The sequence below is a fragment of the Amycolatopsis balhimycina FH 1894 genome (assembly GCF_000384295.1).
GTDB classification, from domain to species: Bacteria; Actinomycetota; Actinomycetes; order Mycobacteriales; family Pseudonocardiaceae; genus Amycolatopsis; species Amycolatopsis balhimycina.
Genome location: NZ_KB913037.1, coordinates 731,265 through 843,967, shown reverse-complemented (window position 1 = coordinate 843,967; position 112,703 = coordinate 731,265). Strand labels below are relative to the sequence as shown.

The following is a 112,703-nucleotide window of genomic DNA, read 5'->3' as shown; positions in this document are numbered from 1 at the left end:
CCACCGGCGCCGATGTGGTGCTGAAGATCCACCCCGGGGTCGGGGCCGCGCTCGCCGTCCTGGCACCGGCGCCCGGCCTGGAAGCCTGACTGTCCTCTGTGGATGGTGATGGCCGGGGGCTCCGCCACCCGGAGCCCCCGGAAACTCACTCTTCGCCCGGCCAGTCGCCGGTGGCCTTGCGGTAGCCGACCGCACCGGCCCGCTCGGTGGCGGCCTTGACGGCGCCGAAGATCGCCCCCTGCACCGCCGCCGCGACGATCACCTGCCGCCAGCTGTAATCGCGGTCGGTGGCCTCCGGCGCGTCCTCCTCGCCGGCCACGCGCGTCCAGACCTGTTTGAACGCCTGGCCGGCGAGGATGCCGCCCAGCGCGCCCACCACCCAGCTCAGCGGCTTGTAGAGCACCTTGTTCACGAGTTCCTCCGGCGCAGGATCAGGCGGATCAGGATCACCAGGCCCAGCACGCCGGCGAAGACCGGCAACGGGTTGGCGCGGACGGCGTCGGCGCCCTGGCGGAACTTGACCGCGGTCGGTTCGTTCGTCACGCCGGCGACCTTTGCGGTCGCCTGGTCGAGCTTTTCGTCGACGCTTTCGGAAACCCTGGTCTTCACGTCGAGCTTCTGCCCGAGCGCCTCCAGGGTTTCGGTGAGCTCTTCCCGGGTGGTGTCCCGGTCGAGCCGCGCCTCTTCGGCGTTCTTCGGGAAGTCCCCGCTCATGTCCGCACTCCCTGTTTCACGGTGTCCACGTCTTCGCGGACGCCGCTGATCGCTTCTTCGGGCACCGGCGGTACCGCCTGCGTGACTTCCTTCTTGCCCACGAGCGCGGCAATCCCGGCCACCACGAACAGTGCCACCGCGACGATGACCGCCGCCAGCCAGCCCGGCACGACGAGCGCCAGTGCGAGCACCGCGGCCGCCACCAGCGTGCCGGCGCCGAGGAAGGCGAACAGGCCCGCCGCGCCGAACAACCCGGCGCCGAAGCCCAGCTTCCTGCCCTTGTGCTGCAGTTCGACGACCGCCAGCCGGATCTCGTCGCGGACCAGCCGCTTGACCTCGTCGGTCAGGTCCGCCACCAGCTCGCCGACCGAACGCTCGGCCGCCGGTTTCTTGTTCACCTCTTCGATCACGGAACACCTCCTTGGCCTGGCCGCCGGATACCCGGGCCCGGCGCGGGTCAACCACGGCGGGTTTGGCCCCGGCGGCACCGGGTAGCCGAAGTTTTCGACCACCGATCAGGAGGAGTGCATGAGCACGATCACCGAAATCGTGGACGTGGAAGTCCCCGTCGCCACCGCGTACAACCAGTGGACGCAGTTCGAGGAGTTCCCGAAGTTCATGGAGGGCGTCGAAGAGATCCGCCAGGTGGACGCCACCCACACCCACTGGGTGACGCGGTTCGGTGGCGTGACGCGCGAGTTCGACGCGACGATCACCGAACAGCACCCCGACGAGCGGGTCGCCTGGACGTCCGACTCCGGGCCGGACCACGCCGGTGTCATCACCTTCCACCGGCTCGACGACGCGCACACCCGGGTGACCGCGCAGATGGAGATCGACCCGGAGGGGTTCGCCGAGAACGTCGCCGACAAGCTCGGCGTGCTCGACCGCCGGGTGAAGGGCGATCTCAAGCGGTTCAAGGAATTCATCGAGCAGCGCGGCGGCCGGGAGACCGGCGCCTGGCGCGGTGACGTGGACCGCCCGGGTCTGTAGTCCGTCCGGGCAGGACACCACGGCGGGGCGGGACGCATCCCGCCCCGCCGGTTTCGCGTCCGCGGGCCCCGGGTGGGCGGACCCGGGCACTTTCACGGGGTGACCGCGGCGTTTCCCTCCGCGACCTGCCGGGTATTCCCCCCGCAAGGTCCCCCAGGAAGGAGCGTCCGGCATGACCACGAACGCGTATCTGTCGTTCCTCGCGATCGGCGTCGCGCTGGTCCTGATAGACGGGCAGATCATCTACCGCAGCGGCCGCCGGTACCTGGAGAACTCCTACGGCGACCCGGCGGCGGGCGCTTCGATGACGCGCCTGGTCACCGTGCTGTTCCACCTCGCGACGCTGGGGGTGCTGGCGCTGATCTCGACCATCGACATGGGCAGCAGCGACCTGCCCGGCGTGGTCGGGCGGATCGGCGTGCTGCTGCTGATCCTGGCGCTGGCCCACGCGATCACCCTCGGCGTGCTGGCCCGCATCCGCGGCGAGCAGGAGGTCGAGGCGGTCGTCCAGCGCGGTCCCCGGCAGCGGATCCAGCCGGAGCCGCAGGGCCCGACGGTCACCCCGGTGCCGGGCCAGGACGGCCGGTACCCGGCGGCGAGCCCGTCGCTCGAGGACCGGTCCCCGTACTCCGCCCCGTAAGCGATCCGACGACTCGCCGAAGCCGCCACTTTCACGTGAAAGTGGCGGCTTCGGCGCGGGTCAGGCTTCGGCGGGCAGGTCGACCTCGGTGTGCCGCGTGGCGAGTGTCTTCGCGAGGTCGGCGAGCTTGACGTTGAGGTCCTGGGACGCGCGGCGCAGCACGTCGAAGGCCTCGTCGGCCGTGATGCCGCGGCGCTGCATCAGGATGCCCTTCGCCTGGCCGATGACGTCACGGCTGTCGACCGCCCGCCGCAGGTGCGCCGACTCCAGCTCGGCCGTCGCGACGGCTTCGGTGTGGGCCAGCGCCAGGGACGCGTGCGTCGCCAGCAACAGGGCGACGTCGATGGCGGGCGAGCCGAACGCGCCCGGCGTGCGCGAGTAGACGTTCAGCGCACCCGAAAGCCGGGGTGGCCGGGCGTCCGGGAGCAGGGCGGTGGCCAGTGCCGAGTGGTAGCCGTGCCGGGCCGCGGCCGGGCCGAACGCCGGCCAGCGCGGGTCGCGCCCGAGGTCCTGGGACCAGCCGATGGCCGGGCCGTCCGGGCGGGCCGATTCCACGCACGGGCCTTCGCCGTGGTCGTACTGCACCTGGTCGAGCCGCTCGGCGACCGGGTGCGTCTCGACGGGGGTGTGGAACGTGCCGTCGGCGGCGCGCAGGGTGACGCTGACCAGGTCGGCGTCCGGGATGAGCGCTATCGCGGCCCCGACGACGAGCTTGAGCACCCCGCCGACGGTCGGCGTCGCGTCGAGCAGCGTCCGGGTCAGGTCGGCGAACTGCTGCGCCAGCGGACCCGGCGCCTGCTCACCGTCCTGCGCGAACCAGGCCCGCTCCCGGGCCCACTCTTCTTCGCCGACGCTCAATGCGGTCCTCACTGTCTCCGGAATCGGGTGGCGGAGTGTCCATTCAACCCGAAGCCGGCGCTTGGAGCGCGGCACGGGCCCGGTCGACGAACCCGGGCCCCGGCCACAGCTGGTCGGCCGGTGGCACCCGGTCGGCGAGATCCGGGTGCGGCACCGTCGCCGCGGCGTCCCGGGATTCCCGCACTGCCTTGCCCAGTTCGGCCCGCCGCTGCGGGGAACAGCTGCGCCGGACCTCGTCCACGGCCGCCGGCCCCTCGTCGCGGACGTGCCGCCGGACCGCGCGGATCAGCCCGCCCAGCAGGCGCTCGAACCGGGTCTCCTGCGGCCCCGCGCCCTCCAGCCGGCGCATCAGGCGGTCGGCTTCGGCGAGATCGCCCTCGCCGTCGAGGTAGGGCTCTTCGGCGACGGCGTGCCGGACCAGCTCGGCGATCAGGTGGTCGGCGAGATCCTTGCGGTTCTCCGGGCTGCCTTGGCCGAGTTCGAGCTCGGTGCAGAGCCGGTCGAGCTCGCGGTGGTCGCCGGCGAGGACGGTCGTCAGGTCGGTTGCGTCGTTCATGCCCTCTCCTGGTCCGGACATCGGGATTCCGGATCCGGATACCCGCTGTTCGGGCGCCGAATCCCGTGTCGGGTGGCGATCGGCCGGGTATCCCTGGGAGAAGTACCGAGTTCCGAGGAGGACGAACCATGGCAGCGCCGTCGTCGGTGACCGAGCGCGAGCGCAAGTACGAGATCGTCGCGGGCAGCGGCGTGCCCAGCCTGATCGGCGTCGCGGGCGTCGAAAACCAGGACGATCCGGTCGAGCAGGTCCTCGACGCGTCCTATTACGACACCGAAGGGTTCCGGCTGGCGCGCGGCGGGATCACGTTGCGGCGGCGCGTCGGCGGGTCCGACGCCGGCTGGCACCTCAAGCTGCCGGTGTCGGCGGACGAGCGGCAGGAGCTCCAGCTCCCGCCGGGCGGCGACCCGCACAAGGTGCCCGGCAGGCTCCGGCGCCTGGTGCGCGCGTACACGCTGGGGGAGAAGCTGGTGCCGATCGCGCACCTGCGCACCGACCGGTTCGCCCACCGCCTCGCCGACGCCGGCGGCCGGACGATCGCCGTCCTGACCGACGACCACGTGACCGGGGAGGCGGGCGGGGCGGCCGCGCGGCTCGACGAGTGGCGCGAACTGGAGCTGGAGCTCGATCCCGGCACCGATCCCGGACGGCTCGACGAGTTCGACCGGGCACTGGCCGAAGCCGGCGCGTCGGCGTCGCCGTGGCCGTCGAAGCTGCGGCGCCTGATCGGCGACCGCGTGCCGGCGCCGCCCCGCCGCGACCGCCGCGACCGCCGCGACCGCCGCAACAAAAAGCCGTCGGCGGGCGAAGTCGTGCTGGCGTCGCTGCGTGAACACTACGGCCGGCTGTGCCGCGCGGACGTCGGGGTGCGGCTCGACGTCGACGACTCCGTGCACCAGATGCGCGTCGCGACCCGGAAGCTGCGCAGCACGCTTCGCAGCTTCGGGTCCGTCTTGGACGAGCGGGAGACGGCGCCGATCGTGGCCGAGCTGAGGTGGCTCGGGCAGCAGCTGTCGCCGGCCAGGGACACCGAGGTCAGCGAGGAGCGGCTCGGCGAGCAGCTCGACGCCGTGCCCCCGGAACTGGTGTTCGGGCCGCTGCGCCAGTACCTCACCCGCTACTTCGCCCGCGAGGCCGCGGAAGCGCGGACCCGCGCGATGGCGGCGCTGACGGGCAAGCGCTACGTGGCGCTGCTGCGGGCACTGGACGCCGTTCTGGAGGAACCGCCCCTGACCGCGAAGGCGCGCAAGCCCGCGAAGGCGGCCTTGCGGAAGCCGCTGCGCAAGGCGGCTCGGAAGCTGAACCGCGCGCAAGCGGCGACCCGTGGCCTGGAAGGCGGCGAGCTCGAGCACGCACTGCACGACGTCCGCAAGAAGGCGAAGCGGGCCCGCTACGCCGCCGACACGGTGAAGCCGGTGTACGGCAAGAAGGTGCGCAAGTGGCGCAAGAACGTGAAGGCCGTCCAGGTCACATTGGGCGACTACCAGGACACCGTGGTCGGCCGGGAAACCCTCCACCACCTCACCGTCGCCGGGCACGGCGAGGGGCAGAACACCTTCACGTTCGGGATGCTGTACGCCCAGGACGCCGGACGGGCGGAGAGGCTGCGCGAGCGGTTCACCCGCGAGTGGCGGCGGCTGCGTAAGGGCACCCGCCCCGGCTGGCTCGGCTGAACCGGCTGTCTTGAATGACTCATTCAGGGCTCAGGAGGTCCTGAATGAGTCATTCAAGACGTCCGCGCAAGGGAACGGCGAGCCTAGGCGTCGCCGGTGAGCTTGCCGCGCAGCTGCTCCAGGGTCTGCGACAGCAGCCGGGAGACGTGCATCTGGGAGATGCCGACGCGGTCGGCGATCTGGGTCTGGGTCAGCCCGCCGAAGAAGCGCATGACCAGGATCGCGCGCTCGCGCTTCGGCAGCTCCTGCAGCAGCGGCTGGAGGGCCTCGTGGTTCTCCACCATGGCCATCTCGTGGTCCGGTTCCCCCATGGTGTCCGCCAGCGAGAGGGCCTCGGCGTCGTCGTGGACCGGCTTGTCCACCGACAGCGCCTGGTAGGCGTTGCCGGCGAGGAGGCCTTCACGGACCTCTTCGACGTCCAGGTTCAGGTGCTCGGCCAGCTCGGTCGGCGTCGGGGCCCGGCCCAGGCGCTGGGAGAGCACCGCCGAACCCTGGCTCAGCGAAAGGTGCAGCTCCTTGAGCCGGCGGGGGACCCGGACGGACCAGCCGGTGTCCCGGAAGTGACGCCGGACCTCGCCCATGATCGTCGGCACGGCGAAGGACAGGAAGTCGTGGCCACGGGCGGGGTCGAACCGGTCGACGGCGTTGATCAGGCCGATCCGCGCCACCTGGACCAGGTCCTCCCGGGGCTCGCCGCGGCCGGAGAAGCGGGTCGCGATGTGCTCGGCGAGCGGGAGCAGCTCGGTCACCAGCTTGCTGCGGACGACTTCGCGCCGCGGGTCGTCGGGACCGAGCTCGCCCAGCTCCTCGAACAGCGGTTCGCAGTGGGCATATTCGTCCGGGCGGTGGAGGAGGGTTTTCCGCTCGCCGCTCACGCGCTCGTTCCCGGGTTCAGCACCAGCTCGATCGTGACAATGCCCGCGCCTCCACCGGGAAGGACGTCGCAGTGTGCGGTCACCGATCGGCTCAGCGTGGTCAGGACGTGCCAGCCGAACGTGCGGTCGCTCGGCGGTCTCGGGTCGCTCGAGCGGGTCGAAACGATGACGTGCAGGCCGTCGGGGGCCAGGCGGAACCGGCAGTGCAGCTGGGTCCCCAGCTCGGCCAGCTGGACGAGCTGGGCGCAGGCCTCGTCGACCGCCATCTTGGCGTCGGCGATCGCGTCGAGCCCGAAGTCCGCGCGCGAGACCACGCCGTGCGTGAGCATGCGGACCAGCGGGATCTGCTCCGCCATCGCGGGCAGCCGCAGCTCCACCAGTTCGTCGAGCAGCTCGTCGATGGTCGGCTTGCCGCCGGCCAAGCTGCTCCTTCGCGTTTCTTCCATGCCGGAGGTACTACCCATCTGGGCGAATGCTGACACTTCGTGTTCAGGGATTTCGGGGATCGTCACCGGCCCAGCGCCCGTTCGAGCTCTTTCTTGGTCATCGTCGACCGGCCGTTGATGTTCCGTTTCTTCGCTTCGTTGTAGAGCTGGTCCTTGGTCGGGCCACCCGGGCCCTTGCGGTTGCCGGACCGCTCGCCGCCACGCTGCTGCGGCGACTTGTCCTGCACCGACGTCTTGCTCGCCTGCCGGGACTCACCCGACTGGGCGCGGTTCTTGTTCACCGTCCGGGCCGCGATCTCCTTGGCCCGCTTGGTGCTCGCCCCGCGCTCCTCGGCCGAGTCCTTGACGTGCTCGTACTGGCGTTCGCGCTTGCCGCTCCACGACTGAGGCATGTCCGGTCCCTTCGTCTCGCGAGAGCGGTTACCCGGGTGATCACGGGATAAACGTCCGGCTGCGCGGGTTACGGACCTCGTGTGGCGGGTACGCGGAGAGCCGACCCGAGAGGAGGCGCCGATGCGGATCGGCTACACCCTGATGACCGAGCAGGCGGGACCGAACGACCTGGTCCGGTTCGCCGCCGAGGCGGAACAGGCCGGCTTCGACTTCGAGGTCATGAGCGACCACTACTCGCCTTGGCTCGACGAACAGGGCCACGCGCCGTACGCCTGGAGCGTGCTGGGCGCGGTCACGCAGTCCACCGAACGCGTCGAGCTGATGACCTACGTGACGTGCCCGACCATGCGCTACCACCCCGCGGTGGTGGCGCAGAAGGCCGCGACCGTGCAGGCGCTCTCGGGCGGCCGGTTCACCCTCGGCCTCGGCGCGGGCGAGAACCTCAACGAGCACGTCGTCGGCCGTGGCTGGCCGCCGGCCAACGTCCGGCACGACATGCTCGCCGAGGCCGTGCAGATCATCGGCGGCCTGTTCGACGGCGGGTACTTCGACTACGAGGGCAAGCACTTCCGCGTCGATTCGGCGAAGCTGTGGGACCTGCCGGAGAAGCGGATCCCGATCGGGGTCGCCGTGTCCGGTTCGCAGTCGGTCCAGCGGTTCGCCCCCGTCGCGGACGTGATGATCGCCGTCGAGCCGAAGGCGGAGCTGTCGAGCGAGTGGGACGCGACGAAGCTCGGCGGCGCGCCGAGCCGCAAGGTCGGGCAGCTGCCGGTGTCGTGGGGCACCGACCGGGATGCGGCGGTGAAGCGCGCGCACGAGCAGTTCCGCTGGTTCGCCGGGGGCTGGAAGGTCAACGCCGAGCTGCCGGGTCCGTCCGGTTTCGCCGGGGCCACGCAGTTCGTCCGCGAGGACGACGTCGCCGGCTCGATCCCGTGCGGCCCGGACGCCGAGCCGATCGTCGAGAGCGTTCGCGAGTTCGAGAAGGCGGGCTTCACCGACGTCGCCCTGGTGCAGATCGGCGGCGACCAGCAGGAGGGCTTTCTGGATTTCGCCGAAAAGGAGCTGCTCCCGGCCCTGCGCGAATAGTTTCACCCGTACGGGGTAGGGCGCCGTTCGGTCATCAGGGGTATGACGCAGAGTACGGATAATCCGGCGACGGGAGTTGCGGATGACCGAACTGAAGCCGGCACCGACCCTTCAAGCGGTGCCCTTGGCCGTGGCGCGACGCGGCCCCAAGGGCGGGACGCTCCTGGCCCTGATGCGGACCACGGACCCGAAGCAGATCGGGCTGCTCTACCTGGTGACGTCGTTCCTCTTCTTCATGGCGGGCGGCGCGATGGCGCTGCTGATGCGCGGCGAGCTGGCCCGGCCGGGGCTGCAGTTCCTCTCCCCGGAGCAGTACAACCAGCTGTTCACCATGCACGGCACGATCATGCTGCTGCTCTACGCCACCCCGAACCTGTTCGGGTTCGCCAACTACATCCTGCCGCTGCAGATCGGCGCGCCGGACGTCGCGTTCCCACGGCTCAACGGGTTCGCCTACTGGCTGTACCTGTTCGGCGGGCTGATCGTGATCAGCTCGTTCCTCACCCCCGGCGGCGCGCCGGACTTCGGGTGGACGGCCTACACACCGCTGTCGAACGCCATCCACTCACCGGGCATCGGCGGCGACCTGTGGATCATGGGCCTGATCGTGTCCGGGCTCGGGACCATCCTCGGCGCGGTCAACATGACCACCACGATCGTGACCCTGCGCTGTCCCGGGATGACGATGTGGCGGATGCCGCTGTTCACCTGGAACATCCTGTTCACCGCCATCCTCATCCTGCTGGCGTTCCCGATCCTGACGGCCGCGCTGTTCGGCCTCGAGGCGGACCGCCGGCTCGGCGCGCACGTTTTCGACCCCGAGAACGGCGGGGCGATCATGTTCCAGCACCTCTTCTGGTTCTTCGGCCACCCCGAGGTCTACATCGTCGCCCTGCCGTACTTCGGGATCGTCACCGAGATAGTGCCGGTGTTCAGCCGGAAGCCGCTGTACGGCTACCGGCTGATGGTGTTCGCCACGATCGCGATCACCGGGCTGTCGGCGACGGTGTGGGCGCACCACATGTTCGCCACCGGCGCCGTGCTGCTGCCGTTCTTTTCGATCATGACGTTCCTGATCGCGGTGCCGACCGGGATCAAGTTCTTCAACTGGATCGGCACGATGTGGAAGGGGAACCTGAGCTTCGAGACGCCGATGCTGTGGTCGGTCGGGTTCATGGTGACCTTCCTGTTCGGCGGCCTCACCGGTGTCATCCTCGCGTCGCCGCCGCTGGACTTCCACGTGACCGACTCGTACTTCGTCGTCGCGCACTTCCACTACGTGCTGTTCGGCACGATCGTGTTCGCCACCTTCGCCGGGATCTACTTCTGGTTCCCGAAGATGACCGGCCGGATGCTCGACGAGCGGCTCGGCAAGTGGCACTTCTGGACGACGTTCATCGGCTTCCACACGACGTTCCTCATTCAGCACTGGCTGGGCGACATCGGCATGCCACGCCGCTACGCGGACTACCTGTCCACGGACGGATTCACGACACTGAACACCATCTCGACGATCGGCGCGTTCATCCTCGGCGCGTCGACGCTGCCGTTCATCTGGAACGTCGTCAAGAGCTACCGCTACGGCGAGCAGGTCCTGGTCGACGACCCGTGGGGGTTCGGCAACTCCCTGGAGTGGGCCACCACCTGCCCGCCGCCGCGGCACAACTTCCTCGACCTGCCGCGGATCCGCTCGGAGCGGCCGGCGTTCGAGCTGCACCACCCGGAGGTCGTGGAGCGGCTGCTGGAAGAGCAGCACGTGCGGTCTAAGCGGGCGCGGGCTCGGGCCGGGAGGCGCACAGAGCGAGCCGACGGTCCGTTCCCGTCACGCGAAGAGCACGCCGGACCGTCGGGTTCGCCCCGGTGACCACGAGCAGGCCGGTGCCGTTCTGCTCGGCCTGGAGCGCCGCGTGGAGCAGCACGCGGAGGCCCGCCACGCCGAGGAAGTCCACTTCGGACAGATCGACGGTCAGGTGCTCCGGCGTCGCCCACAGGCGGTCGGAAAGCAGTGCGGCCAGGTCCTCCGCGGTCGCGCTGTCGAGGTCACCGCGGGCGGTCACCAGGACCGCGTGCGGAGCGGGCCACGTCGTCCGCAGCCGGAGTGCCGGGTGCCGGGCTCGGGGAAGGTTCATGTCGGTTCGCCGCCGTCCTGGGGTGAAGCGCGGCGGGGCCGCCGCGCTCTCGAGGGGGATCGAGGCCGGCTGCTGGGTTGAACCGTTCACCCGAGCCTAACCGCGTGGTGAGGGCTCGCAACCGGCGTTGCTCCGAATGGGCGTGTGGCGCGCCGCAGCGGTGACCGCTCGTGCCCGGGGCAGGTGGGATGCAGTAATCTCGCGCTGGACCCGTTAAAGCGCTAGCGGCCCACTAGTGGCGCGCGCCCGGGTCCTCCCTGGTCCTCCAGCGCCCTGAGCAGAAGAATGAGGGGCGTCACCAGATGACGGGCGGCCATGAGCAGCTCACCGCGCGGCTGGACGAAGTCACAGTCGCGATGGAGTCGCTGACCGCGATGCTGGACACCGAGCTCGATCTCGGCCAGATGCTGCAGGCGGTGTGCGACCACGCGGTGCAGGTGGTGCCGGGGGCCGACATGGCGAGCATCACCCTGGTGCGCGAGGGCGTACCGGAAACGGTCGCCAGCACCGACCAGCGGGCGGTGAACTTCGACCGCGAGCAGTACCGGATCGGGGACGGGCCGTGCCTGCGGGCCGCCGAGACCGGGCAGCCGGTCCGGGTCGGCGTCGGGGCGGTGGGGGACATCTGGCCGCAGTTCGTGTCGTCGGCCGAACAGCTGGGCGTCGCCAGTTTCCTCGCCGCGCCGCTGACGGTGGACGAGGACATGTCCGGCGCGGTGAACCTCTTCGGGTTCGGCGAACACGGGTTCAGCGAGCTGGGGACGAAGATCCTCGAGCTGTACACCGCGACGGTGGTGATCGGCCTGCGCAGCGCCCGCCGGTACTTCGCGGCGCGTGAGCTGGTCGACCAGCTCAACCGGGCGCTGGAGACCCGCGCGGTGATCGACCAGGCCAAGGGAATCCTCATGGCCGCGCACCGCATCACGGCGGAGGAGGCGTTCCAGCGCCTGGTGAAACGTTCTCAGGACGGCAACCGCAAGCTCCACGAGGTGGCGGCGGAGTTCGTGGCGGCGGTCGCGACCACCGCCTGAGCGGCCGGCGTGTCGTCCGTCCGGGTACCCGGACGGACGGGCTAAGCGGTCTGGACCTCGTCCGGTGGGGCCTCCGCTTCGGTCGCCGCCGGTTCCGGGTGCTGCTTGGCGAGCTGGCAGGTCGTGCAGACCAGGGTGCGGCCGAGCACCGTCCCGTCGTCGGCGACGACCTGGGCCACGTGCATCGTCGGGAACCCGCAGACCTCGCAGGGGAGTGCCCCTTCCTCGCGGCTGATGCGGAGCTGGGCGCCCATCCGACCTCCTGTGTGACGTGGATCTCACCACCTTGCCCGTCTTCGGGGCCGGTACCAGCCGAATTCACTCGTTCGGCCTAGCGTGGATCGTCTTCGGTGACTCCCGTGTCGCGCGGGGTGATCCGGGGTAATCCGTCGGCGAAGGAGCACCGGGGACTGACCGAGGGGAGCCAAGATGCGAGACAAGCGGAACGACCTGCGGCCGGTGGCGGACCTGCTCGCCGACGGCGGGGACTCGCCGGAACTGGAGCGTTCCCGGCGCAAGGCGGCACTGGCCGTGGCGGCGCGGGCCAAGGACGCCGAGGACTGCGCGCGGCTGCTGGACATGCTGGGCCTGCACGCCACCGGCCGGCGCGCCAGCGACGTCGCCTGAGGAGGCCGACATGGCCCGACCGGTGTGGAGCGGTGCGCTGAGCCTGGGGCTGGTCACCGTTCCGGTGGAGCTGTACCCGGCGGTGGCGGACCACACGATCCACTTCCACCAGTTCGAACGCGGGACGTCGGACCGGATCCGCAACCGCCGGGTGAACGAGCGGACCGGCGACGAGGTCGCCCGGGACGAGATCGTCAAGGGCTACGCCCTCGGCGGCGGGGACCACGTGCTCGTCGAACCGGACGAGCTGGACGAAATCGCGCCCGAGCGGTCCCGCCGGATCGACATCGAGCAGTTCGTCGAGCTCGAGGAGATCGACCCGTGGTTCTTCGACAAGACGTACTGGCTCAAGCCGGCGAAGGAGGACTTCGCCAAGGCCTACGGCCTGCTGCTGCGGGCGATGGACCGCAGCGAGAAGGCGGGCGTCGCGAAGTTCGTGCTGCGCGGCAAGGAATACCTCGCCGCGATCCGCGCCGGGGAAGACGTCATGGTGCTCAACACGCTGCACTTCATCGCGGACCTGCGCAAGCCGAAGGACGTCATGGGCAAGCTCCCGCAGCTGCCGAAGCCGCGGCCCAAGGAGCTGGACATGGCCCTCGCCCTGGTCGACGAGATGACCGCGCCGTGGAAGCCCGAGGACTACCGCGACGAGTACTCGAAGCGCGTCGAAGAGCTGATCAAGGCCAAGCAGGCAGGCGAGGAGATCACCCACGAAGAGGAGCCGGAGCAGTCGGCCGACGTCGTCGACCTCTTCGAGGCGCTGTCGCGCAGCGTCAAGAACCGCAAGCGCGGCGGCAAGGAGCCGAAGAAGAAGCGGCCCGGGCTTTCCGGGCTGTCGAAGTCCGATCTGGACAAGCTCGCCCGTGAGCAGGGCGTGAAGGGCCGGTCGAAGATGACGCGCGCCGAACTCGAGAAGGCGCTGAAGGCGTCGTGAGGGGCCCGGCCGGCGCGAGCCCGCTGACGCTGCGGCGCTTCCCCGACGGCATCGGCGAGCAGGGCTGGTTCCAGAAGCACCCGGGGGAGCACTTCCCGGATTCGATCCGGGTCGGGCGCGTCCCCCGGCGCGGCGGCGGCATCGACGAATACGTCGTCTGCGAGGACGCCGGGACGCTGGAATACCTGGCGAACCAGGGGACGGCCGAGTTCCACGTCTGGCTGTCCACTGTGGATGCCCCGAGCGCCCGGACCGGCTCGTACCGGACCTCGACCCGCCGGACGACACGCCGGTCGCGGAGCTGCGCGCGGTCGCGCGGCGCATCCGCGACCACTACGAGCGGGCTCGGCGAACACGCGGCCTCGGCCGAGGCCGCGCTGACGCAGCTCACCTGAGGGTCTTGCCGGCTGCCTTCAGGTCGGCGACGAAGGCGGCGTAGGCCTCGTCCCGGTCGGGTGCCCGCAGGACCGCCGACGGGTGGACCGTCGCCACCGCGGACGGCACCAGATCGGCCACGTCCGCCGGCGCGTCCACCGGCTCGCCGCGGTGGGCGGTGATCCGGAACTTCGGGCCCAGCAACGACTGCGCGGCCGTCGCGCCCAGCAGCAGCACCAGGTCCGGGCGCACCGCACGCAGCTCCGCCAGCAGCCACGGGCGGCACGCGACGACCTCCGTGCGGCCCGGCTTCTGGTGGATGCGGCGCTTGCCGCGCTCGTCGCGCTTGAACTTGAAGTGCTTGACGGCGTTGGTGACGTACAGCGACCGCCGGTCGAAACCGGCTTCTTCGAAAGCCCGGTCCAGGAGCTTGCCGGCGGGGCCGACGAACGGTTCGCCCGCCAGGTCCTCCTTGTCGCCCGGCTGCTCGCCGACGACGAGGATCTTCGCCTCGGGCGTTCCTTCGCCGAAGACGGTCTGGGTCGCGTCCTGGTACAGGGGGCAGCCGTGGCAGCCGGACGCCGCCGACCGCAGGCGGTCGAGGTCGGTGGTGTCCGGCGGCTCGGCACCGCGGGAATCGGGCATGTGCCGGGAAATTCCCTGTGGGGCGCGCGGGTAAACCTGACGGGCCCGGGTAGCCGGGAACGCCGTACGGCCGCCCACGGTCCTCACCGTGGACGGCCGTACGGCGTTTCGCTCAGGGTGCGCCTGCCGCCCGGGGCGTCTCGTCCTCAGTGGACACGCGGACCGACTCGGCGCGGGCGATGTGCCACGCCACCAGCGCGCCCGCGCTCACCGTGCCCCAGAGCACCAGCGAGGCGTCGCGGGCGAACAGGCCGACGAGCAGCATCACCGCCGCTGTGACGTCACAGAGCACCAGCAGCAGGTTCCAGCGTTTGGGGGAGCCCAGCTTGCGGCCGCTGAAGGCGGCGGCGAAGGCGGGATCGCTCGCTTGCAGCTCCGCTTCGATCGCGCGCAGGGCGTGGCGTTCTCGCTCGGGGAGCATCGGGGGCCTCCTCGCCTCGGCTGATGGAGTGGGTACCCGTTTTCCGCCCGGCCGAAGCGGGGAATTCAGTGGTTGTCGCGGGGGATTCCCTTCGTCGCGGCGATCCGCTGGTACGCCACGGCCGGGCGCAGCACCATGCCGTCACACAGCTGGTCGACCATCGACCGCTGGATCTCCTGCCACGGCGTCTGCGCCGCGGGCACCGGGTAGCCGCCCGACTCGGCGAGTTCCTTGTGGCGCAAGGCGAGTTCTTCGTCCGGGAGGAGGACGTCCGCGGTGCCCGCGGCGAGGTCGATCCGCACGCGGTCACCGGTCCGCAGCACGGCGAGCCCGCCACCCGCGGCGGCTTCGGGGGAGGCGTTGAGGATCGACGGCGACCCGGAGGTGCCCGACTGGCGGCCGTCGCCGAGGCACGGCAGCTCGTGGATGCCCCGCTTGATCAGCGCCGCCGGCGGCCGCATGTTCACCACCTCCGCCGAGCCCGGGTAGCCGAGCGGGCCGGTGCCCCGCATCACGAGCAGCGAGTGCTCGTCGACGCCGAGGTCCGGGTCGTCGATGCGGGCGTGGTAGTCCTCCGGGCCGTCGAACACGACCGCGGTGCCCTCGTAGACGCCGCCGGCGAGGTAGCGCCGCCGGAACTCCGGTGAGATGACGCTGGACTTCATGATCGCCGCGTCGAAGAGGTTGCCCTTCAGCACGAGGAACCCGGCGTCGGGCACGAGCGCGGTCTCGAAGGTGCGGATGACGTCCCGGTCGCCGGCCTCGGCGCCGCGGCAGTTCTCGCCGAGGGTGCGGCCGTTGACCGTGGGCGCGTCCTCGTGGACGAGCCCGTGGCGCAGCAGCTCGTGCACCACGGCCGGCACGCCGCCCGCGCGGTGGAACTCCTCGCCGAGGTACTTGCCCGCGGGCTGCAGGTCGACCAGCAGCGGCACCCGGTACCCGAGCCGCTGCCAGTCGTCCAGCGGGACGTCGACGCCGATGTGCCGGGCGATGGCCCCGATGTGGATGGGCGCGTTGGTCGAACCGCCGATCGCGGAGCTCACCACGATGGCGTTCTCGAACGCCTCCCGCGTCAGGATGTCCGACGGCTTGAGGTCTTCGGTCACCATCTCGACGATCCGCAGCCCGGTGCGGTAGGCCATCCGGGCCCGGTCGCGGTGCGGCGCCGGGATGGCCGCGCAGCCGGGCAGGCTCATCCCGAGCGCCTCGGCGAGCGCGTTCATCGTGGACGCGGTGCCCATGGTGTTGCAGTGTCCCGGTGACGGCGCGGACGACGCGACGAGCTCCATGAACCCGGCGTCGTCGATCTCGCCGGCGGCGAGCAGCTCCCGCGCCTTCCAGATGATGGTGCCGGACCCGGTGCGCTCGCCGCCGTGCCAGCCGTTGAGCATCGGGCCGCCGGACAGCACGATGGCGGGGATGTCGACGGTCGCGGCGGCCATCAGGCACGCCGGGGTCGTCTTATCGCAGCCGGTGGTGAGCACGACGCCGTCGATCGGGTAGCCGTAGAGCGTCTCCACCAGGCCGAGGTAGGCGAGGTTGCGGTCCAGCGCGGCGGTCGGGCGCTTGCCGGTCTCCTGGATCGGGTGCACCGGGAACTCGATGGCGATCCCGCCCGCCTCGCGGATGCCTTCCCGGGTCCGGTCGGCCAGCTGCAGGTGGTGCCGGTTGCACGGGGTGAGGTCGGAGCCGGTCTGCGCGATCCCGATGATCGGCTTGCCGGACTGCAGCTCCTCGCGGGTGAGGCCCCAGTTCATGTACCGCTCGAGGTAGAGCGCGGTCATGCCGGGGTCGGCGGGGTTGTTGAACCAAGCTTCGCTGCGCAGTCCCATACCGGCCAGTCTGTCAACTGCGCCGCGGTCCGGAAAGCCGTGAATGGCACATCGAGGGTCCGTCCATGCCCCCGCCACCACCCTCAACGGAGGCGCTGACGCGCCGCTGAGTGGATTCAGGGTCCCTCGATGTGCCATTCACGGACTTGAGCCGGGCGGTCAGCCGAGGCCGTTGAGGCCGATCACCCGGGCGTACCACTGCGCGCTGCGCTTCGGGGTCCGCTGCTGGGTCTCGTAGTCGACGTGGACGAGGCCGAACCGCTTCGCGTACCCCTCCGCCCACTCGAAGTTGTCGAGCAGCGACCAGTAGAAGTACCCGCGCAGGTCGACGCCCTCCTGGATGGCGTCGTGCGCCGCCCGCAGGTGGGAGTCGAGGAACGCGACGCGGTCGGTGTCGGCGATGTCACCGCCGTCGCCGACGACGTCGGGGTAGGCCGCGCCGTTCTCCGTGATGTACAGCGGCACCGGCCGGTAGTTGCGGTGGACCTCCAGCAGCGACTCGGTCAGCCCGGCGGGCTGGACCTCCCAGCCGGAGTCGGTGCGGGGGGCGGCCGGGTCCGGGACGAAGTGCACGTCGCCCGCGCCGACCCACTCCGGGCCGGCCGGCTCGCTGCCCGGCACCGGGCGGCCCGCGACGCGGTAGTCGCGGTAGTAGTTCACGCCGAGCCAGTCGACGTGCGCCGCGATGATCGCCGCGTCCCCGTCCCGGACCACCTCGCCCAGCCCGAACGGCGCGAGGTCGGCGACCAGGTCGTCCGGGTAGCCGCCGCGCAGCACCGGGTCGAGGAACAGCCGGTTCTGCAGGCCGTCGATCCGCCGGGCCGCGTCGACGTCGGCCGGGTCGGCCGGGTCGTGCGGGGCGACCGGGTACAGGTTCAGCGTGACGCCCGCCGGGGTGCCCGGGGAGTGCCGCCGGATGATGTCCATCGCCAGGCCGTGGCCCAGCAGCAGGTGGTGCGTGGCGGCGACGGCCGCCGGGTGGTCGGTGTGGCCGGGGGCGTGGATGCCGCCCGCGTAGCCCAGCATCGCCGCGCACCACGGCTCGTTCAGCGTCGACCAGCTGGCGACGCGGTCGCCGAGCCGCTCCAGCACGGTTTCGGCGTACTCGGCGAACCGGAACGCCGTGTCCCGCGACGTCCAGCCGCCCTTGTCCTCCAGCGCCTGCGGCAGGTCCCAGTGGTAGAGCGTCGCCCACGGCTGGATCCCGGCCTCGAGCAGGCAGTCGACCAGCCGGTCGTAGAAGGCGAGCCCGGCGGCGTTCGGCTCGCCGCCGTCCGGCCGCACCCGCGGCCACGCCAGCGAGAACCGGTAGGCACCGAGACCGAGCCGGCGCATCAGACTGACGTCCTCGGAGTACCGCCGGTAGTGGTCGGCCGCCGGTTCGCCGTTGTCGCCGCCCCGGACCGCGCCCGGGCGGCGGGCGAAGACGTCCCAGACCGAGTCGGTGCGCCCGTCGGCCGTGGTGGCTCCTTCGACCTGGAACGCCGCGGTGGCGGCGCCCCAGACGAAGCCAGGCGGGAACATCAACGCGGTCTCCGCCCGAACGCTGTCGGGATGTACGGACATGGTCACCCTTTCACGGCACCTTGCATGATCCCGGCCACGATCTGGCGGCCGAGGAGGACGAAGACGATGAGGATGGGGATGGTGGCCAGGGTCGTGCCGGCCAGGACGAGCGAATAGTCGACGTAGTAGCCGCTCTGCAGCTTTTCCAGGGCCACCTGGACGGTGGGGTTGCCGGCGTCCAGCACGACGAGCGGCCACAGGAAGTCGTTCCACGACATCATGAACGTGAACATCGCGAGGATCGCCGCGGCCGGGCGCACCGCGGGCAGGCAGACGTTCCAGAAGATCCGGATCATGCTGCAGCCGTCGACGCGCGCGGCCTCGATCAGCTCGTACGGCAGAGCGTCCACTGTGTACTGACGCATCCAGAACACGCCGAAGGCGGTGACCAGGTTGGGCACGATCACCGACTCGAGGTGACCGGCCCAGCCCAGTTCCGACATCGCGATGAACAACGGGATGATGCCGAGCTGGGTCGGCACGGCGAGCGTGACGACGATGAACACGAACAGCCCGTTCCGCCCGCGGAACCGCAGCTTGGCGAAGGCGAACCCGGCCAGCGACGAGAACAGCACCGTGGTCAGGGTGACCGTGCCGGACACGATGACGCTGTTGGCGAGCGCCTTCCAGAACGGCACGGTGTCGAAGACCCGGGCGGCGTTGGCGAAGAAGTTCCCGCCGGGCAGGAACGGCGGGATGCGCTCGGTGAGCATCCCGTTGTCGCGGCTGGCCACCAGGAACGACCAGTAGAACGGGAACAGCGAGCCGAGCACGAAGATCGCCAGCACGATGTAGGTCGCCTTGCGCGGCTTGCCGAGCGTGGCGACGCGCTTGCGCAGCCCCGCGTGAACGTCACCGTGGAGTGCGGTCATTTCTCCTTCACCTTCACCGCCGGGGTGCGGGTCAGCCTGCCGGTGAGGAAGAAGTTCACCAGCGCGATGAGCACGATGATCACGAACAGCACCCAGGCGATCGCCGAGGCGTAACCGAGGCTGTAGTTCTCGAACGCCGACTGGTAGAGGTACAGCGTCACCGTCTGGAACTGGTTGCTGGAGCCGCCGTTGTTCGACCCCGGCATGGCGTCGAACAGCTTGGGCTCGGTGAAGATCTGCAGGCCGCCGATCGTCGAGGTGATGGTGACGAAGACGAGCGTGGGTTTCAGCAGGGGCAGCGTGACGTTGAAGAACCGGCGCCACATGCCCGCGCCGTCGATCAGCGCCGCCTCGTGCAGTTCCTTCGGGATCGCCTGCATCGCCGCCAGCACGATCAGGGCGTTGTACCCGGTCCAGCGCCAGTTCACCATGATCGCGATCGCGACGTGGCTGCCGAACCGGTCGGCCTGCCAGTCGACCGGGTCCAGCCCGATCGTCTGCAGCACGCCGTTGATCAGCCCGTACTTGGGGCCGAACAGGTTCGCGAAGATGATCCCGATCGAGACGAGGCTGGCCGCGTAGGGCAGCAGGATGCCGACCCGCCAGCCCGTCGCTCCGCGCAGCCGGGCACCGAGCAGCGCCGCCAGCATCATCGCGATGATGAGCTGCGGGACGCTGGAGAGCAGGAAGATGCTGATCGTGTTGGTCAGCGCGTTCCAGAACTGGCTGTCGGAGAACAGCTCCTTGTAGTTGTCGAGGCCGATGAAGTCGGGGTGTTCGTCCCCGGCCTTCCACTTGAACAGCGAGACGTACGCGGTGTACAGCAGTGGGAAGAGCCCGACGATCCCGAAGACGATGAAGAACGGTGCGACGTAGAGGTACGGCGATACCTTGACGTCCCACCGGCTCAACCGGTGACGGAAGGTGGGCCGGGGAGACACTCGCTCCCCGGCCTTACTCCCTTCCGGCGCGATCTTGTCGATGACGGTCATCTGCTCAGCGCGTGATCTTCTTCGCGGCGTCGACCATCTGGTTCCAGGCGTCCGCCGGCGACTTCTTGCCCTGTTCGACCGCCTGCAGAGCCGGGCTGGACGCGTTCTCCTGGATCTGGCCGTCGCCCGGGCCCTTGTACTGCGGCTTCTGGACCTTCTTGGCCTGCTCGGCGAACAGTTCGCCGATCTTCGTGTCGCCGAAGTAGGGGTTGGTGTAGCTCAGCAGCGCCGGGTCCGTGAGCGCCTTGACCTGGCTCGGGAAGTTGCCCTTGGCCTGGAACGCCTTGACCTGCTGCTCGGGCGCGGTCAGCCAGGCAGCCAGTTCGGCCGCTTCCTTCGGGTGCTTCGACTGCGTCGGCACGGTCAGGTACGAGCCGCCCCAGTTGCCGCCGCCGCCGGGGAACGCCGCGGTGACCGCCCACTTGCCGGCGTTTTCCGGGCCGGCGTGCTCCTTGATGACGCCGAGCATCCACGACGGGCACACCTTCGTGGCGAACGCGCTCTGCTTGAAGGCGGAGTTCCATTCGGGGCTGAACGCGGTGAGCTTGGCCGACTCGCCCTTGGCGACCGCGTCGGTGACCTTGGTCCAGGCATCCTTGATGCCCTGGTTGTTCTCGACGGCGAGCTTGTCGTCGGTGCCGATGTAGCCCTGCGGGAGCTGGTTGACCATGGCGTTGAAGTTCTGCGAGGCCGAGTCGAACCACGCCTTGCCGCCGGTGTTCTTCACGTAGTCGGCGCCGGCCGCGAAGTAGCTGTCCCAGGTGGCGAAGAGCGGCTTCACGGCTTCGGGGTCCGTCGGCAGCTTGGCCGCGGCGAACAGGTCCTTGCGGTAGCACATCGCCAGCGGCCCGATGTCGGTGCCGTAGCCGATGACCTTGCCGTCCTTGGTCTTGGCGGCGTCGTACTTCCAGCCGAGCCAGCGGTCGGGGGTGACGTCGGCCGGCCCGATCTTGCTCAGGTCGTTGAACTTCGAGCCCTTGTCCAGGACGTCGGACAGGTGGCCCTCTTCGACCGCGGTGACGTCGGCGAGACCCGAGCCGGCGGCCAGCTTGGTGATGAGGTCCTGGTGGTAGGGGCCACCTTCGCCGGTCTTGCGGTGGGTGATCTTGATGTTGGGGTGCAGCCGCTCGTACTCCGGGATGAGGGCCTCGTAGCCGAACTCGGTGAACGTTGCCAGGGTCAGGTCGACGTGCTCGTTCGGGTTCGCCGCCGCCGGTGGGGTCTGTTCACCGCCTCCGCTGCAGGCCGAGGCGCCGAGCGCCGTCATCGTGATGCCCAGTGCCAGGACCAGGCCGTTCCGGAACATTCTCACGTGTCCAACCACCTTGTTGACGGGAATGAGCGCTCTCACTGCTGGGAGCCGATCTGGGAGCGCTCCCAGGTGTCGCCGAGTCTGCTGGGGCCCTCCACTGGTGTCAAGAGGTCGTAACCGGAGCGTTTCCTGCGAGGAGCGCTCCCGGACATTGCCCTGCGTGACCGTTAAGCTGTCGACGTCCGGGTGGTTGTGGTGAGCGAGGGCGGTACCGTGGGGCCTCGAGCAGGGGATGACGAACGGCCGACACTGGAGGACGTCGCGGCGTTCGCCGGGGTGTCGCGGTCGACGGCGTCACGCGCGTTGAACGACGACGCGTACGTCAGCGCGGCGGCGCGCGAGAAGGTCCTCGCCGCGGCCCGTGACCTGGGCTATTCCCCGAACCAGGCGGCCCGGTCGCTGGTCACGCGCCGCACCGGGGCGGTCGCGGTGGTGCTGTCCGAGCCGGAGGCCCGGCTGCTCGACGACCCGTACCGCACCGCCGTCATGCGGGCCGGCTACCGGGAGCTCGCCGACGTCGGCCGCCAGATGGTGCTGATCTTCAGCGACACGCGCGAAGACCTGGGCAAGACGGTCCGGTTCCTCGAGGGCGGGCACGTCGACGGCGCGCTGGTGTTCGCGCCGCACCGCGCCGACCCGCTGCCCAAGGCGCTGCGGCTGCTCCGGATCCCGATCGTGTTCGGCGGACAGGCGGCCGGCATCCGGCGCGGCGTGCACGTCGTCGACTTCGACAACGAGGGCGGCGCCCGGCTGGCAGTCCAGCACCTGGTCGCCACCGGGCGGCGGCGGATCGCCACCATCGCCGGTCCGCAGGACCAGAGCGCCCCGATCGACCGGCTCGCCGGCTGGCGCAAGACCCTCCTCGACGCCGGGCTCGACCCCGCCGACCTGGTCGAAGAGGCCGACTTCACGCTGTCCGGCGGAGCGAACGCGATGTCCGCGCTGCTGGCCAGGCACGTGGACCTCGACGCCGTGTTCGTGGCCAGCGACATGATGGCGGTGGGGGCGCTGCGCACCCTCGACGCGGCGGGCCGCCGCATCCCGGACGACGTCGCGGTCGTCAGCTTCGACGACAACGCGACCCTCGCCCCGGCCATGGACCCGCCCCTGACGTCGGTGCACCAGGACCCCCGCGAGCAGGTCCACGCGATGGTCGAGACCCTCATGCAGCTGCTCGCCGACCAGAACCTGAAGCCACGGCAGCAGGTCCTCCCGGTCTCCCTGGCGGTCCGCGCTTCGAGCTGAACCGTGTCGTCCCTCCGATCACGCGTGTCGGCCTCCTGATCACGCGTGTCGGCCTTTGGCGCGCGTACCCGGAGGGCGGTTCGCGTGATTCGGGGGCCGGCACGCGTGATTCGGGGGTCGACACGCGTGATGGGGGAGTCGACACGGCGTCCATGCCTCGATGGGTGGGAGCGGTCTTGTCCAGATGCACCCCTTCGGTCCTAAACAGCGTTTCCTGCGGACTCACCGTGACTGGTCCGTTGGGCTGAACGAGTGAACTTCCGCCTATCGGTGCGGGCCGTTCAGGAGTGTTCAGTGGGCCGCTGTTCGCCGGACGCGCAGATGTGACGTCCGGGACCGCGGTGTCCTTCTGACTCGATTCTTTACATCCAGGTTTCCAGCTGGCTACCGTCTGCGTCTGGAAGCGCTCCCAGATCGCTGGCTCCCTACGGACAAAGGAGTTCCGCAGCCATGCGTTCCTCTCCCCGAAAGCGCGCGCGTGCGCTGGCACTGGCCTCGGCCGTGCTGGCGGTCACGGGCGCGGTGGTCGCCCCACCTCCGGCGCTCGGCGCCGACATCGCCTGTTCCGTCACCTACACCTCCAACGACTGGGACACCGGGTTCACCGCCAACGTCTCGCTGCGCAACGACGGAGCCCCGTTCGACAGCTGGAAGGTCGGCTGGACGTTCCTGGACGGCCAGAAGGTCCAGCAGGGCTGGAGCGCCACGTTCGCCCAGTCCGGCGCCGCGGTCACCGCGACGAACATGTCCTACAACGGCCACCTCGACACCGGGGCGAGCACGTCGTTCGGGTTCAACGGCTCGAAGGGCTCGGCCAACCGGCCGCCGACCGACTTCTCGGTGAACGGCACGTCGTGCACCGGCGCGAACAAGGCGCCGACGGTCAGCCTGACCGCGCCGTCCTCGACCGGCACCTACTACGCCCCGGCGACGATCCCTCTAGCCGCCACGGCCGCCGACAGCGACGGCACGGTGAGCAAGGTCGAGTTCTACGCCGGTGACACGCTGCTGGCCACCGACACGGCGGCGCCGTTCGAGGGCAGCTGGGGCAACGTCCCGGCCGGGACCTACTCGATCACGGCGAAGGCGTACGACAACAAGGGCGCGAGCACGACGTCCAGCCCGGTCAGCGTGAAGGTCCTGTCGGGGCCGACGATCGTGGCGAGCCCGGCGACCGCGCAGGTCAAGCAGGGCGGCACGACGACGTTCGCCGTCTCCCTCGCCGGCGCCCCGACGGCCCCGGTCACGGTCGCCGTCGCGCGGACGGGCGGGAGCACGGACCTCACGGCGAGCCCGGCGAGCCTGACGTTCACGACGGCGAACTGGAACGTGCCGCAGAACGTCACGGTCACCAGCGCCGACAACGGCGGAGCGCTGGGCAGCGCGACCTTCACCGCGAGCAGCTCCGGCTACACCGCGGCCGCGGTCACGGTGAACGAGATCTCGTCGTCCACTTCGGACTACCAGCTCGCGTTCCTGACGCAGTACAACAAGATCAAGGACCCGAACAACGGCTACTTCCGTAAGTTCGGGAACATCCTGGTGCCCTACCACTCGATCGAGACGCTGATCGTCGAGGCACCGGACCACGGCCACGAGACGACGTCGGAGGCGTTCAGCTACTACCTCTGGCTCGAAGCGTCCTACGGCCGGATCACCGGTGACTGGGCCCCGTTCAACCAGGCGTGGACGTCGATCGAGACGTACGCGATCCCGTCGGCGGCGGACCAGCCGAGCAACAGCGGGTACAACGCGAGCAAGCCGGCGACGTACGCGGCCGAGTACCCGAGCCCGAAGTCGTACCCGTCGCAGCTGCAGAGCGGCGTGTCGGTCGGCAGCGACCCGATCGCAGCCGAGCTGAAGGCGGCCTACGGGTCGGCGGACGTCTACGGCATGCACTGGCTGCTGGACGTCGACAACATCTACAAGTTCGGCCACTGCGAAGACGGCACGAACACCGCACCGGCGTTCATCAACACCTTCCAGCGCGGCTCGCAGGAGTCGGTCTGGGAGACGGTCACGCAGCCCAGCTGCGACCTGCTGAAGTTCGGTGGCAAGAACGGGTACCTGGACCTGTTCACCGGTGACACCTCCTACGCCAAGCAGTGGAAGTACACCGACGCTCCGGACGCGGACGCCCGCGCGGTGCAGGTGGCCTTCCAGGCCGAGAAGTGGGCCGCGGCGCAGAACAAGAGCGCCGACGTCGCCGCCGTCGTCAAGAAGGCGTCGAAGATGGGCGACTACCTCCGGTACTCGCTGTTCGACAAGTACTTCAAGAAGATCGGCAACTGCGTCAGCCCGTCGAGCTGCCCGGCCGGGACCGGCAAGGACAGCGAGCACTACCTGATCTCGTGGTACTACGCCTGGGGCGGTTCGATGGACTCGTCCAGCTCCTGGGCGTGGCGGATCGGCGACGGCGCGGCGCACCAGGGCTACCAGAACCCCCTCGCGGCGTACGCGTTGTCGGCCGACGCGGGCCTGAAGGTCACCTCGGCCACCGGCGCGCAGGACTGGGCGACCAGCCTCAGCCGTCAGATGGAGTTCCTGCAGTGGCTGCAGTCCTCCGAGGGCGGTCTCGCCGGCGGCGCGACCAACAGCTGGGAGGGCCAGTACGGGACCCCGCCGGCAGGCACGCCGACGTTCTACGGGATGTTCTACGACTACCAGCCGGTCTGGCACGACCCGCCGAGCAACCAGTGGTTCGGCTTCCAGACCTGGGGCATGGAGCGGATCGCCGAGTACTACCAGGCGACCAACGACGCCCGGGCGAAGAAGATCCTCGACAAGTGGGTGCCCTGGGCGATCGCGAACACCACGGTCGGCGCGGGCGGGAGCTTCCAGATCCCGTCCGACCTGACCTGGAGCGGCGCGCCGGACACCTGGAACGCCACCAGCCCGGGTGCGAACACCAGCCTGCACGTCGCGGTGAAGAACTACAGCCAGGACGTCGGAGTCGCGGCTTCGCTGGCCAAGACGCTGCTCTACTACGCGTCGGGGTCGAGCAACGCCCAGGCGAAGACGGTCGGGGAGCAGCTGCTGAACGCGCTGTCGGCGAACACCGACAGCAAGGGCATCGCGGTGCCGGAGACCCGGACCGACTACAACCGGTTCGACGACACCTACAACGCCACCACGGACCAGGGACTGTACGTCCCGCCGGGCTGGACGGGCACGATGCCGAACGGCGACCCGATCAACGCGAACTCCACGTTCCTGTCGATCCGCTCGTTCTACAAGAACGACCCGCAGTGGCCGAAGGTCCAGTCCTACCTGGACGGCGGCGCCGCGCCGACGTTCACCTACCACCGGTTCTGGGCGCAGTCGGAGATCGCCACGGCGTTCGCCGCGCACGTCGCCCTGTTCGGTTGAGAGGCACTCGATGAAGCGACTGCTCGCACTGGTGGTCGCCGCACTGACCGGGGGCGCCGTTCTCACGGCGTCCCCGGCCGCCGCGGCCCCGGAGATCACCGCGGCGGCCGGCACCGGCACCGGGTTCTGGCACGCCGCCGGCTCCCAGCTGGTCGACGCGACCGGCGCGCCGGTCCGGATGACCGGGATCAACTGGTTCGGCGCGGAAACCGGCAACTACTCGCCGCACGGCCTGTGGAGCCGCAACTACAAGGACATGCTCGACCAGATGGCCGGGCTCGGGTACAACACGCTGCGGCTGCCGTACTCGAACCAGCTGTTCGACCCCGGGTCCAAACCGGTCAGCATCGACGCCGTGCAGAACCCGGACCTGCAGGGCCTGTCCGGGCTGCAGGTGCTGGACAAGATCGTCGGCTACGCCGGTACCAAGGGCATGCGCGTGCTCCTGGACCGGCACCGGCCGGACTCCGGCGCGCAGTCCCCGCTCTGGTACACCGGCGCGTACCCGGAGAGCCGCTGGATCTCCGACTGGACGATGCTGGCCCAGCACTACAAGGGCAACGCCACGGTGATCGGCGCGGACCTGCACAACGAACCGCACTCGATCCAGGGTGGCGGCGGGGCCTGCTGGGGCTGTGGCGACACCGCGACCGACTGGCGGCTCGCCGCCGAACGGGCCGGCAACGCCGTGCTCGCGGCGAACCCGGACTGGCTGGTCGTGGTCGAGGGCGTCGACTGCGTCAGCGGCACCGGCGACCCGCAGTGCGGCTGGTGGGGCGGCAACCTCTCCGGGGCCAGGCAGTTCCCGGTGCGACTGTCCAAACCGGACAAGCTGGTGTACTCGGCGCACGAGTACGCGACGTCGGTGTTCGCCCAGAAGTGGTTCTCCGACCCCGCGTTCCCGGCGAACATGCCCGCGCTGTGGGACCACTTCTTCGGTTACCTGCAGAAGCAGAACATCGCGCCGGTGCTGCTCGGCGAGTTCGGCACGACGCTCGCCGACCCGCGCGACAAGACGTGGCTGCAGGAACTGATGCGCTACACCGGCACCGGCCCGGCCGGCATGAGCTTCACGTACTGGTCGTGGAACCCGAACTCCGGGGACACCGGCGGCATCCTCAACGACGACTGGACCACGGTCAACCAGGCCAAGCAGGCGATCCTCCAGCCGTACCTGATCCCGCCGGCAGGATCGGGCGGCGGCCCCGGCGACCCGCCGCCCCCGGTGAGCTGCGCGGTCTCCTACCACGTCGACAACACCTGGCAAGGCGGGTTCATCGCCACGGTGACCCTGAAGAACCCGGGCAGTTCGGCGCTGAAGAACTGGGCGCTCGGCTGGACCGTGCCCGCCGGCACGCAGATCACCGGCGGCTGGAACGCGACGGTCTCGCAGACCGGCCAGCAGGCGACGGCCAAGGCTCCCACCTGGGCGCCCGACCTGGCCGGCGGCGCTTCGGTGTCGATCGGCATCCAGGCGACCGGGCCGTCGACCGGCACGCCCAGCGGGTTCGCCGTCGGGGCGACCGCCTGCACCACCTGACCCACCCACCGAAAAGACCCCACCACCCGAAAGACTAAGGAGCACACTCAATGAAGAGTGAATTCTGGTCCCCGAAGAGGAAGGCCCGGCTCGCCGTGGCCTCCTCGGTGACGGCCGCGGCGGTCGTCTCGGGGCTCCTCGTGGCCGGCGGCAGTCCCGCCGGGGCCGCGACCGGCTGCAAGGTGACCTACACGGTCAACCAGTGGGACACCGGGTTCACCGCGAACATCGCGGTGACCAACCTCGGTGACAGCGTCTCGTCCTGGAACGTCGAATGGGACTTCGGCGGCAACCAGCAGGTCCAGCAGGGCTGGAGTGCCACGTTCAGCCAGAGCGCCAAGCACGTGAGCGCGAAGAACCCGTCGTGGGGAGGGACGCTCGGCTCGAACGCGACGGCGAACTTCGGGTTCAACGGCTCGTACTCGGGCACGAACGACATCCCGACGTCGTTCTCGCTCAACGGCGCCCACTGCGACGGCACTCCGGGCAACCCGACCACGACGCCGACGTCGCCGACCACCGTGACGACGTCGATCAGCCCCACGACCTCCACGACTCCGACCGGGCCCACCACCCCGACGCAACCGGGGACGCACGTGGAAAACCCGTACGCGGGCGCCAAGGGGTACGTGAACCCGGACTGGTCGGGCGAGGTGTCCGCGGCGGCCGCGGCCAAGGGCGGCACGCTCGGTGCCCAGATGGCCAAGGTGGCCAATACCTCGACCGCGGTCTGGATCGACCGGATCGCGGCGATCACCGGCACGGCGGACTCGCGGGGCCTGCGCGGGCACCTCGATGCCGCGCTGGCCCAGGTGAGCGGCGGCACGCCGGTGACCATCCAGGTCGTCGTCTACGACCTGCCCAACCGCGACTGCGCGGCGCTGGCGTCCAACGGTGAGCTGAAGGTCGCCCAGAACGGCCTGGCCCGGTACAAGAGCGAGTACATCGACCCGATCGCTTCGATCATGGCCGACCCGAAGTACGCGCCACTGCGCATCGTGGCGATCGTCGAACCGGACTCGCTGCCGAACCTGGTCACGAACACGTCGATGGCGACGTGTGCGGAGGCGCAGTCCAGCGGGGCGTACACGCAGGGCATCCAGTACGCGCTGAACAAGCTGCACGCGATCTCCAACGTCTACAACTACCTGGACATCGCGCACTCGGCGTGGCTGGGCTGGGACAGCAACTTCGGCCCGTTCGTGAACCTGGTCAAGCAGATGCTGCAGGGCACCACGGCCGGGGTGAACAGCGTCGACGGCTTCATCAGCGCCACGGCCAACTACACGCCGCTGACCGAACCGAACCTGCCCGACCCGAACCTGAACGTCGGCGGGCAGCAGCTGAAGTCGGCGACGTTCTACCAGTGGAACCCGTACTTCGCCGAGGTTCCCTACGCCACCGCGATGTACAACGCGTTCGTCGCGGCGGGTCTGCCGAGCGGCATCGGCATGCTGGTCGACACCTCCCGCAACGGCTGGGGCGGCTCGGCCCGGCCCACCGGGGCGTCGGGGTCCACTGTGGACGCCTACGTGAACTCGGGCCGGATCGACCGGCGGCTGCACCGCGGCAACTGGTGCAACCAGAGCGGTGCGGGCCTGGGCATCCGGCCGACGGCTTCGCCGGCGGCGCACTTCGACGCCTACGTCTGGATCAAGCCGCCGGGTGAGTCCGACGGCGCGAGCCAGCAGATCCCGAACGACGAAGGCAAGGGCGCCGACCCGATGTGCGACCCGACCTTCCACGGCACGCAGCAGGCCAACGGCGGCAACCTGACCGGCGCCCTGCCGAACGCCCCGCTGTCCGGCAAGTGGTTCGAGGCCCAGTTCGAGCAGCTGGTCCAGAACGCCTACCCGCCGGTGCAGTGATCCGACACCCCGGGCCGGGCGGTGCTGCGCAACCGCCGTCCGGCCCGGGCTCCACATGGCAACCGCAGCATCGGCAGCGGTCTGTCCCGCCAGATCCGCTCGCCGTGTCCCGCTCGGCCGCCTGACCGGCCGAGCGGGACAGCGGGGTTCGGCCCGAGGTCCTGCCGGACCTTCGGGCCGAACCTCGCCGCGCACGTCTTCGGTGTACCGGCCGAGCTCCGTGCGGAACCCCTCGAACTCCATCGGCCCTGGTTCGGTGACGAACCCCATCCGGGTGTGGAACGCGTGCGAACCCTTGTTCTCCGGCGAAGCGATCGCCCGTACCGCCGAGCGCCCGTGCGCCCGGGACTCCGGCCAGGGAATACCCGGTCAGGGGACGAGCCGGTGCACCCCGGCCAGCACCTGCTGCCAGGCGGCGGCCGGGTCGGCGCCCTGCTCGACCGACTTGAGCGCGGGCGCGATCACCGCCTCCTGGATCTTGCCGTCGCCCGGGCCCTTGTACTGCGGTTTCCCGACCTTGCGGGCCTGGGCGACGAAGACCTGCCCGCTCAGCGCGCCCCCGAAGTAGCTGTTCATCTCGCTGAGCAGGTCGGGGGAGGTGAACGCCTCGACCTGGCTGGGGAAGTTCCCGCTCACCCGGAACGCGTGCAGCTGCTGCTCCGGCGCGGTCAGCCAGGCGGCGAGCGTGGCGGCCTCCTTCTGGTGCGGGCTCGCGGCCGGCACGGTGAGGTAGGAGCCGCCCCAGTTGCCGCCGCCGTCCGGGAAGGCGTCGGTGATCGCCCACTTGCCGGCGTTGGCGATCCCGGCCTGCTGCTCGATGATGCCGAGCATCCACGCCGGGCAGACCTTCGTCGCGAACCCGCCGAGGCGCAGTCCGTTGTTGCCGTCGTCCTCGAACGCGGTGAGCCCGGCCGACTGCCCCTGCTTCACCGCGGTGGAGACCTGGTCCCAGGCGTCCTTCAACGCGGTGTTCGTTTCGAGCGTCGAGTGATCGTCGCGGTTGAGGTACCCGACCGGGAGCTGGTTCACCTTGGCGTTGAAGATCTGCGCCGCCGAGTCGAACCACGGTTTCCCGTGCGAGCGCTTGACGTACTTTTCGCCCGCCTTGAAGTAGCTGTCCCAGGTCGCGAACATCGTCTTCACGGAGCCGGGATCGGTGGGCAGCTGGGCCGCTTCGAGGAAGTCCTTGCGGTAGCACATGGCCAGCGGGCCGATGTCCGTGCCGTAGCCGACGAGCTTGCCGTCCTTGCTGCGGCCCGCTTCGTACTTCCACTCCAGCCACCGGCCGGGCTTGACGTCGGACGGCCCGATCTTGGCCAGGTCGGCGAACTTCGCCGACTGCGCGAGCACGTCGGCGAGGTGGCCCTCTTCGACGGCCTGGACGTCGGCGAGGTCCTGGCCGTTCTGCAGCTTCTTCAGCAGGTCCTGGTGGTACGGCCCGCCCTGCTCGGTGCGGACCTGGCGGATGGTGAGCCCGGGGTGGGTGAACTCGTACCCGGGGATGAGGTCTTCGTAGCCGAACTCGCCGAACGTCGCCACGGTGAGCGTGATGTGCTCCTGCGCGCGCGGGCCGCACCCTCCGGTCAGGACCAGCAGGACGACGGCGACGGCGAAGGCCAGCCGTCTTCGGATCTTCCTCATGCGCGCGCACTCCCCGGGGGAGACCGGCTCCCGTCCCTCGTTGGCTGGGAGCGCTCCCGGATCGAGTCTCGTTTCCGGGTGCGGCGAGTGTCAAGCCGTGCGACAGCGGGTGTCCGGGTGAACACGGACCGCTGGCCGGTGCCGGTTTGGCGCGGCACGTGGTGCGAGGAAGGGGTGCGATGAAGCGTCCGACGATCACCGACATCGCGAAGGAGGCCGGCGTCTCCAAGGGCGCGGTCTCCTACGCCCTCAACGGCCGCCCCGGCGTTTCGGAGGCGACCCGGCAGCGGATCACCGAGATCGCCAGGGAGCTCGGGTGGGCGCCGAGCAGCACCGCGCGGGCGCTGTCCGGCGGCCGGACCGGGGCGATCGGCCTGGTGCTCGACCGGCCGTTCGAGGTGGTGGTCCCGGCCCTGCTCGACGGGTTCCCCGACGAGCTGCTGATCCAGGTCGCCGCCGGCCGCGACGCCGCACTGGCGGTCTACCGCCGCTGGCGGGCGGAACGGAAGGTCGACGGCGTGCTGCTCACCGAGCCGGGGTGCGCGGCCGAGCTGGTGCGGATCGGCCTGCCCGCGGTGGTGCTCGGCGGCCAGGGCGGGGTGCCGGGCGTCCCGTCGGTGCGGGTGGACGACGCGACCGGGGCCGCCGAGGTGCTGCAGTACCTGGCCGCACTGGGGCACCGGCGCGTGGTCCGCGTCGCGGGCGCGGCGGTGTTCGCGGACCCGGCGGCGCGGCAGCGGGCGTTCCCCGCCGGTCCGGCCCACCCGGAGCCCTCGGCCGACGCGGTCCGCCGGGTACTGGCCGGGCGCCCCCGGCCCACCGCGCTGGTGTGCGACACCGACGGCCTCGCCGTGGCCGCGCTCGCCGCCGCGCGCGAACTCGGCCTCGCGGTGCCGCGGGACCTCTCGGTGGTCTCGTGGGACGACACCCCGCTCTGCCGGCTGGTCCGCCCGGCGCTCACCGCGATCCGGCGCCCCCTCGGCGAACTCGGCTCGCTCGCGGCTTCGGTGCTGCACGACGTGCTGGCCGGGGAAGCCACCGGCGACGTGGGCGCGTCCCGGCCGAGGCTGATCACCCGCGGCAGCACCGGCCCCGCACATTCGTGAAGGCCACCTTGAGGAACATAGAGTTCCTGAAGGTGGCCTTCACGAGCTGTCCACAAGAGATGGTCAGGTGCCCTGGCACGTCGGCGACGGCGCGGCGCTGCCTCCCGTGGTGTTGACGACCATCCCGAAGGTGGTCTGGCCGTCCGCGGCCACTTGGCCGTTCCAGCTGGCGTTGCGGACCGTGACCGCCGAGCCGGACTGGCTCAGCGTGCCGTTCCAGACGCTGCCGATCGTCTGGCCCGCGGGCAGTGTCCAGCCCACCTGCCAGCTCGAGTACGGCGTGGTGCCGTGGTTCATCACCGTCACCTTGGCCTCGTAGCCACCGTTCCAGGCGTTGGTGATCTCGTACATCGCCATGCACGAACCCGGCGGCGGGGTGCCGGTGGTGGTCGTCGGCGTGGTCGACGTGGGCGGGGAGCCCGGGTCCTTCACGCCGGTGACTTCGCCGTGGCCGCCGTCGAAGGTGACGTCCGAGCAGCCGTAGAACGTCTCGGCGCTGTCGGAACGCTTCCACACCGAGTAGATGATGTGCCGGCCGGTCTTGTTCGACGGCAGCGCGCCGGTCCACTTGTACTGGCCGTCCACCGTGCCCACCTGGCCGGTCACCGGCGGGTGGTCCACCGTCAGGAACGGTTGATCCTCCAGCGAGTCCCAGGTCAGCGGCTTGGCCGGGTCCCAGCCGTCCTTGGTCACGTACGTGTAGAACCAGCCCGGGTGCGCGGCCCACGCGTTGTACGAGAAGTCGAACTGGGCGCCGGAGGTGAGGTGGGTCAGCGGCCACGCGCCGACGCCGTCGAAGCCCGCGTAGTTCGGGTTCCCGCCGGAGCACAGCTTCCCGTCGGGGATGAACCCCCGCGTGCGCCCGGCGCCGTCGGACCGCAGCACGGCGAACCAGTTGTACAGCGAGTTGGCGCCGCTGACGCCGACCGCGGCCGCGCAGGCCGGGTTGACGGGCTTGATCTCGCCGGTCGAACTGAGCCCGTCCTGCCAGCACAGGAAGGTCCGGCTGCCCGGTTTCATCATGGCGCCGTGCGCCTCGGCCGTGCCGGTGTTCAGCAGAATGGCGGTCAGGCTCGCCAGCAGCACGGTGACGGCGGCGAGGATCGTACTTCGTCTCCTGGTCACGTCTGTCCCTTCATTGGGTAGCGTGCGTCGAAGACTGGGAGCGCTCTCACGACGAGGATACGCGGCGGCGGTCACTTCCGGAACATCCCGCGGTGACCGGGGCGGCCGCCTTGGCCTACCTTGGCGGAGGCCGTCGATCATCCGGACCGGCCCCGTGGAGAAAGGCAGAGAGTGGACAGTCCGTCTTCGGTGCCCGCCTGGGTGCGCGCCGAACCCGCCCGGTTGCTCGGATTCGCCGCCCGCGCGGCGCACCCCGGCGGCGGGTTCGCGTGGCTCGACGACGCCGGGCGGCCGGTGCTCGACCGTCCCGTCGAGACGTGGATCACCTGCCGGATGACGCACGTCTTCGCGCTGGCGGCGCTGCGGGGCGAGCCGGCCGCGGGGGAGCGGGTGGCGCACGGCGTCGCCGCGCTGACCGGGCTGCTGCGCGACCCGGAGCACGGCGGCTGGTACGCCTCGGCGGCCCTGGCCGAAAAGCGGGCCTACGAGCACGCCTTCGTCGTCCTGGCGGCCGCGAGCGCGGCCGCCGCCGGTGCCGCCGGGGCCGAACCGCTGCTGGCCGAGGCACTCGAAGTCGTCGAACGCCGGTTCTGGGAACCGGGGCCGGGGCTCGTCGCCGACGTCTGGGACCGCCGCTGGACGCGCCTGGAGGACTACCGCGGGGCCAACGCCAACATGCACACGGTCGAGGCGTTCCTGGCCGCCGCCGACGTCACCGGCGACCGGGTGTGGGCGACGCGCGCCTTGTCCATTGTGGACCACCTCGTGCACGGCGAAGCCCGCGCGCACGGCTGGCTGCTCCCGGAACACTACGACCCGGACTGGCGGGTGCGGCCGGAGTTCAACCGGGGCCGGCCCGCCGACCCGTTCCGCCCGTTCGGCGCGACCGTCGGGCACCTCTTCGAGTGGGCGCGGCTGGCCGTGCACCTCACGCGCGCCCTCGGCGACGAGGCGCCGCCGTGGCTGTTACCCGACGCCGTCGCGCTGTTCGAGACGGCGGTCCGGACCGGCTGGGCCGTCGACGGCCGGGCGGGGTTCGTCTACACCACCGACTTCGCCGGGACGCCGGTGGTGCGCAACCGCCTGCACTGGGTGGTGACGGAGGCGATGGCCGCCGCGTGGACGCTGCACCAGGAAACCGGCGACCCGGCGTACCTCGAGCGGTTCCGGGAGTGGTGCGAGCACGCCGAAGACCGCTTCGTGGACCGCGAGCTCGGGTCGTGGCACCACGAGCTCGACCCGGAGAACCGGCCCGCGGCGACGGTGTGGGCCGGCAAACCGGACATCTACCACGCCTACCAGGCGACGCTGCTGCCCGGCCTGCCGCCCGCGGCGTCGTTCGCCGGCGCGCTCCTGCCGCGTCGCTAGACTTCCGAGGACCCTTCCGGACAAGGAGAACCATGTCGCCTTTCGTCGCGGCCGAAGACCGGTACGCGGGCATGCCCTACCGGCGGGCCGGGCGCAGCGGGCTGAAGCTGCCCGCCGTGTCGCTCGGCCTGTGGCACAACTTCGGGGACGACAAGCCCCTCGACGTCCAGCGCGCCGTCTTGCGCCGGGCGTTCGACCTGGGCGTGACGCACTTCGACCTGGCCAACAACTACGGCCCGCCGCCCGGCGCGGCCGAGGCGAACTTCGGGCGGCACTTCGCCGCCGACTTCCGCCCGTACCGCGACGAGATCCTGGTGTCGTCCAAGGCGGGCTACCTGATGTGGGACGGCCCGTACGGCGAGTGGGGCTCGCGCAAGAACCTCCTCGCCAGCCTCGACCAGAGCCTCGCGCGCACCGGCCTGGACTATTTCGACGTTTTCTACTCGCACCGTCCGGACCCGGACACTCCGATCGAGGAGACGATGGGCGCGCTCGACACCGCCGTCCGCTCCGGGAAAGCGCTCTACGCGGGCATCTCCAACTACTCGCCGGAGCAGACCACGGCCGCGCTCGCCGCGCTCCAGGAGCTGGGCACGCCGCTGCTGATCCACCAGCCGCGGTACTCGATGCTGGACCGCTGGGTCGAGGACGGCCTGCTCGACACGCTGGACGAGCACGGCGTCGGCTCGATCGCGTACTCGCCGCTGAGCCAGGGCCTGCTGACCGACCGCTACCTCGACGGTGTCCCGGCCGACTCGCGGGCGGCCGGCGCCAGCCCGTTCCTCACCAGCGACCGGCTCACCGAGGAGACCCTCGCGACCGTCCGCGCGCTGAACGACGTCGCGAAGCGGCGCGGGCAGACGCTCGCCCAGCTCGCCATCGCCTGGGTGCTGCGTCGCGGCCGCGTCACCTCGGCGCTGATCGGGGCCAGCAGCGTCGCGCAGCTCGAGAACACCGTCGCGGCGACGGCGAACCTCGAATTCACCGGCGACGAGCTGGCCGAGATCGACCGGATCCTCGGCCGGTAGGCCCCCCGGTCAGCACCCGATCCGCGTGCTGCCCACGGCCACGTCGTCGAACCACAGCGTGTCGGCGTCGCCGGCGTAGCTCTCCCAGCCGAGCCGGAGGTCGGTCACGGCCGGGTGCCAGGCCCGGCCGAGCCACTGCTGGTCGATGTCGGGGGTCGGGACGCCGTCGACGACGAGCCCGGGCACTTCGGTGGAGTTGAGCCACGTCCGCAGCTTGCCCCCGGCGCCGTCGAGCTGGAACTCGAAGCAGGACCAGGTGCCCGTCGGCAGCGGGACGCTCTGGGCGACGCCGGCCGGGCTCTGCGCGGGCAGCGTCGCGTCGTCGGACTCGCGGTTCCACTGCAGGGCCCGGTTCTGCCCGCCGGCCCGCAGGTCGCGGCCGGCGTCGGCGGTGTCGCGCATGGCCATGAAGGCGACGTGCCCGGTGGGCAGCGCGGTGGTGTGGCGGACCCAGAACCGGCCGTAGAACGCGCCCGATCCGACGCTGCCGAGGCTCGTGCCGAGGAAGGCGTGGTTGCAGTAGCCGCCCTGGCCGGTGACCTTGACCGAGCGGGAGCCCGAGTGCGCGACGGTGCTGTCGACGGCGACCGTGCCGGTGCCCGTGCAGTTGGCCGCGCCGACGGTCCAGCGGCCGCCGGGGGTGCCGCCGGTCTGCTGCTCGAAGTCGTCGCAGATCGCGGCGTTCGCGCACCCGGCGGGCGGCGGCCCGGACGTCGTCGTGGTCGGGCTGGTCGTCACGGTCGTCGGCGGGGTGGTCGTCGTCGGGGGAGCGGTGTCGCCGCACGAGACGCCGTTGAGCGCGAAGTCCGTGGGCTCGGTGTTCGTCCCGCTGTAGGTGCCCTGGAGGCCGAACGAAACCGAGCCGCCGGCGGGCAAGGCGGCGTTGTACGGAAGGCTCTCCGCCGTGACGGCGTTCCCGGTCTGGCGGACGGTGGCGTTCCAGGCCGAGGTGACCGACTGGGTTCCGGGGTAGTGCCAGGTGAGCGCCCAGGAGGAGAGTGCGGTGGCGCCGTTGGTCACGGTGATGTCGGCCGTGTATCCGGTCTGCCACTGGTTGACGCGGTAGGCGACCGAGCAGGCCGGCGCGGCGGCGGCGGACTTTGCGGCAACGACAACGACGGCGGTGGTGCCCGCCGCGGCGAGGCAGAGCCCGGCGAGGGCGCCGGCGAACCTGTTCATCGGGGGTCCTCCCGGGACGCGGACAGGGGCGCCGTGGCCTGCACCACGGCGCCCCTGGGTGGTTGGCCGCGTTCTGGCGAGGCGACCTGGCATGGGAGCGCTTCCAGCCGACGAGAAGGTAACCCCCGCGTGTCGCCCTTGTAAAGGCCCGCCCGGACGTGGCCCGATCAGGTGGTCGGTTTTCCGGCGGCGGGGCGCTCCCGCCGTCCACTGAACGCTCCTGAACGGCCGAAGCCGTTGCAGGGCAGGAGATGCCGTGATCGCGCTGCGCCACCGGCGAGAGCCGCCGGATGCCGCCGTTGGAGTGGATTCCGCGAATCCGGCCCAAGATCACGATCGGATCCGCGGCGCGTCCCGGTCGGAGGCCGCTGGGAGCGCTCTCAAGGCGTTCTGGCGCACGCCGGGACTGTCACGCTGCGGTACTGTCGCACCGAGGGGACCCCCACTTCGGAAATCGTTGGATGAAACGATCAGCCGACAGGTCAAGCCAGGGAGCAAGCCCTACCGAGACCGGCTCGCCGCCTTGGGCTTTCGCGAGGAGGCCGTTCCGGCCGAAGTGGCGAAGACCCTGATCGTCGAATGCGGGATCCCGCCGCGTCTGGAACGCCGCAAGGCCGACCAGGCCACCCGGGCCTGCCTCGGCTGAGCCGAAACAACTCCGGAAGGGAAACCACACCACGATGTCCGAAGCGCAGGAGCACGACCGCTCCGCGTCCTTCGCCCAGGGCCTGAACCTCATCCAGCGGCTCGGCGGCGTCGAACGGCCCGCCGTGCTGGACCTGTTCGCGAGCATCGGGGAGGCCGAGTTCGGCGAGCGGTGTGTCGGGTTCATCTACGGCGACGTCTACCACCGGCCCGGCCTGCCGCTGCCGGAGCGGCAGCTGGTGACGGTCGCCGCGCTCACCGCGCTCGGCTACGCGGGTGCGCAGCTGCAGTTCCACGCCAAGGCCGCGCTCACCGTCGGCTGCACCCGGCGGGGGCTGGTCGAAGCGGTCATCCAGGTCAGCTCGTTCGCCGGGTTCCCCGCGACCCTGAACGCGCTGGGGCAGCTCAAGACGCTGTTCGAGAGCCTGCCGGACGACGAACCCGAGCCCGCGTCGTCCGAACCGGCAGAGGCGCCGCCGTGGGCCGGCATCGCCGACCGCTACGAGCGCGGCCTGGCCGCGATGAAGGCGATCGACGGCGAGGCGGGCGAGAAGGTCGCCGAGGCGCTCCAGGACATCGCCCCCGACCTGGCCCGCTACATCGTCGAGTTCACCTTCGGCGAGATCTACCCCCGCCCGCACCTGAGCCTGCGCCACCGGGAGCTCGTTACGATCGCGGCGTGCGTCGCGCTGGGCACCGCGCTGCCGCAGCTGAAGGTGCACATCCACGGTCTGCTGAACGTCGGCGGCACCGAGCGGGAGGCCGTCGAGACCGTGCTGCACCTGGCGTTCTACTGCGGGTTCCCGGCCGCGCTCAACGCCATCGCGGCCGCCCGCGAAGTGTTCGCCCAGCGGTGACCGGACTCGAAAAGCTCCGCGCGGTCGCGCTCGAAACCCCCCTTCGCCCTGTTCACCGCGTTCCGTGAAGGCCACCTTGAGGAACTTGAAGTTCCTCAAGGTGGCCTTCACGGACTTGGTCAGGACGTCGTGCAGGCGCGCCCGTTCAGCGAGATTGCCGTGGGCTTGGCGTTCGCCGTGCCCGAGCTTCCGGTGAACCCGAACTCCGCGCTCCCGCCCGCCGGAAGGACCCGGTTCCAGCCCGCGTCCGCCGCCGACACCGCCGCGCCGGTCTGGGCGACCTGGGCGTTCCACGCTTGCGTCACCTTCTGGCCGTTGGCGAACGTCCACGTCACCGTCCACCCGGTCACCGTGGTCGTGTCGGTGTTCCCGATCTTCACCCCGGCCTGGAACCCGCCCTGCCACTGGTTGGTGACCGTGTAGGCGGCCGTGCACGACCCCGACGGCACCGGCGTCGTCGTGGTCGGCGGGGTGGGTGTCGTGGTCGTGGTGGTCGGCGGCGGTGTGGTGCTCGTGGTCGTCGTGGGCGGCGGCTCGCTGCCCCCGGACTCGCCGATGATCACGCCCCGCCCGTTCGTGCCGACGTACACCCGGCCGTACACCCGCGGATCCCCGGTCAGCGCCGCCCCGATATTGCCGTACTGGTGCTGGTCGTCGTTGATCCGCGTCCACGACACACCCGCGTCGTCCGACCGGAAGATCCCGCGCACCCCGCCGATCTTGGCAATGGTGTATAACGTCGAATACGTCCGGCCGGTCGCGGCCTTGCCGAACCCGATGTTGTCGGCTTCGGTGACCCCGGCCAGTTTCGTGAAAGACGCTCCGGAGTCGGTTGAGTGCCAGAGGCCGTACGCCGTGCCGGAACCGCCGGCGAGCCAGACGTCGCCCGCCACGCCGGGCATCGCCTTGAAGTGCGCGGAACCGGCCGGCAGCCCGCCGGCCGCGGTCGCGGTGAAGCTCGCGCCGCCGTCGGTGCTGACGTAGAACTTGCCGGCTGCGAACCCGTAGAACCGCTTCGGGTCGACGCGGTCGGCCTCGACCACGGCGCCGGCCGGGATACCGGTGGACGTCGCCCAGGACGAACCGAAGCCCACGGAGTAGCCGACACCGCTGCCTTCGGGGCTCCAGACGAACCGGCTGCCGTCGGCGGCCGCCGCCACCGTGCCGCCACTGGCGTTCCCGCCCGGCTCGGCGCCCTGGAACCAGTTCTTCCCGCCGTCGGTGGAGAAGGCGATCCGGTTGTCGTTCGGCCGGGCGCTCCGGTCCAGCGTGCCCACGCGCACGATCGTCGCCGGGTTCAGCTCGGCGTAGTCGAGGCTGGTGGTCGTCGTGAAGACCGGCTGGGTGTACATCGTGGCCGGGACGGCGTCGAGGCTGTCGTGCCGGAACCCGCCGATGTCGCCGAGACCGGACAGCAGGGGAGCGCCCGACGGCGGGCTGATCAGGTCGAGCACCGCGGTCTCCTCGAGGCCGCCGACGACCGGCTTGAGCGTGATCTTCCCGCCGCTGTCCCACTTCGTGAGGTCGGACGTGCCGTAGATCGTCGCACCGGTGCCGTACAGCAGGTGGTTCGAGTCGAACGGGTCGATCTCCATGGACTCGGTCATCCAGCCGAGTTTCGGTGACGGCACCGGGGGAGCGGCCTGCAGGCCGAAGTTCAGCCACGGCACCGAGGAAATGTCCTGGGTGTAGCGCAGCGACCGGTCGGGATAGCTCGAGAAGTCCCAGATCCGGGTCCAGGTGGCGCCGCCGTCGGTGCTGCGGAAGAAGATCACGTCCGGCCACCACGACACCTGCGTGGCGACCATCAGCGTGTTCGGGTGCTGCCGGTCGATCGTCAGGCCGCTGTAGCCGAAGTAGTCGTCCGAGCTGTCGGAGGGGATCGGGCTGATCCGCGTCCAGGTGCCGGTCTTCGTGGCGTACTTCCAGACGTCGCCCTTCGCGCCGTCGTAGGGGCCGCCGGTGTCGCTGGTCGCGAGGTAGAGGTTGCCGCCGCTCGCGTCGAGGACGCCCTTGTGCGCCAGGTACCCGGCGGGCTGGCCGGCCAGCCGCGCCCAGGTGGCGCCGCCGTCGGTGCTGCGGTAGACGGTGTTCTGCTTGTCCGCGACGCCGACGTAGATCGACTGCGTGGTAGTGCCGCGGGTGCCGGTCGCCGGGTCGAACGTGACCCAGGTGACGCCCTCGTTGTCGCTGGAGTAGCCGGTCGTGTCGCTCGGGTCGGGCGCGTAGTTGCCCGGGTTCGGGAAGCTGGTCACCTTCGCCCACGTGACGCCGGAGTCCGTGCTGCGCCAGAGCCCGTTGCCGCTGGGGGCGCCGAGGTAGAGGACGCTGTCGCGGTTCGGGTCGATGGCGAGCCGCTCGCCCATGCCCCGGCCGGGCATGTTGCCGCCGAGCTTGAACGGCAGCGCGGCCGCCTGCCAGGTCGCGCCGCGGTCGGCCGACCGGAGGATCGCGCCGTTGTTCGGGTCCCAGCTGTTGGTGTACATCCCGGCCGCGACGTAGACGCGGTTCGGGTCGACCGGGTCGGTGGCCAGGCTGACGACGCCGTTGTGCCCCCAGTCGGTCCAGCCCACCGAGTCCAGCAGCGGGATCCAGCGCCCGGTCGCCGGGTTCCACCGGTACGCGCCGCCGATGTCGGTGCGGGCGTAGGCCAGCCCGGGTTCGGTCTGGTTGAAGATGATGCCCGGCACGAACCCGCCCCCGCCGATCTCGGCGTTGCGCCACGTGTACGGCGCGGGGGCGGCGGGGGACTCCGGCGCGCCGGCCAGTACCGCGACGGCGGCGGGCAGGACGAGGGCGAGCGTGCTCGCCACCAGTCGTCTCACTGAACGGGAACGCGGGCTTCGCACGGCGTTGTGCACGTCTGCCTCCACAACTCTGGGAGCGCTTCCAGAAGAGACGGTAAGCCGACGTTCCGAGCGTTGTAAAGCGTTCGACGATTTCGGCGTCCGCGGCTGTCCACAGTGGACTCGATACCGGCCTCGAGGACGCGGTGTGCCGGTTTTGTCGGAATCACATACGTGAACGGCGATCAGGTTTCTGAATTGTTATCACGGATCTTCTTGCCCGTCATTTTGCGGCGTGTGAGTGTGGTGGCCGCTGGCTGGACTGGACCTACGAAAGAGGCGACCAGGCAATGACGCAAACGGCCCCGGCGGCACGGCACATCGGCCGGACCACCTTGTACTTCTTCGGTGCGCTCGGCGGCATCCTCTTCGGCTACGACCTCGGCGTGATCTCCGGGGTGCTCCCGTTCATCGGGAAACTGTGGGCGCTGACCAGCTGGGACAAGGGCGTGATCACCGCCAGCCTGTCGGTCGGTGCGATCGTCGGTGCGCTGCTTTCCAGCCGCACCAACGAAGCCCTCGGCCGCCGCCGCACGATCATGGTCGCGGCGGCGATCGTCATCGTGGGCACGCTGGCGGCGAGCTTCTCGCCGACGTTCGTGCTGCTGGTGCTTTCGCGCCTGGTCATCGGGCTGGGGATCGGCCTTTCGTCCTCGACCGTCCCGACGTACCTGTCCGAACTCGCCCCGGCGCGGCTGCGCGGCGCGATGGGCGCGCTGAACCAGATCTTCATCGTGCTGGGCATCCTCATCGCGTTCCTGGTGAGCTACTGGCTCGGCCCGATCTCGGCCTGGCGCTGGATGTTCGCCGGCGCGATCGTGCCCGCGGTGATCCTGCTCGCCGGGCTGGCGTTCCTGCCCGAGACGCCACGGTGGCTGGTCCGCAACGGCCGGGAGGACGAGGCCCGGCAGGTCCTGGCGAGCGCGCACGGCAACACCGTGAACCTCGACGAGGAGATCGCGACCATCCACGAGGTCATCCGGCTGGACACCGAGGACAAGCCGCGGATCCGCGACCTGTTCTCCGGGTTCGTCCGGCCGATGGTCGTCGTCGCGCTGCTGCTCGCGATCGGCCAGCAGTTCAGCGGCGTCAACGCGATCAACGCGTACTTCCCGACGATGCTCATCGGCCTCGGCTTCGCCACGCAGGCCGCGCTGCTGTCCGGCGTGCTGCTGGGCGTCACGAAGTTCCTGTTCACCGCGTGGGTCGTGTTCGTGGTGGACCGCTGGGGCCGCAAGCCGCTGCTGCTCATCGGCAACGTGATCATGGTGATCACGCTGGTGGCGGCCGGGCTCGTGGTGCTGAACGTCCACGACACCGGCACGCGCGGCATCCTGATGCTGGTGATGATGGTGCTCTACCTGGTCGGCTACGAGCTCGGCTGGGGCGCGGTCGTCTGGGTCATGATGTCCGAGGTGTTCCCGCTGAAGTACCGCGCGACCGGCATGGGCGTCAGCAGCGTGGTCCTGTGGGCGGCGACGGGCATCGTGAGCGCGGTGTTCCCGCTCATCTCCGACCCGAAGTCCCTCGGCATCGGCGGCTCGATGTTCCTGTTCGCCGGGGTGAACGTGGTGCTGTTCGTGCTCACCAAGTGGCTGGTCCCGGAGACCAAGGGCCGCAGCCTGGAGCAGATCGAGCTCGACCTGCGGGCGCGGCAGGGGGTCGCGGCCAAGAGCTGACCCCGGGGGGTCGTGAACGACTCTTTCCTGGCGCCGGAGGGCCTGTTGCTTTTTGGTTGCCTGACACGTGGTGATGATCTTGCTGGTAGCGGTGGTCGGCGGGGATGATCGTGGTGTGGCAAGGGATTATCGGCCGGTTGATCGTGGGCAGGAGTTTCTGCTGCCGCCGTCGATGACAGAGTGGCTGCCAGAAGATCATCTGGTGTGGTTCGTGATCGCGGCGGTGGCACGGCTGGACACCACGGCGTTTCACCGCCGCGCGAAGCGCGGCGGTGTCGGGCGGCGGGGCTACGACCCGGACATGCTGCTCACCCTGTTCGTGTATGCCATGGCACATGGGGAGTCCTCCTCACGCCAGATCGAACGGCTGTGTCACACGGATGTGGCGTTCCGGATCATCTGCGCCCAAGACGTGCCAGACCACACCGTGCTGGCCCGGTTCCGCCAGCACCACGAGGCCGCGCTGACCGACCTGCTCACCGAGTCGCTGGTGCTGGCCGCGCAGCTGGGCATGGTGTCACTCGGGGTGGTCGCCTTCGACGGCACCAAGATCGCGGCGAACGCCAGCAAGGACACCAACCGCAGCGAGGACTACCTGCGCACACAGGCCGAGCAGTTCCTGGCCACCGTCGCGGAGACCGACACGGCCGAGGACGCCCGCTTCGGCGCCGACCGGCGCGGGGACGAACCACCGCCCGGGATGGACCGCACGCACCGTGACCAGCGGATCAGCCAGGCGCTGGAACAGATCCAGGCCCGGCGCGAGAAGGCCGAGCGGGCCGCGGCCGAGCAGGCCGAGACCACCCGGGCCTACGACCAGGCAGTCGCCGACGGCGCCACCCGGGCCGGGGCCCCGCCCAAGGGCGCGGACCGGGTGGCGGTGGCCAGGGCCCGCTGGGAACGCCTGCAGGCCGAGGCCCAGGCCCGTTATGCCGAGTTCCTGGCCCGTCCCCGCCCGCCGGGGCGGATGGTGGCACCGGACGAGCACCACAAGGTCCGCGCGGCCCGCGCCGCCTACGAGGCAGCACGCGCTCACACCGAGCGGACCGCCGCCGGACAGACCGCACCCGCCGCAGGCCAGCCCGCCGCATCGGCAGTGCCCGGACAGGCCGGAAAGGACCGGCTGACCGCGAACCTGACCGACCCGGACTCGCGGCTGCTCAAGACCCGCAACGGCTGGGTCCAGGGCTACAACTGCCAGACCGCGGCCAGCACCGACGAGTTCCTGATCTCCGCCCGCGCCACCCAGGACGCCAACGACCTCGAACAGTTCATCCCCACCAAAGACGACGTCACCGCCACCGCCGCGCACCTGGCCGAACGCACCGGCCGCACCGACCTCACCGTGGGAACCATGGTCGGCGACGCCGGCTACGACTCCGACACCAACCTCACCACCGACGGCCCGGACCGGCTCATCGCCGACGCCAAACGCCACGTCATCGACCGGCGCGCCGTCACCGACCCCGCCACCGGCGACCCACCCGACAACGCCACCCCACGCGAGAAAATGAACCACCGGCTCCGCACCCCCGACGGGCACGCCCTCTACAAACAACGCGCCCCGATGATCGAAACACCCTACGCCTGGGTCAAAGACCGCCGCGGACTCCGCCGCTTCGCCCGACGCGGCCTGGCCGCCGTCCAAGCCGAACTTTCCCTCGCCGCCGCCGTCACCAACCTGCTCAAACTCCGCACCAAAGGCATCACCACCACCCGACTCCGCACCACCTAGCACCAGGCCGGACACCCCGGCCCGCACACCGGGACGGCACGTCTCAGCCCCCCAGACAGCCAACACAAAAAACAACAGGCCCCGGACGCCAGGAAAGAGTCGTTCACTACGTCCGGGCGGGGGCGAGGGAGAGCTTTCCGGCCAGCCGCCCGATCCAGGCTTCGACTTCGTCCGGTGCGCGGTCCGGGAGACCGAAGATCGTCTCGGTCACCCCCAGGGAGTCCAGGTGGGCCAGGCGTTCCGGGTCCGGCCGCTCGCCGAGCGCGCAGATCCGCGGCGCGCCCTCGCGGCCTTCGGCGAGCCAGATCTCCTTCAGCAGGGCCACGTGCCCGTCCAGGTCGGTGTCGGCCGGCGTGGTGATCCAGCCGTCGGCGTGCCGCGCGATCCAGCGGAACGTCTTCTCCGTCGGCCCCGCGCCGAGCAGCACCGGGATGTGCGGCTGGACCGGCTTCGGCCACGCCCAGCTCGGCCCGAAGGAGACGAACTCCCCGTCGTAGGAAGCCTCTTCTTCCGTCCACAGTGCACTCATCGCTTCGAGGTACTCGCGCAGCGCGGTGCGGCGCCGGTTCCCCGGCACGCCGTGGTCGGTCAGCTCGTCGACATTCCAGCCGAACCCGGTGCCGAGCGTGACGCGTCCGCCGGAGAGGTGGTCGAGGCTGGCGATCGTCTTGGCGAGCGTGATCGGGTCGCTTTCGACCGGCAGGGCGACGGCGGTGGAGAGCCGGATCCGCTCGGTGACCGCGGCCGCCGTCGCCAGCGCGACCCACGGGTCGAGAGTGCGGCTGTAGCGGTCGTCGGGCAGGGACGCGTCGCCGGTGCGCGGGTGCGGCGACGCGCGCTTCACCGGGATGTGGGTGTGTTCGGGGACGTAGAAGGTCGCGAACCCGGCGGCCTCCGCGGCGCGCGCCGCGGCCGCCGGGGTGATGCCCCGGTCGCTGGTGAACAGCACGATTCCGTAGTCCACCGGCCGAGCGTATTAGAACGTGTTTCAGTTTTCAAGGCCGCCCCGCCGGCGCGGTGTGTCACGGGTCGGGTACTCTCGGTGTCTGACTGAAGGGTGGGCGGAGGGGGAGTGCTGTGCTCCATTGTGGACAGACGATGTCCCAGTCCGTGGACACGACGGCGGGGCGGGATGGCGTCCCGGTGCCCGTTTCCGATACCGTGGACCACAGGCCGAGAGGCGCTGCAACGGACCACCGGGTCCGCCACGCTCGGCCGGGAATGACCAACCAAGGGCGCCTCCCGACTGAGGGAGGCTGCCGGTGACCACCCCGCACGAGTCCACGGCGTTTGATCCAGGAGCGAAGCTGCGTGAGCTGCTCGACCAGCGGGTGGCCGTGCTCGACGGCGCTTGGGGCACCATGCTGCAGGGCGCCGGGCTGACCCCGGCCGACTACCGTGGCGACCGCTTCGGCGACCACACCCACGACGTCACCGGTGATCCGGATCTGCTCAACCTCACCCGCCCGGACGTCATCCTCGACGTGCACCGCCAGTACCTGGCCGCGGGCGCGGACATCACCACGACGAACACCTTCACCGCCACCAGCATCGGCCAGGCCGACTACGGGCTCCAGGCGTACGTCCACGAGATGAACGTCCGCGGCGCGCAGCTCGCCCGCCAGGCCGCCGACGAAGCGGGTGGCAAGTTCGTCGCCGGGTCGATCGGCCCGCTCAACGTCACGCTCAGCCTGTCGCCCAAGGTCGAAGACCCGGCTTACCGGGCCGTCACGTTCGAACAGGTCAAGGCCACCTACGCGGAGCAGATCGCCGGGCTCGCCGAAGGCGGCGTCGACCTGCTGCTCATCGAGACGATCTTCGACACGCTGAACTGCAAGGCCGCCGTCGCCGCCGCGCGCGAGGTCGCCCCGCACCTGCCGCTGTGGATCTCCGTCACCATCGTCGACCTGAGCGGGCGGACGCTGTCGGGGCAGACCGTCGAGGCGTTCTGGAACTCGGTCGAGCACGCGAAACCGCTGGTCGTGGGGGTCAACTGCGCGCTGGGGGCGGCGGAGGCGCGCCCGCACGTCGAGGAGCTCTCCCGGTTCGCCGACACCTACGTGGCCTGTCACCCCAACGCCGGCCTGCCGAACGCGTTCGGCGGCTACGACGAAACGCCGGAGGAGACGGCCGGGCTGCTCGGCGGGTTCGTCCGGGACGGCCTGGTCAACGTGGTCGGCGGCTGCTGCGGCACGACGCCGGCGCACATCGGGAAGATCGCGGCCGCGGCGAAGGGCGTCAGCCCGCGTGAGGTGCCCGCACCGCGCACCCACACGCGCTTCAGCGGGCTCGAGCCGTTCGGCATCGGCGCCGACACCGGGTTCGTCATGATCGGCGAGCGCACCAACGTCACCGGCTCCAAGCGGTTCCGGCGGCTCATCGAATCCGGCGACCACCAGGGCGCCGTCGACGTCGCGCTGGAGCAGGTCCGCGGCGGGGCCAACCTGCTCGACGTCAACATGGACGCCGACCTGCTCGAGTCCGAGCAGGCGATGACGACGTTCCTCAACCTGATCGCCACCGAGCCCGAAGTGGCCCGGATCCCGGTGATGGTCGACAGCTCCAAGTGGACCGTGCTCGAAGCCGGCCTGCGCTGCCTGCAGGGCAAGGGCGTCGTCAACTCGATCAGCCTGAAGGAGGGCGAGGAGCCGTTCCTCGCCCAGGCGCGCACCATCCGGAACTACGGCGCCGGCGTCGTCGTGATGGCCTTCGACGAGCTGGGCCAGGCCGACACCGCCGATCGCAAGGTGGCGATCTGCGGCCGCGCGTACGACCTGCTGACGCAGGAAGCGGGCTTCGCGGGCGAGGACATCATCTTCGACCCGAACGTCCTCGCCGTCGCCACCGGCATCGCCGAGCACAACGGCTACGCGAAGGCGTTCATCGACGCGCTGCCCCGGATCAAGGAGCGCTGCCCCGGCGTCCACATCTCGGGCGGCATCTCGAACCTGTCGTTCTCCTTCCGCGGCAACGACGTCGTCCGCGAAGCGATGCACTCGGCGTTCCTGTTCCACGCCGTGCAGGTCGGGCTGGACATGGGCATCGTCAACGCCGGCCAGCTCGCCGTCTACGAAGACATCCCGAAGGACCTTCTCGAACTGGTCGAGGACGTGCTCTTCGACCGCCGCGAAGACGCCACCGACCGGCTGGTGAACTTCGCCGAGAACGTCAAGGGCAGCGGCACCAAGCGCGTCGTCGACCTCTCGTGGCGCGAAGGCACGGTCGGCGAACGCCTCTCGCACGCGCTGGTGCACGGAATCGTCGACTACATCGAAGACGACACCGAAGAGGCGCGGCAGCAGCTGGCCCGGCCCCTCGAGGTGATCGAGGGCCCGCTGATGGACGGGATGAAGATCGTCGGCGACCTGTTCGGCTCCGGCAAGATGTTCCTGCCGCAGGTGGTCAAGAGCGCGCGCGTGATGAAGCGGTCGGTCGCCTACCTCGAGCCGTTCATGGAGGCGGAAAAGGAGAAGGCGCGCCAGGAGGGCCGGCTGGAGTCGACGAGCGGCCAGGGCAAGATCGTGCTCGCCACGGTGAAGGGCGACGTCCACGACATCGGCAAGAACATCGTCGGCGTGGTCCTGGGCTGCAACAACTACGAGGTCATCGACCTCGGCGTGATGGTGCCGGCGGCCAAGATCCTGGACACCGCGGTGACCGAAGGCGCCGACGCCGTCGGGCTGTCCGGGCTGATCACGCCGTCGCTGGACGAGATGGTCGCCGTCGCCACCGAGATGCAGCGGCGCGGGCTGAAGCTGCCGCTGCTCATCGGCGGCGCCACGACGTCCCGCCAGCACACCGCGGTCAAGATCGCGCCCGCCTACGACAACGCGACGGTGCACGTGCTGGACGCCTCGCGCGTCGTCGGCGTGGTGTCCGACCTGCTCGACCCGGACCGCTCGATCGCGCTGGCCGAGAAGAACCGGGCCGACCAGGAGGTGCTGCGCGAACAGCACGCGAGCAAGCAGCGCCGCCCGATGCTCACCCTCGAGCAGGCCCGCGCGAACCCCGAGAAGGTGGCGTTCGACGGCCTGCCGACCCCGGAGTTCACCGGCGTCCGCGTGGTCGAGCCGGCCATCGCCGAACTGCGCGAGATGATCGACTGGCAGTTCCTGTTCCTGGCCTGGGAGCTCAAGGGCAAGTACCCGGCGATCCTGGAGCAGCCGGTCGCCCGGGAGCTGTTCGACGACGCGAACACCCTGCTCGACGAGATCATCGCCGACGGCAGCTTCACGGCGAAGGGTGCGTACGCGTACTGGCCCGCGCACAGCGAAGGCGACGACATCGTGCTGGACGGCGGCTACGCGCACGTCAAGTTCCCGATGCTACGCCAGCAGACGGCCAAGCCCGAGGACCGCGCGAACCGCTGCCTGGCCGACTACATCGCCCCGGCGGGTGACCACCTCGGCGGCTTCGCGGTGGCCATCCACGGTGCCGAGGCGCTGGCCAAGCGGTACGAAGCCGAGCAGGACGACTACCGCGCGATCATGGTCAAGGCGCTGGCCGACCGGCTCGCCGAGGCGTTCGCCGAGCACATCCACCTGCGGGCCCGCCGCGGCTGGTTCGAGCCGGACGCCCAGCCGAAGCTCGAGGACCTGCACGCGGAGCGCTTCCGCGGCATCCGCCCGGCGCTGGGCTACCCGGCCAGCCCTGACCACAGCCAGAAGCGCGAGCTGTTCGAGCTGCTCGAAGCCGACGAGCTGGGCATGGCGCTGACCGAGTCGTACGCGATGACGCCGGCGGCGAGCGTGTCCGGGCTGATCTTCGCGCACCCGGACTCCCGCTACTTCACCGTCGGCCGGCTCGGCCGCGACCAGATCCAGGACTACGCGCGCCGCAAGGGCGTCGAGGTCGCCGAGGTCGAGCAGTGGCTGCGGCCGAACCTGGCCTACGAGCCCGGGGCGTAGTCCTTCAGCTCGATGTCCGTGGCGAACTTGCCGGTCGCCTTGAGCATCAGGCCGAGCAGGAAGCGGGACTTGAACGTCCAGTCCCGGAGCTTGATCCGCAGCGGTGACGGCGGCGCGAGGAACGGGCCCGCGCTGCCGCGTTGCGAGATCTTCGCGTAGCCGCGGAACTGGTCCTCGTAGCGGGCGAAAGCGACCCGGTGGTCGCCGTCCGCGGCGAGGAGTTCGCCGGCGAGCACGTACGCGCCGACGATCGCCAGGCCGGTGCCGAAGCCGCCGAGGGTGTTGCCGTAGGCCGCGTCGCCGAGCAGCACGACCCGGCCGCGCGAGTAGCGGTCGATCGTGACCCGGCTGAGCGAGTCGAGGTAGAACTCGCGGGCCCGCGGGATCTCGGCCATCAGCTCCGGCACCCGCCAGCCGGCGCCCCGGTAGGCGTCCATCAGCAGGTGCCGCTGCCGGTCCGTGTCACCACGGTCGAAGTCCAGCTCGGGGGAGGCGAACACGAAGAAGCCCGATGCCTTCGGCCCGCCGACAGCGGCCATCCGGCCCGGCTCGTTGTACATCACCGCTTCGCCCTCGGCGACCTTCTCGCCGAGTTCGGCCAGGGCGTAGTGATAACCGAGGTACTGCACGTAGTCGCGTTCCGGGCCGAACGCCAGCCGCCGGACGTTCGAGTGGATGCCGTCGGCGCCGACCACCAGGTCGAAGCGGCGCGGCTGCGCGTGGGCGAAGGTGACGTCGACCCCGTCCGCGGTCTCGGCCAGCGCCGTGATGGTGTCGCCGAAGAGGTACTCGCAGGCCGCGTGCTCGTAGAGGATCCCGGCCAGGTCGCCCCGGCGGATCTCGATCTCGCCGCCGGTGAACTCGCCGGGGATCACCGCTTGGGGGCGGCCGGCGGCGTCGACGATCGTCTGGTCCTGGCCGCCGGTCTGCCGCCGCAGGATCTCGTCGAGGACGCCCATCCGCGCCAGCACGGTCCGGTGGGTGGCGCCTTTGAAGTCGACGGCCTGGCCGCCGGGCCGCACCGCCGGCGCGCGTTCGACGACGGTGACGGTGCAGCCGTAGCGGGTCAGCCACGAGGCGAGGGCGGGGCCGGCGATGCTCGCGCCGGAGATCAGGACGGAAAGGTTCTTCATGCGGGAGAGCGTCGCCGCGGCGGCTTACCGGTCACTGGCGAAGCGCTGGCGGCCGCCGTCAGCTGCCGCCGCGCGTCCGAAGAATGCCGTGACTAAGGAAAAGAATCACCGGGGAATCTTTGATCACGGTTTCCGCGGAATATTCGGGAAATGCTCACTAAATCGAAGATCGACTGTCCGATGTGTCGTATTTGCCGTGCCGTTCGCCGATCTATGCCAAATCATTGCGCCGATCCGGTACTCGGCCGGGCTCGACGTAGTCATTATCCGAGCAACGGGTGTGCGCAACCACCGGGAAGCCGGCGAGGGGCGGGGAGGCAGTGGGTGTGGGGAACGACTGGCCGCTGGTCGGCCGCGAGCAGGAACTGGTGTTCGCGCGCCGGGCACTGGCCGATGCCGAGGTGTGCGGGCTGCTGCTGACCGGGCGCGCCGGCGCCGGCAAGACACGCCTGGCGAAGGTGCTGCTGGCCGAGCTGGCTGCCGGGGGCGCCCGCACGCACTGGGTGCGCGCGATGTCGTCCGCTTCGACCATCCCGTTCGGCGCCTTCGCGCACCTGCTGCCCGGCGGCGCGGACGGCACGGCGGACCGCGCGCACCGGCTCAACCAGGTCGCCGGCCACCTCACCCGCGGCGCGGAAGGACGGCGTCTCGTCCTCTGCGTCGACGACGCCCACCTGCTCGACGACCTGTCCGCGACCCTGGTGCACCAGCTGGCCGCGACCGCGTCGGCGTTCGTGATCGTGATCGCGCCGCACGGGGTGAGCGTGCCGGACCCGGTGTTCGCGATGTGGAAGGACCGCGTCGCCGAGCGGCTCGACGTCCGCGAGCTCACCCGCCCCCAGACCACCGAGCTGATAACCGCGACACTGGGCGGCCGGCTCGAAGACGAGGCGGAGCACCGGCTGTGGCACCTGTCCCTCGGGAACCCCCTGTTCCTGCGCGAGCTGGTCCAGGGCGGACTGGACAGCGGTTCGCTGTCGGCTGTGGACGGCGTGTGGCGGTGGAGTGGCGCCCTGACCGCTACCCCGCGGCTGGTCGAGCTGATCGAAACCCGCACCGACCGGGTCGACGCCGACGAACGGCGGCTGCTGGAACTCTTGGCTTTCGGGGAGCCGCTGGGCTGCGAACCGCTGGTCCGGCTCGGGGCGGGGCGCGTCCTCGCGTCCACCGAGCAGGCCGGGCTCGTCGTGTCGGAACGCACCGGGCGACGGCTGAACGTCCGGCTCGCGCATCCGCTCTACGCGGAGGTGATCCGGCGCCGGACGTCTCCGCTGCGCCAGCGCGACACCTACCGGATCCTCGCCCAGACCCTGGACCTCACCGGTGCCCGGCGTGCCGAGGACAAGCCCCGGCTGGTGCGGTGGCGGTTGGCCGCCGGGTTGCCGATCGACCCGCAGCTCGTCCGCGCCGCGGCGGAAACGTTGCTGCGCAAGGACTTCCCGCAGGCCGAGCAGCTGGCGGCGGAATCCGTCCGATCGGGCGGCGGGTTCGGCGCGAAGTTCCTGCTTGCCCAGGTCCGGATCGCCGGCGGGCGGCACGCCGACGCCGACGCCCTGCTGGTGGAGCTGGCCGGCGAGACGGTTTCGGACGCGCAGCACGCCCGCGTCTCGGCGACCCGGGCGCTCAACCTGGCGTTCGGCCTGAGGCGCGCGGACGACGCCGAAGCCGTGCTGGACACGGCGGAGACGGCGGTGTCGGGGACCGCGGACGACCTGGTCACCGCCCGCGCGGCCCTGCGCGCGGCGGCCGGTGCCTGCCGGACCGCCCTCGACCTGCTCGGACCGGTCCTGGACCGCAACCGCCGCGCCGACCCGCTCCGGCTCGGGGCCCTGGTCGTCGCGGCCGGGACCCTGGCCGACAGCGGGCGCACCGAGGCGTGCCTCGGCGTCGTCGAAGAAGGCCTGGCCATCGCGGCGCGGATCTCCGACGCTTCCGCGCCCGGGGCGCGGGTCCGGCTGGAGCACGCGCGGATCGTCGCGCTGTGCCGGGCGGGACGGCTCGAGGAAGCCGAAGACCTGGCCGGAGCCGGGTACCGGGACGCGATCGGCGACCCCTGGGGCCCGGCCCTCGCCGGCGCGGCGGCGTCGCTCGGCACGGTCGCGCTGGCCTGCGGCGACGTCCGAGGTGCGATCCGGCGGCTGCGGGAAGCCCTCGCCGTCGACGGGAACGACCAGCCGCACGAGTTCCGGCCCGCCGTCGCGTCGGCGCTGGGCCGGGCGACGGCGATGAGCGGGCGGCCCGAGGACGTCGACCTACCGGGCCCGCTCGGCGGGTGGGCGCGCGCCTGGGCGGCGGCGCCCGGGGCGAAACGTCCGGGCGGCCGGCCTCGCCGCCGAAGCCGCGGCTGCCGCCGAGGCGTCGGGCCGGCTCGGCGTCGCGCGGCCGAGATCCGCCACGACCTGGTCCGGTTCGGGGTGGACGCGGACCTTCCGCCGGACGTGGGCGGGATCCTGGGGCCGCTGTACGCGGCCCACGCGCGGGCTTTGTCGGCGGCGGACGCGGCGGGGCTGGACGCCGTCGCGCGACGGCGTTCGCCGACACCGGCTCGCGGCTGCTCGCCGCGGAAGCCGCGGCCAGGGCGTCCCGAGCCCACCGCGCCACGGGGAAACTCGGCAGCGCGGCAGTCGGCCGCGGCCCAGCGCCGGCGCCCAGAGATCCCGCCCACGTCCTGCGGAAGGTCCGCCGCGCGCGACCCGAACCGGACCAGGTCGGTGGCGGATACTCGCCGCGACGCCCGGAGCCGGCCGACGCTCGCGGCAGCCGCCGCCTTCTCGGCGCGCGAGGCCGCCGGCCGGCGACGTGGTTCGCCCCGGGCACCGGCCGCCGACCCACGGCGCGCGCCCACCCGCGGAGCGTGCCGCGGCACCGCGGGGTGCGCCTCGCCTCCGCTCGGGCCGCCGCCGACTACAGTCCTCACGTCGCGAGCGGCCCAGCAGCCGACGCGACGGGCGGGCCGGGAAGACTGCTGCGGGCTGGTCTTTCCGACGAGCAGGCGCGGGCGTGCCCGCAGCCGCCGGATGCAGCACCTCGGACGTCCCGAACCGCAGGCCAGCCGCGAGACGCCGTTCCGAGACAAGCGCCGCGCGCACAGCGCGGTGACGTGTTCCCAGAACGAGCAGGGTTCGGGTGGTCACGGGTGGGAACCAGTTCAACGAGCAGGCCTCGACCGGTGGCCACGGGGAACATCTTCCAGAACGAGGCAGGGCCCACGGGCACCACGGCCACGGCGGCGACCAGTTCAACGAGCAGGCTTCCACGGGTGGCCGGGGGTGACGTGTTCCAGAACGAGCAGGGCTCGGGTGGTCACGGCGGGAACCAGTTCAACGAGCAGGCCTCGACCGGTGGCCGGGGGTGACGTGTTCCAGAACGAGCAGGGCTCGGGCGGTCACGGTGGGAACCAGTTCAACGAGCAGGCCTCGACCGGTGGCCACGGGAACATCTTCCAGAACGAGCAGGCCACGGGCACCACGGCCACGGCGGCGACCAGTTCAACGAGCAGGCGGCCACCGAGCACCACCACGAGCACGAGCACCACCACGGCGGCGGGCACGACCACCACGCCGACTACCACCACCACGACGTCGACCCGCACGTCTGAGCCGGCGTAAGCAGAAGGAGCAGAAGGAGCGGTCATGCAGGAGCCGAGCGGCGGGGGGCGCATCGCCCTCGACACTCTCGACCTCGCCGTCAAGGGTGCCAACGCGTACGGTCGGGACGACCTCGTCCAGCGACTCACCGACGCCCGGCGCCTGCTGTCCGAACCCGACGTCACCGTCTACGTGGTCGGCGAATTCAAGCAGGGCAAGAGTTCTCTCATCAACGCGCTGCTGACCGCCAAGATCTGCCCGGTCGACGACGACATCGCGACCGCGGTGCCGACCGTGGTCCGCTACGCGCCGGAGTCCGGGGCTCTGGCGACCTACGAACCGGCCGACCCGTCGTCGCCGCCGTGGACCGAGCGGATCTCCCTCGAAGACCTGCCGTCTCACGTGAGTGAAGCCGGGAACCCCGGCAACCTCCGCAAGCTGAGATCGGTCACCGCGTCGATCAGCCGCCAGCTGCTCTCGGGCGGGCTGGTGCTGGTCGACACGCCCGGCGTCGGCGGGCTCGGCTCGCTGCACAACGCCGTCACGGTCAGCTCGCTGCCGAGGGCGCACGCGGTCCTCTTCCTCTCCGACGCCTCCCAGGAACTGACGGGCGCCGAGCTGCGGTTCCTCCGGACGGTGAAAGAACTCTGCCCGACGGTCTTCTTCGTCCTCACCAAGATCGACCTCTACCCGCAGTGGCGGCGGATCCTCGAGCTCGACGCCGGGCACCTCGAAGCGTGCGGGATCGCCATCGACACCGTCGCCGTCTCCTCCGAGCTGCGCACCGTCGCGGCCCGTTCGGCCGATCAGGAGATGAATGTCGAATCCGGCTTCCCGCAGCTGGTGAAACGGCTGCAGGGCGTGGTCGGGGACGCCGAACGCTCCGCCCTGAACGCCGTCGGCCTGCACGTCGGGTCCGCGGTCGGGCAGCTGCACGCGGCCCTGCGTGCCCGCCGCACCGCGCTCGCGCACCCCGAGCAGTCCGCCGCGCTCATCGAGGAACTCGGCCGCGTGAACGACCGCGTCGACGCGCTGCGCAGTCAGTCCGCGAAGTGGCAGCAGCTGCTCTTCGACGGCTTCGCCGATATCTCGTCCGATGTGGACTACGACCTGCGCGCTCGTTCCCGCGGCGTGCTGCACGAGGCCGAAGAGGCCATCGAAGAGGGTGACCCCGCCAAGAACTGGGCGGAGTTCGAGAAGTGGCTGCGCCAGCGCCTGGCGAACGAGACACTGGAGAACTACGCGGGGTTCGTCAAGCAGGCCCGCGGCCTCGCCGGCCGCGTCGCCGAGCACTTCGAGCTCGCCGAGTCGCAGGCCGTGCTGCCGCGCGAGGTCCAGGCACCCGTGACGGTCGTCGAGGCGATCGACATCGATTCGTCGTTCACCGGGGCCAAGACCCGCGGCACCACCGGGATGGCCGCGTTCCAGAAGGCCTACAGCGGGTTCCTGATGTTCTCCATGCTCACGAAGATGGCCGCGCTGGCCATCCCGACCCCGTTCGGCGTCGCGGCCGGCCTGCTGATGGGGCGCTCCGGCTTTCTCGACGAACGCAAGCGGCAGCTGGAAAAGCGCCGCACGCTGGCGAAGACCGCGGTCCGCCGGTTCGTCGACGAGTTCAACCTCCAGGTGGGCAAGGACTCCCGCGACGCGATGCGGACCGTGCAGCGCGAACTCCGTGACGCGTATAGCGCACGGGTCGAAGAACTCCAGCGGTCCCTGACCGAAGCGCTGGCGAACGCGAAGAAGGCCGTCGTCGACGACGAGGCCGAGGTGGGTGAGCTCAAGCGGCTGGAGGCCGACATCGAGGCCCTCGAAGTGCTCGGCCGCCGCGCCGGCGAACTCACCGAGCGCAGTGCGCCGAAGCCGGTCCCGGCGGTGACACGATGACACCGTCGCTGTACTTCCAGGTCCGCGGGTTCGCTGCCCGCGCGTGCGCCGGGTACGCCGGCACCCCGGCCGAGCCGGTGCTGCGGCAGATCGCCGGCCGGCTGGCCGAGCCGCTGCGCGTCGCGATCGCCGGCCGGGTCAAGGCCGGGAAGTCCACGCTGCTCAACGCGCTGGTCGGCCAGGAACTCGCGGCGACCGACGCGGGGGAGTGCACCCGCGTCGTCACCTGGTACCGCAACGGCCCGACCTACCGGATCATGCTGCACCCGCTGCGCGGGATGCCGCGGCAGCTGCCGTTCGGGCGCCTGTCCGGCACGCTCGGACTCGAACTCGGGATGGCGCCCGGCGACGTCGAACGGCTCGTCGTCGACTGGCCGTCGCCCGCGCTGCGCGCGATGACCCTGATCGACACGCCCGGGCTCGGCTCGGCGCGGCCGGCGGTCTCCGAACGCACCGAGGTGGCGCTGGTGCCCGAGGGCGACGGCGTGGGCACCGCGGACGCGGTGATCTACCTGATGCGGCACGTGCACGGCGACGACGTCCGGTTCCTGGAGGCCTTCCACGACGACCCCGCGCAGCGGCGCCCGGTGAACACCATCGGCGTGCTGGCGAAGGCCGACGAGGTCGGGCACGCCCGCACCGACGCACTGGACTCGGCGGCGAAGATCGCCGACCGCTACGCCCGTGACCCCCGGGTACGGGGTCTTTGCCAGACCGTGGTCCCGGTGGCCGGCCTGCTGGCCAGCTCGGCCGCGTCGCTGAAGGAGTCCGAGCACCACGCGTTCCGGGTGCTGGCCGCCGCCCCCGAAGGCGAAGTGGCGCGGCTGCTGACATCGGCCGACCGGTTCGCGCGTGCGGAGTCCGAAGTGGAGCTGCCGCTCGGCGAACGCGCCGAGCTGCTGGCCCGTTACGGGCTCTTCGGCGTCCGGCTGGCGGTCGAGCTGACTCGCGGTGGCCACGTGAGCGGCGCGCGGGCGTTGTCGGGCGAGCTGCTGGCCCGCAGCGGCCTGCACCGCCTGCGCGCGCTGCTGACCACCCAGTTCGCCGCGCGGGCCGACGTGCTCAAGGCCCGGTCGGCGCTGCAGGCCGTGGAACCGGTGCTGCGCGCCTACCCCGACCGCACCGGCGGGCTGCTGCACGAATGGGAGCGGATCGTCGCCGGCGCGCACGAATTCGCCGAGATCCAGCTGATCGACTCGATCCGGCTCGGCGTTGTGCTGCTCACCACCGACGAGGCCCGCGACGCGGAACGGCTGCTCGGCGCGGCCGGGGTGGATGTGCCGAGCCGGCTGGGCCTGCCCGCGGACGCGGGCCGCGCGGCGATCCGGCAGGCGCTCGGCGCGCAGCTGCTGAGGTGGCAGCGGCGCGCCGAGCACCCCGCGTCGCCGCGCGATGTCCGCGACGCCGCCCGCGTTCTCGTGCGCACGTGTGAAGGAATCCTGCTCAGCGAAGCGCGGGCGGAGGTCTTGTCATGAACGACCTGCCGAAGAAGACCAAGCGGGCCGCCGCGGCCGTCGCCGGTGCCGTCGCGTCGGACGTGGCCGGCACCCTGCTCACGCCGGGGTCGCCCGGCGCGCCACCGCCACCGCCACCGCCACCGCCGCACCCGGAACCGGTCGCGGCGGAGACGGCGCACGAGGCCGGCGGGCACGAGTACGTCCCCGAGGTGGAGACCCACACGGTGACCCGCGGCGAGGACGGCTCGGTCGAGGCGCGGACGGGCACCGTCTGGCACCCGGAGACCACCGGTGGCACGCCGCTCGAGGAGCTGCCCACCGTCGAGGAGTTCGAGCAGATCGACGTCCGCGAGGACGAGTTCGGCAACTTCGTCATCGACGCGACCGAGCGGTTCGTGGTGCACAACCACGGCCACGACGAGGTGTACGTCGACCACCAGCACCTCGTCGTGCCCGGCGACGGGACCCCGGGCGACACGGACATCGACATCGTCCAGGACGCCGGCATCGTGGTCCACGAGAACCCGGACGGCACGATCACCGTGGAGCACGAGGGCTCGCTGACCTACGAGCTCACCCCGGACGCGCCGGGGCACGGCGACATCGAGGTGTTCCAGGAGGAGACGGTCGTCCTCGACGAAGCCGAGACCGGTCCGCCCGGGATCGAGGTCGGGATCAGCGTGGACGAGCAGGCGAAGGCCGAAGACCCGTTCGGGGAGCCGGCCGGGCCGACGGTCCACCAGACCGAGACCGTGGGGGACAAGGCGCGCGGGGCCACGGTGACGACGTCGGTGACCGCTCCCGCGTCGTCGCTGCCCGCGCCACCGGCGGTCGTCACGTTCAGCCGCGCTCCCTCCACAGTGGACACTCCGTCGGTGCAGCCGGTCGCGGTCGAAACGACGACCTTGGCCGCGTCGAACTCGCTGGCCGAGCACCCGGCCCCGAAGCACAGCTTCGTCACCGAGCCCGAACCGAAGCACCACGACGCCGGCGAAGTGACGGGCGCCCGGCCGCACCCGGCCGAGGAGAAGCACCCCTTCGAGCCACCGCGGCGGCACGACCCGGACCCCGGGCCGGGCACGGGACAGCACTTGCCGGACCACGACCGTGTGCCGGATGAGCCGCCGCCCGAAGCGACTCCGCCGGCGGAGCCGCCACCAGAGCACGAAGCACACCACGACCACCTCGAAGACCCGGAACCGCAGCCGGTTCCGGACGAGCACCGGACTTTTGACCACGCGCACGCGGACGGCGGAGGCTGACATGGGCTACGGACTGGGCATCGACCTCGGCACGACCTTCACGGCCGCCGCCGTCGACAGCGCCGGCCACGTCGAAATGGTGTCACTCGGCGACCGCACGGCCGCCATCCCGTCGGTCGTGCTGCTGCGGGCCGACGGCGGGGTGCTGGTCGGGGACGCGGCGAGCCGGCGTGCGGCCGTCGAACCCGACCGCGTGGCGCGGGAGTTCAAGCGGCGCCTCGGCGATCCGACGCCGGTGCTGCTCGGTGGTGCGCCGCATTCGGTCGCGTCGCTGATGGCCCACCTGCTCGGGTACGTGGTCCGGACGGTCACCGCGCAACAGGGCGGCCGTCCGGACCGGATCACCCTGACCCACCCGGCGAACTGGGGGCCGTACAAGCGGGAGCTGTTCGAGCAGGTGCCGCGGCTGACCGGGATCGACCGCGTCGCCCTGATCACCGAACCCGAGGCGGCGGCGGCGCACTACGCGGCCCAGGAACGCCTGGACGACGGCGCCGTCGTCGCAGTGTACGACCTCGGCGGGGGCACTTTCGACGCGACCGTGCTCCGCAAGCGCGGCGGCGGCTTCGAGATCCTCGGTACTCCGGAAGGCATCGAGGGCCTCGGCGGCGTCGACTTCGACGAAGCCGTCTTCGGGCACGTCGACCGTGCGCTCGACGGGAAGCTGTCGCGGATCGACCCGGACGACGCGGGGGCGGTGGCCGCCATCGTGCGGCTGCGCCAGGAATGCGTGCTGGCGAAGGAAGCCCTGTCCGCCGACACCGAAACCGCCGTCCCGGTGCTGCTGCCGTCGGTGCAGACGGAGGTCCGGCTGACCCGTGGCGAGTTCGAGGAGATGATCCGGCCGTCGATCACCGCGACGATCGGCTCGCTGCACCGCGCGCTGCAGTCGGCGAGCCTCCGGCCGGCCGACCTCGGCGCGGTGCTGCTGGTCGGTGGGTCGTCGCGGATCCCGCTGGTGTCCCAGCTGGTGTCCGCCGAACTCGGCAGGCCGACCGCGGTGGACATCCACCCGAAGTACGGCGTCGCGCTCGGCGCCGCCGCGCTGGCCTCCGGACGGTCGGGCCTGGTGCAGGCGCCGCAGCCGCAGACGGCGATCCGGCCCGTCGCGCCACCTCCGCAGCCCGGCGTCCCGCGCGTGCCGGCGCCGCGCGAGGAGACGCGTGTGGCGGCCACCCCGGGGTTCGGCGCGGGCACACCGCCGCCGTCGCTCGGGCGCGGCAAGGCCGACGGTTCGTCCCCGGGACGACGGGCCTCGCGCCGCGGGGTCGTGGTCGGCCTGTGCGCGGTGGCGGTGGTGGCGATCGGCGGGGTCGCCGTCGCGGTGAGCAGTTCCGGCGGACGCCCGTCCGGCACCACGACGCCGCCGGCCACGAGTCCGGCCAGCGAGACGCCGACCCTGGTGACGCTGGCGTCCCCGGAGGAACCGCAGACGACTCAAGCGACGGTCGTGCCCCCGCGGACGAACCCGCCGGCGACGACCAGGCACAAGACGCCGACCCGGACCGCCACGCCGACCCGCACCACGACACCCACGACGACCACCACCGCGACGACCACGACGGGCACGACGAGCACGAAGCCGACGCCCTGAGCCCAGTAGCCTCCCGGCATGACCGCAGAGCACGTGATCGTGACGTCCACGACCGACTCCGAAAGCGCGGCCCGCGAGCTGGCCGTGAAGGTGATCGAAGCCCGGCTGGGGGCCTGCGCGCAGATCGTCGGCCCGGTCACCAGCGTCTACCGGTGGGAGGGCGCGGTGCAGACCGGCCGGGAGTGGCGGGTGGAGATCAAGACGACCGCGGACCGGGTGCCGGCGTTGACCGAAAGCCTCCGGCAGCTGCACGGCTACGACCTGCCGGAGATCATCGCCACGCCGATCGAAGGCGGCAGCGGCGAATACCTCGCCTGGGTGACCACTGAAACCCGGAACGGTGGTTAGCTTCGAGGTATGGATCTCGAAGGGCGCTTCGCGACGTTGACCACCGCCCACCTCGCCGACGCGTGCATCCGCGCCGGTCTCCCGGTGCGCTGCGCCCCGGCGCCGACGCGGGCGGTGGTCCCCGGCAGCCGGCTGTGCGGACCGGCCGTCCCCGCCCGGCACGTCGGCAGCGTCGACGTCTTCCTGGAGGCGTTCGAGGACGCCCCCGAAGGCGGCGTCCTCGTGGTCGACAACGGCGGCCGCCTCGACGAAAGCTGCGTCGGCGACCTCGTCGTGCTCGAAGCACACGCCGCCGGGCTCGGCGGAGTGGTGATCTGGGGCCTGCACCGCGACACCGCGGACATCCGGGCCATCGGGCTGCCGGTGTTCAGCCTCGGCTCGATCCCGACCGGACCGCTCAACCTGGGGCCGCGCGTCGACGGCGGGCCGGCCGAAGCGATCGTCGGCACCTGGCGGATCGGGCCGCCGGACCTCGTGCTGGGCGACGACGACGGCGTCCTCTTCGTCCCGCTCGCCCGCGCGGGTGAACTCTTCACACTGGCGGAAGGCATCCGCGACACCGAGCGCCGCCAGGCCGACCGGATCCGCGGCGGCGAGCCGCTGCGCCGGCAGGTCCGGTTCGGTGAATTCCTCGCGGCGCGGGAAACGAATCCGGCGTTGACTTTCCGCGCGCACCTGCGCGCGGTGGGCGGGGCGATCGAGGAATAGGCCGCAATGAACCCGAAAGTGTGATCACCCGCCGAATCGGGTATTCCGGCCTGCAGCGGGCGCGGGAGGCGGAACCATGAACACGCTCATCGGCTTCGGCAGGGACATCGAGTACCACTTCGCCCGGGGACTGCGTGCCTACCTCGCCCGGGTCGCCCGGGCCGTGGGCGTCGGCTTCGAGTCGTGTTCGCTCGACCTCGAGGTCCCCGCCTCCGGGTACATCGCCCTGGACCGCACGCTCCCGGACCTGCCGGGGCACGACCTGGCCCTGATCTGGGACGAGGTGCACGGCTGGTCGGCGGTCGTCGAGCCCGCCGGCGAGAGCGCGGCGAAGGTGTTCGCCTACCTCGGCGGCCGCCACATCCTGCCGCCGCCGCGCACGGTCGCCCGGTTCCTCGAAGTGCTGAGGGTCGCCGGTCCGCCGGCCGGGTCCTTCCGCCCGCCGGTGTTCCGGCGCGCGGGCCACCACGAGGACCTCGTCGACTCGCTGCCGGTCACCGGCCCCGAGGGCCTGCTGCGGCGGAGCTCGGCGGCGTGGTGATCACGGCACCGCACCGAAGGACGCCGGCGGCGCCGAGCGCCTAGGATGGGCCGTCAGCCACTCGTCCAGTGAAGGAACCTCGTGAGCAGCGCCGATGAGCCCGATGCCGTCCGTGTCCTCCTCGTCGAGGACCACGACATGGTGGCGGAGGCGCTGCAGCTCGCGCTCGACCGCGCCGACGGCATCACCGTGGTCGGCCGCGCCCGCTCGCGGGTGGAAGCCGTCGCGGACGCGCGCGAGCACGCCCCGGACGTCGTGGTGCTGGACCGGCGGCTCGCCGACGGCGACGCCCTCGGCGTCATCGCGGAGCTCGGCTCGGCCGGCGCGCGGGTGCTGGTGCTGACCGGCGACGCCACCCCGGCGGTCGCCGCGCAGGTGGCGCAGGCGGGCGGCGCCGGTCTCCTGTTCAAGTCGTCCCAGCTCGGCGTGCTGGAGGCCGCCGTGCGGGACGTCGCCGCCGGTGGCGTGGTCTTCGAGCCGGAGCTGCTGCCCGGCGTCTTCGACCGGCTCACCGGGCGGGGGCCGGCCGGCGGTTCGGCGCTGACCGCGCGCGAGCGCGAAACCCTCGACCTGCTCGCCGAGGGCGCGACGACCGACGAGATCGGCCGTCGGCTGGGCGTGTCCCGCAACACCACGCGCAACCACGTGCAGCGGGTGCTGGAGAAGCTCGGGGCGCGGTCGAAGCTCGAAGCCGTCGCCGTCGCCCGCCGGGAGGGCCTCATCGGCTGATGCACCTGCACCAGGTGCGTGGTGGCGGTTTGCATCTCGCGCCGCCCGGTGCCGTCGAGCAGGCTGGGGACCGTGAACGTCCCTGCCCCGCTCACCGCGGAGTGCGCCCTGACCGACCTGGCCGGCGGACTGGCCGCCGTGCGCCGTTTCACCCGGCTCACCCTGCTGGCCTGGGCGAGCGACGTCGCGGTCGAAGACGCGCTGCTGATCGTCACCGAACTCGCGACCAACGCCCTTCAGCACGCGGGCGGGCGCCCCGTCCTGCGGTTGAGCGTGACCGCCACGGAGGTCCGCGTCGAGGTCTTCGACGACAGCCCGGCGCTGCCCGTCCGGCGGCCCGCGGGCGCCGACGGAGGCTGGGGTCTCGCCCTCGTCGAGCGCCTGTCGTCGGCCTGGGGTGCCGTGCGCCACGGCCGGGGGAAGCTGGTCTGGTGTGCGCTGCCCGCCACGTCCGCCGAACTCGCCGGCTGAGCACCGCGGGCCATTGGCGTGCCGGACACGCGGGGATCCGGCAAAGTGACCGCATGGACGAAGCGCGCCGGCCGGACGACGACCGGTTTCGCCTGCTGGTGCAGGGAGTGCTGGACTACGGGATCTTCATGCTGGACACCGAGGGCCGGATTTCGAGCTGGAACGCGGGCGCGCAGCGGATCAAGGGGTATGCGGCGGAGGAGATCATCGGGAAGCATTTTTCGGTGTTCTATCCGGCTGAAGACGTGGCAGCGGGAAAACCGGCGCGGGAGCTGGAGGTCGCGGTCGAGCAGGGCCGGCTCGAGGACGAGGGGTGGCGGTTGCGCAAGGACGGCACCCGGTTCTGGGCGAACGTGGTGATCACGGCGTTGTACGACGACCAGGGACGCTTGCAGGGTTTCGGCAAGGTCACCCGTGACGTGACCGACGCGCCGCACGGCCGAGCTGGCGTTGCGGGAGAGCGAAGAGCGGTTCGCGCCGCTGGTGCAGACCGTGCAGGACTACGGCATCTTCATGCTGGACACCGGAGGGCGGATTTCGAGCTGGAACGCGGCGGCGCGCAGCGGATCAAGGGGTATGCGGCGGAGGAGATCATCGGGAAGCATTTTTCGGTGTTCTATCCGGCTGAAGACGTGGCAGCGGGAAAACCCGCCTGGGAGCTGGAGGTCGCGGTCGAGCAGGGCCGGCTCGAGGACGAGGGGTGGCGGTTGCGCAAGGACGGCACCCGGTTCTGGGCGAACGTGGTGATCACGGCGTTGTACGACGACCAGGGACGCTTGCAGGGTTTCGGCAAGGTCACCCGTGACGTGACCGAGCGCCGCACGGCCGAGCTGGCGTTGCGGGAGAGCGAAGAGCGGTTCCGCCTGCTGGTGCAGACCGTGCAGGACTACGGCATCTTCATGCTGGACACCGAGGGCCGGATTTCGAGCTGGAACGCGGGCGCGCAGCGGATCAAGGGGTATGCGGCGGAGGAGATCATCGGGAAGCATTTTTCGGTGTTCTATCCGGCTGAAGACGTGGCAGCGGGAAAACCCGCCTGGGAGCTGGAGGTCGCGGTCGAGCAGGGCCGGCTCGAGGACGAGGGGTGGCGGTTGCGCAAGGACGGCACCCGGTTCTGGGCGAACGTGGTGATCACGGCGTTGTACGACGACCAGGGACGCTTGCAGGGTTTCGGCAAGGTCACCCGTGACATGACCGAGCGCCGCAACGCCGAGCAGGCCCTGCGCGAACGCCGGCGGCTGGTCGGGCACCTGGTCGAGGCGCAGGAGGTGGAGCGGCGCCGGATCGCCTGGGACGTCCACGACGAGTCGATCCAGTCCATGGTGGCCGTCGGCATGCGCCTTCAGCTGCTCGCTTCCCGCCTGCCGGAACCGCAGGCGAGCGCCGTCGGCGGCCTCGACGAGTCGGTGCAGGCGGCCATCGCCCGGCTGCGCGGCCTGGTGTCCCGCCTGCGGCCGCCGGAACTCGACCGGCACGGGCTGGTGGACGCGGTGTCGGCCTACGTCGACGACGCCGCCGGCCGCTGGGGGCTGGCGCACTCGGTGCGGGACGACCTGACGGCCGAGCCGTCGCCGGAAGCGGCGATCACCGTGTACCGCATCTGCCAGGAGGCGCTCAGCAACGTCCACAAGCACGCCCGGGCCACCCGGGTCGCCGTCACACTGTCCACTGTAGACAGCGGAACGCTCGTGCGGATCACCGACGACGGCGTCGGCACAGCCGGGGAAGACGCGGGCGCGGGCCACTTCGGGATGGTCGAAATGCACGAACGGGCCGAAGCCGCGCACGGCTGGCTTTCGGTGAGCAGCGCACCCGGCGAAGGCACGACAGTCGAGTTCTGGCTGCCGATGCTGCCCGACGCGACGGGACTCGAACCATGACCGAGCTGCGGGTGCTCATCTCCGACGACGACGTGATGATCCGCGACGTCCTCCGTGAAGTCCTGGACTCCGAGTCCGACATCGCCGTGGTCGCGGTCGCCGGCGACGTCGACGAGGCGATCCGGCTCGCCGAGCGGCACCGGCCCGCGGTCGCCGTCCTCGACGTCCGGATGCCGGGTGGCGGTGGTGCCAGGGCGGCTCGCGAAATCGCCCGGTGCAGTCCGGGTACCGCCATCCTCGCTTTCTCCGCCTACGCCGACCGGGCGTCGATCGCCGGGCTCGCCGCGGCCGGCGTCACCGAGTACCTGGTGAAGGGCGCGCCGAACAGCGCGATCGTCGAGGCCGTCCGGCGGCTGGGCGGTCAGCCACCTTCATAAGCGCGTCTTCGTGAGCGCGTCTTCGTGAGCGATCAGCGGACCGGCCGGACGTTCGAGACGCCGTCGAAGTCCGTCGGGAGCAGGGTGAACAGCCGCCGCACCGCTCGCGACTGCCCGGCGTCCACCGTGAGGTGTGCCCCCGCCGTGTCGGCGAGCAGCTGGGCCCGCAGCAGCGAGTTCAGCCCGGCGACCGAGAAGAACGTGACGGCGGAGAGGTCGATGACGACCTCGCCGACCTGGCTGCGGATGCGGGACTGCAGGACTTCGTCCAGGCGGCGCGCGGTGCTGAGGTCGATTTCGCCGGTCACCTCGACGACCACGGTGTGGAGTCCGGGGCGCAGCACGCGCAGCGACATGTGACCGCCGGCGTTCATCCAGTCGGTGGTGGTGAGTTCTCGGTCGGCCGAGCGTGGCTGGGGAACCATCGCGGCACACCCTTTCGTCGGGCAGCAGGGGCGGACCGGACGTCGCGGGACGGGGTGCCGGAAAGGCAGCCTGCCGGCCCGGGCGCGGAACGTCCGGCAGCGGCTGACTGCTCAACCGTAGACCTTGAGCATAGTGCATATGCACTAGATGGACCACCGCGCGTCGCCTCGCGGACGGTTTCGGCCCCGGTCCGGCGATACGGCCCTGGGTCCGGGTGACGTCTTGCGGTGGAGGAAGCGTTGCGAAGCCGGTGGTCGGGGGAAAGAGTCGTAGTGGTCATGCCAACGACGTTACCGAACACCCGTGCGAATAAAAATCGCTGAATCCGGTGAAACGCCGAGGCGTGATCCGGACGCGCCGGGGGAGGCGATTTGCTTGTGGGTCAAGTAAATTAGCCGACGCGGGCGCGGGAGGGTCCCCCGATTTCCACTCTATCGCCGAGCACCGACAAAACCGTCCCGGAAGGCACCGGGAATGCGAGGAGGCACGCCATGGCGACCACGGTCGTCAACCTGAAAGGGCACCGGGGCGACCCGGAGTACGCCGACGTCGTCTACGTCGGGCGGGCGATGTACCGCGGTGGCTGGCACCTCGCAGGCTCGAAGCTCGCCAGCCCGTTCCGGCCCGGCCCGGACGGCTCCCGGGACGAGGTCGTCGCCAAGTACCGCGAGTACCTCCTTGACCGGCCGGACCTGCTCGCCCTGCTTGCCGGGCTCCGCGGCCGGCGGCTGGGGTGCTGGTGCGTGCCCGAACCGTGCCACGCCCAGGTGATCGCCGACCTCGCGGATCACGGCCCGTAACGAATCGCACCCCCTCCGCGAGTACTCTGACACGAGGGGGTGATCGATGGTGTCCGCGCGACGACACCGGGGTTTCGACCAGGCCGAACTGCCGGAAGTTCACCGGATCCGGTGGTGGCTGGCCGCGGTGACGGCCGGGCTCGTCGCGGGCGGCTTCGCCGTCGTGCCCTACCTGCCGTTCTTCCAGACCTGGACCTTCGTCCGGGATCCGAAGGTCGCCAGTGTCGTCACCTGGACCGTCCTCCAGACGTCCGCCGTGCTCGTCTCGATCGTCCTCACGCTGTACTTCACCGGCCGGGCCCGCCTCGAAACCGCCGCCTACCGGGCCAACCAGATCGACATCCGGCTGTTCGTCGACGAACGGCCCCCGGACAGCCACGACCGCGAGATCGACTCCGCGGTCGAGCTGACCGCCACCTTCAAGCGGTTCCTCAACGACTCCCGCCTCTACACCCCGACGCCGGTCCCGGGGGCGGGGAGTTCGTACGACTTCATCCAGATCGTCGAGCACGCCGGCGACTCGGCGGACGGCTGGTGGAAGGCCGTCACCAAGCTGATCCGGCTCGCCCAGCCACCCGCCGCGTTCACCGTCACCGGCACTGTCCGCCCCGGCAACACTCCCGGCCGCCACCAGCTCATCCTGGAGCTCGTCCGCGTCCCGCGCTTCGCCGCGAGCCCGCTGGTGATCGAGGACGAGAACTGGCCGCGCGTGCTGCACCGCGCCGCGAACGCCGTCGCCGCGCTGGTCATCCCGCGCAGCGCTTACGTCCGCACGAACATCCACTGGGTCGCCTGGCGCGACGCGAAGATCCCGTACGAGCTCTTCGACGCCTACCAGCGCGCCAACCACTTCATCACCTACCGCCGCTACGACGAAGCCCTCGCCGAGTACTACCGGGCGGTCAGCCTCGACCCGTCCAACGTCTACATCAGACTCGAGATCGCCGCTCTGCAGGAACAGCTCGACCTGCACCTCGACGCGCTCGCCACGTACGACGACGTGATCACCGTGTGCAGCCGAGGGCACCCGGTCCTCGCCCGGTGGTGGATCGGCCCCGAATTCGCACGCCAGCCCCGCCGCCACGGGCGCGGCCGCGACGTCGCCCTGCTGATCGCCCGCTACCGGCACGCGCTCGTCCTCGGCCACGGCGACTCCGTGGCCGGTTCGTGGTGGGTTCGGCGCACCACCGCGGGCGCCCCCGGCGACGCGCGGGCGCAGCGCCGAGCCGAACTGCGGGCGGCGATCGAGCTGCGCTTCCGCCGCTACGTCGACCTGGACGTCCGGACCCGGCCGGAAGCGATCCCGCGGGCGGAACGGCTCGAACTGCACCGGCGCGTGCTGCGCGTCCCGGTCGAAGAGCTCCTCGTCCACGAGGCGACGCCGGAGCAGCTGGCCGAGTACAACCAGCGCGCCGCCGAGATGCGGTCCTATCTCTGCGCGCTGTCGCAGTACGAGATCGAACGGCTCCTCGAGGACTACGGCCGGTTGTGGCGGCGCTGGCGCCGCAGCCGCCATCAGCTGACGAACCGCGCGCTCGACCTGTCCCTGGTCTGGGCGGTGCTGCGCCGCGCGATGGCGGACGTCGAGCCGGGCACCGGCGCGGTACCCGAACCCCGGCCCGCCTATCCCCGCAGCCGCGTGCGGCTGGCCGACGCCTGCCCGGACCGGTGCTGGCCGCCGGACCCGCGGGCACTCGACGCCGCCGTCGAAGCCGCGGGATCCCGCAGGTCGTGGGAGGAGTGCTACAACGCCGCGAGCGTGTACGCCGTCGCGATGCTCGAGGTCGGCCCCCGCGGGGAACGCGATCTACGCGACCGCGCCCGCAACCCCCGCCTCGAAGGCGAAGCACGCGACGAGGTGGCCCGCCGCGCGGTCCGCGAGCTCTACCACGCCGCGACGATCAGCCACAGCGGACGGCTGCCGGAGCGGCGCTCGTGGGTGATGGGGGAGGACCCCGACCTCGCCGCGCTGCGCGGCCACGAACTGTTCCGGGTCTTCGAGATGATCACTTTCTCCCCGGATCGCGCCGCGCCGCTGCGGCCGCAGCGCGCCCACGTCTGGGAGCAGGTCAGCTACGTCCGGCAGCTCGTCGGCGAGATCGCCGGCTGCCGCGCGCACTTCTGGCGGACCCGTGCCCTCGATCCCGGGCCGCTTCCGGACGGCCGGACCCTCGACCGCTGGCGCTCGGCCGACCGCGACGCCTGGCGGAAGCTCACCCAGCTCGCCGCCGGGAAACAGGACTGGTACACCCGCTACCAGGCGATCTGCGCGTTCCGCGCATGGTCGGCCGAGTCCGGCTACCCGGGCTCCATCTCCGGGTTCCCGCTGTACTGCGAGGAACGGCTGCACGCCCAGCTGCGCGGCGCGGCCGGCCCGCGCGCGAAGACCGGTCTCGACCCGAACATCGTCGTCCGGGAGTACGTGCGGCTGTGCGACCAGCGCCTCGACCACCTGGTCGCCGACATCGCCGAGCTCGAACCCACCCTGGTCACCGAGGACGGCTTCGCCGCCCGTGCCGAGCTGTGGGCGGCGCTCTGCGCGTGGTTCGACGACGACATCGCCGACGGCTCGTCGGCCGGCCAGCGGCGCGAACGGTTCCGGAAGCTCGCCCTGCCCTAGGACCGCCGCGTGTACCGGTGCTTCACCCCGGCCGGGAAGTACCCGGGATCGCCCGCGGGCCGCAGCACGACATCGGGCAGCTGCCGCTCCGGCGGGACGTAGTGCGCGAACTCGCTGTTGAGCCGCACCAGCTGCGCGCGCACGGATTCCGCGATCCGCCCGGCGTCGGCGCTCGCGCCCGGCGCCGTTTCGACGGTGATCAGCAGCCGCCGGTCGTGGTCGGCGTCTTCCATTGCCTCGATGACGAACTTGCCGGTCACGGTGTCGCTGATGCCGGGCTGTTCCAGGCCCACGGTGACGTTTTCCGGGTAGACGTTCGCGCCGAAGAACGAAACCGTGAACAGCGAACGGCCGAACACGTACACGAACGGAAGTTCCGGTCCCGGCGGTGGCGTGAAGCCGTGCCGGGCGCAGAAGGCGACCAGCTCGGCGTGCGGCAGGATCCCGCCGTCGTCGGCGATGTGGTAGCGGATCAGCGGGATGCCGCCGTCGGCGGTGAAGACGAGCGTGCCCTCGTGCTCCTCGAAGAACCGGCTCGCCGGGTCGTACTGCACCAGCGTCGGCAGCCGCGCGTCGCCGAAGACCTCCCGCGCCAGGTCCGGGCGGCCGGCGAAGAACCGGCGGATGCCCGACGAGACGGGGGTTTCGGTGCCCAGCACACCGGCGTCGGCCGTGCCGTAGAGCGACGCGATGTGGCGGACCGGGTCGGCGATCCCGGCGCGTCGAGCCACCAGTTCCCGCCACTGCTCGCTGAACACTTCGCCCGCCAGCACCAGCTTGATCGCGTATGCGGGCCAGTCGACGCCTTCGGCGAGCCCGGTGTCGACGACGTCCTTGACGAACGGCGGGTAGCCCAGCAGCACGACCTGCTCGAAGTGCGGCGCGAGCTCGGGGAGCACCCGCAGGATTTCGGCCTTGTTGTTGCCCGGCGCCACCACGGTGATCGGGCAGCCCTTGGCCGCGAGGTGGCGCACGCACGCGGTGGTGAACAGCCCGCCCACCCAGGTGCCGAGCGGGAAGCAGACGATGGCGAGAGTGCCGCGCCGGTCGGCTTCGAAGGCGTCGACCAGCACCTGCTCGAACCGCCGCGCCACGTGCAGCTCGTCTTCGAGGGCACGCGGCCAGACCGTCGGGTGGCCGCTGGAGCCCGACGAAACGGCGATCATGTCGCAGCCCGCGAACGTCCCGTCGCGGCACAGCTCCGGCAGCGGGTACTTCCGGTGATAGCCGGCCTTGTCGACGAGCGGCAGCTTCCGGAAGCCGGCCATCGTCGTGACGCTCTCGGGTGTGATCTCGTGCTCCCGCAGGAACTTCCGGTACGCCGGCACGGTTTCCGCGGTGCGGTGGAAGAGGTCGAGGACGTAGCGTTCGGACGATGGTTCCGTGGCCCCGAAGAAGGTGTCGAACGCCTGCCGCACGCGCGTCTGCCGGCCGTGGTCCATGATCGGAGCATAGCCGCCGGGCGCCCCTGCCGGACGGCGCGGAAGGTGCCATGATGGGCGGCGTGAGCACCTCCGCCCAGCAGCAGCCAGCCGGTGCGCCGTTGACCCTCTACCTGGTCAAACGGCTCGAGCTGGTGATCAGGGCGCTGCTCGACGACGCGCTGCGGCCGCTCGGGCTCACGACGCTGCAGTACACGGCGCTGACCGTGCTCGAAGCCAGCGGGGCGCTTTCGTCCGCGCAGCTGGCCCGCCGTTCGTTCCTGCGCCCGCAGACCATGCACGAAATGGTGCTGGCCCTGGAAAAGCGCGAGCTGATCGCGCGGACGCCCAAGGCGGGCAACAAGCGCGTGCTGCTCGCCGGCCTCACCGACGCCGGCCGGGCGCTGCTGGCCGACTGCGCGCCACCGGTCGCGGAGGTGGAACAGGCCCTCCTCGCCGACATGAGCCCGGGCCAGCGCGCGACGTTCCGGGAAGGGCTGCAACACGGCGTCACGGCGCTCGGCGCGCTATCCGGGCATCGCCGGTCTCAGGAAGCCTGAGTTTACGAAGACGGATCGCTGACCAGGCATCTGGCCGATCCGGCTCCGCTGACTGGATGCCTCCATCAGGGTTGCTGACACCATGGGACTAGGCCGGACGAGTGGAAGCGGCGAGCGGTCCGTAGCGCGGGTGTGGCGTGGAGCGTTGGAGGGTACGTCCCAGACCTGCTCTCGCATCTGGAGGTTCGCCGACGTGACCGGGGCTCGCAACGTGGGCGGCGCATCCGTCGCCGCGCGGCGGCTGCTGGTACTTGCCGGGGCCGTGGCAGGCTTCTGGCTGGTGTCATGGCTGACGTCGGCCCACGCCGACGCGGCCGCACCCAGCACACCGGCTCACAGCGTGACGCTGCCTGGCCTCCCCGACCCGATCGGCCTTGTGGTGGGCGCGCCTGCCCAGGGCAAAGGCCCGAGCGCGGCCCGGCCGGTGGCGGCGGACAAGCGACGAGCTGCCGGCATCGCGACGGCGCGGGTTGCGGCGGCCTCGGCTGCGCGGGTGCCGGGTACTGGTGGGGATGTTTCGCCGGGCGCGGCTGGTGCGGTGGTGGGCTCGGTGTCGCGGGCCGCGGGAGCTGTTGTGTCGCCAGTGACCGGCGCCGCGGCGGTGGTTGGGCCGGGTTCGCGGGCCGCTGAAGCTGTTGTCTCGCCAGTGGCTGGCGGCGCCGCCGCGGTTGTGGGCCCTGTAGCGAAGGTCGCGGGGTCGGTGGCGCAGGTCGGGGGAGCTGTCTCGTCCGCGGCCGGCACCGCCGCTGTCGTGGTCGAGCCGGTGTCGCGTGTCGTGCGTTCCGTCGAACCGATCCTCGCGTCCCTGACCCGGCCAGTCGCCGGCCTTGCCGATCCGCTGACCGGTAGCGTCGGCGGGCTCGTCCGCCCGGTGCTCGGCACCGTTGCTCCCGGTCTGCCGGACCTCGTCGCCCCGGTCGCCGCCGACCTGCCCGTCGTCGCTCCCGTGGCCGGCGGCGTCGGCCCGGTCGGCCGTCTTCCCGGCACCAAGCCGGCCGGACTGATCGGGTGGATCCACCCAGCCGATCCGGTCGCGTCCTCCGCCGGTGCAGCGGAAACCCTGCTGCCGCCAGGGAAATTCGTTCCCGCCGCGGCCCTCTCGGCGGACGTGGCCCGGCCGGCGGTGCCCAGGCCGGCCTGCCACGGGACCGCTGAATCCGGCTCGCACCGCGCACCCGCCTCGGCACCCCAGGCCGTGAGCCCCGCCGGCGCCCCCGGGCACACGCCGCCGGCTCCGGCATCGCCCACGCCGTCCGATGTCGGCTGCGGTACCGGCTCGCCGATCCCGCCCGCCTTCCTGGCTTCCGACCACGGGCCCCGCGACTTCAGTGTCCTTACGCGGGTGCACGAGGTCTTCGTGCCGCTGTCGCGGCCCTGCGAACCGGGTACCGGCCCAGGTTAGTCCCGTCCCGTTCTTCCGCCCCGTCGTGCGCTCCGCGGCGTGTTCCGCGCTGCCCGCGACCGCAAGAAACCCGAATCGAAATCACGCGTGGAAGAGGGACGAAATGGAAGCAAAGGTGTTCGACCTCGGAAAGGTGCGAAGAGACGCGGTGGTCACCATCCGGCTGGACGCGATGGCCAACGTCAGGCTCCTGACCAAGGTCAACTTCCAGGCCTACCGGCGCCGGCAGTACTACCGGATGCACGGCGGGGTGGCCACCGCACCGATGTTCAAGATCCACATCCCGGCCAACGCCCACTGGTTCCTGGTGATCGACGTCGAGGGGCTGGAAAACCTGCCCCTGCGCCCGCGGGTGAGCGTCGAACCCGAAGCGGCCGTCGCGGCCCGTGGACGCACCGGCCCCCGGTGAGTGTCATCGCCCCCTTCGCGGCCCCGATCCGGTGATCGGGGCCGCGAAGGCGACATGCGGCCGCATGGCCTGACTCCTCCAGGCCGCGAACGCGCACCGGACCTGCGGCATCACTGGTCCGGTCCCGCCGGACGCACCGACCATCGGCGGATTTACAACGTTGTACCAACGATGCAAAAGTGATCGTGCGTTGTCCGCCGCTCGGCTCGCACGCCGTGGAAGGGGCCACCGATGTCCTCCCGAGAACGCGCTCACCTGACCCGCCGTGACCTGCTTCGGCTCGCCGGGGGCACGGCCGCCGCCGTTGCCGCGGCGCTCTGGTTGCCCGGTACCGCGGCCGCCGGCACCTTCAGCCCGATCCGGCCGCCCGCCACCCCGCTGATCGTCCGCTCGCCGTACCTGTCCACCTGGCAGCCCGCCGACAACCTCGCCGGCACCTGGTCGAGCTTCTGGACCGGCCACATCACCGCGCTGTGCGGTCTCGCCCGCGTCGACGGCGCCGCCTACGTCTTCGCGGGCGCGCCCGCCCTGCCGTCGGGGCCCGCCCTCACGCCGATGACCCAGGTGAGCCTGCAGGTCACCGGCACGCGCTCGACCTACGTCCTGAACGGCGGTGGCGTGAACCTCACCGTCACGTTCTTCTCGCCGGTCGATCCGGCGAACCTGCAGCGCCAATGCGTCCCCTTCGGCTACGTGACCATCCAGGCCGCCAGCGCCGACGGCCGCGCGCACGCCGTCGACCTGCACTTCGACACCTCCGCCGAGTGGGTGCACGGCAACACCTCCACGCCGGTCACCTGGACGCGGCAGCAGTCCGGCGGCTACACCCTGCTCAGCTGCACCCCGGCGAGCCCGGGCGTGCTGCAGGAAAACGGCGACCAGGCGAGCTGGGGCTCCTTGGTCCTGGCCGCGCCCGCCGGCGGGGTGAGCTGGCAGATCGGGCAGGACACCGTCGTCCGCGCCGCCTCCGCCGGACAGGGCGCCTTGCCCAACACCAGCGACACCGCTCAGCCGCGCGCCATCAACGACCGCTGGCCGGTGCTGGCGTTCAACAAGGACCTCGGCACCATCCCGGCCGGCGGTACGTCGGCGCCGTTCACCGTGGCGATCGGGCACGTCCGCACCCCCGCGGTCCGCTACCTCGGCACCGAGCTGCGTCCCTGGTGGACGCACTACTGGGGCAGCTGGCAGGACATGGCGGTCTGGTTCGCGAACGACTACGCCGCCGCGCTGTCGGCCGCCACCGCGATCGACCGGCGCCTGCACGACGACGCCGTCGCCGCGGCCGGCGGCGGCAGCACCGGTGAGCACTACGCCGGGATCTGCGCGCTGGCGCTGCGCCAGGCGTTCGGCGGCACCGAGCTGGTCGACCGGGGCGGCGCGCCGTGGGCGTTCCTCAAGGAGATCTCCTCCAACGGCAACATGTCCACTGTGGACGTCACCTATCCGGCGTTCCCGGCCTACCTCTACTCGTCGCCCGCCTACCTGCGGTTGCTGCTGGAACCCCTGCTCGACTACGCCGAACGCGGCGGCTGGCCGATGGCGTTCGCCGAGCACGACCTCGGCACCCACTACCCGGACGCGACCGGGCACAACGACGGCAACGAGGAGAGCATGCCGGTCGAGGAGTCGGCCAACCTGCTGATCATGGCGGCCGCGCTGGTGCAGCGCCTGCCGTCGGCCGAGGCCGTCGCCTTCGCGAACACCCACTACCGGATCCTGCGGCAGTGGGCGGAGTACCTGGTCGCCAACACCCTCGACCCGGGTTTCCAGAACCAGACCGACGACTTCACCGGCTTCATCGCGCACAGCGCGAACCTCGCGCTGAAGGGCATCGTCGGTGTCGGCGCGATGGGGATCATCGCGGCCGCGACCGGCAACACCGCCGACGCGCAGCGGTACCGGTCGACGTCCCGCAGCTACGTCAGCCAGTGGGTGACGCTCGCCGAGGACGGCCAGCACCTGCGGCTCGCCTACGACCAGCCCGGCACGTGGAGCCTCAAGTACAACGGCTTCGCCGACCGCGTGCTCGGCCTCGACCTGGTCCCGCTCGGTGTCGCGGCCCAGGAGGCCGCCTGGTACCAGTCCCACGCCGGCGCCCACGGCGTCCTGCTCGACCCGCGCAACAACTACACGAAGGCCGACTGGGAGCTGTGGACCGCGGCGTGGCTGACCGACCAGCCGAACATCCGCACCACCCTGGTCGAGGGCGTCTACAGCTTCGCGAACACCACGCCCCAGCGGGTGCCGTTCACCGACTGGTACGTCGTCGCCGACGCCACCCAGCGCGGCTTCCAGGCCCGCCCGGTCGCCGGCGGCTACCTCGCGCTCCTGACGCGCCCGGCGGCGTCGGCGACGGTGTGGCGGAAGCTCCAGAACCAGCGGTCGGGCAAGGTGCTCGCCGTGTCCGAGATGTCGCTCGCCGACATCGCCGAGGTCACCCAGTGGTCGGACAACGGCACGGCCGACCACCTCTGGGCGGTCGTGGACAACGGCGACGGGACCGTCCGGATCGTCAACCGCAACAGCGGCAAGGTCCTGGCCGTGCACGACCAGAGCCTCGACAACGGCGCCCACGTCCAGCAGTACCGCGACAACGGCACCCCCGACCACAACTGGCGGATCGTCGACGCCGGCGGTGGCTGGTCGAAGCTCGTCAACGTCCGCAGCGGCAAGGTCATGGCGGTCGACCAGCAGTCCACCGCGGACGGCGCCCAGGTGACGCAGTGGGACGACAACGGGACACCGGACCACCTGTGGCGGTTCGTCTGACGCCGTTTGCGACACTGGCGCCGTGTGCGCCGACCCCCTCCGCCGGTTCCTCGACGAACGGGACCCGCCGACCCCGTGCCTGGTCGTCGACACCGACACCGTCGCGGCCCGGGCGCGCGAGTTCCGTTCGGCGTTCCCCGGCGCGCTGATCCGGTACGCGGTCAAGGCGAACCCGGCGCCGCCGGTGCTCGACGCGCTGGTGGCGGCCGGGATCGGCTTCGACGTCGCCGGACCGGCCGAACTCGCGCTGTGCCTCGCCCGCGGCGCCGACCCGGCCGGCATCGCCTACGGCAACCCGATCAAGAAGCCGCGCGACATCGCCGGCGCGTTCGAGCGCGGCGTCCGCGAGTTCACTTCGGACGCCCCCACCGACGTCGACCACCTGGGCCGGTGCGCGCCGGGCTCGGCCGTGTCGATCCGCGTGGTCCTCGACGCGCCGGACTCCGCGACGCCGTTCGGCCGGAAGTTCGGCTGCGAACCGGCCGAGGCCCTGGATCTGGTGGTCCGCTCGGCCGCGCTGGGGCTGCGGCCCGGCATCGCTTTCCACGTCGGGTCGCAGCAGCCGGACGTCACCGCCTGGGAGATCGGGATCGCCACGGCGGCGAAGCTGTTCGCCGAAGCCGAGGCGCAGGGCGTCAGGATGACGCGGCTCAACCTCGGCGGCGGTTTCGCGACCGCGCACCGCACCGCTGTCCCACCGTTGGCGGTGTATGCGGAGACGATCGCGTCGGCGCTCGACGCGTCTTTCCCCGCCGGGCGGCCCGAGCTGCTGCTGGAGCCGGGCCGGGTGCTGGTCGCCGACGCGGGCCTGCTGCGGACCGAGGTGGTCCTGGTCGCGAACCGCGGCGAGCGACGCTGGGTGTACCTCGACATCGGCCGCTACAACGGGCTCGCCGAGGCCGAGAACGAAGCCATCGCCTACCGGTTCGAGCCGGTCGGCCGGCACGACGGCCCGGCCGGGCCGGTGGTGCTCGCCGGGCCGACCTGCGACGGCGACGACGTGCTGTACCAGCGGACGCCGTACGAGCTGCCGCTGTCGCTGCGGACCGGCGACCGGCTCGACCTGCCGGGGACCGGCGCCTACACCGCGAGCTACGCCTCGGTCGGGTTCAACGGGATCGAGCCGCTGCGGACCCACTGCGTCGGGCGGTGGGGCGATGTCTGAGGTCGGCCGGTTCGCCGGCCGGCACGTGCTCGCCGAGCTGCACGGCGTCGACCCCGGCCTGCTCGACGACACCGCGCGGCTGGGTGAGCTGCTCCGGGCGGCGGTGACGGAGGCCGGCGCGACGGTCCTCGACGTCGTGGCACAGCGGTTCGCGCCGCAGGGCGCCACCGTGATCGCGCTGCTGGCCGAGTCGCACGCCTCCGTGCACACGTATCCCGAGCACGGATCGCTCTTCGCCGACGTGTTCACCTGCGGCGACCGCGCCGATCCCGAGCAAGCGCTGCGGTTGCTGGCCAAGTCGCTGGACGCCGCTTCGGTCCACCTGTCCGTCCTCCACCGGGGAGAACGCCGATGCCCTTGATCCACGAACCGGTCGGCCACGGCCTCACCCGCGTCTGGGAGGTCGGCGACGTGCGGTTCCACGCGCGCACGCCGTACCAGGAGGTGCTGATCGGGAGGACCGCGCAGGGGGTCTCGCTGTTCTGCGACGGCGAGCGCCAGAGCACCGAGGCCAGCCAGCTGGTGTACCACGAGGCGCTGATGGTGCCCGCGCTGCTGCTGGCCGAGCAGGTGCGGCGGGTGCTCGTCATCGGGTCGAGCGAAGGGGTCGCGTGCGAGCTGGCGGTCGCCGCGGGCGCCACGCTGGTCGACCACGTCGACATCGACGCCCAAGCCGTGCGCGCCTGCGCCGGGCACCTGCCCTACGGCTACACCCCGGCGGACCTGGCGCGGGCCGAGCGCGGCGACGGCCCGATCCGGGTGTCCTATGAGGACGGATGGGCGTTCCTGGCCGCGGCCGAGGGCAGCGGCGACACCTACGACGTGGTCGTGATCGACCTACCGGACGAGAACACCGATCCCGGCGCCCAGCACAATCGCCTGTACGGTACGGATTTCCTCGGCCGCTGCGCGCGGCTCCTGGCTCCCGGCGGGGTGGTGACCTGCCAGGCGGGCTGCCCCACCCTGTGGCGCAACGAGACGCTGCGCGCGTCGTGGCGGCGGTTCCGCGAGGTGTTCGCGACGGTGCTGTACTTCGGTTCCGACGAGCACGAGTGGGCCTTCCTGTCGGGCCGCGCCGACCACGTCGGGCAGCCGGGCGCGCTGGTGGCGCGGCGGTTCGCGGAGCGGGGGAGCGGGGCGGTGACGCTCGACGCCGCGGCGCTGCTCGGCGGAGCGACCCCGCCGTACTCGCTCCGGCACGGCATTGGTACAGACCAGTCTTGACCTTCGATTTTCCGTATATCCCAGCCCGCGAAACGTGAAATTGCGGGAAATGGATTTCCCGTACCCGGCCGTGTCGTGTTACTCCGTTCAGTGGCCGTCGGAAAGGTTGCGATCGCGCTACGATCCTCTCCGCGCGCGATCAGCATCACCATCAAGGCACCGTGGCCCATTTGGAGGAGCGTCATGCTCGGTATGTCGGTCGTAGCCGCTATGATTCTGTCCGCACTCGTCGCACCCGTCGATTCTCCGGCGACGTCGGTTCCGACCGAAAAAATCACGCTCGACATCAAGACCATCAACGGCTCCGGCTGCCCGGCGGGCACGGCCACCGCGTCGGCCGACGTGGCGTCGGACAACACGGCGTTCACGGTCCACTACACGAACTTCACCGCCAAGGCCGGCGGCGGCGTGTCCGCCCTCGAAGCCCGGAAGAACTGCCAGATCAACGTGCTTGTCCACGTGCCCCAAGGGTTCACATACGCGATCGCCTCGGCGGAGTACCGCGGCTACGCGCACATCGAGAGCGGAGCGAGCGCGCTCGAGCAGGCCAACTACTACTTCGCCGGGACGTCGCCGACCGCTCGCGAACGGCACACGTTCCCCGGCCCGTTCCACGGCGTGTGGCGGGCGGTCGACACCACCGACGTGGCCGAGCTGGTGTTCGCGCCGTGCGGCGAGAGCCGCAACCTGAACATCAATGCGGAACTGCGGGCGGACGCGGGTACCTCCTCCGGTGGGAGTTTCATCGAAATGGATTCCGAGCACGCGAGCGTGGACACGCTTTACCACTTCTCGTGGAAGACCTGCTGAATTTCGCTGCCATTGCCGCAGGCGGCTCGCTCACCGGAATCCGGCCGGTGAGCGAGCCGTTCGGGCCGGCTGAACGGGCGTGACCAGCAAGGTCACGCCCGTTTCGCTGCCGCAGCCGATGTGCTGCGCCACGTTCGCCTTGGCCACGAACCGGTCCGGGCCGGGTTCGAGGACGGGGATCTTCTTCCGCGCGGGCCGGTCCGGGGAACCCGCCAAGCACCGATTTCAGGCCGGTGCCACCGCTGCCGTTTCCCGCGATGGTCGCCCCTTGGCCGCGCCGGATGAGGGAGCCCGGGCTGGCCTCAACGTCGCCCGCGCCCCCTGTGTCGGCTACCTCGCGGCAGGCGCGCGCTCGGTCTCGGCGTCGGCCACCGGGCTGCATCGTCGTTCGAACCGCTCCATCAGCACGGTAGCGATCAGGACGGCCACTGGAGTGCTCACCGCGATCCACATGACAGAAGATCTACCCAGCCGGGCGGCGTCTCAATCACCCGCGGACAGCCGCGTGATCAGGTCCAGCAGCCGCGCGCGGAACGCGTCGTCGTCGCCGAGGCCGCCGAGCAGGGCGGGTGCGGCGCGCACAGCCTGCTCGTGCACGGCCCGGCCGTGCGCGGTCAGCCGGGTCAGGTGGCGGCGGGCGTCCGCCGGGTCGGGTGTCCGGGTGACGAACCCGGCCTTGGCGGGTCAGCCGGGGGCGCCGGCCGCTTCCTGGTCGGTGGCCAGCTCGGCCCAGAGGGTCTTGCCGCCGGGCCGGCGCAGCTGGCCCCACGCCGCGGCACAGCGCTCCACCAGCAGGAGCCCGCGGCCGCCCTGCTCGGACGGCGCCCGGCGGTGGGCGGGCTCGCCGCCGGCGTCCTCGACCTCGATCCGCAGCTTCGCGGCGCCGGTGAGCAGGCGGATGTGGTAGGGGGCGCGGCCGTGGCGCAGTGCGTTGGACGTCAGCTCGTCCACCACCATGACCGCGGTGCTGACGACGTTCGCCGGGAAACCGCCGAGGACCGTGCGGACCCACTGGCGGACCTTGGCCAGCTCGGTCAGCTCGGCGGAGATGCCGAGTTCGTGCCGGATCGATCGCCGTTTCACGTCGGCCTCCTTCTCCGTGCCGGACCCGGAAGAAGAGCCCTCTCCTTCTTCATGCCCGGATTCGCGCCCGTCGACACGGGTATCGGAGGCTTTCACGCTGCTTCGCCCGCACGGAGTGCGGACGTCCAGGTGCTGGGCCGCGTCGCGTCGGTCGTCATACGGGCTCCAGAATCGGGGGCGGGGACGCGGGCTGGCGGCTCAACCTGCTCCGCCCGCAATCTACCAGCGCTGCCGGGCCCGGGCAGCGCGGTTCCGCTTCACCGTCCTTTAAGGACTTCCTGGGGCCGGGCGGGTTCGGCCGGCTCGGCGGGCGTGGTGGCCGGTGGCACGATGGCAGTGTTGACGGTGCGGGTCAGCCGTTCGTAGGGCGCCCGGTGCTCGTCGTCGAGCAACACCGCCAGCGGGGTCCAGACGCCGACGACGAACACGGCCACCGCCAGCGCGACGGGCAGGAGCAGCCGTTCCGGGTGCCGGCCGAGGTCCCAGTGGTCCAGGTCCAGCACCAGCCAGGTGAGCCACAGCGGCGAGAACAGGACGCCGTTGCGGACCAGCAGTGCGATCGGCCCGGCCCGGCGGCCGCTCCGGCGCGTCACGCGCAGCAGCATCGCCCGCTTGCCGGGCGTCGACCCCGTGACGGCGGGCAGCACCACGAACCACACGACGGCGAGGATGGCGACCGGCGTGTCGCGGTGGTGCAGGTCCTCGCCGAAGAGCGTCAGCAGGCCGAAGAGGAACCCGAGCAGCGCGGCGAACCCGAGCAGGTCCGTGACCAGCGCGAACAGCCGCCGCGTGAAGGTGACCTTCGCGGCGTAACGGCGCCGGTCGTGCTCCGGTTCCGGCGACGGCAGGAGCCGCCCGAGCGGGCCGGCCAGGAGCCAGCCCACGACCACGCCCGCGGTGTTGAGCAGCAGGTCGTCGACGCTGAACAGCCGGTACGGGCACGGGTAGACGAACCACAGGCCGGTCAGCTGGGTCAGTTCGAAGAACAGGGAAACGCCGAAGCCGACGAGCGTCGCGGGCAGCAGCCGCATCCGCTGGGCGTACCGGACGTAGAAGCCGAGCGGCGCCAGCATCACGACGTTCAGCGCCGTGGTCCAGACCGCCGGGTTGTGCAGCAACGCGGTGGGGCTCCAGTGACCGTGGGCCCGCTGGGAAACCACTTCGACGAAGTAGAACGGCCGCAGCTGCGGAGAACTGGCGTAGGTGTGGCCCGCGCAGTAACCCGGGTCGGCGGGCAGCGGCAGGACCGTCTGCGTCGCGATCGCCAGCAGGTAGAACAGGAACGCGTAGAAGACGAACGTCGGCCAGCCGCCGGCGCGGCCCCGGCGGCGGTAGCTGACGAACGCGGCCGGGAGCATGACGGCCAGCGCGAGGAGCGGGAAGAGGAGGAGGGCGGTCCGGACGGGGACGAGGTAGGTGGCGACCACGGAGCCGGTGGTACCCAGCCTGGGGAGGTGTGAAGCGTGGTTCCTCCAGACGGCTGGGCGTTACCAATCCGGCCAAAAGCAGGCCGACCCCCGCGCGGCACGCAACCGTTGCTACAAAGCCATCGGCCGTGACTGTGGTCGAATTGGTAACGATCGGCACAGTACCGGCGGTGGCTCACTGCGGCGGCGCGTCCTGCTGCCCGCCACCCTGCTTGCGCAGGTAGTCCTTCACCTTCTCCGAGCCCTGGTCGATCTTGTCGGCGTGGTCGCCGAAGCGCTGCTTGGCGGCTTCCGCTGCCTTGTCGACGCCCTGGTCGGCCTGGTCCGGGTGCTTCCCGAGCGCTTCCTTCGCCTTGTCGAACAGATTCATCGTCTTCGGCCCTCCGCTGGAGAAACTGATCTTCGGACCCTTCGAGGAGAACACCGCGGGCGCGGCCCCGCAACGCTCCCTCACCTGTCCCGGGGATTCGGGCGTTTTCGCGGGTGAACGGCCCGTGCGAGCGGTTTCGGGGAGAGCCGTCCGGGGTACGGCCGCGGGGGCGCGTGAACCGTGGGTCGCCGCGGCTCGTATAACCGGGTGAGGAATCGCCGTCCCGCCGCAGGGACCGGCGGACACACCGCGCACCACGACGTGAGGCTCGCCATGGTTGGAAACACCGGTCTGCCGCTGGGGCGGCTCACCCGTCGCACCCCGTACCCGGGCACGGTCCTGCCCGACTTCGGGTTGTCGCGGCCAGGACGGCGGCAGCACGTCTTCACGAGCCGCGTCCTGACCGTGCTGGCCGCGCTGCTCGTGCTGTTCGGTCTCCTCGCGCCGGACGACCTCTCTTCGATCTCCGCCGTCGCGCTCGTGCGCGTACCGGTCGAGGGCCTCATCGTCGCCGCGTTGGTGCTGGTCCTGCCGCCGCGGGCGCGGCGCGTCGCCGCCGTGGCCGTCGGGCTGGTCCTCGGACTGCTCACCCTGCTGAAGGTCCTCGACACCGGCTTCTACGCGACGCTGGAGAAGCCGTTCGACCCGATCTACGACTGGAGTTTCTTCCACGCCGGCGTCGAGTTCCTCGCCGGCCAGATCGGGAACGCGGCCACCGTCGCCGCGCTCGTCGTCGCCGGGGTGCTCGCGGTGGCCGTCGTCGTGCTCATGGTCCTCGCCATGCTGCGGCTGAGCCGGGTCGCCGCCGGGCGGCGCACCGGGGCGACGCGGGTCGTGGCCGTGCTCGCCGTGGTCTGGATCGTCTGCTCCCTGTTCGACGTCGAGATCGCGCCGGGCCAGCCGGTCGCCGCGCAGAGCGCCGCCGCGCTGGCCTACGGCGATCTGCGCCAGGTGGGCGCGGACCTGCGGGACCAGCGCCCGTTCGGCGAGGTGGCCGCCGAGGACGCGTTCCGGACCACCCCCGGTGACCAGCTGCTGAACGGGCTGCGCGGCAAGAACGTCGTCCTCACCTTCGTGGAGAGCTACGGCCGGATCGCCCTCGACGACCCGGGCTTCGCGCCGAAGATCGGCGCGACGCTCGACGCGGGCACCGCGGAGCTGCGCGCCGCGGGCATCGGCGCGCGCAGTGCGTTCCTCTCGTCCTCGACGTTCGGCGGCGGCAGCTGGCTCGCGCACTCGACCGTGCAGTCGGGCATGTGGATCGACAACCAGCAGCGGTACAACAACCTCCTCGCCGGCGACCGGCTCACCCTCGGCGGCGCGTTCCAGCGGGCGGGCTGGAAGACCGTCTGGGACGTGCCCGCCCACACGATGGACTGGCCGGAGGGGCAGAAGTTCTACCACCCGGACGCCTACTATGACGCCCACCACGTCGGCTACCAGGGCCCGGGGTTCGCCTACGCCACCATGCCCGACCAGTTCACGATGTCCATGTTGCAGCGCACCGAGCTCGCGAAGGCGGGACCGCGGCCGGTGATGGCGGAGGTCGACCTCGTCTCCAGCCACGCGCCGTGGTCGCCGCGGCCCTGGCTGGTCGACTGGAACCAGGTCGGCGACGGGTCGGTCTTCACTCCCATGCCGGGTGCGGGCGAGGCCCCGGAGTCGGTCTGGAAGGACCCGGCGAAGATCCGCGACGCCTACCGCGACGCCACCGACTACTCCCTGAAGACGCTCATCTCCTTCGTCCAGCACTACGGCGACGACAACCTGGTCCTGGTGTTCCTCGGCGACCACCAGCCGCCGGTGGTCGCCCCGCAGGGCGCGGTGCACGACGTGCCGATCACCATCGTGGCGAAGGACCCGAAGGTGCTGGACCGGATCTCCGGGTGGGGCTGGCAGGACGGCCTCCACCCCGGCGCGCAGGCACCGGTCTGGAAGATGGACTCCTTCCGCGACCGTTTCCTGACCGCGTTCGCCCGCTGACGATCGGCGAAGGTCATCGGCTAGCCCGGATGGAGCAGTGTCGTGACTTTCCGCTGCGCGGATTCACTGGCCCGATGAATTGCCGGTAATTCCCGCGCACTTCTACGCTTCACAACGTCGGGGTTCTCCGCGCTGAGGAGTGGGTCATGCGAAGGAAATTGGCGGTTCTCGCGATCGCTGTGTTTTCCCTGTTCGGTCTTTCGGTCGGGTCGTCGGCCGCGGCCGGCGGCGATTTCGCGCCACCCGGTTGCTTCGGCGAGCGTTACGGGATCCTCTTCGGGCAGGGCGTGTCGGTCAGCTGCTTTCCCGGTGCCGGCTACGGGTACCGCGTGATCGCGCAGTGCGCGAGCGGCAGCGCCTACTGGTTCGTCGCCGGGATGCCGGTGCCCTACGGGTTCGGCCCGGCGGTCGCGGAATGCTCCGGCGGGCTGCTCGTCCCGGCGAGTGTGGCCGCCTATCGGGTCGTCGAAATCTGATTCGGGCACGGAACCGTCCGGTCACCTGTTTCTCCGGTGGCCGGACGGTGTCGTGTCCGCCGTTTCGGTAAATGCGGGCACATCCGGTGCCCGGCAGACTCCTGTTCGGCACGCGGCTCCGTGGCGTCGTGCTGTACTTGGTCCAGACCTTTGGGTAGTGGGTGATCCGGCGACGGCGCGGACGGGTGACGACCTGTTCGCGCCGTCGTGCTGCGCGTTGAAAGCCTTGGCGGTCCAGGGAAGTCCGTTCGTCTGTCCCTTGTGGACTATGGCCCGGCGGCACGAATTCCGGACAGAAGACCGGACATTTCTGGACCGGGTGTGGGCGAGCCCCGCACACTCGGCGGACGGTGTGTTTCTTTCCCCCGGCCTTGGAGGAGTACCCATGCGTCGAAGAATCGCCCTGGCCCTCGGCGGTGTCGCCGTCCTCACCGCGTCACTCGCTTCCGCTTCCCTGACCCCCGCCGCCGCGCAGGCGTCACCCGGCCTGATCGCCGCCATGCAGCGGGATCTCGGGCTCACCGCCGCCCAGGCGTCGGCCCGGCTGACCCAGGAAATGACGGCCGCGCGGGTACTGCCCGCCGCGCAGCACGCCGCCGGCGCGGCGTTCGGCGGCGCGTGGTTCGACCCCGCGCTCGGCAAGCTCGTGGTGGGTGTGACCGACCAGGCCGCGGCCGCCGCCGTCCGGCAGGCCGGCGCCGAACCGGCGGCCGCCCGGATCAGCGCGGCGAAGCTCGACGCCGCGAAGGCCGCGATCGACGCCTCCGCCAAGGCGAGCCCGGCGCCGGCCGCCGTCAGCGGCTGGCGTGCCGATCCGAGAGCCGGCAGCGTCGTGGTCACCCTCCGGCCGGGCGCGCACGGTGCCGACGTCGACGCCTTCCTGGCCCGGGCGGCGAAGGCCGGTCCGGTCACCGTCGCGACCGCGCCGGCCGCCGCGCCGTTCTCGGCGGGCACCGTCGGCGGCGACCCGTACTACATCAACGGCAACACCCGCTGCTCGATCGGGTTCTCCGTGCAGGGCGGCTTCGTCAGCGCCGGGCACTGCGGCGGCGCCGGCAGCTCGGTCGTCGGCTGGGACGGCTCGTGGATGGGCACCTTCGCCGGCTCTTCCTTCCCCGGCAACGACTATTCGTTCATCCGCATCGGCGGCGGCTGGTGGACCGCGCCGGTCGTGCTCGGCTGGGGCACGGTCAGCGACGCACTCGTCCGCGGGTCGTGGGTCGCGCCGGTCGGGACGTCGGTGTGCCGGTCGGGCTCGACCACGCACTGGCACTGCGGCACGGTGGAGGGTCTCAACGAGACCGTCAACTACTCCCAGGGCGCCGTCTACCAGATGACCCGCACCAGCGTCTGCGCCGAACCCGGCGACTCCGGTGGCTCCTTCATCACCGGTGACCAGGCCCAGGGCGTCACCTCGGGCGGCTGGGGCAACTGCAGCTCCGGCGGGGAGACGTGGTTCCAGCCGGTGAACGAGATCCTGCAGACCTTCGGCGTCTCGCTCGTCACGGCGTAAGTCCTCCGGCGGCGGCCGATGAATCCGGCGGCCGCCGCCGGTAGGTACCGGTGAGGCCACGCCGGCAGGGCGAGGCAAGAAGTCACCGGGAGCACTCATGAGCGTGATCGTCGTCGAGTTCGTCACCCTGGACGGCGTGGTGGACGACCCGGACGGCTCCGCGGGCACGGCCGTCGGCGGCTGGGCCTTCCGGCACGGGCCGGAGGCCGTGGCCGGGGACAAGTTCCGGCTCGGCACGCTGCTGGACACCGGGACCCTGCTCTTCGGCCGCACCACGTGGGAGCTGTTCGCGAAGATCTGGCCCGGCCGGACGGGCGAGTTCCCCGACCGGCTCAACGCGGCGCGGAAACTGGTCGCGTCGCGGACGCTGACCGACGTGACCGCCTGGCACAACTCTTCGCTGCTGCAAGGAGATCTCGTCGAAGCGGTCGGGCGCGAGGAGCGCGACCTGATCGTCATCGGCTCGATCGGGATCGCGCGGGAACTGGCCGGGCACGACCTGGTCGACGAATACCGGCTGCTGGTGTTCCCGAGCCTGGCCGGGCAGGGCCGGCGGCTCTTCGACGGCGCGGCGCCCGCGGACCTGCGGCTGGTGTCGACCACCCAGGCCGGGCCCGCGGTGCTCAGCACCTACCGGACCCGTTAGCTCCGCAGGAGGCTCACGAGCCAGCCGGCGAGGACTTGCTCGACCTCGGCCCGCGTCCGCGCGGGGTCGTCCGAGGCGGCGATCATTCTCGCCGCCTCCATCACCGCGCTGAGCACGAGCTGGGCCAGGGCGCGTACGGGCGTTTCGACGATCAGCCCGGCCGCCCTGGCCCGCTCCAGCGCGCCGACGAGCAGGCCGAGGCCGTACTCCGCCTCGATCTCGCGCCACACCTCCCAGCCCAGGACGGCCGGGGCGTCGGCGAGCGAGATGCGGCGGATCTCCTCGCGCAGGCAGGCGTCGAGGAACACGCCCAGGGCGTTCGTCATGCCGGTCAGCGTGTCCGGGGCGCTGCCGAACGCGGCGCCGACCTCCTCGGTCAGTTCGCGTTCCAGCTCCTCGACGACGGCGCGGAACAAGCCCCGCTTGTCGGCGTAGTGGTGGTACAGCGCGCCCCGGGTGACCCCGGCGGCGCGGGTGATCTCGTCCGCCGGAACCGCCTGGTAGCCGCGGGCGGCGAACAGTTCGCGCGCGGCGGCGACCAAGGCGGCCTTCGTGCCGGCGGAACGGTCCTGCTGGGTACGTCGCACCCGCCTAATCTGCCATGACGCCCGCGAACTCGACGACGTGGCGGGCCAGCACGGCGGGCTGGTCCTCGGACAGGAAGGTGTAGGAGTCCGGCACCTCCACGAGTTTCGCGTCCGGCAGCAGGGCGGCGAGCCGGTGGGCCAGCCGGATCGGGAACAGCTTGTCCTCCGGCCCCCAGGCGAGCAGCACCGGCCGGTCGAACGTGCGCAGTGCCTCGGCGGCGGCCAGGGTGTGCCGCGGGTGCACTTCCCGGAGCAGCTTGCGCAGATCCCGGCGGACTCCGGCGGATTTCCGCAACGGTGCCAGGTAGGCCTGGGCGACGGCGTCCGGCAGTGGCCGCTTCACGACCCAGCCGAAGAGGACCGGCAGCGGGTACAGCGCGCGGATGCGCAGCAGCTGCCCGAGCACCGCCATCGAACCGGGGATCCGGGCCAGCGGCGGCAGCGGCTTGAAGATCGGCGGGAAGAAGTACTCGAAGCAGTCGGACGGCGTGAGCACCACCCGCCCGACCCGCTCCGGACGGCGGCTGAGGAGGATCTGCGTGAGCGCGCCGCCGGTGTCGTTCGCCACGAGCGTGACGTCACGCAGGTCGAGCGCGTCGAGGAAGTCCGCGATCACGTCGGCGTTGCCGGCGGGGGAGAGGTCGGCGTCCGCGCGCATCGGGAGATCGTGCGCGCCCAGCGGCAGATCCGGGGCCAGGCACCGGAACCCGGCCGCGGCGACGTCGGGCACCACCTTCCGCCACAGTTCGGCGTTCGTCAGCACCCCGTGGACGAACACCACCGGGGCCCCGGAGCCCCGCTCGAAGTACCGCACTTCGCCGGCGGGCAGCCGGACTCGGTGCGCTTGCCCCAGGGACTCGCTTCGGGTCGTCATGCCACCAGGGTTACATACATGGTGTATGTATGTAAATGCTGAGCGACCACGGTGGCGCCCCGGACTTGGCTTCGGGGAAAGGTCGGATCCGGGGCGACCACCGCCCGCGGGACGGCTGACACGGCGTCCTGCGGTGGACTCACCCTACGAACCGCCCGGGGCTCTGACCAGGGCCTCGATCCGGTGTCGAAGGTTTGTCGCCCGGTCGGTCACCGGGCGTACCGAGAGTGGGTCTCGGTGAGTGTTTCGCCGGGCTTGGGTTCGTCCGGCGGCCGGTCGGCGTGGCGGTGGACGATCTTCCATTCGCCGTCTTCGCGCCGGTACACGTGCGTGGCGCGCAGGATGTACGTCGTGGGTTTGCCGTTGACCGACACCGTGTTGTGCTCGAAGCCGATGGTGTAGGCGAGGTCGCCGCTCGCGCCCGCCGCGATGACCTCGAAGCGGTATTCGCGCGAGTCGGAGAACTGGGCCGCGACCCGCTTGAACGCGGCGGTCATCGGATGTCGTGAACGACTCGTTCATGGCGTCCGACGACAGGAAAGAGTCGTTCACGACATCGCGTACCCGCAGCCTCTCACGACAAGTCAGACTCTGAACTGCAGAAACGTCGAGCGGCGCGGGTGGTCCGACGAGCGGTATTCGGCCTGGCTCGGCCGGCTGTGGGTGTCGCTGCTGGGTTGACCGGGCGGAGGCACGCGCCTAGCCTTAAGTTGAAACTTCAACCGATTGCCGCGCCGCGCGCGGGCATGGAGCACCCGGGCATGGAGCACCGATGTCGATCTTCCGCTTGAACCACGCCGTGCTGTACGTCCGGAACCTGGCCGAAAGTGTCGCCTTCTACCGGGACGTGCTGGGGTTCGGGTACATCGACGGCGGCGACGCCCACCGCGGCGCGGCCTTCCTGCGGGCGCCCGGATCGAGCAACGACCACGACCTCGGCCTGTTCGAGATCGGCGCCGACGCCGCTGATTCGGGCGCGGGGCGGACGTCGGTGGGCCTGTATCACCTCGCGTGGGAGGTCGACACCCTCGGCGACCTCGAGCGGCTCGCCGCCCGGCTCGCCGAGGCCGGGGCGCTGGCCGGCTCCTCCGATCACGGCACCACGAAGTCGTTGTACGCCAAGGATCCCAGCGGGATCGAGTTCGAGGTCGTCTGGATCATCCCGCGCGCGCTGCTGACCGACGACGACCGGGCCAAGAGCATCGGCAGGCTCGATCTGGCGGAGGAGCTGGCGAAGTACGGCCCCGACGCCCGCGGCGGCGTCGGGATCTCGCGCCCCTAGGCCGTGGCGCGTGCCCGCGCCGGCTGCGAACCTCGTTGCAGAACAGGCAGGTTGCCGAGCGCGAAGCGGCCGGGGCCGATGAACACGACGATGAGCAGGCCCCAGCAGAAGAGGGTGGCCGCTTCGCCGCCGTTCTGGATCGGCAGCAGGCCCGTCGGCATGTGCACGGTGAAGTAGGCGAAGGCCATCGAGCCGGAACCGAGCACCGCGGCGGGCCGGGTCGCCAGGCCGACGCAGACCAGCACCCCGCAGACGAGCTGGATGACCGCGGCCCACCAGCCGGGCCAGGCCCCGACGGCGGCGGGGGCCTTGGCGCCGAGCAGGCCGAACAACGTCTTGATGCCGTGGCAGGCGAACAGGAACCCGATGACGATGCGGTAGAGGCCGATGACGTGTTCGCGGGCGGTGTCCAGGCGGTGCATGGTGCCTCCGGGGGCGGGTGCGGTGCATCGAGCAGACCGGCGGTGCGGCCGGTCGCGGGGGAGGGGGTTTTCAGATATACCGGCAGTCGGGAAGTATCACACCCCCGAACGGCCCATTTGTGGAATTTCGACGAATTGCACAACCGTGCCCGTGGTGAACTGAATTCGTCGAACGACGAGGTCAGCGGCCTTGCCTGGTAAGGTGATCCGCCGTTCGGGTGATCTTTTAGAGTGGTTCAGACCAGTGTGGAAACGGGGTCTGTCGTAAGTTTCGTGAATGTTTCCGATTGCTCTCGCCGGTTCGTTCAATACGGAATTCGAGCCGCCGATCGGCGTGTGACGATTCGGAGCCGGGTGTCGCGGCAGCGGCTCACCGGTTCGACGAGGGTGGCATGGCGGATCAGCTTGATCCATCACCCTCTAGGGTGGCTCCATGGTGGACGAAGAAGTCGTCTCGGAGCGCATCCGGCAGATCGCCGCCACCCTCGCGGGCCGCGCGGACGAACTCACCGGTGAACTGGTCCAGTTGTACGCGACGGACCTGCCGCAGCTGGTCAACGACGACGAGCGCATGGTGAGCCTGCTGTCGGCGAGCGTCTACCAGAACATCGAAACCGCCTTGCAGATCTTCCGGCACGGTATCGACCCGGCGACGGTCGAGCCGCCGGCCGCGGCCGTGGAGTACGCGCGCCGGCTGGCGCAGCGCGGCACGCCCGTGTTCGACCTGATCCTCGCCTACGACCTCGGGCAGGCCGCGATGCTCGACTTCGGGTTCCAGGAGTGCACCCGGCTGGTCGACGACGCGGCCCTGCTCGGGGCGATCATGCGGAAGCTGCTCCGGGTCGCGTACGAGTTCATCACGCGGGTGGTGCGTCAGCTCGTCGGTGTCTACCAGGACGAACGTGACCGGTGGCTGCTCAACCGAAGCGCCGCGCGGGCGGCGAAGGTGCTGGACCTGCTCGGCGAGAACGGCGGGCCACCCGACGTCGACGCGGCCGAAGCGGTGATCGGCTACCGGCTGCGCGGGACGCACGTGGGCTTGATCGTCTGGCACACGGCGGAGGCCTTCGCCGAGGACGTGCTGTCGGTGCTGGAGTCGGTCGCGGGCGCGGTGTTCGAGCGCGCCGGCGGACAGGGGCGGCCATTGTTCGTCCCCCGGGACGAGGCCGGCGCCTGGGTGTGGCTGCCGCTTCCGCCGGGCGCCGTCGTCCGGCGTGAAGACGTCGACGCGGTGCTGGCCGAAACCGACTGCGGGGTCCGCGTGACGGTCGGCGATCCCGGCACCGGGGTCGGCGGCTTCCGCGACACGCACCAGCAGGCCCGGCGGGCGCACGCGCTGGCGCTGGCCGCCGGCGAGAACTGCGACCGGGTGCTGACCTTCCGCGAGGTCGGCACGGTGGCGCTGATGACGAGCGACCTGAACGCGGCCCGGCTCTGGGTGGCGAGCACGCTCGGGCCGCTCGCCGCCGACGAGGAGAACTGCGCCCGGCTGCGCGAGACCCTGCGGGTGTTCCTCGCCTCCGGCGGCAGCTACACCGCGTCGGCCGCCGAGCTGACGATGCACAAGAACTCCGTGCAGTACCGCGTCCGCAAGGCGCAGGAACTGCTGCCGCGCGAGCTCGGCGAAGGACGGCTGGACGTCGAGCTGGCGCTGAACCTCTGCCGGCGGCTGGGCGCGGCGGTGCTGGCCCCGGCGTGACTTTGGTGCCGCGGACCACCGGCGCCGAAGATCTTCGGGTCGCGGGCACGAAGCCTTGATCGCCCGTTCGGCCTACTTTTCGGCTATGGGTGAGAACGGTGGGATGCTCGCGATGGTGCGACTGCGCCGAGGTGTCGTCGGCGAAAGCAGACGCGTCTGCCACCTGATCCCCGTCCCGCGCGGCCCGGTGCCGGAGCACCTGACGGCGCTGTGCGGCGAGTCGATCTTCCCCGGCGAAGCCGAAGTGCTCGACGGGCTGCGCGGCATGCCGTGCCATCCCTGCCTCCTGCGGAGTGCCCCGGCGGGGCCGGGAGTGCTGGCCAACGCGGGCTGAGCCGGGGGTGAACGGGGCGATGACTTGAGCGGGCCGGGTGGCCCGGCGACGTCGAAGCCGAGGTGCGGCGGTCGTCAGCTTCAACGGAAGCTGTCGAGCGCCAGCCCCGCGGCCTGCGCGATGAGCCGGTCGTCGTGGCCGGCGTCCTCGGTCTTCCGATCGGACATGACCACCAGCACGATCGGCGCGCGCCCGGGCGGCCGGACGACCGCGATGTCGTTGCGCGTCGCGTACTCGCCGGTGCCGGTCTTGTCGGCCACGGCCCAGCCGGCGGGCGTGCCCGCCCGGATCAGCGCGCCGCCGGTCAGGTTGGCGCGCATCGTGTCCGTGAGCAGGGCCCGCTGCTCCGGGGGCAGCGCGGTGCCGAGGGTGAACGCGCGCAGGTCGGCCGCCATCGCGTGCGGGGTGCTGGTGTCCCGGATGTCGCCCGGCGCGAGGTCGTTGAGGCCGGGCTCGATCCGGTCGACGTGGGTGATCGTGTCGCCGATCCCGCGCAGCGCGGCGGCGAGCCCGGCCGGCCCGCCCAGCTCGCGGAAGAGCAGGTTCGCGGCGGTGTTGTCGCTGTAGCGCAACGCCGCGTCGATCGCGTCGCGCAGGGACAGCCCGCTCTCGACGTGCTTCTCGCCGACCGGCGAGTTCGCCGGCACGTCCGCGCGGGTGTAGGTCAGGACCTTCGCCAGCCCCTCGATGCTGGTGCGCTGGAGCACGGCGGCGGCCGAGAACGCCTTGTGCGTCGAGGCGTAGCCGAAGCGCTCGTCGGCGCGGTGCGCGAGCTCGCGACCGGTCCCGGTGTCGACGGCGTACACGCCGAGGCGGGCGTCGAAGTCGCGTTCAAGCGGGGCGAAGTCCGGTTGTGGCGCCTCGGTGGTGGACATCGCCGACGTCGCCGGGGCCGCTGCCGGGGCTTGGGCGGTGCAGGCGGTGAGCGGTACGAGGACCAGTGCGGCGAGTGCGGCCCGCCGGACGTGGGGGAACGACAAAGGACTTCCTTCCGGTCTTGATCGACAGCCGCGGTCTCGCCGCGTCCGGGCATGCTGTCCAAGACGGAAACACGCGATTCGATGCCGGAATCGCACAACGTGGAGTAGCGGACTTGGTCGGTGGCTGCCGGGCGTTCGTTCACGCTGCTGAACCTGCGCCACGAAGCCACCACCGCGAACACGCGTACGGCGGCGTTTTCGCGGTGGTGGCGCTGAGCCGAGTCGCGTCCCGGCGGTCCTGCAGCCCGAGGCGGACGTGCCGATGGCCCGCGTGGCGCGGGCCCTGCGCGACCAGTTGCCCGCTGCCCAGCCTGCCGGGCTGACCCGCGCCGACCGGGCATCGCCATGAGCGGCCCGGTCAGTGGCTCAGGCCGGTGCCTTCACCCCGAACTCCACCTCGGTCGTCTTCAACGTCCCCGCGGTCCGGCCGGGCGCGGTCTGGTACTGCCAATAGAGGTTCGTGTGCGCGATGACCTGGTCCGGTGTCGGGGCGCCATACGCCGAGAGGTCCTCCGTCGTGTGCGCGTCGGCCACCAACGTCGCGTCGTAGCCGCGGGCGAGCGCGCCGTGCAGGGTCGAGCGGATGCAGGCGTCGGTCTGGGCTCCCGCCACGATCAGGGCGCCGATGCCGCGCGCCGCCAGCACCTCTTCGAGGTCGGTGTCCTCGAACGAGTCGCCGTAGGTCTTGTGCACCAGTGGTTCCGGTTCGCGGCGCACCAGCTCCGGCACGTACTCCCACGTTTCGCTGCCGCGCGGCAGCTCGTCGCTGGTGTGCTGCACCCACACCACTTCGGTGCCCGCCGCGCGGGCCTTCTCCACCAGCGTCACGATGTTGGCGATGACGGATTCGGCGTCGACGGAGGCTTTCATGACGCCGTTCTGCACGTCGACGACGAGCAACGCGGTGTTCGGACGGTCGGTCAGCGTGGTCATGGGCTCACCTTAACCGCGGCCCCCGACAGTTTCCGGAAGCAGACAGTTTCCGGAAGTAGCATGCCGGGTCATGGACTACGGGATGCTGCTGCTCGGTGTGGTCGTGCTGGTCGTGGTCGTCGCCCTCGGGTCGTCGGCCACCGATCGCAGGCTGACCCGGGTCGACCGCCGCCTCGCGCGGGTGGAACGTAAGCTCGACGCGATCGCCGACCGGCTCGGGGTCGCCGTCGTGGAGCCGGAACTGGCCGAGGTGACGGCGTTGCTGCGGCAGGGCAAGAAGATCCAGGCGATCAAGGCCTACCGCGAAAGCACCGGCGCCGGCCTCGCGGAGGCGCGCGACGCAGTGGAGCGGCTCGTCTAGCGCGCCCCGCCGACGTGCTTGGCGGACACCGCTTCCCAGACGGCGTCGAAGTTTTCGTACCGGTCGCTGTCCGGCAGGCCGCCGAGCGAGCCGAGCACGGAGTCGCCACCGCCCGCCGCGGCCGCCCGCCGCAGCAGCTCCTCGCGGCCGCAGGGGTACTCGGTCTCCGACAAGTGCTGTTCCAGGCTGGTCCGGTCGGACATCGCACACCTCCTGATCGTCGTCTTCCCGGGCGTACCCGGGGCGGCCGGGAAGGAAACTCAGCCGACGACGATCGTGTGGTCCGACCGCGGCTCGAGCGCCCCGATCACCGGGTGCCCCGGCAGTTCCCCGGCGACCAGCAGGCCGCCGGACGTCTGCGCGTCGGCCAGCAGCAACGCCTCGTCTTCGGAGATCCGGGACAGGTCGGCGTGCGGGCGGACCCAGTCGAGGTTGCGCCGGGTGCCCCCGCTGACGTACCCGTCGCGCAGGGCTTCGCGCGCGCCGTCGAGGTAAGGCACGGCCGCGAGGTCGATGCGGGCGGTGACGCCACTCGCCCTGGCCAGCTTGTGCAGGTGGCCCAGCAGGCCGAACCCGGTGACGTCGGTGGCGCACACCGCGCCGGCGGCGAGCGCGGCCCGGGACGCCGGAGCGTTCAACGTCGTCATCGCGTCGATCGCCTGCTCGAACCGTTCCCCGGTGGCCTTGTGCCGGGAGTTGAGCACGCCGATCCCGAGCGGCTTGGTGAGCGTCAGCGGCACGCCGGCGCGGCCCGCGTCGTTGCGCAGCAGCCGCGCGGGGTCGGCGATCCCGGTGACGGCCAGGCCGTACTTCGGTTCCGGGTCGTCGATGCTGTGCCCGCCGGCGAGGTGGCAGCCCGCCTCGGCGCAGACGTCGAGGCCGCCGCGCAGCACTTCGGCGGCGAGCTCGAACGGCAGCGTCTCCCGCGGCCAGCCGAGCAGGTTGACCGCCACCACCGGCGTGCCGCCCATGGCGTAGACGTCGGAAAGCGCGTTGGCCGCGGCGATCCGGCCCCAGTCGTAGGCGTCGTCGACGACCGGGGTGAAGAAGTCGGTCGTGGCGATGAGCGCGATGTCCCCGGAGATCCGGACCGCGGCCGCGTCGTCGCCGGTCTCGAGGCCGACGAGCAGCTCGCCCGGGGGATCGGTGGGCGAGGCACACGCCGCGGTGGTCAGCGCGGCCACCGCCGCTTCCAGTTCGCCGGGCGGGATCTTGCACGCGCAGCCGCCGCCGTGGGCGTACTGCGTCAGTCGGTAAGCCACCGGTTCATCGTGCCCGCCGGGCGCGAACTTGGCAGGATGGCCACCATGGTGCAGGGAGGCGTATCCGGCCTGGTGACCGGCGCGGTCTTCAAAACCGTCGAACGGCAGGTTCTGCCGCTGGCGGGTTCGATTCCCGTCCGCCTCCGCCATGCCTGACCCCCGCCGGGCGATCCCGCGAACCGACGCGGTCCTGGCCGAGCCCCGGATCGCCAAGGCCGCCGGGGTGCTGGGGCGAGACCTGGTGAAGTCCGTGGTCAACGGCGTACAGCAGGCGGCGCGGGCCGGCGAGATCGCGCCCGCCGACGTCGTCGACGCGGTGCTGGCGCGACTCCCGGCGAGCGCGTCTTCGCTGCGGCCGATGGTCAACGCGACCGGTGTCGTCGTGCACACCAACCTCGGCCGGGCCCCGCTTTCGGCGGCCGCGCTCGACGCCCTCGTCGCCGCGGGCGGCGCCACCGACGTCGAGTTCGACCTCGCGACCGGCGACCGGGCCCGCCGCGGCCGCGGCGCGCTGGCGGCGTTGAAAGCGGCCGTGCCGGACGCCGGCGCGGTGCACGTGGTCAACAACAACGCGGCCGCTCTGCTGCTTTGCGCGCTCGCGCTGGCGCCCGGCCGGGAGATCGTCGTCAGCCGGGGCGAGCTGGTCGAGATCGGTGACGGCTTCCGCATCCCGGACCTCCTGGAATCGGCCGGCGCGCGGCTGCGCGAGGTCGGCACCACGAACCGGACGTCGGTCCGCGACTACACCGCCGCGATCGGTCCCGGCACCGGGTTCGTGCTCAAGGTCCACCCGTCGAACTACCAGGTCACCGGCTTCACGTCGGAAGCGGCGATCGGCGAGCTGGCCGGGCTCGGCGTGCCGCTGGTCGCCGACATCGGCTCCGGCCTGCTCGCCCCGCATCCGCTGCTGCCGGACGAACCGGACGCGGCGAGCGCGCTGCGGGCGGGCGCCACGGTCGTCACCGCCAGCGGGGACAAGCTGCTCGGCGGCCCGCAGGCCGGCCTGCTGCTGGGCGACGCGGTCGTCGTCGAACGGCTGCAGCGGCACCCCGCCGCGCGTGCCCTGCGCGTCGACAAGCTCACCCTCGCCGCGTTGGAAGCGACCTTGCGCGGGCCGGAACCGCCGGTGCGCGCCGCGCTCGAAGCGTCGGTCGCGACGCTCCGGCGGCGAGCCGAGGCGCTGGTCAGGGCGCTCGAGAACGCCGACGCTCGCGTAGTCGGCTCGGTGGCGGCCGTCGGCGGCGGGGGAGCGCCCGGCGTCGAACTCCCCAGCGCCGCGGTGAGCCTGCCCGCCCGGTACGCGGCTGCATTGCGGACCGGAGATCCCGCCGTGGCCGGCCGGGTCGTCAAGGACCGCTGCCTGCTCGACCTGCGGACCGTGCGGCCGGAAGAGGACGCGAAACTGCTGGAAGCCGTCCGCCGATGCGGGTGATCGTCACCGCCGGGCACGTCGACCACGGGAAGTCCACGCTCGTGCGGCGGCTGACCGGGATGGAACCCGACCGCTGGGCCGAGGAGCGCCGCCGCGGGCTGACCATCGACCTCGGGTTCGCCTGGACCCGGATCGGCGGCGAGGACGTCGCGTTCGTGGACGTGCCGGGCCACGAACGGTTCGTGCCGAACATGCTCGCCGGGGCGGGCCCGGCGCCGGCGGTGCTGTTCGTCGTCGCCGCGGACGAGGGCTGGATGCCCCAGTCGGCCGAGCACCTCGCCGCGCTGGACGCCTTCGGTGCCGACCGCGGCCTGCTGGTCGTCACGAAGGCCGACCGGGCCGGGCCGGCCGCCGCGACGGCCGTCGCGCTGCGGGAGATCGCGGCGACGTCGTTGGGTACCGTGCCGAGCGTCGCCGTCAGTGGCACGACGGGCGCGGGCCTCGACGAGCTGCGCGCGGCGATCGGTGAGCTGACCGCCAGACTGCCGCCGCCCGACACGACCGCCGACGTCCGGCTGTGGATCGACCGCGCCTTCACGGTGTCCGGCGCGGGCACGGTCGTCACCGGCACCCTGGCCGCCGGCACCATCGCCGTGGGCGACGAGCTGCGGCTGGGCGACGCGCGGGGGAGAGTCCGCGGGCTGCAGGCGCTCGGCGAACCCCGTGATCGCGTCGAAGCGGTGGCCCGCGTGGCGGTGAACCTGCGCGGCACCGCTCGCGCCGACGTCCGGCGCGGCGACGTCCTGCTCACGCCCGGCCGCTGGCGCACCACGACGGAGTTCGACGTCCGGCTGCGTTGTGCGGCAGGTGCGGCAGGTGCGGCTGCCGCGGACCTGCACCGGTACCTCGTCGTCCACCTGGGGACGGCGGCGGTGCCGGTGCGTGTCCGTCCACTCGGGACGGACACCGCCCGGCTGACCACGACCACCGCGCTGCCGTTGCGGGCCGGGGATCGAGGCCTTCTGCGCGACCCCGGCGAGCACCGGATCGCCGCCGGCTTCGACGTCCTCGACGTCGACCCGCCCCCGCTGGCCCGCCGCGGCGCCGCCCGGGCGCGCGGCCGGGAGCTGGCCGGGCCCGATCTCGCCCGGACGTACTTGCACCGCAACGGTTTCGTCCCCGCCGGGGACTTCGCGGTGCTGGGCCTGCCGGAGACGGGCGAGCGGGTGGGGGACTGGTTCGCGGACCCGGAGCGGTTCGCCGCCTTGCGCGCGGAGGCCACCGCGATCGTCGGCGCGTGGGACAGCACGGCCGCGGGCGTGCCGGTGGAGGCCCTGCGGCAGCGGCTCGGCCTGCCCGCCGCGGAACTGGTCGTCCCGATACTGGCGGGTACCGGGTTCGAGGTGACGGGCGGGCTCGTCCGGCGGCCCGGCGCCGGGCTCGCCCCCGCCGTCGAAAAGGCATTGGAAAAGGTGGCGAAGCAGCTGGCGGAACACCCGTTCCGCGCACCGGAGGCGGACGAACTGCGGGCACTGGGCCTCGGCAGGCGGGAACTGGCCGCGGCCGTCCGGCGCGGCCGGCTGACGGCGGTCGCCGAAGGGGTGGTGCTCGGGCCGGACGCGGACGAGCGGGCGGTGGCCGAACTGCGTCTGCTGCCGCAGCCGTTCACGGTTTCGGCGGCACGCAAGGCCCTCGACAGCACTCGCCGCGTGATGATCCCCCTGCTGGAACGCCTCGACGCGGCGGGGTGGACGGAACCCCTCGGCGACGGCACCCGCCGCACGACGGGCTAGCCCAAGCGGGGTTCTTCCTCGACGCCGGGCGACTGCGTCCCGAGGACACCCCGGAGCGCGAGGCGGTCGGTGCTCCCGCTACCGCTGAATCCCGCCGAAGAACTCGCTCAGTGCGGCGGCCAGGTCTTCCGGGTTCTCTTCGGCCACGTGGTGCCCGGACTTGATCGCGTGCCCGCGCAGATCGGTCGTCCACGGGCGCCAGACGCCCAGGACGTCACCATAGAGGTCCTCCAGGTCGTCATCGCTGGACCAGAGCACCATCGTGGGGCAGGTGATCCGCCGGCCGGCGGCCCGGTCCGCGTCGTCGTGGGCGCGGTCGACACCCAGGCCAGCGCGGTAGTCCTCGAGCATCGCGGCGACCGTGGCCGGGTCGTGGATCGCGCGGTGGAAGTCGGCGAAGTTCTCTTCGCCGAGCCGCTCGGGCGTGTTCTTCGTACCGACGTTGTACCAGGCGTCGGGGTCGGCGGTGATCACCCGTTCGGGCTTCTCCGGCTGGGCGAAGAAGAACCAGTGGAACCACTCCCGCGCGAACCGCGCGTCGCAGCGGCCGAGGGCCTCGCCGATCGGGACGGAGTCGAGGATCGCCGCGGCGCGGACCACCGACGGGTGATCCAGCGCCAGCCGCGTCGCCACGCAGGCGCCGCGGTCGTGGCCCGCCACGAAGAACCGCTCGTGCCCGAGGTGGCGCATCAGCGCGACGCAGTCGGCCGCCATGACGCGTTTGCTGTAGGGCGTGTGGTTTTCGTCGGTGGGTGGCTTGCCGGACTCGCCGTAGCCGCGGGTGTCCGCGCACACGACCGTGAAGCGCTCCGCGAGCTGCGGGGCGACGCGGTACCACGTCGTGTGGGTACGCGGATGCCCGTGCACCAGCAGGACCGGTGGCCCCGAGCCACCGTGGCGCACCCGCAGGGTCACGTCACCGACGTCGACGCGGTCCAGTGTGAAGCCGTCGAACACGTGCCACCCCCAGAAATGAGCCCGCTGCCGCACCCCCGGGGGTGCGGCAGCGGAGAACGGGTCACTTCTTGTCCGTGACACCCTTCACGGCGTCCTTGATCTTCTCGCCGGCCTGCTTGAGCGAGCCCTTGGCCTGCTCCGACTTGCCCTCGGCCTGCCACTGCTCGTTGTCGGTGGCGTCGCCGACGGCTTCCTTGGCCCGGCCCTTGAGCTCTTCGCCCTTGTTCTCGAGTTTGTCGTTCATGAATGCACCTTCCGGTCGCGGCGACATTTCCGGATCGGCCAGTCGCCAAAAGGGCCTTGACAGTCTGATACCCGCTCACCGCGCGCCTACACATCGGCCGGCAAGTGACCACCCGTGCGCTCGATCCGCTGGATCGCCGGCTCCGCGAGGACGCCGTGGACGATCACCGACACGGCGACGGCGAGCGCGCCGACCCGCCACAGCACGTCCTGCTGAAGCACCGGGAGCCGGTTGAGCGCGTAGGCCAGGTAGTAGAGCGTCCCGATGCCGCGGACACCGAAGAACGCGATCGCCGCGGTCGCCGGGCGTCCGGGTGACGGCGCGCCGACCAGCGAAAGCCAGCCCACCACCGGCCGCACCACGAGCACCGCGACGACGGCGATCACCACTTCGAGGGGGCGCAGCCCGCGCAGCAGGCCGTCGCCGATGGCCAGCCCCACCCCGAGCAGGGCGAGCGGGACGAACAGCCGTTCCAGCTGGTGGCCGAACGCGTGCAGGACGCCGTGGTACTCGTGCTCGCGTTCCTGCGTGCGGACGGCGACCGCCGCGACGAACACGGCGACGAACCCGTTGCCGTGACACAGTTCCGAGAGCGCGTAGGGCACGAACGCGAGGGCGAGCAGGACCAGCCCGTCGGCGTACTCGGCCAGCCGCAGCCGGTCCGACGGCGTCCGGAAGATCGCCCAGCCGAGCACCCGCCCGGTGATGAGGCCGACCACGACGCCGATCACCAGGGGCAGGAGCAGGTCCACCAGTACCCAGGAGAGGTCCAGGCGGGGCTCGCTGCCCGCCAGCGCCAGGCCGAGCAGGACGAACGGCATGGTGAGGCCGTCGTTGAGCCCGGCCTCCGTGGTCAGCGTGAAGCGGATCTCGTTGTCCCTGGCCAGTTCCGGCTCGACGTCGGGGTGCGGCACACCGACGTCGCCTGCCAGCACCGGGTCCGTCGGTGCCAGTGCCGCGGCCAGCAGCAGCGCCACCCCGGGCGCGAGGGCCAGCCACCAGTACCCGAGCAGGGCGATCACCAGGATCGACACCGGCATGGTCAGGGCGAGCAGCCGCCACGTCGAGCCCCAGCGTTTCAGGCCGAAGGGGCGGTCGACCGACAGGCCCGCCCCGGCGAGCGCGACCAGGATGCCCAGCTGGGTGAAGGATTCCACGCCGTCCAAGTGGGCGGCCGGGTCGCCCCAGCCGTTGCCGTAGGGGGCGGGCAGCGGCAGCAGCCCGAGCACGACCCCGGCGACGAGCATCACCAGCGGCACCGAGAACGGCCGGTCGGCGACCAGCTTCGGCACGATCGCCGCGGCGAGCGCGAGCAGGCCGGCCACTCCGAACAACACCGTCAACGACGACAAGGGGTTCCTCCTGCCCGCTCGTACCCGTCACCGCGGCCAGGAGACCCGGTCGAGCGTGCCTCCGGGTTCCACCGGGCGCGCCACCTGCCGCACAAGCCGCAGGGTCCCCGTGAGCCGGAGTAGCGTGACCGGGGTGAGGCGCACCGTGGCCCGGATTCCCGGGCGCGCGGGCGGCGAAACCGTGAGGAGGCCGCAGTGACGGCGACGAACGGGGCCGGCGCGCCGTGCCGGTTCTGCGGCAGGCGGCGCGATCCCCGGGTGCCAGGCCGGAACGGGCCGATCTGCCTGGACTGCGCCCGCGCGGGCCTGCGCGTGGTGCGCGACGGCGCCGACCGGGAGAGCGGCGCCGGGGACGTACTGGCGGCGGTGACGTCACCGCTGGCCGCGGTCTGCGACTTCTGCGGCCGCCGCGAGCGCCGGACGTTCCTCGGGCTCCGGCGCCCACTGCTGCGAGTGGACTGCGCCGCGCGGGACGCGGTGATCTGCGTGGACTGCCTGGACCACGCCGGGGACGTGCTGAACGTCGCGCTGCGCCGCTGACGGCGCTTCCGGCCTGCTCGAGCCGGTGCCGCCGCACTTTCCGCGGCGGCACCGGCTCGCCGGTCACGCCGGAGCCGTGAAGACGTACGAACCCGCGGGCAGGAAGTACGTTCCCGGTGCGGACGGCACCGCTTCGGGCGGTGCGGTCACCGACCCGGGCCGCGACGTCGGCACCCGGACCGTCGCCGAGGCGCCCGCCGGGATCGTCACCCGCAGCGTCAGCTTCCCGGCCGAGATCGACCAGTCGCTGACCGCGCCGCCGTACGGTGTCTCGTACGCCGACTTCGCCGACGTCAGGCCCCCGCCCGGGCGGGGCGCCACCAGCAGGGACGCGTACCCCGGGGAAGCCGGGGCGAGCCCGCCGATCGACCGGTAGAGGAAGTCACCGACCGACCCGAGGCCGTAGTGGTTGAAGGAGTTCATCCCCGGGTCGTTGAACGAGCCGTCCGGCTTGATGCCGTCCCAGCGCTCCCAGATCGTCGTCGCGCCGTGGCCGATCATGTAACCCCAGCCGGGGAAGTCCGGCTGCAGCAGGACCTGGTAGGCGACGTCGGCGTGGCCGTGCGCGGCCAGCACCGGGAGAAGGTTCTCGACGCCGAGGAAGCCGACGCTCAGGTGCCCGCCGCTCGCCGCCACCTTCGCGGCGAGTTTGTCGGCCGTCGGCTGGACGCGGTCGGCCGGGAGCAACCCGAACGTCAGCGCCAGGACGTACCCGGTCTGCGTGTTCGCCCCGACCGTGCCGTCCGCCTGCGTGAACCGGTTCGTGAACGCGACGCCGATCTGGTCGGCGAGCGCCCCGTACTTGGTTGCTTCGGCGGTGTGCCCGGTGGCCGCGGCCATCCGCGACACCAGTCGCGACGACCACGCGAAGAACGCCGTCGAGACCAGGTCGTGCGGGGTCTCGTCGTTGACGTTGAGCCAGTCCCCGTACGTCTGGTGGTCGCGGATCAGGTCGGCGCCGGACGTCGAGCGCAGGTACTCGACCCACTTCACCATCGCGGCGAAGTGTTCGTCGATCACGCCGGTGTCGCCGTACCGCTGCCACAGCGTGTAGGGCACGATGACACCCGCGTCGCCCCAGCCCGCCGTGCCGGAGCCGCTCAGCACGCCCGGCGCGACGTCGGTGAACGACCCGTCGTCGTGCTGCGCGTCGACGAGGTCGTCGCTGAACTTGCCGAGGAAGTTCGCCACGTCGAGGTTGAACGTCGACGTGCCGGCGAAGATCCCGATGTCGCCGGTCCAGCCCAGGCGCTCGTCCCGCTGCGGGCAGTCGCTCGGCACCGACAGCATGTTCGAGCGCTCACCCCACAGGATGTTGTGCTGCAGCTGGTTCACCAGCGCGTTCGACGTCGTGAACGTGCCGGCCTGCGCACCGGAGGTCCACATCGCCCGCCCGGTGAGGGTCGACGCGGTCGGCGCGGACGGCAGCCCGGTCAGCTCGACGTACCGGTAGCCGTGCACGGTGAACCGCGGCTCGTACGTTTCGGCACCGCCGGTGCCTGCCAGGGTGAACCGGTCGGTCGCCTGCGCCGCACGCAGGTTCGTCGTGTAGATCGTGCCGTCGGGATTGAGCACCTCGGCGTGCCGCATGGTCACGGTGGTGCCGGCCGGTCCGGTCACCGACAGCCGGTTCCAGCCGCTGAAGTTCTGGCCCAGGTCGGCGACCCAGACCCCCGGCTTCGGTTGTGTCCACGAGACCGGGTGGAACTCCTGCTGCACCGTGACGCCGTTGTCCACTTGGGACACCAGGTTCGGCTTCGCCCCGGTCTTCACCCGGGGTGCCGCCCAGGTGCGGTCGTCGAACCCGGGCCGGTCCCAGCCCGTCGCGAGCCGGGCGTCGTAGGTCTCGCCCTGGTAGAGGTCGTCGGCGCGGATCGGGCCGTCGCCGGCCTTCCACGTGCCGTCGGTCGCGACCGTGGTGGACGTGCCGTCGGTGAACGTCAGCTTCAGCTGCGCCGAGTACCACGGCTCGGTGCCGTACTTCTGGCTGCCGGCGATGCCGACGCTCCCGGAGTACCAGCCGTTGCCCACCATCGCGCCCAGCACGTTCTCCCCGGCACGGATCTGCCTGGTCACGTCCGAAACGCGGTACTGCACGCGTTTCGTGTAGTCGGTCCAGCCGGGCGCGAGGACCTCGCCGCCGACCTTGGCGCCGTTGAGGTGGGTCTCCTGCAGCCCGAGCGCGGTCGTCAGCAGCCGCGCGCTCGCCACCGGCTTCGAGACGATGAAGCTCTTGCGCACCAGGGGAGCGGGCGGGCTCACGGCGACGTTCGCGCCCCACGGCCCGGTGCCGTACGCGGTCAGCGCGCGTGCCGCGGGCCAAGCGCTGTCGTCGAAGGCGCGTTGCTGCCAGCCGTCCGGGCCGGTCTGGCTCGCCTTCCACGTCCCGTCGGTGACAAGCGTGGGTCCACCTTGGACGGTGAGCTTCGCGATCGTCCCGGCCGGGCTCTGCGTGGTGTTCTCGGTGCTGACCGCGATGGTGTTCGTCCCGGCCGTCAGCAGGCTGCCGACCTCGGCGACGGCGGCCGTCTTCCACGAGTCGGCGACCCGCGGCGAGTCGGTGACCTTCGTCCCGTTGACCCACACCGTGGCGGTGTCGTCCCCGGTCACGACCAGGGTGGCTTTCGCGGGGGCCGCGGCCAGGTCGACGGTCTTGCGGAAGAACCGCGTCGACGGCGGTACGCCGCCGAGCGGATCGCCCTCGGGGTACCAGATCCAGCTCGCCCCGGCGAGGTCCGGGCCGGCCGTGGCGCGGCCGACGAAGGCGCCCGTCCATTCGGTCGCCGGGTCGCGCAACGCGGTTTCGAAGCGCTGGACGGGGCTCCAGCCGCTCGGCCGGCCCTGGGCGTCCCAGACGCGGACGCGCCAGGTGTAGGCGGTCAGCGAGGCGAGGGCCGGGCCTCCGTAAGCGACGTCGGCCTGCTGCGCGGAGGCGACACGGCCGCTGTCCCAGACGCTGCTTCCGCCGGCGGACACCACGATCTGGTACGCCGACTGGCGTTGCTGCGTTGCCGGGGACGCGAGCTTCCAGGCGAAGCGAGCTCGGCCCGGGTCGGCCCCCAGGGGGTTCACCCGGTTCCCGACGGTCGCGCTCGCGACCGAAAGGGGTGACTGCGCGGCGGGGTTCGGCGCGGTGACGCTCCGGCCCCAGGGCGCGGTGCCGTAGGCGCCGAGGTCGGCGGCAGCGGACCACGTCCCGTCGGCGAAGCCCCGCTGTTCCCAGCCCTCGGGCGCGGTCGCCGCGCTCTTCCAAGCGGCTCCCGTCGCCAGGTCGGTGGTGCCCGCCGCGGTCGTCACGCGCAGGCGTCCGAGCAGGCCGGCCGGGCCGCCGTCGTTGCGGACCGCGACGGCGAGGGTGTTGACGCCGGTGGTGAGCGCGGGCCGCAGATCCACCGGCAGCGCCGTCCGCCACGCCTGCGCGGTGCGGGCGGACGAGGCGAGCGGCGTGCCGTTGAGCCAGACGTCGGCGGCGTCGTCGCCGGTGACGACGAAGCGGGCGTCGGAGACCGGGCCGGCGGGGACGGTGAACGTCGTGCGGAAGTACCGGGTCCCGGCCGGCGCCGCGGTGCGGGGGTTGCCCTCCGGATACCAGATCCAATGCGCGCCGGCCAGGTCCACGGGTGGAGCGGCACCGGCCGGGGGGACCGCGGCGGTCGCAAGGGCCAGGATCGCGGCGAGGGTGGTGGTGGTCGCGCGCCAAAGCTTCGAGGGCAGCATGCGGGCTCCCTAACGGCGGGGGACGGGCACGGATTAGAACGTTTCAACCAGGCTCGATGTGTGACTGTAATCACGGAGTCACGTGTTGGCAATACTCCACCGGTACGCACGGCTGGCGAACCGCTTCGACGACGACGAGTTTCATAAATCGTTTTAGGTGTGCCGCTCGTCCGTTTTGCGTCCCGATGTGAGCGTTGACGAATCACGGTCCGGAATGGATAGTGCTCGCTGGTATCGCTCACATCGCCGCGCTCCCCACGGAGGCTTTCATGTCTCAACGACGAGACTCCCGAAATGTTAGCGCTAACACTCGACCGAGGATCGTGCTCCTGCTGGCCGCGGCGGCGGCGCTGGTGCTCGCGAGCCTCACGACCGCGTCGACGGCTTCGGCCGCGACGTCGCTGCCGTGCGACATCTACGGGGCCGCGGGGACGCCGTGCGTCGCCGCGCACAGCACGACACGTGCCCTCTACGCCGCCTACAACGGCCCGCTGTACCAGGTCCAGCGCGCTTCCGACAGCGCGCGCACCACCATCGGCCTGCTGGCCGCCGGCGGCTACGCGAACGCGGCCGCCCAAGACTCCTTCTGCGCCGGCACGACCTGCATCATCACCGAGATCTACGACCAGTCGCCGCGGCACAACGACCTGACGATCGAAGGTCCCGGCGGCGCGGGTGGCCAGGACACCGGCGTGCCCGCGGACGCTCTGCCCGTGACGGCGGGCGGCCACCAGGTCTACGGCGCGTCCTTCTCCGGCCGGATGGGGTACCGCGACAACACGACGTCCGGCGTCGCCGTCAACGGCCAGCCCGAGGGCATGTACATGATCACCTCCGGGACCCACGTCAACGATCGCTGCTGCTTCGACTACGGCAACGCCGAGACGAACAACCTGGACACCGGCAACGGCCACATGGACGCGCTCAACTTCGGCACCGAGTGCTGGTTCCAGCCCTGCAACGGCACGGGCCCGTGGGTGCAGGCCGACCTCGAGAACGGCCTGTTCCAGTCGAGCGCCGGCGGCAGCCAGAACACCGCGAACACCGGGACGAAGTTCCCGTTCGTCACGGCTTTGCTGAAGAACAACGGCCAGAACTTCTTCGCGCTCAAGGACGGCAACGCGCAGTCCGGCTCGCTCAGGACGACGTACTCCGGTCCGGAACCCACGACGGGATCCGGGTACGCGCCGATGCACCAGGAGGGCGCGATCGTCCTGGGCACCGGCGGCGACAACAGCAACGGCTCGATCGGGTCGTTCTTCGAAGGCGTGATGACCGCGGGGCTGCCGACCGACGCGGCGGACAACGCGGTCCAGGCGAACGTCGTGTCGGTCGGCTACGGCGGCCCGACGGGGACGACCGGGTCGCTGACGCCGGGTTCGGAGATCTCGGTGCGCGCGACCACCGCGTGCTGCACCGGTGACTACCTCCGGCACCAGAACGACAGCGCGGTGCTCTCGCCCGTCTCCTCCGGAAGCTCCGCTTTGGACAAGAGCGACGCCACCTGGATCGTCCGGAAGGGACTCGCCGACGCCTCCTGCGTGTCGTTCGAATCCCGCAACTACCCCGGGGACTTCCTGCGCCACTTCAACTTCAAGGTGCAGCGGCAGCCGATGGACGGCAGCGCGGCCTTCCGCGCCGACGCGACGTTCTGCCCGGTCGCCGGGAAGAACGGGCAGGGCACGTCGTTCCGGTCCTACAACTACCCCGCGAAGTACCTGCGGCACTTCAACTTCAGCGTCTACATCGCCGACACGAGCGGCACGAACGCCTGGGACAGCGCGACGTCCTACAACGACGACACCAGCTGGGTCGCCGGTCAGCCCTGGGCGCCGTGACGCCTCCTGAGCCGGATCACCACGGCGACTGCCGCCGCCCCGAGCAGGATCAGGGCGATCGGCAGCGCCGTGGGCAGCCACGGCCAGGCCCGGCCTTCGAACACGATGCCGCCGGCGGGCAGTTCCAGCACCTTCGCCGTCCACCGGGCGGTGGCGACGTCGGTGCTGCGCGCGAGCCCGCTCACCGCGGTGTCGTAGGCGAAGCCGGGCCGGTCGTGGACGTACTCCGGGGCAGGCACGCCGGGCGGTGACGTGACTCCGCGCGTCGCGCCCGGTACCAGCAGCCGGTCGAGGTCCGGTGCGGCGGCCAGGCTCGCGCGGGGCACGAAAGCCAGCCCGTGCCGCGACCGGACCGGGCCGCCGTCGGCGCTCACGGCGAGCGTGCGTGAGGACAGGGACTGGCCCTGGGTGTCGAAGACCGAGCCCAGCTCGATCTCGCCGACGCCGTTCGTGAGCAGCACGCCGACCTCGTCCGGGTGCCAGCGGAAGCCGGCGTTGACGATCGCGGCCGCGTCCGGCATCCCGGCCGGCGGCGTCACCGGCACCGCGGTGCCGTAGTGCCGCCAGCCGATCGCCTTCGCGACGCCGGCCGCCACGTCGCGGCCGGCCAGCCGCTCGACCCAGTGCAGGGTGCCGTCGATGCCGGAGAGGATCCCGGCGGTGGTGACGACGTCGCCGTCGTCGACGAACCGCTGTCCCCGCGCCCAGTGCACGGCGGGGTAGTCGTCCGCGAACGTCTCGAGCTTCAGCCAGTGCGCGGTGGCAGGACGTCCGTCGAGCAGGCCGGCGGAGGCGAGCACGCCGCCGCCGTTGCAGACGCCCAGCAGCTTCGCGCCGCGGGCGGCCTGCGCGCGCAGCCACGCCTTGACCGGCTCGGTACTCGGCTCGCCGAGGTCCGGGAGCGCCGGGACGACGACGAGGTCCGGCGGTTCCGGGCCGAGCCGGGCGGCGAGGTCGTCGAAACTGAAGTCCGGCACCAGGTCGAGGCCGCCGGTCAGCGGCTTCGGCTCGCGGTGCGGCGCGGCCGTGTAGACGTTGAACCGGCCGCTCGCGGCGAGGACCTCGTACGGCGCGAGGACGTCCGAGACGACGGCACCCCGGTCGCCCACGACGACCACCGCGGTCGGCTTGGCCGGGTCGTGGGGAGCCGCCGCCGGAGCGGGGACGGGCCGCTGCGGGCCGGGGGAGTAGAGGGCGCCGACCGCCGCGAACGCGGAGAGGGTGGCGCCCACGGCGGGGACCGCGAGCACGACGAGGACCAGGGCGAACCACTTCAGGACGGTACGCATGATCAGTGCCAGTACTCGGCGCGGCGCCACACCATGGCGGCGAGCATCAGCGGGAACATGAGCACGTGCCCGGCGACCATCAGGGCGGTGCCGGAGAGCGCGCCGAGCCAGTACGGCACGAGCAGCGCCACGAACGGCAGGTACATCGCCGCGGCCATTTCGGCGATCCGCGGCCACGCGTGGCGGCGCAGTGCCATGGCGAGCACCATCGCGACGGTCATGTCGGTGGCCATCACCAGCGCGCCGACGTCGGCTCGCTCCAGCCAGGCGGACGGCCACAGCGGGCCGAGCGCCACCATGCCGATGATCATGGCGGCGACCATCTCGGCGTAGTGGCCGGTGAACCGGGCGAGCTTGCGGGTGGTGGTCCGGGTGGTTTCGGTGGTGGTCATGGTTCCCTCCAGGATCTGCTCCTGGACCAGAATCGCCGCTCCGAGCCGTGCTGCCAGGTGCCGGAAGTCACGACCGGGGTCATGGCCGGAGCAGGCCGAGGTCCCGGGCCCGCAGCGCGGCCTGGGTGCGGTCGCGGGCGCCGAGCTTGCCCAGCACGTTCGTCACGTGGTTCTTGACCGTGCCTTCGGCGAGGAACAGCGTCGCGGCGATTTCGCGGTTGCTGCGCCCGCCGGCGAGCAGGCGCAGGACCTCCAGCTCCCGGTCGGACAACGGCACCACCAGCGGCTGCGGGCGAGACTCCGGCGTGTCGGGCAGCTGGGCGAACCGCGCGACGACCTTCGCGGCGACGGACGGCTGCAGCACCGACTCCCCGCGCGCGGCGGCCAGCACCGCCTCGACCAGCCGCGCGGACGAGACGTCCTTGAGCAGGTACCCGACCGCGCCCGCGCGCAGGGCGGCGAAGACGTCCTCGTCGTCGTCGAAGGTGGTCAGCGCGATCACCCGCGTCTCCGGGTGTTCGGCGCGAAGCCGCCGCGTCGCGGCGACACCGTCGAGCACGGGCATGCGCAGGTCCATCAGGACGACGTCGGGAGCGAGCTCGGCCGCCCGGCTCAGGGCTTCGTCGCCGTTGCCCGCTTCGCCGACGACGTCGATGTCGTCGTGGGTGGCGAGCAGAGTGGCCAGGGCTTCGCGGAAGAGGGCCTGGTCGTCGACCAGCAGGACGCGGACCGGCGTCATCCGGGGATCTCCATGCTCAGGGCACTGCCGTGGCCGGGGGTGGAGGTGAAGGCGACTTCGCCGCCGAGGTGTTCGGCGCGTTCGCGCAGTCCGAGCAGGCCGTAGCCGGTGGTGGTGCCGTCGGTGCCCACTCCCGCGCCCACGCCGTCGTCGCGGACCGAGACCCGGACCGTCGACTCGGCGTAGTCCAGTTCGACGTCCGCGCGCCCGGCGGCGGCGTGCTTGCGGATGTTCGTCAGGCCTTCCTGCGCCGCCCGGTAGAGCGCTTCGCGCTGTTCGCCCGGGAGGGGACGTTCGGTGCCGGAAACCGACAGCTGCGCCGGGACACCCGTCGCGGCCGTCTCTTCGACGAGCGCCCGGAGTGCTTCCGGCAACGGCGTCGACCGCGGTTCGCGCAGCGCCCGCACCGAGCGGCGTACCTCGGCCAGCGCGTTCTCGGCCTGTTCCTGCGCCTTGGACAGGACTTCGTCGGCCTTGGCGGGATCGGTCGGCAGGACCGCTCGCGCGGCCTTCACCTGCATCTGGACGACGGTGAGCGAATGCCCGAGCCCGTCGTGGATGTCCCGGGCGACGCGGTTGCGTTCCTGCGCCGTCGCCAGCCGTTCCGCCTGCGCGGCGAAGTCCCGCAGCTTCTCGTGCGCCTCGGCGAGTTCGCCGCGCGAGCGTTGTTCGCGCAGCAGCAGTTCGGTGATGATGGCCGCGAACAGCACCGACATGAGCGTGCCGATGCCTTCCCGCAGCCCGTCGCCGAGCGACATCCCGAGGTGCACGAGCGGCACGACCGCGATGACCAGCGCGATCGCCGGCCGGGGCAGCCGCAGCAGCACGCACTGGCTGACCAGGACGACGAGGAACAGCGTCGCCCCGACACCGGCGTCGATCGTGAAGATCACGAACGCCAGCGGCAGCTGGACCACGGCGTAGCCGGCGGCCCACAACGGACCGGGGCGGTCGCGGACCCAGGCGAAGCCGAGCGTGCCGAGCACGGCGAACACCGCGCCGAGCACGAGGCCGGGCACGGGTTTCCCGGAGCCGAGGACCCCGAACACGATCGACAGGAAGGCGCCGCCGGTCAGCACCCCGAGCGCCCGGTTCATGCGGTCACTGTGGGGCGTCCGGGGTCCGCGGTCAACCACGAAAGCGTTCACGCGGCCGTTCGAAGCCCCGGCGCTTAGTCTGGGAGGGCCGGCGAAGCCGATACGGGGGTTTGACATCGATGTCAGTGCTCTGGGGCGTGTCCTTCGACGCCACCCCGCTGTCCGGGGTCGTGGTGGAGTTCCTCAAGACGGCGCGGCGCTTCGCCGCTCGCGGGCACCGCGTCCACCTCGATCTCGGATACGACATCAAGGCCGACAAGGGCGCCTTCTTCCGGCCCTACCGCGACGAGGCGCAGCTGCTGCCCGGGTGGGTCACCCTCGACCGCGTCGAGGGCGTCGAGGACATCCGTGGGTACGACCGCGAGTTCGTCGACCGGGTGCTCACCCGGATGGTCCAGGCCGGAGACGACACGCTGCGCCCGGAGATCGACCGCGTCGCCGGTGAGCTGGCGACGCGGATCGTGGCCACCTGGGAACGCCTCGGCGTGACCATGGTGATGGTGGAAAACGGGACCCTGCCGGAAAACGTGGCCTACACCGAAGCGCTGTACCGGGCGATCGGCCGCTACGGCGCCCGGCACCGGCTCGGCCGGTTCGTGTTCTGGCGCGACCACGACCTGATGTGGCAGAGCGAACCCGGGATCGCCAAGTACGGCCGGTTCCCGTACACGGGCGTCCCCGCGCCGCGGAACTCCCCGCACATCCACTACTTCGCGCTGCACGAACAGGCTCTGGCGCGGACCCTGGAGTGGGTGCCGGGCCTGCCGAACATCGACGTCCTGCCCAACAGTTTCACGATCGCCCCGGCCCGGATCGACGAGCGCAACGCGGCTTTCCGGCGTGACCACGGCATTCCCGAGGACGTCCCGCTGCTGGCCCGGATCACGCGGATCATCCCGCAGAAGCGCCTCGACCGGGACCTCCACCTCCTGTCCCTGCTGCCGGGAGTGTGGCTGTTCGTCGCCGGCGACGTCGGCGAAGCGCCGGCCGAGCACGCCCGGCTCGCCGGCCTGGCGACGCGGCTCGGCGTGCGCGACCGCGTCGTGTTCGGTGGCTGGCTGACCCCGTACGACACGGCCCTGCCCGGCCGGTACTCCGTGCGCGACCTCCTCGCGCACGCGACGGTCGTGTCGTTCCTGACCTCCTACGACTACGAGAGCTACGGCAACCCGGTCAGCGAGGCGATCGCGTCCGGGACGCCGTACGTGACCAGCGGGTACGAGCTGTACGACGTCGTCTACGGCAGCTTTCGGGCTCCCGTGCTGGACATCCGGGCCCGCGACCTGCCGGACGAGGCGTTCGCCCGCGAAGTCGCCGAGCTGATCACCGACGAAGGGAAGCGGGCGGAAGTGGTGCGGGCGAACTCGGAACTCGGGCAGGCGCGGTTCGGTACGCGGGTCGTCGACGACCTGGTCGACCGGCTGTACCCGCCGCCGATGGGGGCGGGTACGCGGCTGAGCGTCGTGTTGCCGGTGTACAACGAGGCCGCGAACCTCCCGGAGGTGCTGCGGACCCTGCACGACCAGCGCGCCTTGGACAAGAATCTGTACGAGGTCGTGCTCGTCGACAACAACTCCACCGATGACACCGTGGCCATCGCGCACGCCTTCGCGGCCGCGCACCCCGACCTGGCCCTGCACGTGATCCACGAGCCGGAACAGGGCGTTTCGTGCGCCCGGCGGGCCGGGATGGACTTCGCCGCGGCGCGCAGCAGGAACCGGCCCGACAGCGACCCGGGCGATCGGTTCTACCTCGTGTCGGCCGACGCGGACTGCCGCGTCGACGCGCACTGGCTGAGCGAACTGTCCGCCGCGATGGAGTCGAGCAAGGCCGCGATCGGCGTCTGCGACTACTACTACGACGCCGGGCACTTCACCGGGCGGCCACGGCTCTGGGACGCGATCCAGCGGACGCTGCGCTGCCGTGCTGTCACCTTCGCCCTCTTCGGCGGTTTCCCCGACGGCAAGGGCTTCGCCGTCGAGCGCGACGCCTACGAGCGCGCCGGCGGCATCGAGATCTTCTACCAGCTGCAGGACGGCAAGTTCGTCAACCACCTCTCCGACGACTGGGACTTCGGGATCAAGGTCGCCGGCGGCGGCGACGCGATCACCTACGCGCCGCGCTCGCGGGTCGAGATCAACCCGCGGCGCGTCGACCACGCCATCGACGAGGTCATCACCGGCCGGGCCTACGGCTCGGACGGCATCATCGTCATGCGCGACATCCGGCCGTCGGCGCCCTCGGTGCCGGCCGGCCTCGACCTCACCGAAGCGGAAGCCCGGCAGGCGTGGGAGTTCTCGATCAAGGACTTCACCCCGAAGAACACCATCCTGCCGGTGCTGCTGACCCCGGCCCTGCTGGAGGACGACGCCGTCATCGCGTTCTTCGGCGCCGGCCTGGCCGCGCGGCTCGCCCGGCGGATCGCCGAGATCCGCGACGAGATGCGCGTC

General features: G+C 71.4%; 102 protein-coding genes, 1 tRNA gene, 1 pseudogene and 1 riboswitch (2 of these 105 cut by a window edge). Of the genes and pseudogenes, 59 read left to right on the top strand and 45 right to left on the bottom strand.

Annotation, left to right across the window (positions count from 1 at the left end):
* A protein-coding gene (locus A3CE_RS0102965) for an STAS domain-containing protein (RefSeq protein WP_020638575.1) crosses the window boundary here: on the top strand, positions 1–89 show its 3' portion. 280 nt of this gene lie to the left of the window's left edge; 89 of the gene's 369 nt are visible here — the last part of the coding sequence; the start codon falls outside the window, past its left edge; it ends in the stop codon at positions 87–89.
* 56 nt (positions 90–145) lie between these two features.
* On the opposite strand, the gene A3CE_RS0102960 is transcribed toward A3CE_RS0102965, so the two are convergent.
* From A3CE_RS0102960 to A3CE_RS0102950, 3 genes are read right to left on the bottom strand one after another with little or no spacing between them, the layout of a single operon-like run.
* Positions 146–412: a DUF4235 domain-containing protein gene (locus tag A3CE_RS0102960; RefSeq protein ID WP_020638574.1), complete on the bottom strand. Its 267-nt coding sequence runs from the start codon at positions 410–412 to the stop codon at positions 146–148.
* Positions 409–714 carry a DUF3618 domain-containing protein gene (locus tag A3CE_RS0102955; protein ID WP_020638573.1) on the bottom strand — a complete coding sequence of 102 codons (306 nt, stop codon included), beginning with the start codon at positions 712–714 and terminating at the stop codon, positions 409–411. The genes A3CE_RS0102960 and A3CE_RS0102955 overlap by 4 nt, the downstream gene beginning before the upstream one ends.
* The gene (locus tag A3CE_RS0102950) at positions 711–1,124 is read right to left on the bottom strand and encodes a phage holin family protein (RefSeq protein ID WP_020638572.1); all 414 of its coding nucleotides are present in this window, start codon (positions 1,122–1,124) and stop codon (positions 711–713) included. The genes A3CE_RS0102955 and A3CE_RS0102950 overlap by 4 nt, the downstream gene beginning before the upstream one ends.
* A gap of 118 nt (positions 1,125–1,242) precedes the next feature.
* Between A3CE_RS0102950 and A3CE_RS0102945 the strand changes: the two genes are divergently transcribed.
* Positions 1,243–1,707 carry an SRPBCC family protein gene (locus A3CE_RS0102945; protein ID WP_020638571.1) on the top strand — a complete coding sequence of 155 codons (465 nt, stop codon included), beginning with the start codon at positions 1,243–1,245 and terminating at the stop codon, positions 1,705–1,707.
* A gap of 172 nt (positions 1,708–1,879) precedes the next feature.
* Positions 1,880–2,347 carry a hypothetical protein gene (locus tag A3CE_RS0102940; protein ID WP_020638570.1) on the top strand — a complete coding sequence of 156 codons (468 nt, stop codon included), beginning with the start codon at positions 1,880–1,882 and terminating at the stop codon, positions 2,345–2,347.
* A 60-nt stretch (positions 2,348–2,407) separates the two neighbouring features.
* On the opposite strand, the gene A3CE_RS0102935 is transcribed toward A3CE_RS0102940, so the two are convergent.
* Positions 2,408–3,205: a GAF and ANTAR domain-containing protein gene (locus A3CE_RS0102935; RefSeq protein WP_020638569.1), complete on the bottom strand. Its 798-nt coding sequence runs from the start codon at positions 3,203–3,205 to the stop codon at positions 2,408–2,410.
* A gap of 43 nt (positions 3,206–3,248) precedes the next feature.
* A complete protein-coding gene (locus tag A3CE_RS0102930; RefSeq protein WP_020638568.1) occupies positions 3,249–3,761 on the bottom strand; it encodes a hemerythrin domain-containing protein in 513 nt (170 codons plus the stop codon).
* A 128-nt stretch (positions 3,762–3,889) separates the two neighbouring features.
* Here A3CE_RS0102930 and A3CE_RS0102925 point away from each other — a divergent pair, with 128 nt between their 5' ends.
* A complete protein-coding gene (locus A3CE_RS0102925; protein ID WP_020638567.1) occupies positions 3,890–5,434 on the top strand; it encodes a CYTH and CHAD domain-containing protein in 1,545 nt (514 codons plus the stop codon).
* An 83-nt stretch (positions 5,435–5,517) separates the two neighbouring features.
* On the opposite strand, the gene A3CE_RS0102920 is transcribed toward A3CE_RS0102925, so the two are convergent.
* The 3 genes from A3CE_RS0102920 to A3CE_RS0102910 all read right to left on the bottom strand — a co-directional run bounded on the left by A3CE_RS0102920 (position 5,518) and on the right by A3CE_RS0102910 (position 7,147).
* Positions 5,518–6,309, bottom strand: a complete 792-nt coding sequence (locus A3CE_RS0102920; RefSeq protein ID WP_020638566.1) for a SigB/SigF/SigG family RNA polymerase sigma factor — start codon at positions 6,307–6,309, stop codon at positions 5,518–5,520.
* A complete protein-coding gene (locus tag A3CE_RS0102915) occupies positions 6,306–6,755 on the bottom strand; it encodes an ATP-binding protein (protein WP_026468086.1) in 450 nt (149 codons plus the stop codon). The genes A3CE_RS0102920 and A3CE_RS0102915 overlap by 4 nt, the downstream gene beginning before the upstream one ends.
* 62 nt (positions 6,756–6,817) lie before the next feature.
* The gene (locus A3CE_RS0102910) at positions 6,818–7,147 is read right to left on the bottom strand and encodes a hypothetical protein (RefSeq protein ID WP_020638564.1); all 330 of its coding nucleotides are present in this window, start codon (positions 7,145–7,147) and stop codon (positions 6,818–6,820) included.
* A gap of 121 nt (positions 7,148–7,268) precedes the next feature.
* Between A3CE_RS0102910 and A3CE_RS0102905 the strand changes: the two genes are divergently transcribed.
* A complete protein-coding gene (locus A3CE_RS0102905; protein WP_020638563.1) occupies positions 7,269–8,234 on the top strand; it encodes an LLM class F420-dependent oxidoreductase in 966 nt (321 codons plus the stop codon).
* A gap of 82 nt (positions 8,235–8,316) precedes the next feature.
* Positions 8,317–10,098, top strand: a complete 1,782-nt coding sequence (gene ctaD / locus A3CE_RS0102900; RefSeq protein WP_020638562.1) for an aa3-type cytochrome oxidase subunit I — start codon at positions 8,317–8,319, stop codon at positions 10,096–10,098.
* Here the strand turns inward: ctaD and A3CE_RS0102895 are convergent.
* On the bottom strand, positions 9,998–10,363 hold the full coding sequence (locus tag A3CE_RS0102895) for an STAS domain-containing protein (protein ID WP_026468085.1): 366 nt from the start codon (positions 10,361–10,363) through the stop codon (positions 9,998–10,000). The genes ctaD and A3CE_RS0102895 overlap by 101 nt on opposite strands.
* Before the next feature lie 302 nt (positions 10,364–10,665).
* On the opposite strand from A3CE_RS0102895, the gene A3CE_RS0102890 reads away from it, so the two are divergent.
* Positions 10,666–11,394: a GAF and ANTAR domain-containing protein gene (locus tag A3CE_RS0102890; protein WP_020638561.1), complete on the top strand. Its 729-nt coding sequence runs from the start codon at positions 10,666–10,668 to the stop codon at positions 11,392–11,394.
* 41 nt (positions 11,395–11,435) lie between these two features.
* On the opposite strand, the gene A3CE_RS0102885 is transcribed toward A3CE_RS0102890, so the two are convergent.
* Complete coding sequence (locus tag A3CE_RS0102885; protein WP_020638560.1) at positions 11,436–11,648, bottom strand: hypothetical protein; 213 nt, start codon at positions 11,646–11,648, stop codon at positions 11,436–11,438.
* A gap of 175 nt (positions 11,649–11,823) precedes the next feature.
* Here A3CE_RS0102885 and A3CE_RS0102880 point away from each other — a divergent pair, with 175 nt between their 5' ends.
* The 3 genes from A3CE_RS0102880 to ligD are packed head-to-tail and all read left to right on the top strand — an operon-like array spanning position 11,824 to position 13,350.
* Positions 11,824–12,021, top strand: coding sequence for a hypothetical protein (locus tag A3CE_RS0102880; RefSeq protein ID WP_020638559.1), 198 nt, complete (start codon positions 11,824–11,826; stop codon positions 12,019–12,021).
* Positions 12,022–12,031: 10 nt separating this feature from the next.
* Positions 12,032–12,955, top strand: coding sequence for a non-homologous end joining protein Ku (gene ku, locus A3CE_RS0102875; protein WP_020638558.1), 924 nt, complete (start codon positions 12,032–12,034; stop codon positions 12,953–12,955).
* Positions 12,952–13,350, top strand: a complete 399-nt coding sequence (gene ligD / locus A3CE_RS49870; protein ID WP_026468084.1) for a non-homologous end-joining DNA ligase LigD — start codon at positions 12,952–12,954, stop codon at positions 13,348–13,350. Before ku ends, ligD begins: the two co-directional genes overlap by 4 nt.
* On the opposite strand, the gene A3CE_RS0102865 is transcribed toward ligD, so the two are convergent.
* The 7 genes from A3CE_RS0102865 to A3CE_RS0102835 all read right to left on the bottom strand — a co-directional run bounded on the left by A3CE_RS0102865 (position 13,343) and on the right by A3CE_RS0102835 (position 20,970).
* A complete protein-coding gene (locus A3CE_RS0102865) occupies positions 13,343–13,975 on the bottom strand; it encodes a UdgX family uracil-DNA binding protein (protein ID WP_020638557.1) in 633 nt (210 codons plus the stop codon). The genes ligD and A3CE_RS0102865 overlap by 8 nt on opposite strands.
* A gap of 112 nt (positions 13,976–14,087) precedes the next feature.
* The gene (locus tag A3CE_RS0102860) at positions 14,088–14,396 is read right to left on the bottom strand and encodes a DUF3040 domain-containing protein (RefSeq protein ID WP_020638556.1); all 309 of its coding nucleotides are present in this window, start codon (positions 14,394–14,396) and stop codon (positions 14,088–14,090) included.
* A 65-nt stretch (positions 14,397–14,461) separates the two neighbouring features.
* On the bottom strand, positions 14,462–16,228 hold the full coding sequence (locus tag A3CE_RS0102855) for an IlvD/Edd family dehydratase (RefSeq protein WP_020638555.1): 1,767 nt from the start codon (positions 16,226–16,228) through the stop codon (positions 14,462–14,464).
* Positions 16,229–16,387: 159 nt separating this feature from the next.
* Positions 16,388–17,794 carry a GH1 family beta-glucosidase gene (locus A3CE_RS0102850; protein WP_169524089.1) on the bottom strand — a complete coding sequence of 469 codons (1,407 nt, stop codon included), beginning with the start codon at positions 17,792–17,794 and terminating at the stop codon, positions 16,388–16,390.
* A 2-nt stretch (positions 17,795–17,796) separates the two neighbouring features.
* Positions 17,797–18,666 carry a carbohydrate ABC transporter permease gene (locus A3CE_RS0102845; RefSeq protein WP_020638553.1) on the bottom strand — a complete coding sequence of 290 codons (870 nt, stop codon included), beginning with the start codon at positions 18,664–18,666 and terminating at the stop codon, positions 17,797–17,799.
* Entirely contained in the window at positions 18,663–19,658 is a 996-nt protein-coding gene (locus A3CE_RS0102840; protein ID WP_020638552.1) for a carbohydrate ABC transporter permease, read from the bottom strand. The genes A3CE_RS0102845 and A3CE_RS0102840 overlap by 4 nt, the downstream gene beginning before the upstream one ends.
* Before the next feature lie 4 nt (positions 19,659–19,662).
* Positions 19,663–20,970 (bottom strand): ABC transporter substrate-binding protein, encoded by a 1,308-nt coding sequence (locus A3CE_RS0102835; protein WP_026468083.1) that lies wholly within the window; start codon positions 20,968–20,970, stop codon positions 19,663–19,665.
* Between the two features lie 249 nt (positions 20,971–21,219).
* On the opposite strand from A3CE_RS0102835, the gene A3CE_RS0102830 reads away from it, so the two are divergent.
* The 4 genes from A3CE_RS0102830 (at position 21,220) to A3CE_RS0102815 (ending at position 28,992) form a co-directional block, all read left to right on the top strand.
* The gene (locus A3CE_RS0102830) at positions 21,220–22,215 is read left to right on the top strand and encodes a LacI family DNA-binding transcriptional regulator (protein ID WP_084642029.1); all 996 of its coding nucleotides are present in this window, start codon (positions 21,220–21,222) and stop codon (positions 22,213–22,215) included.
* A gap of 450 nt (positions 22,216–22,665) precedes the next feature.
* Positions 22,666–25,584, top strand: a complete 2,919-nt coding sequence (locus A3CE_RS0102825) for a glycoside hydrolase family 48 protein (RefSeq protein WP_020638549.1) — start codon at positions 22,666–22,668, stop codon at positions 25,582–25,584.
* A gap of 10 nt (positions 25,585–25,594) precedes the next feature.
* Positions 25,595–27,124, top strand: coding sequence for a cellulase family glycosylhydrolase (locus A3CE_RS0102820; protein WP_020638548.1), 1,530 nt, complete (start codon positions 25,595–25,597; stop codon positions 27,122–27,124).
* A gap of 50 nt (positions 27,125–27,174) precedes the next feature.
* Positions 27,175–28,992, top strand: a complete 1,818-nt coding sequence (locus A3CE_RS0102815; protein WP_020638547.1) for a glycoside hydrolase family 6 protein — start codon at positions 27,175–27,177, stop codon at positions 28,990–28,992.
* Positions 28,993–29,361: 369 nt separating this feature from the next.
* Here the strand turns inward: A3CE_RS0102815 and A3CE_RS0102810 are convergent, their stop codons facing one another.
* Positions 29,362–30,633: an ABC transporter substrate-binding protein gene (locus tag A3CE_RS0102810; RefSeq protein WP_020638546.1), complete on the bottom strand. Its 1,272-nt coding sequence runs from the start codon at positions 30,631–30,633 to the stop codon at positions 29,362–29,364.
* Between the two features lie 179 nt (positions 30,634–30,812).
* Between A3CE_RS0102810 and A3CE_RS0102805 the strand changes: the two genes are divergently transcribed.
* Positions 30,813–31,739: a LacI family DNA-binding transcriptional regulator gene (locus tag A3CE_RS0102805; protein WP_020638545.1), complete on the top strand. Its 927-nt coding sequence runs from the start codon at positions 30,813–30,815 to the stop codon at positions 31,737–31,739.
* Positions 31,740–31,802: 63 nt separating this feature from the next.
* Here A3CE_RS0102805 and A3CE_RS0102800 read toward each other — a convergent pair whose 3' ends face one another.
* A complete protein-coding gene (locus A3CE_RS0102800) occupies positions 31,803–32,864 on the bottom strand; it encodes a lytic polysaccharide monooxygenase (protein WP_026468081.1) in 1,062 nt (353 codons plus the stop codon).
* A gap of 171 nt (positions 32,865–33,035) precedes the next feature.
* On the opposite strand from A3CE_RS0102800, the gene A3CE_RS0102795 reads away from it, so the two are divergent.
* Positions 33,036–34,232 carry an AGE family epimerase/isomerase gene (locus A3CE_RS0102795; RefSeq protein WP_020638543.1) on the top strand — a complete coding sequence of 399 codons (1,197 nt, stop codon included), beginning with the start codon at positions 33,036–33,038 and terminating at the stop codon, positions 34,230–34,232.
* A gap of 32 nt (positions 34,233–34,264) precedes the next feature.
* Complete coding sequence (gene mgrA / locus A3CE_RS0102790) at positions 34,265–35,260, top strand: L-glyceraldehyde 3-phosphate reductase (protein WP_020638542.1); 996 nt, start codon at positions 34,265–34,267, stop codon at positions 35,258–35,260.
* Positions 35,261–35,269: 9 nt separating this feature from the next.
* On the opposite strand, the gene A3CE_RS0102785 is transcribed toward mgrA, so the two are convergent.
* The gene (locus A3CE_RS0102785) at positions 35,270–36,439 is read right to left on the bottom strand and encodes a cellulose-binding domain-containing protein (protein ID WP_020638541.1); all 1,170 of its coding nucleotides are present in this window, start codon (positions 36,437–36,439) and stop codon (positions 35,270–35,272) included.
* Positions 36,440–36,896: 457 nt separating this feature from the next.
* On the opposite strand from A3CE_RS0102785, the gene A3CE_RS56015 reads away from it, so the two are divergent.
* On the top strand, positions 36,897–37,085 hold the full coding sequence (locus A3CE_RS56015; RefSeq protein WP_125592282.1) for a hypothetical protein: 189 nt from the start codon (positions 36,897–36,899) through the stop codon (positions 37,083–37,085).
* Positions 37,086–37,119: 34 nt separating this feature from the next.
* Entirely contained in the window at positions 37,120–37,941 is an 822-nt protein-coding gene (locus A3CE_RS0102775; RefSeq protein ID WP_020638539.1) for a carboxymuconolactone decarboxylase family protein, read from the top strand.
* Between the two features lie 119 nt (positions 37,942–38,060).
* Here A3CE_RS0102775 and A3CE_RS0102770 read toward each other — a convergent pair whose 3' ends face one another.
* Positions 38,061–40,754 (bottom strand): cellulose binding domain-containing protein, encoded by a 2,694-nt coding sequence (locus tag A3CE_RS0102770; RefSeq protein WP_020638538.1) that lies wholly within the window; start codon positions 40,752–40,754, stop codon positions 38,061–38,063.
* Between the two features lie 323 nt (positions 40,755–41,077).
* On the opposite strand from A3CE_RS0102770, the gene A3CE_RS0102765 reads away from it, so the two are divergent.
* The gene (locus A3CE_RS0102765; RefSeq protein WP_020638537.1) at positions 41,078–42,466 is read left to right on the top strand and encodes a sugar porter family MFS transporter; all 1,389 of its coding nucleotides are present in this window, start codon (positions 41,078–41,080) and stop codon (positions 42,464–42,466) included.
* A gap of 73 nt (positions 42,467–42,539) precedes the next feature.
* Positions 42,540–44,201, top strand: a complete 1,662-nt coding sequence (locus A3CE_RS49865) for a transposase (protein ID WP_125592619.1) — start codon at positions 42,540–42,542, stop codon at positions 44,199–44,201.
* Positions 44,202–44,307: 106 nt separating this feature from the next.
* On the opposite strand, the gene A3CE_RS0102755 is transcribed toward A3CE_RS49865, so the two are convergent.
* On the bottom strand, positions 44,308–45,165 hold the full coding sequence (locus A3CE_RS0102755; protein ID WP_020638535.1) for a TIGR03619 family F420-dependent LLM class oxidoreductase: 858 nt from the start codon (positions 45,163–45,165) through the stop codon (positions 44,308–44,310).
* Between the two features lie 205 nt (positions 45,166–45,370).
* Positions 45,371–45,449, top strand: a riboswitch (S-adenosyl-L-homocysteine riboswitch).
* 14 nt (positions 45,450–45,463) lie between these two features.
* Between A3CE_RS0102755 and metH the strand changes: the two genes are divergently transcribed.
* Positions 45,464–49,108, top strand: a complete 3,645-nt coding sequence (metH, locus tag A3CE_RS0102750; protein WP_020638534.1) for a methionine synthase — start codon at positions 45,464–45,466, stop codon at positions 49,106–49,108.
* Here the strand turns inward: metH and A3CE_RS0102745 are convergent.
* On the bottom strand, positions 49,090–50,241 hold the full coding sequence (locus A3CE_RS0102745; protein ID WP_020638533.1) for an FAD-dependent monooxygenase: 1,152 nt from the start codon (positions 50,239–50,241) through the stop codon (positions 49,090–49,092). The two genes, metH and A3CE_RS0102745, sit on opposite strands and share 19 nt — an antisense overlap.
* A gap of 326 nt (positions 50,242–50,567) precedes the next feature.
* On the opposite strand from A3CE_RS0102745, the gene A3CE_RS49860 reads away from it, so the two are divergent.
* The 12 genes from A3CE_RS49860 to A3CE_RS0102680 all read left to right on the top strand — a co-directional run bounded on the left by A3CE_RS49860 (position 50,568) and on the right by A3CE_RS0102680 (position 65,082).
* Positions 50,568–53,849 (top strand): AAA family ATPase, encoded by a 3,282-nt coding sequence (locus tag A3CE_RS49860; protein WP_245589415.1) that lies wholly within the window; start codon positions 50,568–50,570, stop codon positions 53,847–53,849.
* A gap of 24 nt (positions 53,850–53,873) precedes the next feature.
* Positions 53,874–55,715: a dynamin family protein gene (locus A3CE_RS0102730; protein WP_020638532.1), complete on the top strand. Its 1,842-nt coding sequence runs from the start codon at positions 53,874–53,876 to the stop codon at positions 55,713–55,715.
* Positions 55,712–57,190 (top strand): dynamin family protein, encoded by a 1,479-nt coding sequence (locus tag A3CE_RS0102725; RefSeq protein WP_020638531.1) that lies wholly within the window; start codon positions 55,712–55,714, stop codon positions 57,188–57,190. The genes A3CE_RS0102730 and A3CE_RS0102725 overlap by 4 nt, the downstream gene beginning before the upstream one ends.
* On the top strand, positions 57,187–58,434 hold the full coding sequence (locus A3CE_RS0102720) for a chromosomal replication initiator protein DnaA (RefSeq protein WP_020638530.1): 1,248 nt from the start codon (positions 57,187–57,189) through the stop codon (positions 58,432–58,434). The genes A3CE_RS0102725 and A3CE_RS0102720 overlap by 4 nt, the downstream gene beginning before the upstream one ends.
* 1 nt (position 58,435) lies before the next feature.
* Positions 58,436–60,028: an Hsp70 family protein gene (locus A3CE_RS0102715; RefSeq protein ID WP_026468077.1), complete on the top strand. Its 1,593-nt coding sequence runs from the start codon at positions 58,436–58,438 to the stop codon at positions 60,026–60,028.
* 18 nt (positions 60,029–60,046) lie between these two features.
* Positions 60,047–60,376 (top strand): divalent-cation tolerance protein CutA, encoded by a 330-nt coding sequence (cutA, locus tag A3CE_RS0102710; RefSeq protein ID WP_020638528.1) that lies wholly within the window; start codon positions 60,047–60,049, stop codon positions 60,374–60,376.
* Between the two features lie 9 nt (positions 60,377–60,385).
* A complete protein-coding gene (locus tag A3CE_RS0102705; protein WP_020638527.1) occupies positions 60,386–61,084 on the top strand; it encodes an RraA family protein in 699 nt (232 codons plus the stop codon).
* A gap of 76 nt (positions 61,085–61,160) precedes the next feature.
* Positions 61,161–61,625: a DUF6292 family protein gene (locus tag A3CE_RS0102700; RefSeq protein ID WP_020638526.1), complete on the top strand. Its 465-nt coding sequence runs from the start codon at positions 61,161–61,163 to the stop codon at positions 61,623–61,625.
* A gap of 81 nt (positions 61,626–61,706) precedes the next feature.
* Complete coding sequence (locus A3CE_RS0102695) at positions 61,707–62,354, top strand: response regulator transcription factor (protein ID WP_020638525.1); 648 nt, start codon at positions 61,707–61,709, stop codon at positions 62,352–62,354.
* Positions 62,355–62,426: 72 nt separating this feature from the next.
* A complete protein-coding gene (locus tag A3CE_RS0102690; protein WP_020638524.1) occupies positions 62,427–62,825 on the top strand; it encodes an ATP-binding protein in 399 nt (132 codons plus the stop codon).
* A gap of 53 nt (positions 62,826–62,878) precedes the next feature.
* On the top strand, positions 62,879–64,705 hold the full coding sequence (locus A3CE_RS0102685; protein ID WP_245589414.1) for a PAS domain-containing sensor histidine kinase: 1,827 nt from the start codon (positions 62,879–62,881) through the stop codon (positions 64,703–64,705).
* Positions 64,702–65,082: a response regulator gene (locus A3CE_RS0102680; protein ID WP_020638523.1), complete on the top strand. Its 381-nt coding sequence runs from the start codon at positions 64,702–64,704 to the stop codon at positions 65,080–65,082. Before A3CE_RS0102685 ends, A3CE_RS0102680 begins: the two co-directional genes overlap by 4 nt.
* A gap of 32 nt (positions 65,083–65,114) precedes the next feature.
* On the opposite strand, the gene A3CE_RS0102675 is transcribed toward A3CE_RS0102680, so the two are convergent.
* Positions 65,115–65,507 carry an STAS domain-containing protein gene (locus A3CE_RS0102675; protein WP_020638522.1) on the bottom strand — a complete coding sequence of 131 codons (393 nt, stop codon included), beginning with the start codon at positions 65,505–65,507 and terminating at the stop codon, positions 65,115–65,117.
* A gap of 492 nt (positions 65,508–65,999) precedes the next feature.
* On the opposite strand from A3CE_RS0102675, the gene A3CE_RS0102670 reads away from it, so the two are divergent.
* Together A3CE_RS0102670 and A3CE_RS0102665 are read left to right on the top strand one after the other, a co-directional pair.
* Positions 66,000–66,308 carry a DUF4326 domain-containing protein gene (locus tag A3CE_RS0102670; protein ID WP_020638521.1) on the top strand — a complete coding sequence of 103 codons (309 nt, stop codon included), beginning with the start codon at positions 66,000–66,002 and terminating at the stop codon, positions 66,306–66,308.
* A gap of 46 nt (positions 66,309–66,354) precedes the next feature.
* Complete coding sequence (locus A3CE_RS0102665) at positions 66,355–68,928, top strand: tetratricopeptide repeat protein (RefSeq protein ID WP_020638520.1); 2,574 nt, start codon at positions 66,355–66,357, stop codon at positions 68,926–68,928.
* Here the strand turns inward: A3CE_RS0102665 and A3CE_RS0102660 are convergent.
* Positions 68,925–70,370, bottom strand: coding sequence for a phenylacetate--CoA ligase family protein (locus A3CE_RS0102660; protein WP_020638519.1), 1,446 nt, complete (start codon positions 70,368–70,370; stop codon positions 68,925–68,927). The two genes, A3CE_RS0102665 and A3CE_RS0102660, sit on opposite strands and share 4 nt — an antisense overlap.
* Before the next feature lie 50 nt (positions 70,371–70,420).
* Between A3CE_RS0102660 and A3CE_RS0102655 the strand changes: the two genes are divergently transcribed.
* The 8 genes from A3CE_RS0102655 to A3CE_RS0102615 all read left to right on the top strand — a co-directional run bounded on the left by A3CE_RS0102655 (position 70,421) and on the right by A3CE_RS0102615 (position 78,691).
* Complete coding sequence (locus tag A3CE_RS0102655) at positions 70,421–70,909, top strand: MarR family winged helix-turn-helix transcriptional regulator (RefSeq protein WP_020638518.1); 489 nt, start codon at positions 70,421–70,423, stop codon at positions 70,907–70,909.
* Between the two features lie 193 nt (positions 70,910–71,102).
* Complete coding sequence (locus tag A3CE_RS56010) at positions 71,103–72,311, top strand: hypothetical protein (RefSeq protein WP_125591961.1); 1,209 nt, start codon at positions 71,103–71,105, stop codon at positions 72,309–72,311.
* A 103-nt stretch (positions 72,312–72,414) separates the two neighbouring features.
* Complete coding sequence (locus A3CE_RS0102645) at positions 72,415–72,720, top strand: DUF1883 domain-containing protein (RefSeq protein WP_020638516.1); 306 nt, start codon at positions 72,415–72,417, stop codon at positions 72,718–72,720.
* 231 nt (positions 72,721–72,951) lie between these two features.
* Positions 72,952–75,492: a glutaminase domain-containing protein gene (locus A3CE_RS0102640; RefSeq protein ID WP_020638515.1), complete on the top strand. Its 2,541-nt coding sequence runs from the start codon at positions 72,952–72,954 to the stop codon at positions 75,490–75,492.
* A gap of 22 nt (positions 75,493–75,514) precedes the next feature.
* The gene (locus A3CE_RS0102635) at positions 75,515–76,657 is read left to right on the top strand and encodes a type III PLP-dependent enzyme (protein ID WP_020638514.1); all 1,143 of its coding nucleotides are present in this window, start codon (positions 75,515–75,517) and stop codon (positions 76,655–76,657) included.
* Positions 76,650–77,018 carry an adenosylmethionine decarboxylase gene (gene speD, locus A3CE_RS0102630; protein WP_020638513.1) on the top strand — a complete coding sequence of 123 codons (369 nt, stop codon included), beginning with the start codon at positions 76,650–76,652 and terminating at the stop codon, positions 77,016–77,018. The genes A3CE_RS0102635 and speD overlap by 8 nt, the downstream gene beginning before the upstream one ends.
* Positions 77,009–77,881, top strand: coding sequence for a spermidine synthase (locus A3CE_RS0102625; protein ID WP_020638512.1), 873 nt, complete (start codon positions 77,009–77,011; stop codon positions 77,879–77,881). Before speD ends, A3CE_RS0102625 begins: the two co-directional genes overlap by 10 nt.
* A 183-nt stretch (positions 77,882–78,064) precedes the next feature.
* Positions 78,065–78,691, top strand: coding sequence for a DUF4360 domain-containing protein (locus tag A3CE_RS0102615; RefSeq protein ID WP_026469639.1), 627 nt, complete (start codon positions 78,065–78,067; stop codon positions 78,689–78,691).
* A 30-nt stretch (positions 78,692–78,721) separates the two neighbouring features.
* Here A3CE_RS0102615 and A3CE_RS53235 read toward each other — a convergent pair whose 3' ends face one another.
* The 4 genes from A3CE_RS53235 to A3CE_RS0102585 form a co-directional block, all read right to left on the bottom strand.
* Positions 78,722–78,907, bottom strand: a complete 186-nt coding sequence (locus A3CE_RS53235) for a hypothetical protein (RefSeq protein ID WP_020638510.1) — start codon at positions 78,905–78,907, stop codon at positions 78,722–78,724.
* Between the two features lie 468 nt (positions 78,908–79,375).
* A complete protein-coding gene (locus A3CE_RS0102595) occupies positions 79,376–79,774 on the bottom strand; it encodes an ATP-binding protein (protein ID WP_020638507.1) in 399 nt (132 codons plus the stop codon).
* Between the two features lie 257 nt (positions 79,775–80,031).
* Positions 80,032–81,201: a VanZ family protein gene (locus A3CE_RS0102590; RefSeq protein WP_020638506.1), complete on the bottom strand. Its 1,170-nt coding sequence runs from the start codon at positions 81,199–81,201 to the stop codon at positions 80,032–80,034.
* 175 nt (positions 81,202–81,376) lie between these two features.
* The gene (locus tag A3CE_RS0102585) at positions 81,377–81,571 is read right to left on the bottom strand and encodes an antitoxin (RefSeq protein ID WP_026468075.1); all 195 of its coding nucleotides are present in this window, start codon (positions 81,569–81,571) and stop codon (positions 81,377–81,379) included.
* 273 nt (positions 81,572–81,844) lie between these two features.
* Here A3CE_RS0102585 and A3CE_RS0102580 point away from each other — a divergent pair, with 273 nt between their 5' ends.
* From A3CE_RS0102580 to A3CE_RS0102565, 4 genes are all read left to right on the top strand, one after another.
* On the top strand, positions 81,845–83,554 hold the full coding sequence (locus A3CE_RS0102580) for an alkaline phosphatase family protein (protein WP_020638504.1): 1,710 nt from the start codon (positions 81,845–81,847) through the stop codon (positions 83,552–83,554).
* Positions 83,555–83,700: 146 nt separating this feature from the next.
* On the top strand, positions 83,701–84,030 hold the full coding sequence (locus A3CE_RS0102575; protein WP_185839822.1) for a hypothetical protein: 330 nt from the start codon (positions 83,701–83,703) through the stop codon (positions 84,028–84,030).
* A gap of 385 nt (positions 84,031–84,415) precedes the next feature.
* A complete protein-coding gene (locus A3CE_RS0102570) occupies positions 84,416–85,543 on the top strand; it encodes a S1 family peptidase (RefSeq protein WP_020638502.1) in 1,128 nt (375 codons plus the stop codon).
* A gap of 97 nt (positions 85,544–85,640) precedes the next feature.
* Positions 85,641–86,189 carry a dihydrofolate reductase family protein gene (locus tag A3CE_RS0102565; RefSeq protein WP_020638501.1) on the top strand — a complete coding sequence of 183 codons (549 nt, stop codon included), beginning with the start codon at positions 85,641–85,643 and terminating at the stop codon, positions 86,187–86,189.
* Here A3CE_RS0102565 and A3CE_RS0102560 read toward each other — a convergent pair.
* The 3 genes from A3CE_RS0102560 to A3CE_RS49840 all read right to left on the bottom strand — a co-directional run bounded on the left by A3CE_RS0102560 (position 86,186) and on the right by A3CE_RS49840 (position 88,147).
* Positions 86,186–86,776 (bottom strand): TetR/AcrR family transcriptional regulator, encoded by a 591-nt coding sequence (locus tag A3CE_RS0102560; protein ID WP_020638500.1) that lies wholly within the window; start codon positions 86,774–86,776, stop codon positions 86,186–86,188. The two genes, A3CE_RS0102565 and A3CE_RS0102560, sit on opposite strands and share 4 nt — an antisense overlap.
* A gap of 4 nt (positions 86,777–86,780) precedes the next feature.
* Positions 86,781–87,650 (bottom strand): alpha/beta fold hydrolase, encoded by an 870-nt coding sequence (locus A3CE_RS0102555; RefSeq protein ID WP_020638499.1) that lies wholly within the window; start codon positions 87,648–87,650, stop codon positions 86,781–86,783.
* A 209-nt stretch (positions 87,651–87,859) separates the two neighbouring features.
* Positions 87,860–88,147, bottom strand: a complete 288-nt coding sequence (locus A3CE_RS49840; RefSeq protein WP_020638498.1) for a nuclear transport factor 2 family protein — start codon at positions 88,145–88,147, stop codon at positions 87,860–87,862.
* A gap of 275 nt (positions 88,148–88,422) precedes the next feature.
* Here A3CE_RS49840 and A3CE_RS0102545 point away from each other — a divergent pair, with 275 nt between their 5' ends.
* Complete coding sequence (locus A3CE_RS0102545; protein WP_020638497.1) at positions 88,423–88,932, top strand: VOC family protein; 510 nt, start codon at positions 88,423–88,425, stop codon at positions 88,930–88,932.
* Here the strand turns inward: A3CE_RS0102545 and A3CE_RS0102540 are convergent.
* On the bottom strand, positions 88,929–89,354 hold the full coding sequence (locus A3CE_RS0102540) for a DoxX family protein (RefSeq protein WP_020638496.1): 426 nt from the start codon (positions 89,352–89,354) through the stop codon (positions 88,929–88,931). The genes A3CE_RS0102545 and A3CE_RS0102540 overlap by 4 nt on opposite strands.
* Positions 89,355–89,787: 433 nt before the next feature.
* Between A3CE_RS0102540 and A3CE_RS0102535 the strand changes: the two genes are divergently transcribed.
* On the top strand, positions 89,788–91,053 hold the full coding sequence (locus tag A3CE_RS0102535) for an RsbRD N-terminal domain-containing protein (RefSeq protein ID WP_020638495.1): 1,266 nt from the start codon (positions 89,788–89,790) through the stop codon (positions 91,051–91,053).
* 103 nt (positions 91,054–91,156) lie between these two features.
* Entirely contained in the window at positions 91,157–91,387 is a 231-nt protein-coding gene (locus A3CE_RS0102530; RefSeq protein WP_043791660.1) for a hypothetical protein, read from the top strand.
* 80 nt (positions 91,388–91,467) lie between these two features.
* Here the strand turns inward: A3CE_RS0102530 and bla are convergent, their stop codons facing one another.
* Positions 91,468–92,367, bottom strand: a complete 900-nt coding sequence (bla, locus tag A3CE_RS0102525) for a class A beta-lactamase (protein ID WP_020638493.1) — start codon at positions 92,365–92,367, stop codon at positions 91,468–91,470.
* A 114-nt stretch (positions 92,368–92,481) separates the two neighbouring features.
* On the opposite strand from bla, the pseudogene A3CE_RS56005 reads away from it, so the two are divergent.
* Positions 92,482–92,716 (top strand): annotated as a pseudogene (locus A3CE_RS56005) (hypothetical protein); the annotation flags it as partial.
* Positions 92,717–92,733: 17 nt separating this feature from the next.
* Here the strand turns inward: A3CE_RS56005 and A3CE_RS0102515 are convergent.
* On the bottom strand, positions 92,734–93,300 hold the full coding sequence (locus A3CE_RS0102515; RefSeq protein ID WP_020638491.1) for a cysteine hydrolase family protein: 567 nt from the start codon (positions 93,298–93,300) through the stop codon (positions 92,734–92,736).
* A gap of 70 nt (positions 93,301–93,370) precedes the next feature.
* Between A3CE_RS0102515 and A3CE_RS0102510 the strand changes: the two genes are divergently transcribed.
* Entirely contained in the window at positions 93,371–93,661 is a 291-nt protein-coding gene (locus A3CE_RS0102510; protein ID WP_020638490.1) for a ribosomal protein L7/L12, read from the top strand.
* Here A3CE_RS0102510 and A3CE_RS0102505 read toward each other — a convergent pair.
* Positions 93,658–93,864 (bottom strand): DUF2795 domain-containing protein, encoded by a 207-nt coding sequence (locus A3CE_RS0102505; protein WP_020638489.1) that lies wholly within the window; start codon positions 93,862–93,864, stop codon positions 93,658–93,660. The genes A3CE_RS0102510 and A3CE_RS0102505 overlap by 4 nt on opposite strands.
* A 57-nt stretch (positions 93,865–93,921) precedes the next feature.
* The gene (selD, locus tag A3CE_RS0102500; RefSeq protein ID WP_020638488.1) at positions 93,922–94,923 is read right to left on the bottom strand and encodes a selenide, water dikinase SelD; all 1,002 of its coding nucleotides are present in this window, start codon (positions 94,921–94,923) and stop codon (positions 93,922–93,924) included.
* Positions 94,924–94,977: 54 nt separating this feature from the next.
* On the opposite strand from selD, the gene A3CE_RS0102495 reads away from it, so the two are divergent.
* From A3CE_RS0102495 to A3CE_RS0102485, 3 genes are all read left to right on the top strand, one after another.
* A tRNA-Sec gene (locus tag A3CE_RS0102495) sits at positions 94,978–95,072 on the top strand.
* Complete coding sequence (gene selA / locus A3CE_RS0102490; RefSeq protein ID WP_026468073.1) at positions 95,072–96,355, top strand: L-seryl-tRNA(Sec) selenium transferase; 1,284 nt, start codon at positions 95,072–95,074, stop codon at positions 96,353–96,355. The genes A3CE_RS0102495 and selA overlap by 1 nt, the downstream gene beginning before the upstream one ends.
* Complete coding sequence (locus A3CE_RS0102485) at positions 96,346–98,088, top strand: selenocysteine-specific translation elongation factor (RefSeq protein WP_020638487.1); 1,743 nt, start codon at positions 96,346–96,348, stop codon at positions 98,086–98,088. Before selA ends, A3CE_RS0102485 begins: the two co-directional genes overlap by 10 nt.
* A 78-nt stretch (positions 98,089–98,166) precedes the next feature.
* Here A3CE_RS0102485 and A3CE_RS0102480 read toward each other — a convergent pair whose 3' ends face one another.
* The 3 genes from A3CE_RS0102480 to A3CE_RS0102470 all read right to left on the bottom strand — a co-directional run bounded on the left by A3CE_RS0102480 (position 98,167) and on the right by A3CE_RS0102470 (position 100,641).
* Positions 98,167–99,045 (bottom strand): alpha/beta fold hydrolase, encoded by an 879-nt coding sequence (locus tag A3CE_RS0102480; RefSeq protein ID WP_020638486.1) that lies wholly within the window; start codon positions 99,043–99,045, stop codon positions 98,167–98,169.
* Between the two features lie 61 nt (positions 99,046–99,106).
* Complete coding sequence (locus A3CE_RS0102475; RefSeq protein ID WP_013226939.1) at positions 99,107–99,289, bottom strand: CsbD family protein; 183 nt, start codon at positions 99,287–99,289, stop codon at positions 99,107–99,109.
* 86 nt (positions 99,290–99,375) lie between these two features.
* Complete coding sequence (locus A3CE_RS0102470; RefSeq protein ID WP_020638485.1) at positions 99,376–100,641, bottom strand: cation:proton antiporter domain-containing protein; 1,266 nt, start codon at positions 100,639–100,641, stop codon at positions 99,376–99,378.
* A gap of 195 nt (positions 100,642–100,836) precedes the next feature.
* Here A3CE_RS0102470 and A3CE_RS0102465 point away from each other — a divergent pair, with 195 nt between their 5' ends.
* Positions 100,837–101,181 (top strand): hypothetical protein, encoded by a 345-nt coding sequence (locus A3CE_RS0102465; RefSeq protein WP_020638484.1) that lies wholly within the window; start codon positions 100,837–100,839, stop codon positions 101,179–101,181.
* Positions 101,182–101,244: 63 nt separating this feature from the next.
* Here A3CE_RS0102465 and A3CE_RS0102460 read toward each other — a convergent pair whose 3' ends face one another.
* Complete coding sequence (locus A3CE_RS0102460; RefSeq protein ID WP_020638483.1) at positions 101,245–104,898, bottom strand: family 78 glycoside hydrolase catalytic domain; 3,654 nt, start codon at positions 104,896–104,898, stop codon at positions 101,245–101,247.
* 269 nt (positions 104,899–105,167) lie between these two features.
* Between A3CE_RS0102460 and A3CE_RS0102455 the strand changes: the two genes are divergently transcribed.
* Complete coding sequence (locus tag A3CE_RS0102455) at positions 105,168–106,736, top strand: alpha-L-arabinofuranosidase B (RefSeq protein ID WP_043790630.1); 1,569 nt, start codon at positions 105,168–105,170, stop codon at positions 106,734–106,736.
* Here A3CE_RS0102455 and A3CE_RS54655 read toward each other — a convergent pair.
* The 4 genes from A3CE_RS54655 to A3CE_RS0102435 form a co-directional block, all read right to left on the bottom strand.
* Positions 106,718–108,025 (bottom strand): DJ-1/PfpI family protein, encoded by a 1,308-nt coding sequence (locus A3CE_RS54655; protein ID WP_084641201.1) that lies wholly within the window; start codon positions 108,023–108,025, stop codon positions 106,718–106,720. The two genes, A3CE_RS0102455 and A3CE_RS54655, sit on opposite strands and share 19 nt — an antisense overlap.
* A 2-nt stretch (positions 108,026–108,027) precedes the next feature.
* The gene (locus A3CE_RS0102445; protein ID WP_020638480.1) at positions 108,028–108,417 is read right to left on the bottom strand and encodes a hypothetical protein; all 390 of its coding nucleotides are present in this window, start codon (positions 108,415–108,417) and stop codon (positions 108,028–108,030) included.
* Between the two features lie 79 nt (positions 108,418–108,496).
* Positions 108,497–109,156 (bottom strand): response regulator, encoded by a 660-nt coding sequence (locus A3CE_RS0102440; RefSeq protein WP_020638479.1) that lies wholly within the window; start codon positions 109,154–109,156, stop codon positions 108,497–108,499.
* A complete protein-coding gene (locus tag A3CE_RS0102435) occupies positions 109,153–110,253 on the bottom strand; it encodes a sensor histidine kinase (RefSeq protein WP_020638478.1) in 1,101 nt (366 codons plus the stop codon). The genes A3CE_RS0102440 and A3CE_RS0102435 overlap by 4 nt, the downstream gene beginning before the upstream one ends.
* A gap of 119 nt (positions 110,254–110,372) precedes the next feature.
* Between A3CE_RS0102435 and A3CE_RS0102430 the strand changes: the two genes are divergently transcribed.
* Positions 110,373–112,703 carry the 5' portion of a glycosyltransferase gene (locus A3CE_RS0102430; RefSeq protein ID WP_245589412.1) on the top strand. The gene runs 243 nt beyond the window's last position, so the window shows 2,331 of its 2,574 coding nt (coding positions 1–2,331); it begins with the start codon at positions 110,373–110,375; its stop codon lies beyond the right edge, outside the window.

Bases quoted from the DNA above. Each gene is read 5' to 3' on its own strand.
- A3CE_RS0102535 (WP_020638495.1), top strand. From the start codon at position 89,788: ATGGTGGACGAAGAAGTCGTCTCGGAGCGCATCCGGCAGATCGCCGCC.
- A3CE_RS0102575 (WP_185839822.1), top strand. From the start codon at position 83,701: ATGCGAAGGAAATTGGCGGTTCTCGCGATCGCTGTGTTTTCCCTGTTC.
- A3CE_RS0102510 (WP_020638490.1), top strand. From the start codon at position 93,371: ATGGACTACGGGATGCTGCTGCTCGGTGTGGTCGTGCTGGTCGTGGTC.
- A3CE_RS0102475 (WP_013226939.1), bottom strand. From the start codon at position 99,289: ATGAACGACAAACTCGAGAACAAGGGCGAAGAGCTCAAGGGCCGGGCC.
- A3CE_RS0102765 (WP_020638537.1), top strand. From the start codon at position 41,078: ATGACGCAAACGGCCCCGGCGGCACGGCACATCGGCCGGACCACCTTG.
- A3CE_RS0102545 (WP_020638497.1), top strand. From the start codon at position 88,423: ATGTCGATCTTCCGCTTGAACCACGCCGTGCTGTACGTCCGGAACCTG.
- mgrA (WP_020638542.1), top strand. From the start codon at position 34,265: ATGTCGCCTTTCGTCGCGGCCGAAGACCGGTACGCGGGCATGCCCTAC.
- A3CE_RS0102860 (WP_020638556.1), bottom strand. From the start codon at position 14,396: ATGCTCCCCGAGCGAGAACGCCACGCCCTGCGCGCGATCGAAGCGGAG.
- A3CE_RS0102725 (WP_020638531.1), top strand. From the start codon at position 55,712: ATGACACCGTCGCTGTACTTCCAGGTCCGCGGGTTCGCTGCCCGCGCG.
- A3CE_RS0102850 (WP_169524089.1), bottom strand. From the start codon at position 17,794: ATGTCCGTACATCCCGACAGCGTTCGGGCGGAGACCGCGTTGATGTTC.
- selA (WP_026468073.1), top strand. From the start codon at position 95,072: ATGCCTGACCCCCGCCGGGCGATCCCGCGAACCGACGCGGTCCTGGCC.
- A3CE_RS0102775 (WP_020638539.1), top strand. From the start codon at position 37,120: ATGTCCGAAGCGCAGGAGCACGACCGCTCCGCGTCCTTCGCCCAGGGC.
- A3CE_RS0102645 (WP_020638516.1), top strand. From the start codon at position 72,415: ATGGAAGCAAAGGTGTTCGACCTCGGAAAGGTGCGAAGAGACGCGGTG.
- A3CE_RS54655 (WP_084641201.1), bottom strand. From the start codon at position 108,025: ATGCGTACCGTCCTGAAGTGGTTCGCCCTGGTCCTCGTCGTGCTCGCG.
- A3CE_RS0102675 (WP_020638522.1), bottom strand. From the start codon at position 65,507: ATGGTTCCCCAGCCACGCTCGGCCGACCGAGAACTCACCACCACCGAC.
- A3CE_RS0102670 (WP_020638521.1), top strand. From the start codon at position 66,000: ATGGCGACCACGGTCGTCAACCTGAAAGGGCACCGGGGCGACCCGGAG.
- A3CE_RS0102905 (WP_020638563.1), top strand. From the start codon at position 7,269: ATGCGGATCGGCTACACCCTGATGACCGAGCAGGCGGGACCGAACGAC.
- A3CE_RS0102615 (WP_026469639.1), top strand. From the start codon at position 78,065: ATGCTCGGTATGTCGGTCGTAGCCGCTATGATTCTGTCCGCACTCGTC.
- A3CE_RS0102700 (WP_020638526.1), top strand. From the start codon at position 61,161: ATGAACACGCTCATCGGCTTCGGCAGGGACATCGAGTACCACTTCGCC.
- A3CE_RS0102945 (WP_020638571.1), top strand. From the start codon at position 1,243: ATGAGCACGATCACCGAAATCGTGGACGTGGAAGTCCCCGTCGCCACC.
- A3CE_RS0102940 (WP_020638570.1), top strand. From the start codon at position 1,880: ATGACCACGAACGCGTATCTGTCGTTCCTCGCGATCGGCGTCGCGCTG.
- A3CE_RS49840 (WP_020638498.1), bottom strand. From the start codon at position 88,147: ATGACCGCCGCGTTCAAGCGGGTCGCGGCCCAGTTCTCCGACTCGCGC.
- A3CE_RS0102890 (WP_020638561.1), top strand. From the start codon at position 10,666: ATGACGGGCGGCCATGAGCAGCTCACCGCGCGGCTGGACGAAGTCACA.
- A3CE_RS0102885 (WP_020638560.1), bottom strand. From the start codon at position 11,648: ATGGGCGCCCAGCTCCGCATCAGCCGCGAGGAAGGGGCACTCCCCTGC.
- A3CE_RS0102880 (WP_020638559.1), top strand. From the start codon at position 11,824: ATGCGAGACAAGCGGAACGACCTGCGGCCGGTGGCGGACCTGCTCGCC.
- A3CE_RS0102855 (WP_020638555.1), bottom strand. From the start codon at position 16,228: ATGGGACTGCGCAGCGAAGCTTGGTTCAACAACCCCGCCGACCCCGGC.
- A3CE_RS0102640 (WP_020638515.1), top strand. From the start codon at position 72,952: ATGTCCTCCCGAGAACGCGCTCACCTGACCCGCCGTGACCTGCTTCGG.
- A3CE_RS0102660 (WP_020638519.1), bottom strand. From the start codon at position 70,370: ATGGACCACGGCCGGCAGACGCGCGTGCGGCAGGCGTTCGACACCTTC.
- A3CE_RS0102655 (WP_020638518.1), top strand. From the start codon at position 70,421: ATGATGGGCGGCGTGAGCACCTCCGCCCAGCAGCAGCCAGCCGGTGCG.
- A3CE_RS0102840 (WP_020638552.1), bottom strand. From the start codon at position 19,658: ATGACCGTCATCGACAAGATCGCGCCGGAAGGGAGTAAGGCCGGGGAG.
- A3CE_RS0102625 (WP_020638512.1), top strand. From the start codon at position 77,009: ATGCCCTTGATCCACGAACCGGTCGGCCACGGCCTCACCCGCGTCTGG.
- A3CE_RS0102585 (WP_026468075.1), bottom strand. From the start codon at position 81,571: ATGAATCTGTTCGACAAGGCGAAGGAAGCGCTCGGGAAGCACCCGGAC.
- A3CE_RS0102455 (WP_043790630.1), top strand. From the start codon at position 105,168: ATGTCTCAACGACGAGACTCCCGAAATGTTAGCGCTAACACTCGACCG.
- A3CE_RS0102685 (WP_245589414.1), top strand. From the start codon at position 62,879: ATGGACGAAGCGCGCCGGCCGGACGACGACCGGTTTCGCCTGCTGGTG.
- A3CE_RS0102565 (WP_020638501.1), top strand. From the start codon at position 85,641: ATGAGCGTGATCGTCGTCGAGTTCGTCACCCTGGACGGCGTGGTGGAC.
- A3CE_RS0102820 (WP_020638548.1), top strand. From the start codon at position 25,595: ATGAAGCGACTGCTCGCACTGGTGGTCGCCGCACTGACCGGGGGCGCC.
- A3CE_RS0102825 (WP_020638549.1), top strand. From the start codon at position 22,666: ATGCGTTCCTCTCCCCGAAAGCGCGCGCGTGCGCTGGCACTGGCCTCG.
- A3CE_RS0102955 (WP_020638573.1), bottom strand. From the start codon at position 714: ATGAGCGGGGACTTCCCGAAGAACGCCGAAGAGGCGCGGCTCGACCGG.
- A3CE_RS0102895 (WP_026468085.1), bottom strand. From the start codon at position 10,363: ATGAACCTTCCCCGAGCCCGGCACCCGGCACTCCGGCTGCGGACGACG.
- A3CE_RS0102730 (WP_020638532.1), top strand. From the start codon at position 53,874: ATGCAGGAGCCGAGCGGCGGGGGGCGCATCGCCCTCGACACTCTCGAC.
- A3CE_RS0102785 (WP_020638541.1), bottom strand. From the start codon at position 36,439: ATGAACAGGTTCGCCGGCGCCCTCGCCGGGCTCTGCCTCGCCGCGGCG.
- A3CE_RS49865 (WP_125592619.1), top strand. From the start codon at position 42,540: ATGATCTTGCTGGTAGCGGTGGTCGGCGGGGATGATCGTGGTGTGGCA.
- A3CE_RS0102815 (WP_020638547.1), top strand. From the start codon at position 27,175: ATGAAGAGTGAATTCTGGTCCCCGAAGAGGAAGGCCCGGCTCGCCGTG.
- A3CE_RS0102805 (WP_020638545.1), top strand. From the start codon at position 30,813: ATGAAGCGTCCGACGATCACCGACATCGCGAAGGAGGCCGGCGTCTCC.
- A3CE_RS0102665 (WP_020638520.1), top strand. From the start codon at position 66,355: ATGGTGTCCGCGCGACGACACCGGGGTTTCGACCAGGCCGAACTGCCG.
- A3CE_RS0102555 (WP_020638499.1), bottom strand. From the start codon at position 87,650: ATGACGACCCGAAGCGAGTCCCTGGGGCAAGCGCACCGAGTCCGGCTG.
- A3CE_RS0102810 (WP_020638546.1), bottom strand. From the start codon at position 30,633: ATGAGGAAGATCCGAAGACGGCTGGCCTTCGCCGTCGCCGTCGTCCTG.
- A3CE_RS0102910 (WP_020638564.1), bottom strand. From the start codon at position 7,147: ATGCCTCAGTCGTGGAGCGGCAAGCGCGAACGCCAGTACGAGCACGTC.
- A3CE_RS0102460 (WP_020638483.1), bottom strand. From the start codon at position 104,898: ATGCTGCCCTCGAAGCTTTGGCGCGCGACCACCACCACCCTCGCCGCG.
- A3CE_RS0102715 (WP_026468077.1), top strand. From the start codon at position 58,436: ATGGGCTACGGACTGGGCATCGACCTCGGCACGACCTTCACGGCCGCC.
- A3CE_RS0102865 (WP_020638557.1), bottom strand. From the start codon at position 13,975: ATGCCCGATTCCCGCGGTGCCGAGCCGCCGGACACCACCGACCTCGAC.
- A3CE_RS0102845 (WP_020638553.1), bottom strand. From the start codon at position 18,666: ATGACCGCACTCCACGGTGACGTTCACGCGGGGCTGCGCAAGCGCGTC.
- A3CE_RS0102705 (WP_020638527.1), top strand. From the start codon at position 60,386: ATGGATCTCGAAGGGCGCTTCGCGACGTTGACCACCGCCCACCTCGCC.
- A3CE_RS0102515 (WP_020638491.1), bottom strand. From the start codon at position 93,300: ATGACCACGCTGACCGACCGTCCGAACACCGCGTTGCTCGTCGTCGAC.
- A3CE_RS0102580 (WP_020638504.1), top strand. From the start codon at position 81,845: ATGGTTGGAAACACCGGTCTGCCGCTGGGGCGGCTCACCCGTCGCACC.
- A3CE_RS0102745 (WP_020638533.1), bottom strand. From the start codon at position 50,241: ATGAAGAACCTTTCCGTCCTGATCTCCGGCGCGAGCATCGCCGGCCCC.
- ctaD (WP_020638562.1), top strand. From the start codon at position 8,317: ATGACCGAACTGAAGCCGGCACCGACCCTTCAAGCGGTGCCCTTGGCC.
- A3CE_RS0102925 (WP_020638567.1), top strand. From the start codon at position 3,890: ATGGCAGCGCCGTCGTCGGTGACCGAGCGCGAGCGCAAGTACGAGATC.
- A3CE_RS0102915 (WP_026468086.1), bottom strand. From the start codon at position 6,755: ATGGAAGAAACGCGAAGGAGCAGCTTGGCCGGCGGCAAGCCGACCATC.
- cutA (WP_020638528.1), top strand. From the start codon at position 60,047: ATGACCGCAGAGCACGTGATCGTGACGTCCACGACCGACTCCGAAAGC.
- A3CE_RS0102720 (WP_020638530.1), top strand. From the start codon at position 57,187: ATGAACGACCTGCCGAAGAAGACCAAGCGGGCCGCCGCGGCCGTCGCC.
- A3CE_RS0102930 (WP_020638568.1), bottom strand. From the start codon at position 3,761: ATGAACGACGCAACCGACCTGACGACCGTCCTCGCCGGCGACCACCGC.
- A3CE_RS0102680 (WP_020638523.1), top strand. From the start codon at position 64,702: ATGACCGAGCTGCGGGTGCTCATCTCCGACGACGACGTGATGATCCGC.
- A3CE_RS0102435 (WP_020638478.1), bottom strand. From the start codon at position 110,253: ATGAACCGGGCGCTCGGGGTGCTGACCGGCGGCGCCTTCCTGTCGATC.
- ku (WP_020638558.1), top strand. From the start codon at position 12,032: ATGGCCCGACCGGTGTGGAGCGGTGCGCTGAGCCTGGGGCTGGTCACC.
- A3CE_RS0102505 (WP_020638489.1), bottom strand. From the start codon at position 93,864: ATGTCCGACCGGACCAGCCTGGAACAGCACTTGTCGGAGACCGAGTAC.
- A3CE_RS0102540 (WP_020638496.1), bottom strand. From the start codon at position 89,354: ATGCACCGCCTGGACACCGCCCGCGAACACGTCATCGGCCTCTACCGC.
- A3CE_RS0102485 (WP_020638487.1), top strand. From the start codon at position 96,346: ATGCGGGTGATCGTCACCGCCGGGCACGTCGACCACGGGAAGTCCACG.
- A3CE_RS0102445 (WP_020638480.1), bottom strand. From the start codon at position 108,417: ATGACCACCACCGAAACCACCCGGACCACCACCCGCAAGCTCGCCCGG.
- speD (WP_020638513.1), top strand. From the start codon at position 76,650: ATGTCTGAGGTCGGCCGGTTCGCCGGCCGGCACGTGCTCGCCGAGCTG.
- A3CE_RS0102530 (WP_043791660.1), top strand. From the start codon at position 91,157: ATGCTCGCGATGGTGCGACTGCGCCGAGGTGTCGTCGGCGAAAGCAGA.
- A3CE_RS0102570 (WP_020638502.1), top strand. From the start codon at position 84,416: ATGCGTCGAAGAATCGCCCTGGCCCTCGGCGGTGTCGCCGTCCTCACC.
- A3CE_RS0102440 (WP_020638479.1), bottom strand. From the start codon at position 109,156: ATGACGCCGGTCCGCGTCCTGCTGGTCGACGACCAGGCCCTCTTCCGC.